Origin of the sequence: Roseinatronobacter sp., assembly GCF_051859525.1 — a bacterium.
Taxonomy (GTDB): domain Bacteria; phylum Pseudomonadota; class Alphaproteobacteria; order Rhodobacterales; family Rhodobacteraceae; genus Roseinatronobacter.
On the sequence record NZ_JBHYFM010000010.1, the window covers coordinates 1 to 100,092 of the forward strand.

Consider the following 100,092-nt stretch of genomic DNA (forward strand, 5'->3'; position numbering starts at 1 on the left):
CCATGAGATTATCGGCTTGGACAGTGGAACGGGTGCTGCCTTTGTGCGCATCAGCTTTGACGAATTGCCGGTTGAATTACGCCTGAACGGCGAACCACTCGGGGATGAAAATATCGAGTTTCTGGCCGCGCGCATTGTTTCCGGCGGGCAGACATATGATGTCTTGTTGATTGATGATTTCGGCAATGACCGCCAGCATTATCTTCAGCTTGCCGGTCCCCCCTTGCCGGACGGAACAAACCCTGCCGCAGTGGCCAGTTTCTGGGCGAATTTCGACAGCGCAGGCCCCATCACGGACGGCCCTGCCGCCGCGGGCACACCGATCCTGCTGTCGACCATTCCGGGCGCTGTCACTGTGGTCGATGACGGGTCTGTGACGCCTGATCCGGATTTGGTGGCGGTCACCCTGGCCGGCTATCAGGCGGGTTACAATACCGTAACATCCCCGGATGATCCTGTGTCGCTGGCCGCCGCAGAGATGACGATTTTTGCGCCTGAGGGCGGCGTCTTTTCATACACCGAAATCGGCCCGATGCCCGATGACCATGACGGGGTTCAAGTGGAATTGTCATCGCCCGGACCGTTCTTCGTGCAGGTGCCCGGTCTGGACAACCCGCTGTCCTTGCTGACGCAGATTGTCCGGCTGACAGACAATAACGGTGTCACCTATGACATCCTTGAATTCATCAATCCGACCGGCCAGTCCACCAATCTGGATTTCTTCTTCCAGATCGGCGGTCCGCAACTGTCCTTTGCCAATCTGGCCGAATTCAACGCGTTTCGGGCAACCATAGTCAGTGCAGGTTCTATCCCGCAGGGTGATCCACTGGGTCCGGATACGCCGATTGCGCTTGCCGGTCTGGGAACACCGCCTGCGGGCACGACAGATCCGGTAACGGGCACCGGCGATCCGGCAGTTATCAGTTTCAACGGGTTCCGGATTGATGAGGATCAGAACGAAAATATCATAGGCTATGCAAATGTCGAACTGGCCATAGCCTTGCCTGTTGATGATGCTGTGTATTCTTATCAGATCATGCCCGGCGAATATGAGGACGACCCCGGCTATGTGGATATTTTCGGGCCAATGCCGTATGCGGTCCTGATTGACGGTGTCGCAGCGCCTGATAACTATCAATTCACATTCGAGCGGATCACAGTAGACGGCGTGTCCTATGATCTGATGGTCCTGAACGAAACGGAGAATGACGGGACCGTATTTGTCTTCCAGATTGATGGCGCAACGCCGCTGCCTTTTGCCACGTTGCAAGATATTCAGGAATTTGTGGACAAGGTCGAGCAGCAGAACGGGTTTGGTTACATCCCGCAGGGCAGCCCCTTTGCCGAAGGGGCGGATTTCACCTTCCTTAACAGCCCCTATGCCACATCAAATACTGATCCGGCCTTGATTGTCGGGGGGGATACATATGTCGGGCCGCCGGGATGGGGCGTTGGCGATGGCGCGGGCACTGCGGGCGGCGTGACAATCGTGAACGGCGCGCAGGAAACGCTGGTTGCCAGTGGCAGCGGCGCAGGGCCGTTCCTGAATGTTGGTCGCGGCGCAGATGCGTTTGGCACGCTGACAGTGGCGGGCGAAGGCAGCAGCGCAGCGCTTGTTGCGGGTGGCGGTACGCAGGACCCGAACTGGGGCGCAACAATCAGCATCGGGCGGGATGGTGGCGTAGGTAGCCTGCAAGTTCTGGACGGCGGCAGTTTCAGTATTTCCGACCCTGTGGGCACCAGTGCGGGTGCGACATATGACGGCGAGGAGTTATTGTGGGTCGGGCGCGGGCAAGATGCGTTTGGCCTTGTCAATATCGATGGTGGCAGTTTCGTGCATTCGGGCACCGGCACAATCGCGGCCTATGGCCGTCAGGGCGGTGACGGGGTTCTGAATGTGGCCAATGGGGGAACCTACCGCCAGCAAACCACATCGGAGAATGATTTTACGCTTTTGTCGATTGGCCGCGATGGCGGTGTGGGGAAGGCGTATATAGCTTACGGGCGGGTAACAGTTCAGGCGGGCGACAATGACAATGGCTTCGTCGATATCGGTGGCAATAGTGGCGATCTGTTCGACATTGGCGGCGGTGTTTACATCACGGGCGATGGAAGCAACACGCAGGGCCTGATGATTACCGGCGGTGCGAACAGCCCGTTTGTTGGAATGAGCCTTGGGCGAAACGGCACTGCCGAGGCCGAGATTTACGGCGGCTATCTGGGTGTTCTGAACCGTGGCGTGACGTATGATGATGACGCGAACTTCGTTGACCTACAGGGGTATGGCGGTGATGCCGAAATGTCTGTGGGGCGCGATGGGGGCTATGCCCAGATTTGGGCGGAAGATCAGTCCGAGATTTTCGTGTCGGGAAGTAGCTCTGCCCGCATGTTCATCGGCGCAGGCGCGGGCAGCCAGGGCGAGGTGTTCCTGTCCGGATCACAGTTAAATGTGTTTTCGTGGGATGGCGTTGCGGGCCTTGAGATAGGCACATGGGACGGTGGAACCGGACTGCTGCGGCTGGAAGACGGGTCCGAGGCCGATATCTGGGCCGGATACGATGCATATGTGAATGTCGGGCGCGGCGCGGGCAATACCGGCACGCTGCAATTGCAGGACAGTGATCTGTTCATCAGTGCCGAAGACGACTTTGCCACACTGCATGTCGGCCGCAATGGTGGCACGGGTCATGTGCAAATCGATGATGGTTTGCTGGCGATTATCGCCCATAACGAAGCCGAGGCTTATGCGGTGCTAGGCCGCGAGGGCGGCACCGGCAGCATGACAATTTCGGGCCAGTATGGCGCTGATCCCGACAATGTGCATGGATTTGTCCTGATCGGCGGCGCTGACAGCCCGTATGTCACTATGGATATCGGGCGCGGGACGGACGGGACCGGCACCGTGAATGTCAGCGGCGCGATATTCGGGGCCATTAACCATGGCGTGCGCTACCTGCGGGACGCAGACCCGGTTGACCTTGACGGGGATGGCGGGCGTGCCGCAATTCGCATCGGGTTTGAAGGGGGCACAGGTGTTGTAAATGCCGATGATGGCAGCCGCCTCTTTGTCGAAGGCGGCAGCGACGGCGCGGCCTTGCTGGTTGGCGAAATGGGTGGCACAGGCGAAGTCACCCTGACCGGCGGTGATTTGCTGGTGGAAGGCGCGGAAAGCCATGCCTTCCTCGGGATTGGTCGCAATGGCGGCACTGGTGATATGACGCTTGCGTCCGGCGTGACGGGGCGTGTGGCCTTGCTGAACGCGTCCGAAGGCTATGGCGAGGCCAGCATTTCGGTTGGTGATCAAGGTGAGGCTCAAGGCGGCGCAGGCACCGGCACCCTGACGGTTGAGGGGATGCAAACCGGTCTGCATGTCGAAAGCGCGAAATATGCCAACCTGTATCTGGGCGGCGGAGAGGGCGGCGCAGGCACGGGCACCCTGACCGTGCGTGACGGCGCGACACTATCCTTTGACAGTGTCGAGCATCAGCAACTGAACATCGGCATGAACGGTGGCACCGGCACCCTGCTGGTCGAAACGGGAGGTGAGTTTTCGGCAGTCGTGACGGGCGCAGGGTTTGACAGCTTCATGCTGATCGGCACCCAAGGCGGCACCGGTGATGTGACTGTTGATGGTGGAACACTGGGCATTGCTGCGGAAGGTGGCAATGCAGGTATCCGCGTCGGTACGCGCTGGACCCATACTGATGACAACACGGGCACCGGCAGTCTGATCCTTGAGAATGGCGCAGAGGCCGTGATTGAAGGGGCGCTTAGCAGCAGCCTTTGGGTTGGCGGGCTGGAGGGGGGTAACGGTACAGCCACCATCCGCAACGGCGCGGAACTGACCCTTGCGGGGGACGAGCGCAATATGGTCATGGTCGGCGGTGTCTTCGGCAGCGTTGATGCATCCGGCGGTGAAGGGGACCTGACCGTGACCGGCGCAGGGTCTGCGATAGACGGCGCAAACCGCCTGCTTGTGGGCTACAATAGCGGTACTGGCACCATGACCATCGATGATGGCGCGGTGGTCGAACTGGTTGGCGCGGCAGCGGTGACGGATACGTTTGTGGGTATTGGCATTCCCGCCGATACCGGCAATGGCGGCACCGGCAGCGTGTTCGTCGAGGGAGCTGGCAGCGTGCTAAGCCTGCGCGGCACCGATGCCGAAATGTCCGTGGGCGAAGGGACCGGCAGCACCGGCGCGCTGTCACTGTCAGCGGGCGCGCAGGTTCATCTGGAAGCCGGTGTTGGCGGAGCGGTGGGCGACACAGGTGCCTTGCTGGTCATTGGCAACAATGGCGGCAGCGGGCAGGTGACAGTCCATGGTCAGGACACCCAATTGTCGGTGACACATGGCAATGCGGGGCAGGATGGCGGCGCGATCCGCGTGGGCGCAACGGGCCTGCTGCATGTGGCAAATGGCGCAACTGTTCTGGCCAATGCCGTTGAAATTGGCGGGGCAATGGCAACGCTGGGCGTGCTGAATCTTGAATATGGCACTGTGACCACGCCGGGCAGCACCAGTGTGTTCGAAAATGGCTGGATGGGTGGCAACGGCACCATCAACGGCGACCTGAATGTCAGTGCTGGGGCGTTCCACGTTGGCGACATGTATGATGCCGAAACCGGCACTGTCATGCAGGGCGAAGGGGTGATCACTGTCAATGGCAGTGCCGATTTCGGGGCGTCACTGGCAGCGTTTGAGTTCGGTCATGGCCATTCGGACTTGTTGACAGTGTCCGGCGCGCTGAATTTTGACGGAACCACGATCAATGTGGACTATCTGGGCTTCACCGATCTGGCACAAAGCGGCGTGGAAACCATGCTTGCGCAGGCGGGCGGCGGGATCACCCTGAACGGGGTCAGTCTGACCAGTTCCATTGACGGGCTTGCTGGTGCTGATCCGGCATTGGAATTGCGCGCCGGTGGCACGGAATTGTGGTTCATCTCGGGGGCGGAACTGCCACCACAGACGGGACAGGCCCTGACCTTGACGCAAGTGGCGCAATCCGGCACGACCATCACCTATGCCATCAGTATTGATCCGGCGCTGGTTGCTGGCGGGGTGTTGCAGGATCTGGACCTGACGCTGAATTTCGACAGCGACCTGATCGGCTATGTGCCGGACAGCATTTCGGGTGGGTTTACGGCCACACCAGGGTCATTGGTGATTTCGGGCAGTGATTTGAACATCAATGATCTGGGCCAGCCGATCGCGACGTTCGAAATGCAACTGACCAGCATTGCAGGGGCGCGCGATGTCAGCTTTGACCTAAGCGGCGTCAGCGTGAATGGAATCGCGATGGAGGATCAGACCGGCGAAGACGCATTCGATTTCGCTTATGATCCGGCCTTCTACACCCTGGCTGGTCTGGTCGAACTGCGCGATGTGCGCGCCACACCGTCCAGCGCGGAGGATACGGTGGTCACCTTCACCGAAACGGGCGGGACGCAGCACCAGACAACACTTGGCGCAGATGGCGCATTCAGCTTCTTGCTGGAAGCGGGCACAACGGGCGATCTGTCGCTGGTGCGTGACTATAACGCCGCACCAACAGGGCCGGACAAGGCACTGGGCATTCAGGATGTGCTAAGCCTGTTCCGGATGGTTGTCGGCGTGCCGGGCCTAAGTGTCGATGACACTGACATCATTGCGGGTGATTTCAACGATGACGGTGTGGTGAATATTCAGGACGTTCTGGCGCTGTTCCGGCATGTTGTCGGCGTGCCTAATGCGCGGGATGCCGAATTCATCTTTGTTGATCAGGATAATCTGCCAAGCGCCAGCCTTGGCAATGTGCCCGATCGTCCCGAAAGTTTCGAAATCGGCGCGATGACAGGGGATGTGGATATGTCCTTCCTTGGCATTCTGTCAGGCGATTTGCAGAACCACCTGTAACGCTGCATGATGTGCAAGGGCGGCGGATGATCCCGCCGCCCTAGGCACAAGCGCCGTTTGCTTGATCCCCCAATGGGAGGGCGCTTTGCTATCCAGAAATTCTTGCGGTGCTTGTGCACAGCGGCACAGGACGCCAGCCAGCGCACATGCGGCTATTCCCGCAAGGCGCGATCCTTGACGCGGATGACTGGCTGGGTCAGGTATTCCAGCACGGTTTTCTGCCCCGCCAGAATGTCCACTTCGGCCACCATTCCCGGAATGATTTCCAAGGCCGCGCCATCGGCGTCCAGAATGTTGGTCTGGGTGCGCACATGCACGATAAACACCTGTTCATCGCGGTCCGGGCGGGTTACGGCATCGGCCCCGATACGGGTGATTTCCCCGTCAATGCCGCCATAGCGTGAAAAGTCATAGGCCGTAATCTTCACCTTGACCGGCTGGCCCGGATACAGAAACGCAATGTCAGACGGCCTGACATAGGCCTCGACCAGCAACGTGTCGTCAAGCGGCACGATTTCCAGCAGCGTTTCACCCGCCTGCGCAACGCCGCCTTGGGTCGTCAGCAAGATACGGTTGACAATGCCGCGCACCGGCGCGCGCAACTCGGACCGGGTGACGCGCTGGATCAGGGCAGGCAGACGCGGTTCCAGCTCGGCCAGTTCGGCCGTTGCAATCGACAATTCCGACAACGCGGCCGCGCGCACTTCGCTGCGGACCGACCGGATGCGGTCGTCAATTTCATCCAGACCGGAGCGCAGCCGGACCAGTGTTGCTGCCGCGCGAATCTCGCGCCCGCGCCATTCGGCCTCATTCCGGCGCAGGCCCAGAATTGTGGTTTCCGGCTCCACGCGGCGGTCTACAAGCGGCGCGATAATGGCGATTTCTTCGTCAATCAGGGACAAGGTGGTGCGTGCGGTTTCCTGATCGACAAGCCCTTCCTCGTATTCCTGCCTGCGTTGCATGCGCTGGCGTTCCAGAACCTCTATGCGGTCGGACAATTCTTCACGGCGGGCCGTGAATAACGCCGCCTCGGACCGGACAACGGATGGTGTGCGCTGCACAAGTTCTGGCGGAAATTCCAGATCATGGCCGTCAATTTCCGCTTGCAGGCGCGCAATCCGCGCCATCAGCCCGAAGGCGCGTTGCTGTTCCTGATCCAGCTGGCTGGTCAGCAGGGTGCGGTCCAGTTCCATCAGGCTGTCACCTGCCTGCACAAGATCCCCTTCGGCCACATGCAGGGCTTGCAAAACGCCCTGTTCTGCGGCCTGAATGACCTGAACCTGCTGCGTTGGCACGATGCGCCCGTCAGCGCGCGTGACATCATCCAGTTCGGTCAGGGCGGCCCATGCAACGGCCACAATGAGGAATACCAGAATTAACAGCAGCAAAAGCGACCCGCGCAGGGTTTCGCGCCCGCGCATTTCCTGCGCCAGAGCTTCCAGATCGCGCGCTGTGTTGGCCATGTCTGCTACCCTTGCCTTGGGGCAGGGCGCACCAGAAGGCTTTTGTCGCCATCCAGCGCCACGCGCCCGTCCTCGATTACGATGACGCGGTCCACCAGATCCAGCAGGCTTGTGCGATGCGTGATGATCACAAGTGTGCGGCCCGCGGTTTCGTCCTTCAGGCGCTGCAACACCTGCGATTCATTCTGCACATCCATCGAACTGGTGGGTTCATCCATCAGCAGGATCGGGGGGCGGCCAACCAAGGCGCGTGCCAGTGATATGGCTTGCCGCTGTCCGCCCGACAGCCCTTCGCCGCGTTCAGCCAGCGGCAGGTCATAGCCCATGGGGTGTTTGGCGATGAAATCGTCAACACCCGCCGTGCGGGCCGCCGCCAAAACGGCTGCGTCACGCGGCCGGACCGCCCCGATTGCGATATTGTCGCGCACTGTGCCTGAAAACAGCCAAAGATCCTGTAGCACGGCCCCGATATTGCGCCGCAAATCGCCCGGGTCGATCTGGCGAATATCGGTTCCATCAATCAGCACCTTACCGGATTTCGGCTGGTACAGCCCCAGTATCAGGCGCGCGATCGTGCTTTTGCCCGACCCGATGCGCCCCAGAATGGCAACCCTTTCACCGGGTTCAATGGAAAATGACACACCGCGCAAGGTGTCCAGCTGCGCATCAGGATAGGCAAAGCTGACCTCATCAAACACGATCTTGCCGTCCAGCTTTGGCCGCGACAGCCAGTGCCGCCCCTCGGGGCGTTCACTCTCGGCATGCATAAGCCCGTTGATGGATTTATAGGATGTACGCGCCTGATTAAGCCGCGTCAGGGTTTGCGCAAGCTGTGCCAGGGGCGCCAATGTGCGGCCTGTCAGGATGACGGCGGCAATCATTGCCCCCATGCTGGTTTCCCCGCTTGAAATCAGGAAAACCCCGTAGAACACAATCATCACCTGCGCGCCCTGCTGGACAAAGGCGGTGGAATTCAGTGCAAACTGCGCCACTGCGCGGCTTTTCACGCCATGATCGGCTTGGCGTTCAATGGCATCTTCCCAGCGGGCACGCATCTGGCGTTGTGCGCCCACCGATTTGATGGTTTCCAGACCGGTTACCGTTTCGACCAGCACGGCCTGTTTTGATTGCCCTTCGGAAAAGCTCTTTTCAGCCAGTCGCGCAAGGATGGGCTGAACCGCGATTCCCACGATCAGGACAAGCGGGACGGCCACCATGGGCACATAAGCCAGTGGCCCCGCGATCATGTAGATCACCCAGACAAACAGCAGAATAAACGGCAGATCCACCACCGCAACAAGCGTCGCAGATGTGAAGAATTCGCGCAGCGTTTCAAATTCGCGCAAGGTATTGGCCATGGCCCCTGTCGACCCCTGACGCGCACGCATCTGCATATCCAGCAACTGGTCGAATATGCGCCGCCCCATCACCTTGTCCGCGCGCTGGCCTGCCCTGTCTATGAATGCCGCGCGCAACGTCTTGATCAGGAAATCGAACAGCAGTGCCACGCCCACACCGATGGTCAGCGCGATAAGCGATTCAATGGCTTCATTCGGCAAGACCCTGTCATAAACCACCATAATGAAAAGCGAGGTGGACAGGCTTAGAAAGTTCGCCACCATCGCGGCCAGCAATACCTGCGCATAGGTCCAGCGGTTCTGTGATAATGTTGCCCAAAACCAATGCCCCTGCCGCGCGTCGCTATGCGTGGGGGCAAGGTCCCGATGTTCGGCGCGAAACAGCAATGCGTAGCCGGTGAATTCGGGGGCCAGTTTTGCGGCATTTATCTGCCCGACACCGTCACCAAAGGCGGGGTCGTGAATGACAAGCTGGCCGTTTTCTGCCCGCCCTTCGCAAACTACGGCGCGATCACCTGACAAAAGCAGGATGCACGGCACAATCAGGTTATCCAGCGCCTCCAGTTTCAGCGGCCCGAACCCCACCTGTAAACCACCGCGTTCGGCTACTGCAATGGCATCGCGCACGGTCATTCCACCCTTGGTGCCGGTTTGGCCCGCTTGCACCGCCGCCAGTGTTAACGGCCTGTCCAACAAGGCTGATACATATAGAAGGCAGGCTTCCAGCGGCGTCGCGTCCACCCCCTGATCCGCCGGTGACAAGTGGGGCGGGCTTGCCGAACTCTCGTCCTGTGCAGTCTGGTTCATCTGCGCGCGGCCTCTGGCGGGGGCAGATGAATGCCAAATACATCCAGAATGTCGCCGGTCAGGGACAGGGCCAGATACCCGGACAATGCCAGATCCAGTTCCGCTTCCAACACCCCCTCGCTGGAGCGGATGAAGTCGCGCTGTGCGTCCAGCAATTCGGTAATGCTGCGCCGCCCGATCCCGAACTGGTCGCGCACTGCACCTACATTGGCTTCATTCGCGGTTCTTGCCTGCCGCGCGGCGCGCAACCTGTGTGCGCCTGCACGCTGGTCGGATTGAACGAAATCCAGCGCACGCGTGATCTGGCGGTTCAGGTCGTCGCGTTCGGCTTCCAGTTCCATGACGCGGGCCTCGGCGGTGCGGATCGCGGCCTTTCGACGCCCGCCGGTGGCAAGGTCATATTGCAGTGACAGGTTCGCGCCAATATCCGCGCGCCCGTTTGTCGAACGCCCTGTAACCCCAAGTCCCACATTCGGCAGGTTGCCCGCCCGTGCGGCCTGAAGCTCTGCCTGCGCGGCGCGAATGCTGGCGTCCACGCTGCGCAGCCGTGGACTGTCCGTGGCGATACTCTCGGCATTGCCGGGCAGGGCCGGTGCGGCGGCGGGCTGTGGCAGTGCACCGGGCGAGCGGCCGAAAATCTGGCGAAACTCCGCTTCTGCGCGGTCCAGCTTGCTTTGGGCCGTGATCTGGCGCGCTTCGGCGTCGGCCAGCCTGCTGCGCGCTGTCAGCAAGTCGGTTTCCGCGCCTGCACCAGCCCCGACGCGGTCCTGCGTTTGTCCCAGAAACTCCGTGTGCAACCGCATGTTACGCGCGGCCAGATCCACAAGCGCGCGATGATGCAGCACTTCATACCAGGCCTCTACCGCGTTCAATGTGACTGCGGCAGCTTGGGCCATGCGGTCATTGGCGCTTTGGGCGATGCGGGCGCGCGCGGCTTCGGTCCGCTGGCTTGATTGTCCGCCGTCAAAAACAAGCTGGCGCACTTCCAGCACAGGCGATGACCGTGTTGCGCGTGTGTTGCCCGCATGCCGCATACCCGTTTCTGCCCCGACCGAAACTTGCGGCAGGAACGCGCCGCGCTCGCCTTCCAGTTGGGCCTCTGCTGCGCGGATACGCGCGGACCCTGCGGCCAGTGCGGGGTAACTGCGCACGGCGTCTGCAACCGACTGCCCGAAGGACGTGCCGGCCAGTGACCGCGTGCGTTGCGCCTGTTGGGGCGTATGGTCCGGCCGCAATTCAATGACCAGATCATCGTCATCTGTGGGCGCGGGTGCGCAACCAGCAAGGGCCAGTGCGAAAATTGCGGCATAGGGCAAAAGCGGTTTGTGCCAGCTTCCTCGCATCAGGTTGTGCCTTTCGTGGTCGTGGTCGTGGTCGTGGTCGTGGTGGGGGCGGCGTGTTGCACCTGCCCGTCATTTTGCTGCGCAATCGCCAGGGCCGACAGGAAATCGGCAATATCCGGCCTTGAACTGCCAGCCGCGCTGTCCTGCGCTGTGTTTTGCGGGTCTGATTGCTGGGCCAGCGCGCGTTCAGCCCGCGCAAGCCAGTCAAGTTGTGTCCTGCTTATGAAATGCGCCATCGCCAGTGCAATTGCGCCAGCCGCACGAAGCTGCAGGAAACTGTCATCCCCCAGCGCGTCAAAGGCGGCGCGGTCCAGTGCCAGAAGTCCCTGCTGCACCGTGTCACCATGGCGCAGGGGGGTGAACAGTCCGGCCCCGTCGGGGGTGCGCGCCTGCATCAGGGCCTGAAGGGCCGTGCGGGTCGCGGCCGCACTGGTTTCATAATGCCGGAAAAACCCGATAACCGCATCCAGTGCCTTGCTGGGGGCGCCATAAGGGTCGAAAAACCGCGCATCGCGCGCGTCATCGCTGATCAGGCCGCTGCCCTCGTCAATCAGCAATTCCATACGCGGGGGGGCGGTGGCGTCATCCTGGGGGGCAGGGCGCGCGGAAAACGGATAGACCCGCAAAACCGCCGGAATATAGGGGGCCAGCCAGCGCCCGTCATCGGTGACATAGGGGCTGGAATCGGCATTCAGGCGCAGCAATGCCACCGGCTGCGGCAGGTCGCCGTCGCCGCCCTGCGCAAAGACCAGCGGCATCGCGGCGGCGGCAAGGTCGGTTTCGGCCAGAACCAGCGGCACAAAACGCCGATTGCGCGCAAAACCATACGCCGCCGGTTTGCGCCAGCGCCGCGTTGCATGGCGCTCGCGGGACAGGGCAATCAGGGCCGGTGTCGGGGCGCTGTCGGGGCGGTGGCCTTGCATGTCGCGCGTATTCCATTTCTTCGTTCGGTGCGCTGCGCGCGGGGTGTGGGGCGCCGCCGGAAACTGGCCGCGCCCGCACATGTCGGCCCTGTCCTAGACCGTATTGAAGCCCAGTATCTCATTCGCGGTTATGCCGCTCAGGTCGCCGAGGCCGGTGAAATTGGCCATGATTTCGGCGCTGGCCGTGTCAACGGCTGTATATTCAACCCGCGCCAAAGCCGCATTTGTCCCGTCCGTGGCCAGCAGGTAGATGATGTCATCCTGCGCTTCCCCGACCAGATTGGCGGCAGCAGTTTCCAGATCAACCGCTGTCAGCCCAGTGTTGAATGTCAGCACCACGAAGCCGGTATCCGCGCCCAAGGGGTCGCCATCGCCCAAAGCCTGAAAATCCGTGCCAGTGCCGCGCAAGGTGCTGTTGTCCAGACCGGCAAACCCGATGCGGTCGGGCAGCGCGGTGTTCAGTGAGGAAAAGCCGGTGATCGTGTCCAACCCGTTTGCACTCGGGTCTGCCTCAAACAGAATTATATTCGTTCCGCCTTCCTCAAGGTGGATCGTATCGTCGCCGCCCATACCGCGCACCACAGATGATATTGAACCCACTGTAATGGTGTCTTGTATTCCGGTTCCGATCCAAGTCTCGGAATTTCCGCCCTGTACTCCGATATTGGTAAGGTCGCTTATAAGTTCAATATGACTAACCACGCTGGTATCCAGCAGGTTAAGAAGAACCGTCAGCACTGGAACAGAGGTTGGCTCGGTCGTACCTTCAACACCAGTACCGAAGTTGATGGCCGTTAGTGCGACCCGAATAATATCTGTGCCCAAGCCTGTTTCCAGCCCTGGTACGTTATCTGAACGAATGGCAAAAATCTGGTAATCAATTCTTGGAGTAGCGTCACCCGTGTAGCTAACTGCTACTTCGTCATACCGCAGGTTGAAGGTAATGCCGACAATGTCTTCTGATGCGAATACCTCATAGGTTGCCGTTGTAGCGTCCCTGCTAGACTCGAGTATTCGAAGCAGCGCCTCCTTGTATATCGTTACGGGCGCAGTGACCTCACCACTGTTTAGAGCGATATCGGTTACAGTCGCTGAGATGTTGATCTGAGAGTTGTATGCGAACCCAATTCCTTCGAAACTGCTATCTGAGGTCGTGGGAACTTGGAATTCCCAATTCCCAAGCGCATCAACTGTCGTTGTGTAGGTGTTAAAGTCAACACTTGGATCGACAGTATTCGCCAACGTTATGTGTACGGTGTCACCATCGTTCAGGCCCGTAGACGTTCCTGTTATCAATCCGTCGATAGCATGTGTATCAATAGCAACTTCTGGGGGGGTGAACGCCGTTTCAACTGTTTGAGAAAAGGGCGGATCCGCCGGGTTTCCTGATGCGTCAGAAATACTGGCGGTTAATGTAGCCATAACTGCATCAGGTAAAGTGCCGAGTTGAGTGCTATTGAAGCTAACTGTCCAGTGCCCGTCAACGACCGGGTCTGACTCGACCACAATGTCACTGATTCCAGCGGCACTGAGGGTAACTGTCGCACGCTGGCCATTCTCAGCATCTGTGGTTCCCGACACCGTGATACCCGCATCTCGTTCGTCGATATTGATGAAATCGCCAATCGCCTCGCCGCCGCTTTCGACGCTGGCAATGGTGACAACAGGCGCGATGAAGTCTGCGGGCATGGTGGTGGGTGCGGTGGTTGTGCCGTTGCCGTTTGCATCCGTCACTTCGGCGGTCAGGCTGATTTCGGTGGTCACATCGGGCACGTCGTTCAGACTGCCAGCCGCGAAATCCGCCTGCCATATGCCGCCTGTCACCGTGCCTGTGGCGCTTGCGGTGAAGCCCGCGCCATCGGTCAGGGTGACGGTCACAATGCGGCCTTCGGCATCCGATGTGCCGTTGATTTCCAGCCCTGCCGCGCGTTCGTTAATGTTGATCACGCCGTCCAGAGCGGTGCCGCCAGTGCCTTCAATATCGCCTATCGCCAATGCGGGCGGGGTCAGGGCAAGGGCCAGGTCCGTTGTCACATTGCCTGACGGGTTACCGACATTGTTGGTGCCGCTGGCAGTAAAGGTGATATCGCCCGCACCCGCCGAAATCAGGTTGCCTGATCCGTCAAGGTCGGGCGCTGCACCTGTCGCGGCCACGATCAGGGCAAAGACATCTTCGCGCGCGATATTATGGGTGAAGGCATTGCCGGTCACGGTCAGGGTGATATCGGTAATGCCATTGGCGCTAAGGGTGATCTGGTCGCCATTCGCGAAACCGGTGGTGGTGCCGCCGATGGTCAATTCCGCAGCGTTGCTTTCGGCGATGTTCAGAATGTCGTCACCCGCCAGTGTGGCAAAGGTGATGGTGGGGGGCGTCAGGTTGACATTGGCTGTGACCGGCGCGGATGTCGTCTCATTCTCGGCCTGATCCTGAACCCGCGCGGTGAAGGCAGGGGTGTCCCCGTCATTCAGGCCGGTCACATCCCCGGGCAGGATTGTGACGGTCCAGTTCCCACTCGAATCCACAGCGCCTGTATTTGTGGCGGCAACGCCATCGATCAGCACCGTGACATGCTGCCCTTCTTCGGCATTCGATGTCCCGCTGACAGTGAAGCCCTGATCCTGTTCGGGGATGTTGATGATGTCGTCACCTGCGATCTGGGTGATCTGCACATCAGGCGCGATGGTGTCTTTGGTGAATGACAATTCGGCAGGCGCGTCAGCGGGGTTACCGGCTGCGTCGCTGACCATGGCCGAAATGGTGACCGCACCTTCAGCGAGGCCGCTGAGGTCTACATCGACCGTCCAGTTTCCTGAGCCATCGACCTGCGGGTCAGGGGTGATGGTCACGACCGTGCCCGTGCTGTCCGTGATGGTCAGGGTTACGGGCTGTCCTGCTTCGGCCCCCGGTGCGGTGCCGTTGATGGTTTGCAGGATGCCGGCCTCGGTGTTGTTCAGGAAGGTGTCGCCTGCGCCCACATCAAGAAAGCCCGGCTCGGTGATGGTGATGTCGGGTGCGACCGTATCCACGGTGAAGGTAGTGGTGGCAGGGGCCGTAGGCGGGTTGTCCGCCGCGCTGTTCACTGTCGCGCTGAGGGTGGCTGTGCCTTCGGCCAGAATTTCCAGTATGCCTGTCGGGATCGGGATGGACCAAGCGCCGGTCGTTGCGTTCGTATCGCCGGTGAATGTACGAACAACGCCCGCCTGATCCGTCACCGTCAAAGTGACCGTCTGTTCATTCGCGCCAGTGGACGTGCCGGAAATGCTTTGTTCGCTTTCGGTGTTCAGCGCGTTCAGGAAACTGCCGAAGGGCAATGCGCCGATAGTGATGGTCGGGTTGTTGAAATCGGTGTCAAAACTGAGCGTGGCTGTGGGCGCTGCAATGCCTTCGAAATCACTGACATCGGCAGTCACTGTAAAGGTGGCGTCATTTGCAAGTGGGCCGACAATCGCCTGCGGAATGATCACTGACCATTCGCCAGTGCCGAGCGCAGCCTCATCAGTGGCGGTGAACACGACAGCGTTGCTGGCGTCACGAATTTCTACCGTGACGGTCTGCTCATCTGCGCCAGAGGCGATGCCCGAAATCTCTACCCCGCCCGCATCATCGCGTTCCGCGATATTGATAATGTTATCAACAGCGATGGGGTTGATTGTAATGCTGGGGCCGGTCAGGTCCACGCTCAGGGTGGGGCCGGTCGCCACATCGGACGGGTTGCCTGCCTGATCGGACACGCGCGCGGTAATGCCGGTGATGGTGTCGCCTGTGTCGACGCCCGCGAAGGCCGTATCAGGGATCGGCACCGTAAATGTGTTCAGTCCCGGCGCGCCATCGACGACAGCGCCAGTGTAATCAACGCCGTTATAAGTAACCGTGACGATCTGCCCGACCTCGGCATTGGTGGTGCCGGTCACGTCCAGCCCGTTCGCCTCGTTCAGTTTGGTGAAGGTTCCATCGCCCGCCAGCGGGTCGCTAATGCTGATCGTGGGCGCAATCAGATCGACCGTGCCGTCAAAACCGGCAGAGGTGCCGGTGTTGCCAATGGCGTTCTCGACCGTAGCAGTGGCGGTGATTGCGCCATCGGTGAAGTCCGCGAGCTGCGCGGGGGTGAAGGGGGCGGTGAATGTGCCGCCTGCTTGCACCTGCACAGTGGTTGTCGCTGTGGTGCTGCCTTGGGTCAGGGTGACCTCGACATCTTGTCCGTCTTCGGCATTGGTGGTGCCGGTGACGGTGATCCCATCCTCGTCCTGCTCGTTGATATTGATAAACCCGTTCCCGCCGATCTGGGTGATCGCGATGGTGGGTTCGGTCAGGTTGACATTGGCCGTAACCGGTGCGGATGTCGTCTCATTCTCGGCCTGATCCTGAACCCGCGCGGTGAAGGCAGGGGTGTCGGCATTAATCAGGCCCGCCACATCGGCTGGCAGGATTGAAACTGTCCAAGTGCCATTCGCATCCACAGTGCCTGTGTTCGTGGCGGCAACGCCATCGATCAGCACTGTGACAAGCTGCCCTTCTTCGGCATTCGATGTGCCGCTGACAGTAAAGCCGCCTGCCTGTTCGGGGATGTTGATGATCCCGTCGCCTGCGATCTGGGTAACCTCGACATTTGGCGCGATGGTGTCGACGGTAAACGGTGCCGTGGCCGGACTGTCGGGCGGGTTGTTGAAGCTGTCGGTCACTGTGGCCGACAGGGTTGCCGCCCCTTCGGCCAGTGCCTGAAGCGTGATGATTGGCAGGTCGATGGACCACGCCCCTGTGACCGCGTCGGTGGTGTCGGTGAAGGTTGAGGTGGCCCCCGCAGAATCGATCACAGTCAGGGTGACGGTGCGGCCATTTGCGCCATCGCTTGTGCCGTTGATTGTCTGGGGCGCGCCAGTGTCGCCAAGGTTCAGGAAATCACCGAAGGGCAGCGCGGTGATGCTGATTGTGGGGGGCGTCAGGTCGACATCGACATTTTCACTGCCTGTGTCCGAGTTGCGCGCAAGGTCGAACACCTCGACACTGATGGCGACAGTGCCATCGGGCAGGTCTTGCACTGCGCTGGCGGGCACGGTCACCGACCATGCGTCCGCAGTCACGGTTCCGCTATGCGCGACACTGTTGAGGGTGACAACCACCTCTGCGCCATCTTCCGCGCCGGAACTTGTGCCGGTGATGACCAGATCATTTTGTGAATCGGCGATGTTGATTTCGCCATTTGCGGCGATAGGCGTGTCTATGCTGACAAGGGTGGGCGCGGCGGTATCCACGGTAATTTCGACTGTTTGCGTGCCGCGCGGATTGCCTGTCGGGTTGCCGGTTCCGTCATCGTCGAAGGCTTGGATGACGATCTGGTAGGTGCCATCGGGTAGGTCAAGGCCTGTATTCCCGAAGGCGGGAAGGCTGATGGAGTACGTTCCGTCAGGCTGCGCGGTGTCTTCAAACACATACGGGTTACCAGCACCATCAAGCAGCGGATCGCCATTCGCATCATTCAAGGTGATCTGCACAATGGAATCCGCAGGCGCGATCCCGACGAAATTCTGTGCAGACAGAACCATGCCCCCGTTCACTGCCAACGGGCTGTCGGGATTGCTGGCGAAACTTGCATCGCGCACGGGCGGCGGCGGGCTGGAGGATGAGGGGGAGCCTGCATCGGACCCGCCACCACCACCGCCGGCAGCTGCGGCAGCCGCCGCCACACCACCGCCAAGCGCAGCAAGCGCCCCGGTTCCCAGACCGGCCGCACCGATACCCGCCAAGGATGCCACCAGTTCCGCTGCGGCGGCAGAAATCGCGACTGCGCCATTGGCCATAACCGTCACCTCGGCGGCGGCGATGGTGACAAACTGCCCGTTGGACAGTGCAAGCTGCAAACTGCCATCGGGGTTGAAGGCCATGCTGGACACGCCGTCCAGCGTGCTGACCAGAACCGGTCCTTGCTGCGCCTGCGCGCTGGTGGCCCCCAGCAGCGGCAGGAAGATCAACCCGCCCGCCGACAGCAAACTGATGCTGCGCCCGCGATTTGCCAGCCAGTCCTGAACGAATGCCCGCCGCTTTTCAGCGATTGCGCCCTGTTCAAGGGTTTTGACATCGGAAGTGTGGGGAACAACGGCGTGACTCTGGGCGTCAGCAGCAGTGAAGCGTTTCATGAAGGCACTCCAGAAAAAGGAATTTTTGATAATTTTTATCGTGATCTGGTAGTTGTCTACCGAAGCAAAGCAGGGTTCAAAATGTTGCCCGAGCTTTTGAAAATGGTTAACCTTAGGAATATAGCTGCATAAATCCCCCGCCCTTGGGCCGTGTGTGAAAAAGAATTAAGTATAAATTCACGATATCATCGTTCCATTTGCAATTATACGATTAAGCGCGCCTACTCAACCCTTGCGGTGGTTTGACATGCACTGAGAGTGTCTTTTTTGCTGCGCTGCACGGCCTGACAACAGCGCTGCATTGATACGTTGGCCGCCCCTGAATTCCGAACATGCAAACGCGGCGACTTCTGTGCAATGACAGATGTTCAACAAAACGGCGTCCGCGGGGTGTCAAAGCCCTTGCGCTTTCATGGCAGGCGCCGGAAAACAGGTGCATGGAAAACGACATCGATACGCCGCGCCTTCGGATCAGGATTGTCTTTGGACAGACCGAGATGATGGGGCCGGGCAAGGCGGAACTGCTGGAACATATCGGCACCACCGGGTCCATCGCGGCTGCGGGGCGCAAGATGGGCATGAGCTATAAGCGTGCGTGGGAATTGGTGGGCAGGTTGAATGCAATGTTCCGTGCGCCACTGGTCGAAAGCGTTCGTGGTGGGGCTGGGGGTGGCGGTGCGGTCCTGACGGCGAACGGGCGGCATGTTCTGGCGTTATATCGTGCATTCGAGCGCGAGACCGCCAACACCGGCAAGGACCATCTGCGGGCGCTACAGGAATTGCTGGTCGATATGCCCCATGGAAAATAACGCTTGCCCTCGCGCCAACGATCCTGCGATATGTTCCTTGAAACATATCACCGCAGGGGGGGCAGATGATCCGTTTCCGTATTGGCCGTTTGATCGCGGCAGCCTGCGCCGCGTTCTGGTTTCAGGCGGGCGTCGTTTCCGCGCAGCAGGCCGCGCCGGTTGTCGCGGCTGCGTCCGATTTGCAATTCGCAGTCGCCGAAATAGCGGCCGCGTTTCAGTCTGACACCGGCATGTCGGTGCGCCTGTCCATGGGGTCCACCGGAAATTTTGCCCGCCAGATTCGCGAAGGGGCCCCGTTCGAGATATTCATGGCCGCGGATGAGGAGTTCATCACTGACCTGCATGCCGAGGGGTTCACCCGTGATGCCGGCGATCTGTACGCGTTGGGCCGTGTCGTGATCATGGTGCCGCATGGATCAGCGCTGACACCGGATGGCCAGCTTGACCATCTGGCCGAAATGCTGGCGGAAGGCGGCATTACCCGTTTTGCTATCGCCAATCCCGACCATGCGCCCTATGGCATGCGGGCCCGCGAAGCGCTTGTGCACAAGGGTATCTGGGATGATCTGCAACCTGCCTTGGTTCTGGGCGAAAATGTCAGTCAGGCGGCGCAATTCGCGCTGTCGGGCAATGCTGAAGGGGGCATTCTGGCCTATTCGCTGGCGCTGGCACCGCAGGTCGGGCCACGGGGCAGTTATGCGCTTATCCCTGACGACTGGCACGCCCCTTTGCGCCAGCGTATGGTTTTGTTGAACAGCGCCGGTCCCGTGGCCGAGGCGTTTTATGCCTTTATGATGGAACCCACCGCGCGCGAAATTATGGAACGCTACGGTTTTACCTTGCCAGAGGGTGAGTGACAGATGGACTGGGCCGCGCTGTTCTTGTCGCTGCGGCTGGCGGGTTGGACTGTCGTGATCCTGCTGCCGGTGTCCATCGTGATGGGCCGGTTTCTGGCCTATAACCGCTTTCGCGGCAAGGGCGTGCTGGAGGCGTTGATCATCCTGCCGCTGGTTCTGCCGCCTACGGTGTTGGGCTTCTACCTGCTGGTGGCGTTCGGGCGCAGTTCGCCCATCGGGCAAGTCTGGCAGGACATGTTCGGGCAGCAACTGGTGTTCAGCTTTCAGGGGCTGGTCGTGGCATCGGTCATTTTTAACCTGCCATTTGCCATTCAGCCGGCGCAGCGCGGGTTCGAGGGGGTCGCGCCGGAAGTGCGCGAGGCGGCGGCCTGTTGCGGCCTGTCGCCCTTGCGCAGTTTGTGGAAGGTCGAATTGCCGCTGGCATGGCCGGGGTTGATGACGGCGATGGTGCTGACTTTCGCCCATACATTGGGTGAATTTGGCATCGTGTTGATGGTGGGCGGCTCCATCCCCGGAGAGACAAAGACAATAGCCATTGCCATATATGACCGCGTGCAAGGGTTCGATGATCGTGGGGCCGCGATGATGTCCGCGGTGCTGGTGGCGATTTCACTATCTGCCATCGCGGTGACCTATGCCCTGTCGGCCCGCGTCGGCCGAAGGTTGTCGTGATGTCGCTGTATGTCATGGCAAAAGCGGCAGGTCCGATCCCGCTTGATGTGGGGTTTCAGGTGGCCGCTGGTGAATTGCTTGCGCTTGTCGGGCATTCGGGGTCCGGCAAGACAACAGTTTTGCGCACCATAGCGGGATTATGGCGGCCGGATGCGGCGCGGGTGGCCGTGGACGGGGAAACATGGCTGGATACGGGCGCGGGGCTGTGTCTGCCGCCACATCGCCGGCGTGTGGGCATTGTGTTCCAGAACTATGCCCTGTTCCCGCATATGACCGCCGCACAGAATGTCATGGCCGCAATGGACCGGCAGAACAGGCAAGAGGCCGCGCGCATACTGGATCTGGTAAACCTGCACGGGCTGGAGGACCGCAAACCGGCCCAGCTGTCGGGCGGACAGCAACAACGCGTTGCGGTCGCGCGCGCCTTGGCGCGCAGACCCCGGGCCCTGCTGCTGGACGAGCCGTTTTCCGCTGTGGATGGCGCAACCCGCGAAAAGCTATATGCCGAAATTATCGCGCTACGGGCGCATCTGGCCATGCCGGTGGTGCTGGTCACCCATGACATGAACGAAGCGCAGATGCTGGCGGACAGAATGGCGGTCATGGCGCAGGGAAGTCTGGTATATGATGGCACCACCGCCGAAGTGATGGGCAATCCTGACGCCCTGCATGCGCTGGGTATCCGCGAGGCGGGCGCGATGTTGCTGGCGCGTGTCGCCGAACACCTGCCTGACGGCCTTAGCCGGTTGGAAACAACGTCCGGATCGTTGTTCCTGCCGATGGTTGCAGCCGCACCGGGGGCGCAGGTGCGCGTGCGCATCATGGCGCATGATGTCATCTTGTCGCGTGATGCGCCGGTGGGCCTGTCCGCGCAGAATATCCTTGCTGCGCGCATTACGCGACTGGTGGCAGGGACAGGGCCGGGGGTCATGGTGCACCTTGCTGTGGGAGAGGGCGAGATACTGGCCCGCATCACGCGCCGCGCCGCAGAGCAGATGGGCCTGCAAACAGGCCAGCATGTCCATGCGATCCTGAAATCAATGTCTGTCGCGCGCGATCATGTCGCGCAGGCCCGCACAGGGCCATGATGGCCGTGTCGGGCACCCATTGCCCGCATCGGCGCGGGGGGAATCAGCGCAGCCGGTGTCCCGATGTCCGGTCGAACAGATAGGTGTTTTCCGGATCGGCGCGCAAACCAATGCGTGCGCCATTGGGGAATGTCACGTCGCCGTGCGTTTCAATAACCAGTTTCTGCTGGCCATGGCTTGCGGCATGGATGAACGACACGCCGCCAAGGGCCTCTGTCATCTCGACTGTGTGGGTGTCGCCGCTGACCACCTCGATCGTTTGCGGGCGCAGGCCCAGAATCAGGTCATTTCCGGCATGCGCGGGCACTGGCACAGGCAACACCGCGCCGCCCAATGCAGGAACTGACAGCCCCCCTTCAACCCGCTGTGCTTGCATCAGGTTCATGGCCGGTGATCCGATGAACCCTGCCACGAACAGGTTGTCAGGGTCGCGATACAGGTCCAGCGGCGCGCCCACCTGTTCGACCCGACCGCCGCGCAGCACCACGATCTTGTCTGCCAGTGTCATCGCCTCGACCTGATCATGGGTGACATAGATCATGGTTGCGCCGATTTCACGGTGCAGTCTGGCAAGCTCCACGCGCATTTCAACACGCAATTCCGCATCCAGATTGGACAGCGGTTCGTCGAACAGGAACACTTCAGGCCCGCGCACAATGGCACGACCAATGGCCACGCGCTGCCGCTGTCCGCCTGACAAGGCCTTGGGCTTGCGGTGCAGATAGTCGCCCAGCTTCAGAATATCGGCGGCGCGGTCCACTTTCTGGCGGATTTCGTCTTTGGGGTGGCCGTTCATTTTCAGCCCGAAGCCCATATTCTCGGCCACGCTCATATGCGGATAAAGTGCATAGGTCTGAAACACCATGGCCACACCGCGCTGGGCGGGATCAAGGCGCGTGACATCGCGCGCGCCAATCCGGATTTCACCGCCGGTTGTGTCCTCAAGCCCCGCGATCATGCGCAGAAGCGTGGATTTGCCACAGCCCGAAGGACCTACGAAAACGCAGAACTCCCCCGGTGCTATCGACAGGTCCACACCATGGATCACTTGCGTTTCGCCGTATTTCTTCACGATATTGCTAAGTGTGACGCCAGACATCATTCAGGCCCTTTTACGGCTTGGGTGCGTCCCGTCTTCCGGGAAGCGCCAGGTTTCGGTTTCCTGCGCAATCGTATGTGCGATGTCGCGGATGAGCGGGGCAAATTCGGACAAGGCGTCAAGACTGGTTTGCGCTGTTGTCGATGTGACTGACAATGCGCCCAGCACAGCGCCGCCCGATGTCAGGACAGGAAGCGCGACGCATATGATGCCGGGCTCGTGTTCTTCGTCATCCAGGGCGTAGCCCCGCGCCCGTATGGATGCCAGATCGGCCAGCAGCGCCTCGGGGGATGTCAGGGTTTTTGCAGTAAACCTGTGCCAGCTTTGTTGTGCCAGTATGGCGGGCAACTGCGCTTCGGGCAGATGCGCCAGCATTGCCTTGCCCACACCCGTGCAATAGGCCGGACCCACCTTGCCCGCCTGTGAATACATGGGGATGGGCATGCGCGCATTGCGCTTGTCGACATACAAAACCTGCGCATGATCCAGTTGGGCCAGATGCACAGTCTCGCCGACCAATGTCGACAGGCGGTCCAGATGCGGGCGTGCGATCGGGGCCAGCGAACTTTGCTGCCAGGCCACATGCGCCAGCCGCACCAGCCGTATTCCCATTGTATAGCAAGACCTGTCAGCGTCATAGGACAGCATGCCCTGACTGACCAGCGTTTGCAGCAGCCGGTAGAGCGTGGCTTTCGGATAGGGGCTTTGGTCCAGCACGTCCGAAAACCGGACGGGCCGCCCGAAGGACGCGACAAGGTCAAGCACTTCAAGCGCTTTGGCGACTGTGCCGTCTGATGCCGGACCCGCAACCATTTGCCCACATCCCCCCGGTTGAAAGCATAGCTAAAACTAATTCTTGACAAAACGTAACGAGTCGCGCCATCTTTTTCAATATGTAAAAATAGGTTTCAAATAATGAAACCGAAAAGGGAGGATATTATGAGATTTACGATAAAAAGCGTAGTGGCTGCGCTGGCGATGACCACGGCAATGGCTGTTCCGGCCAGCGCGGAACTGACTGGGACATTGCGCATATTCTTCAATGACCAGAACCCCGCCCCGAAAGAGGCGATGGAGGGCATGGTCGAGCGTTTCGGCGAAATGCACCCTGACCTTGATATCGAGCTGACATTGATTGACCGAGAGGCCAACAAGACGCAAATCCGCAACTACCTGACCGCCAATGCCCCCGATGTGAATGGCTGGTATGCTGGTAACCGTATGCGCCCCTATGTGGCGGCTGGCCTGTTCGAGGATGTCTCGGACCTGTGGGACGGCCCGATGGGTGATGAACTTGCATCGACGCGCCCTGCGCTGACGCTGGACGGCAAGCAATGGGGTGTGCCCTATAGCTATTATCAATGGGGTGTCTATTTCCGTCAGGACATTTACGACGAATTGGGCCTGACGCCCGCCACCACCTGGGAGGAGGAGAAGGCAAATTGTGAGGCCATTCTGGAGTCGGGCCGCAAGTGCTATACTATCGGCACGCGGTTCTTGTGGACGGCGGGCGGCTGGTTTGACTACATCAACCTGCGCACACATGGCTATGATTTCCACATGGCGCTGACCGCAGGCGAGGTTGAGTGGACAGACGACCGCGTGCGCGAAACCTTCGCGAACTGGCGCGAATTGATTGATATGGGCGCATTCATCGATGACCACACCGCCTATACATGGCAGGAAGCGCAGCCATTTCTGGTAAATGGCGATGCCGTATCCTACCTGATGGGCAATTTCCTTGTCGCGCCCCTGCGCGAAGCGGGCCTGACCGATGACCAGCTTGGCTTCTACCAGTTCCCCGAAATCACGCCGGGCATTCCAATGGCCGAAGATGCGCCCACGGACACGCTGCATATTCCCGCACAAGCGCAAAACAAGGAAGCGGCGCGCGCGTTCCTGCAATATGTGGCCAGCGCGGAAAACCAGACCATCGTGAATGAAGTGTTGGGCCAGTTGCCGATCAACCGCAATGCGCAAGTGGCCGATGACAAGTTCATTCAGGCAGGGTTTGAGATGCTGTCGAATGCAACGGGCGGTATTGCGCAATTCTTCGACCGCGACACTGATGCCGAAATGGCGTCTGCTGGCATGGAAGGGTTTCAGGAATTCATGGTGATGCCCGACAATCTGGACGCCATCCTGACCCGGCTGGAGCGTGTGCGCCAGCGCGTGAACGAGAACTAAGGGCAGCGCCCTTTTGCCAAGCAGGGTGGCGTTCGCGCCGCCCTTGAGTCTCAGGCCGCAACAGGTGATCCACCCCATGCCCGCAAACAGCGACCCGCAAACCCGCAGTTGGTGGAGTGCGAACCAGATCAGGCTTGCGCCCTGGCTGTTTCTTGCGCCTGGAATGGCGTTTTTTGCGCTTTATGTGATCTTTCCCATCTTCCAGAGTTTCCAGATCAGTTTCTACCGCTGGGACGGTCTGGGCGAGGCACGCTATATCGGGCTGCGCAATTATGAAGACCTGTTTGATGATCCGGCGTTCTACACATCGCTGCGCAACAATGTGAAATGGTTGCTTCTGTATTTGCTGGCCATTCCCGGCGGGCTGTTCATTGCGTTGTTTCTGAACCAGCAGGTGCGCGGCATACGGCTGTATAAATCACTGTTCTTTTTCCCCTTCGTGATTTCTCAAGTCGTCGTCGGGCTGGTTTTTGCATGGTTCTACAACCCGTCCATCGGCTTGTTCAATCCGCTGATCGGGTTGTTCGGCCTCTCGCCCATGAATATTCTGGGCAATCCCAACACTGTGACATATGGCATCATCGCAGCCGGGCTTTGGCCGCAGATCGCCTATTGCATGATCCTGTATCTGACGGGTCTGAACGCCGTTGACCCCGAACAGGTAGAAGCGGCCCGTCTGGATGGTGCCAAGGGCTGGAGGATGCTGTGGTATGTCATTCTGCCACAACTGCGCCCCGCCACCTTCATCGCGGTGGTGGTCACCGTCATCGGGGCGTTGCGCAGTTTTGACATGATCAGCGTCATGACCAATGGCGGGCCGTTCGGGTCCAGCCGCGTGCTGGCCTATTACATGTTCGAGGTCTCGCTGTCGGAATACGGCTTCCGCATGGGCTACGGGGCTGCGATTGCTGTCATCCTGTTCCTGATCATGCTGGTCTATATTGCCTTCTTCCTGTGGCGCATGTGGCGCGAAGAGCGGGGATATTAACATGTTTCCAACGCCCGTCGAACGCCGCTCAGCCGCAGTGCAGAATACCTACAAGCTGCTATTGCCCTTCGCGCTGGTTCTGTGGCTTTTGCCTCTGCTGATGGTGGCGCTGTTTTCCATCAAGCCCGACAGCGATTTCACCCAAGGTAATCTTTGGGGCCTGCCGTCCAGTTTTGCGGGGTTTGAAAACTATACCCGTGTGTTCACCGACAGTTCCATGCCGCGCTATCTGTTGAATTCGGTATTTATAACCGTGCCCACAGTTATTGGGGCTGTTGCACTGTCTTGCATGACGGGCTTCGCGCTGGGCGTCTACAGGTTTCGTGGCAATATCTGGCTGTTTTTCATGTTTGTCGCGGGCAATTTCGTGCCTTTTCAGATTCTGATGGTGCCGGTGCGCGATCTGACGCTGAACATGGGGCTATATGACACGCGGCTGGGGCTGGTGCTGTTTCATATCGCGTTCCAGACGGGGTTTTGCACGCTGTTCATGCGCAATTTTATCCGCGCCCTGCCACGCGAACTGATCGAGGCCGCCCGCGTCGAGGGTGTGTCGGAAATCCGTATCTTCTGGTATGTTGTGCTGCCCCTGATGCGCCCTGCCATTGCCGCGCTAAGCGTGCTGATCTTCACCTTCATCTGGAATGATTACTTCTGGGCCGTGGTGCTGACCCAAGGGGTAGAGACCCAACCTGTAACGGCAGGGATCACCGCGTTCAACAGCCAGTTCCGCGCCGCCTATCACATGATGAGCGCTGGCTCGATTATCGCTGCGCTGCCGCCGGTGATGATGTTCTTCCTGATGCAGAAACACTTCATCGCGGGCCTGACACTGGGAGCTGTCAAATGACCAAAATCGCCTTCATCGGGGCGGGCTCAACCGTCTTTATGAAAAACCTGATCGGGGACGCGCTGTTGCGCCCTGCGCTGGCCAGCGCGCATATCGCGCTGATGGATATCGACAGCGCGCGGCTGGAAGAAAGCGCTGTTGTCGCGCGCAAACTTGTCGCGTCGCTTGGCGCGGGGGCGCGTGTCACGGCGACAACGGACCGCCGCGTGGCGCTGGATGGGGCGGATTTCGTGATCGTGGCTTTCCAGATCGGCGGCTACAAGCCCTGCACTGTGACCGATTTCGACGTCCCCAAGGCTTACGGCTTGCGCCAGACCATTGCCGACACACTTGGCGTTGGGGGCATTATGCGGGGCCTTCGCACAGTGCCGCATCTATGGGCCATTGCGCAGGATATGCGCACCCTTTGCCCTGATGCGCTGCTTTTGAACTACGTCAACCCCATGGCGATCAACACATGGGCGCTGACCGCGCGTTACCCCGGTATCAAACAAGTGGGCCTGTGCCATTCGGTTCAGGGCACTGCGTTTGAACTGGCACGCGATCTGGGGCTGGACGTGGCAGACCTGCGCTACCGCGCGGCGGGCATCAACCATATGGCGTTCTACCTGTCCCTGGAAGCGCGCGAGGGCAGCGGCTGGCGTGATCTGTATCCGGCCTTGCGCGACGGCTATGCCGCAGGTCGCATCCCGCTGGAAAGCCACTGGAACCCGCGCTGCCCGAACCTTGTCCGGTATGAGGTGATGAAGCATTTCGGGTATTTCGTCACCGAATCCTCTGAACATTTCGCGGAATATGTGCCGTGGTTCATCAAATCGCATCGCTCGGACCTGATCGCACAATTCCGCATCCCGCTGGATGAATACCCCAAACGCTGTGAAGAACAGATTGCGGCATGGGGTGCACAGGCACTGGCGTTGAAATCAGCGGATCGCATTGAACATCAGCCGTCCAATGAATACGCCGCCACGATCATGGACTCCATCGTCACCGGCACGCCATCGGTGATTTACGGAAATGTTGCCAATGCAGGATTTATTCCGCAATTGCCCGCAGGCGCCGCGGTGGAGGTGCCCACCCTTGTGGATGCCAACGGGCTGCAACCCACAGTGGTTGCGGACCTGCCGCCGCATCTGGTAGCGCTGATGCGGACAAATCTGAATGTGCAGGAATTGACCGTGCAGGCGCTGCTGACCGAAAATCGTGACCATATCTATCACGCGGCCCAGCTCGATCCGCATACCGCAGCCGAACTTGACTTGCGCCAGATCCGCGCGCTGGTCGATGATCTGCTTGCTGCCCATGGCGACTGGCTGCCGGACTGGTGTCGTCCGGCTAAAGCCGCCTGATCTTCATCTTGCCCAAAATACTCAAATTTTCTGCCGCAACCCGGAGTATCCGATGACAGCGATCTACCCCGACCTAAAGGACGCTTCAGTTTTCATCACAGGGGGTGGTTCCGGCATAGGGGCTGGCCTGACCGAAGCCTTTTTGCGGCAAGGGGCGCGTGTTGCGTTTGTGCAGCGCTCCGATGCATCCGGCTTTTGCGACACTATGGAAGCGCAGACCGGACACCGGCCGTTGTTCATTGCCTGCGATATTACAGACCGCGCGGCCCTTGTCGCAGCGATCGAACAGGCCGCTGCGGCGCATGGGCCTGTCAGCATTCTGGTCAATAACGCGGCCAATGACCAACGCCACAGCCTTGCTGATATCACTGACGGTTTCATGGATTGGGCCTTGGCCATCAATTTCAGATCCTATGTCCATGCCTGTCAGGCAGTTGTGCCCGCCATGCGCGACATGGGGCAGGGGTCGATTATCAATATCACCTCGATCAGCTATATGATGGGACAGGCAGGATACCCGCTTTATACAAGCGCCAATTCGGCGCTGAACGGGCTGACGCGCAGTCTGGCGCGGGAATTCGGGCCGGACCGTATTCGCGTCAATGCCTTGGCCCCCGGTTGGGTGATGACGCCCAAGCAGCTTGAAAAATGGGTCACGCCCGAAGGGTTGGCCGCACATCTTGCGCGCCAGTGCCTGCCTGATACGTTGCATCCGGATGAAATTGCCAGCGGTGTGCTTTTTCTTGCGTCAAATGCCAGTCGGGCGATGACGGGGCAGGCGCTGGTTATTGATGGTGGCGTGGTGGTGACGGGATGACACAAATCAACTGGATTGCAGCCGATTGGGGCACGTCGCATTTACGCGTCTGGGGAATGGATGGCGACCGCGTGGTCCATTCCGCAGACTCGGATCAGGGCATGGCGCGGTTGCAACGTGCCGAATTCGAACCCGCGCTTCTGGCGCTGGTGGGGGAGTGGTTGCCTGACGGGCAGGTCACCCCTGTTATTGCCTGCGGTATGCTGGGCAGTCGTCAAGGCTGGGTCGAGGCCCCCTATCACGGGGTGCCGTGTACGCCGCTGGGGGATAGGCTGGTCACGGCCCCGACGCGTGATCTGCGGATTTCGGTCCATGTGGTGGCGGGGTTGAAGCAACCTGCGCCCGCAGATGTCATGCGCGGCGAGGAGACGCAGATCGCCGGATTTCTGGCGCAGAACCCAGGCTGGGACGGGGTGGTCTGCCTGCCGGGCACGCACAGCAAATGGGTGCATCTCAGCGCGGGCGAGGTTGTCAGTTTCCAGACCTTCCTGACCGGCGAGATGTTCGCACTTCTGTCCGAGCATTCGATCCTGCGCCATTCTGTGGCAGGCTGGAATGATGACGGGTTCTTGCAGGGCTTCGATCAGGGAATGGAACGGCCCGACCGCCTGTTGGCGCGGCTGTTCTCGCTGCGCGCCGAGGCATTGTTGCACGGGCAGGATGCCGCAGTCGCGCGGGCGCGGCTGTCGGGGCTGTTGATCGGGGCGGAACTGGCAAACACCAAACCCTATTGGCTGGGCCAGCGCGTGGCGGTCATCGGGGCGCATGGAATTGCGCGCCCCTATGCGGCGGCTCTGGACCGCCTGTCGGTGCCGGTCACCACGTGTGATGCAACCGAACTGACGCTTGCGGGGCTTGGCGCTGCGCGTGCCTTCATTCCGCAGAAGGGGACACCATGCGTGAACTGATCGCCATTCTTCGCGGGATCACCCCGCGCGATGCTGTTGCGGTAACGCAGGCGCTGGTTGATGCGGGCATCACCCGTATCGAGGTGCCGCTGAATTCGCCCGATCCGCTGGACAGTATCGCCGCGATGGTGGCAGCCTTCGGCACCCGCGCACAAATCGGCGCGGGAACGGTTCTAAGTGCGGAACAGGTGGCAGCGGTTGCCGCCACAGGGGCGCGTCTGATTGTATCGCCCGACTGCAATCCCGATGTGATCGCGGCGACCCGCCTTGCGGGTATGGACAGTTTTCCCGGTGTGCTGACACCCACCGAAGCCTTCGCGGCCATACGCGCGGGCGCGACAGGGCTGAAACTGTTTCCCGCCAGTCTGGTTGGCCCGCAAGGGTTGCATGCCATGCGCGCTGTGCTGGGGGATGTGCCGGTCTATGCCGTGGGGGGCGTTGGGCCTGCGAATTTCAGTGACTGGTTGCAGGCCGGTGCCACAGGCTTCGGTCTTGGGACCGCATTATACACCCCCGGCATGACGGCCACACAGGTCGGCGCGCGCGCGCGCGACATTGTCACGGCATGGAAGGACGCCCAATGACGCCTATCAATGATATTCGCTGCACCCTGGGCGAAGGGCCGCTTTGGCACCCCGCGCGTGCGGAATTTTTCTGGTTCGATATTCTGGGATGCAAGCTGCACAGCCTGAAGCAGACATGGACATTTGACGAATATGTCTCGGCCGCTGGCTGGGTGGATCGCGATACGTTGCTGGTAGCCTCGGAGTCGCGGTTGTTTGTGCTGGATCTGGAAACCGGCAGCCAGCGCGACCTGTGCGCATTGGAGGCTGACAACAAGATTACACGGTCGAATGACGGGCGCGCGGACCCGCAAGGCGGTTTCTGGATCGGCACCATGGGCAAACGCGCGGAACACGGGGCTGGCGCAATATGGCGCTGGTATCGGGGTGAATTGCGCAAGCTGTTCGGGGGAATCAGTATTTCCAACGCAATCAGCTTCGCGCCTGATGGGCGGACTGCATGTTTCGCCGATACGCCCGCACGCCGGATCATGCGTGTGGGGCTGGACGCGCAGGGCTGGCCTGTTGGCATGCCCGAATGCTGGCTGGACCTGAACGCGGACGGCTATAACCCTGATGGCGCGGTGTTTGACGCGGCAGGCAATTTCTGGCTGGCGCAATGGGGGGCAGGGCGTGTTGCCTGTTACGGGCCGGATGGCGCGTTCCTGCGGGCGGTGTCATTTCCTGCATCGCATACATCCTGTCCGGCATTCGGCGGACCTGACCTGACCGACCTGTATTGCACCACCGCGCGCGAAGGGCATGCGACCCCCACGCCACTGGACGGGGCCACATTCTGTGCGCGCGATGCGGGCAAGGGCCAGACGGAGCATGCTGTGGTGCTGGACGCATGATGCAGCGCGGCCTTGGCGTTTGTTACTACCCCGAACACTGGCCAGAGGATATCTGGCCACAGGACGCGCGCCGCATGGCGGATGCCGGTCTGACATGGGTGCGCATTGGCGAATTCGCCTGGTCCCGGCTGGAACCCGAACCCGGCAGGCTGGAGTTTGACTGGCTGGACCGCGCCATCGACATTCTGGGGCAGGCGGGGTTGAAGGTGGTGCTGGGCACGCCCACTGCGACGCCGCCGCGCTGGATGATCGACCGCTACCCCGATATGCTGGCCGTCGATGCCCAGGGCCGCCCGCGCAAATTCGGGTCGCGGCGTCATTATTGTTTCAGCCATCAGGGGTATCTGGGGGAATGCAAACGCATTGTCATGGCGCTGGCCGAACGCTATGGCAAAAATCCCTGTGTTGCGGCATGGCAGACAGATAATGAATATGGATGCCATGACACGATCCTAAGCTATTCTGCTGCGGCCCAAGCGGCGTTTCGGGACTGGCTGGGGCAGAAATACCAAAGTCCGCAGGCCTTGAACCAGGCATGGGGCAATATTTTCTGGTCGATGGATTACGCCAGTTTTGACGATGTTGATCTGCCCAATCTGACGGTGACGGAACCCAACCCCGCACATGTCATGGATTTCCGGCGTTTTTGCAGCGATCAGGTGGTGGCGTTCAACCGCGCGCAAACCGATATCCTGCGCCGTCACAGTGCGGCCCCCATTGCCCATAACTATATGGGCCGGATCACCGAATTCGACCATTTTGCTGTGGGCGCTGATCTGGATATTGCCAGTTGGGACAGCTACCCGATAGGGTTCCTGTCCGACAGGCTGGAGGCCACGCCCGCGCATAAGGCCGCGTTCCTGCGGCAGGGTGATCCTGACTTTCAGGCGTTTCACCATGATCTGTACCGCGCGGTGGGCCGTGGCCGCTGGTGGGTTATGGAACAACAACCCGGCCCTGTGAACTGGGCCCCCTATAACCCCGTGCCACTGGCGGGAACGGTGCGCCTGTGGACATGGGAGGCCTTCGCCCATGGGGCAGAGGCCGTGTGTTACTTCCGCTGGCGTCAGGCCCCGTTCGCGCAAGAACAGATGCATGCCGGTCTGCTGCGCCCTGACAGCGCGCCCGCGCCTGCGCTGGCGGAAGCCGCGCAGGTGGCGCAGGAACTGCGCGATTTGCCAGATGCTGTGTGCAGCAAGGCAGATGTGGCGCTGATCTTTGATTACGCCAGCGCATGGGCGTGGGACACCCAGCCCCAAGGCGCGGATTTCGATTATTTCAGGCTGGTTTTCGCATGGTATCGCGCCTTGCGGCGTTTGGGGCTGAATGTCGATATTCTGCCCGCCGATGCAGATGATTTATCCGGCCGGAAGCTGGTTCTGGCACCGGGATTGTTTACCCTGTCAGATCCCCTGCGCACCGCGCTGACGGGGTGTGGCGGTACAGTCGTGTTTGGGCCGCGCGCAAATTCCAAGACCGCAAACTTCGCCATTCCCGTGCCACTTCCGCCCGCGTTGCCGGGGCTGGACACGCGTGTCGTGCGTGTTGAAAGCCTGCCGCCGGGGGCCGAAATCGCGCTGGAAGGCGGCGGGCGGTTCATTCATTGGGCCGAGGAACTGGAGGGGGCGGCCCCCGCCACGCTGCGCCGCGCTGACGGGATGACGGCCTTGGCGGGGACAGGCCTGCTGCGCTATCTGGCCGGTTGGCCCGATGACCAGACCCTGCGCGCGATATTGCGCGACTTATGCACGGAACAAGGCATTGAAACGCTGGACTTGCCGGATGCCTTGCGCACACGGCAGGCAGGCGCGCAGCGCTTCTGGTTCAATCACGGTGCAACCCCGCTGTCATGGAACGACCGCACCATACCGCCCGCTGGCGTGATATGGGAATGATTACCGTCCCCGCCGCTTCTTGACCCCGCCGCGCTGGCCCGGACGACCGGCAGTGGACCGCCCCTTGACGGCAGCATCCTCGACCGCCTGCTGAACTTCGGACTGGCGCGCAAGCGGGTCATCGGCAATGGCCAGTTCCACGGCTTCCAGCCGCTTGACTTCGTCGCGCAGGCGGGCGGCTTCCTCAAACTCAAGGTTCTCTGCGGCCTTGCGCATATCCGCGCGCAAGGCGTCCAGATGCGCCGCAAGGTTCGCACCGGGTTTCACTTTGTCAACTTTTGCCGTGACGCGGGACATGTCAGTATCGCCTTGCCACATGCCAGCTAGCACATCTTCGACATTCTTGCGCACGGTCTGGGGGGTGATGCCGTGTTTTTCGTTATAGGCGATCTGCTTCTCGCGGCGGCGGTCGGTTTCTGCCAATGCGCGTTCCATAGACCCTGTGATACGGTCTGCATACATGATGACGCGCCCGTCAGCATTGCGCGCCGCCCGCCCGATGGTCTGCACCAGTGACGTTTCGGACCGCAAGAACCCTTCCTTGTCGGCGTCCAGAATGGCGACCAGCCCGCATTCGGGAATGTCCAGCCCTTCGCGCAGCAGGTTGATGCCGATCAGCACGTCAAACGCACCCAGCCGCAGATCGCGCAGGATTTCGATACGCTCGATCGTGTCAATGTCACTATGCATATAGCGGACGCGAATGCCCTGTTCATGCAGGTATTCGGTAAGATCCTCGGCCATGCGTTTGGTCAGGACGGTGACCAGCACGCGCAAATCACGCTGGGCCACACGGCGGATTTCGTCCAGCAGGTCATCCACCTGCATATGCACGGGCCGGATTTCCACCTGCGGGTCCAGCAATCCGGTCGGCCGGATGACCTGTTCGGTAAAGACCCCGCCGGTCTGTTCCAGTTCCCAGCCCGCAGGCGTGGCCGACACGAATACCGATTGCGGGCGCATGGCGTCCCATTCTTCAAACTTCAGCGGGCGGTTATCCATGCATGATGGCAGGCGGAACCCGTGTTCGGCCAGCGTGAATTTGCGCCGGTAGTCGCCCCGATACATGCCGCCGATCTGCGGGACCGACACATGCGATTCATCGGCGAACACGATGGCGTTGTCGGGGATGAATTCAAACAATGTGGGCGGCGGCTCACCGGGCGCGCGGCCCGTCAGGTAGCGCGAATAATTCTCGATCCCGTTGCAAACGCCGGTCGCTTCCAGCATTTCCAGATCGAATTTCGTGCGCTGCTCCAGCCGCTGCGCTTCCAGCAGTTTCCCGTCCGCGGTCAACTGGTCAAGGCGCTGCTGCAATTCGTGCTTTATGCCCTTGACGGCCTGCTGCATGGTGGGGCGCGGGGTTACATAATGGCTGTTGGCATAAATCCTGATCTGCTCGAAACTGCCGGTTTTCGCGCCAGTCAAAGGGTCGAATTCGGTGATCCCTTCCAATTCGTCCCCGAAGAATGACAGCTTCCATGCGCGATCTTCAAGGTGGGCAGGCCAGACTTCGATGACATCGCCGCGCACACGAAATGACCCGCGCTGAAAGGCAGCGTCGTTGCGGCGGTATTGCTGGGCGACCAGTTCTGCCATGATCTGGCGCGGGTCATAGGCTTCGCCCGTGCGCAGGTCCTGCGTCATTGCGGAATAGGTTTCAACAGACCCGATCCCGTAAATGCAAGACACGGACGCCACGATAATCACATCATCACGTTCCAGAAGCGCGCGGGTGGCCGAATGGCGCATCCGGTCGATCTGTTCGTTGATCTGGGATTCCTTCTCGATATAGGTGTCAGACCGCGCGACATAGGCTTCAGGCTGGTAGTAGTCATAATAGCTGACGAAGTATTCGACGGCATTGTCGGGAAAGAACCCTTTGAATTCGCCATAAAGCTGGGCGGCAAGGGTCTTGTTGGGGGCCAGAATGATGGCAGGGCGCTGGGTTTCCTCGATGATTTTCGCCATCGTATAGGTCTTGCCGGTGCCCGTTGCCCCCAGCAGCACCTGATTGCGTTCGCCCGATGTCACCCCCTCGACCAGTTCGGCGATTGCGGTGGGCTGGTCGCCTGCGGGCAGAAAGGGGCTGGCCATGCGGAACCGTTTTCCGCCTTCCATCTTGGGGCGGGTCAGGACATCGGGGCGGGTGGCGGGTTGGTTCAGGTTATTGTGCGGCATGGGACCATATGTTTCCTGTCTGTCCCATACTTGGCCTTTTGGCCCCGTCATTCAAGACGCATTCGCGCGCTCATGTCCAATAGACCCCGCGCCCGCGTCTGCTATAGTTCATACCAAGATGAAATTCCTTATCCGCCAGCATGCCACATCCCTGCGCCTTGCCCTTATTCTGGGGTTGCTGGTGCTGGCATTCGCGTTCAGCACGGATTTCCAGCGCATCGCCGCTGGCGTCGCGGTCTTCCTGCTGGGCATGATGATGCTGGAAGACGGGTTCAAGGCATTGGGCGGCAGTGTGCTGGAACGCATGCTGTCACGCGCTACGGGCACATTGCCGCGCGCCTTGGGGTTTGGCGCGGCCGCAACGGCCATCACGCAATCCAGCTCGCTAGTGTCGGTCATCTCAATTTCCTTCCTCAGTGCGGGGTTGATCACGCTACAGGCCGGAATCGGCATCATCTTCGGGGCGAATCTGGGCACGACGACAGGGGCGTGGCTGATTGCGGGGGTGGGCGTCAAGGTTGATATCGCCGCCTATGCGCTGCCTTTGCTGGCGCTTGGCACCGTGCTGATGTTCCAGCGCGACCCGCGCAGTCACGGGGGCGGGCAGGTGCTGACGGGCGTCGGGCTGTTGTTTCTGGGGATTGCCTTTATCAAGGACGGGTTTGACGCCTTCAGCGCCGGTTTTGACCTGACGCGCCTTGCGCTGGGCGGGATTGTCGGGCTGGTGGTCTATGCGTCCCTTGGGGCCTTGGCCACGGTTGTCATGCAGTCCAGCCATGCCGCGATGCTGCTGGTCATCACCGCGCTGGCGTCCGGCCAGATCGGCTATGACAATGCGCTGGCCGTGGCGATTGGCGCCAATATCGGCACCACAGTCACGGCCCTGATCGGGGCGGGGTCGGCCAATTATCAAGGCAAGCGTCTGGCGCTGGCGCATCTGATTTTCAACACCATGACGGCATGTGTCGCGCTGGTGCTGATTGTGCCGTTGCGTTTCGCGGTGGACGGTATAAGCGATGCGCTGGGTATTGGCGCAGATGATTTTGCCCTGCGTCTGGCAGTGTTCCACACGCTTTTCAACCTGCTGGGCATTGGCTTGATGATTCCGCTGATCCCGCGGCTGATACGGTTTCTGGAACGCCGCATTGCCACACCCTCCTCCAGTATCAGCCGTCCGCGGTTCATTGCCGCGCAACTGGGGGATTTCCCCGCCCCGATCCTTGCGGCCCTGCAAAACGAATTGTGGCACCTGTATCGCAATGCCGCCGCGCTGATCAGCGAGGGGCTGAACATGCGACTGGAGGATCTGCGCGCCTCGCGCGATGTGGCGACCACAGTGTCGCGCAGCCGCGAGGCGATTGGCGTCGATTTCGATGCCCGCTATCACGACAAGATCAAATCGCTGCATGCCGCGATTCTGGATTTCACGGCCAGCAAGGCCAGTCTGGCCCTGCCCAAGGATGCTCAGGCGCGCTTGCAGGAACTGCGCGACGGGGCGAATGCACTGGTGCGCGCGGTCAAGGCGGCCAAACACATGCGCGCGAATGTGCAGCGGTTCACGCAGGGGGAACATGGTGCAATCACCAGTCTTTATGACGCGTTGCGCAGTGAAATCGGCGAATTGCTTGCGGAAATTGCCCAGTTGGAGGCCCTGCCCGAAGACCAGCGCAGTGCCTTGACACTGCAAGAGGATCGCGCGGCCCTTGGCCAGACATATGCGACCTATGCGCTGCGCGCCGAACGCTTGTTGCAGGCCCGCCAGATTTCGGCGGGCAATGCGGCCTCGTTTCTGAATGATGCGCGCTATGCAGAGGAACTTCTGCTGTCGGTTCTGGATGCCGCGCAGGCCTATTTCCGCGAACCTGACAGCGCCCTTGCCGAGATCGAGCGTATTCTGGAAACCCCGCCGGACGAAACCGCGCAGGGCAGGGCGGGATTGTCATGAAATCGTTGCGATCATGGAGTATACTGAGATGGCGGCGTATTTTTGCGAAGGTGCCTTATGCCTGCGGATGATCTGGCGAAGAAACTGGGCAGGGTGTTTTCCCGTTTCGGGCAAGGCAGGGACCAGAAGGTCAAGCCCGCCGATGTCCGGAAGATCATCGACAAGCTGCATGCGCGCCGTGATGTCTTGCAAAAAGCGGTGGTTGCCGCTGCCGGCACACCGAAATCGGTGCGCTTGTCGCAAAAGCTGGCCAGTGTGGACCAGTTGCTTGCGCGCGCACAATGGCTGCTTGACGAAATCCAGACGCAGCAGCCTGACGGCCCAACACCGGATTGACCGACACCGCGCGGCCCGATAGCCATAAGTCAGGCTGGCAGAAGGGCGCGCGACATGACCAAGGCGGATACACAAGACAGATTGACGCGCTGCAAGCAGGTTCTGGGCGATCTGGTGGCCTTCCCGTCGGTGTCGGCAGATGGCAATCGCGCAATTACCGATTACCTTGCCGATGCATTGACGCAATCGGGCGCACGGGTCGAGGTGATGCCCGATGAAACGGGTTTGCAGGCCAATCTTTTTGCGACGATCGGGTCGGACGGGGATGACGGCGTCATCTTGTCCGGGCACACGGATGTGGTGCCGGTCGCTGACCAGCCATGGACGTCAGACCCCTTCGTGATGACCGAAGCGGACGGGCGGCTTTACGGGCGCGGCACATGTGACATGAAGGGGTTTGTCGCGGCTTGTGTGGCAATGGCGTCAGAGTATTCCGCGCGCGATTTGAAGCGCCCTGTGCATTTCGCCTTCACCCATGACGAAGAAACCGGCTGTTTCGGTGCGCAGCGTCTGACGGCCCTGCTGCACAGCCGCGGATTGCGGGCGCAGGCGGCCATTATTGGCGAACCGACACTGATGGCCGTGATTGACGGGCACAAGGGGTGTTATGAATATACCACCCGTATCACCGGCCTTGAAGGGCACGGCTCCAGCCCTGATCTGGGCGTCAATGCTGTGGAATATGCGGCGCGCCTTGCGTTGAAACTGACGGAACTGCGCCATGCGCTGAAGGAACGCGCGCCCGATAACTGTCCATTCGACCCGCCCCACAGCACCCTGAACATAGGTGCATTGCGCGGGGGGCAGGTGCATAATATTATCGCGGGCAGCGCGCGAATGGACTGGGAAATGCGGCCGGTCCATCCGTCTGACGCCGATTTCGTCAAGGCCGGACTGGCAGGGTATGTTGATGAATTGCGCGCGCAGATGCAGGCCATACACCCTGATGCCGATATCCGCACCGAGATCGTGGCCGAGGTTGTGGGCCTGATCCCGAAGGACACGAACCCCGCCCGTGATCTGGCCATGGCACTGACCGGCGCGAACGGGGCGGGTCTGGTACCGTTCGGGACCGAAGCGGGGTTATTCCAAAGCATTGGCGTTGCATCGGTCCTGTGCGGGCCGGGGTCTATTGCGCAGGCGCACAAGCCGGATGAGTATATCGAGATCGCGCAGCTTGAACGCTGTCTGGATATGCTGCACCGGCTTGGCAAAACCCTGGAACGTGCCTGAACCCCTGTGCTCCCGTGCCCTGCGCTTGTGTCAATAGGACGTTCGTTGAGGGTCTGTTAATGCGATAGTGTGATAAATCTATCCTATCCAGTGCAAAGCTGTGATTGACGGGGCGCGTTTGGACAGCAACACTAGGCTATGACGGACAATTATAGATTGTGTGCGCAAGACCAGCAACCAACCACAGGGCGTGGGCTGGAGCGCTTGGCCATTGATCTGCTGAACCGCCTTGCGGCGGTGAATACCGCGCAGGCGGAAACTGTCATAAATGATGTTCTGGCGGAACTGGGGCACGCTGCCGGACTGGACAGAACCTATCTGTTCTGGATGCGGGACGGGTCGTATTGGGATTACACCCATGAATGGGTTGCCCCCGGCATTGCCCCGATGAAAGATGAACTTCAGGGGCTGCCGCATGAGGTGATCATGCCGTGGTATACGCAGTTTCTACAGGGCAACTCTGTCTATATCGCCCGTGTTGATGACCTGCCTGATGAACGCATCAGCGAACGTGCCTCGTTGCAGATGCAAGGGGTGGTATCACTGCTTGCCGTACCGGTGGTCGAGAATGGCCTGCCGGTGGGGTTTGTCGGTTATGACACCGTGAACGGCCCGCGTGATTTCAGTGAAGATGATATGTTCCTGCTGCGTTCGGTTGCGAATGGTGTCGGCGGGTTGAACATGCGCCTGAAGGCAGAGCAGGCGCTGCGTGAAAGCCGCGACCAGATGGCGGCCACCTTGCGCGCAATGCCGGACCTGATTGTAGAAGTGGACCGGCAAGGCATCATCTGCATGGCCCACACCTCCAATGACCAGATTGAGATGATGCCCCCTGACAAATTGCTGGGCAGGGCGCTGGTTGATACATTGCCGCCGGCGGTTGCCGGCATCGCAAGCGAAATGATGCGCGATGTGGATGCTGGCAAGGACACCCCGCCCCGTCGCTATGCCCTGACGGTCCGCGGGCAGGACAGGTGGTTCGAGGCCCGCGCGGCGCAGTGGCACAATAAAGCTGGCGGATATGTTTTCATCATTCGTGATATATCCAACGAACAGGATGCCGCTCGCCGCGAGGAAACGCGCATCAAGCAGCTTCAGCAGATATTCGACAATGCCCCGATTGGCATTGTCCAAAGTGACTTGCATTCCGGCCAGTTTCTGGATGCGAATCCGGCCTTTTTGCGGGCTTCCGGCTATGACCGTGCGGCGTTCAGGCAGTTGCACATGGCGCAGATCACAACGCCTGACAGTATGCAGGACGCGCTGCACCAGCTTGATATTGTTCTGCAAAAGGGCCGCTACGGGCCGATAGAACAACGCTATTTCAGGGCCGACGGGTCGGTCGCACATATCCGGCTTAGCGGGGTGCTGGCCACAGATACGGACGAACGCCCCGCAATCTGGCATTTCGTGGATGACCAGACAGACCGGCGCGCCCATGAGGCCGAGATTGACCAGCGCAAGCAGGAAGCCGAAGCCGCACGCCAGCGCCTTGTTGCCGCCGTCGAATCCTTGGTGGACGGTTTTGCCATTTATGACCCTGACGACAGGCTTGTGCTGTGCAACCAGCCCTACAGGGACAATTTTCACAAATCGGGTGAATTGCTGCAACCCGGCATGCGGTACGAAGATGTCATTCGCCTGCGACTGAAGCATGGTGAATACAAGAACCTGACCGAACAGGATGAGGACTGGATCGCCAGACGCATGGCAGACCGGCGCCAGCCCCTGATCGAGGCTGAGGAAGAAATGTCGGACGGGCGCTGGATGCGCATCTATGAAAAGGGCATGCCTGACGGGGGGCGTGTCACCTTGCGTATGGATGTGACGGAATTGCGCAAGGCACAGCAGCGGCTGGAGCTGGTCATCGAGGGGGCGCGTGTTGGCACATGGGAATGGAATCTTGAAAACCGCGTGACGCTTGTGAACAAGATGTGGGGCGAAATGCTGGGCCGTGACATCAAGGGCGACGCCCTTGGTGTGCAGGAGTTTCGCAGCATCATGCATCCGGACGATATTCCCGTGGTTGATGCGGATTTCAATGACATTCTCGCACTTGGGGCGAACAAACTGGACCGGAAACTGCGGCTGAAACACGCCGCGGGAAACTGGCTATGGGTGCACCTGCGCGGGAATGTGGTGCGGCGCGCGGCAGACGGGCGCGCCTTGCAAATGTCGGGCATCGCGCTTGATGTCACCGAAGAAGTCGAACGCGAGCAGGCGGTTCTGGCGGCGCGCGATGCGCTTGAGGCTGCGATGAACGCGCGCGACATGGCCGAGAAGCGCCTTATTGATATCACCGAAAGCAGCTCTGACTGGTTTTGGGAACAGGACGCAGATGAACGGTTCACATATGTTTCGGGCGGGTATTTGCGCACAGTCGGGGAATCGCCCGGCCACATCGGCAAAACCCGCGCCGAATTGAACGCAAGAAACTCCGACCCCAAAATCCAGGCCGATCTGGCAGAGTTGTCAGCCACGATGACTGCGCAGCTACCGTTCAGCAACTTCGTCTACTGGATACGCAAACGAAACGGCGACAAGGTCTGGCTGCGTGCAAGCGGGGTGCCCTTCTTCGATGGAAACGGGGTGTTTCAGGGGTATCGTGGTGTGGGTTCGGACATCACACCATTGATCCAGGCGCAGGAACAGGCCCATGCGGCGGGGCAGGCCGCGCTGGCGGCAAGGGCGCAGCTTTATTCTGCGGTCGAGGCGTTGCAGGACGGTTTTGTCCTGTTCGATGCACAAGACAGGCTGGTTCTTGCCAATTCGCATTTCCGCGAAATCTATCCTTTGTCCGCCCATATCATGACCGAAGGGGTATCGTTTCGCGATGTTTTGCGCGCCTCTCTCGATGCGGGAGAGATTGCCGATGCCCTTGGGGATGAGGAGGGATGGCTTGCGCAGCGGCTGGCCCATGACCGCTGCACCGAGCGTGTCTTTGAGCAGCGCCTGACCTGCGGGCGCATTCTACGTGTATGCGAAATGCCAACGCGTGACGGTGGCCATGTAAGTCTGCACACCGATGTGACCGAATTGCATAGGGCGAGGGAGGCCGCAGAGGCCGCCAACCGCGCGAAATCGACATTCCTTGCCAATATGAGCCATGAAATCCGCACCCCTATGAACGGTATTCTGGGGATGGCAGAATTACTGTCGGATACCGAATTGTCGGATCAGCAGTCCCACATGCTGGACACAATCCGCACATCCGGCGACGCGCTCTTGACGATCCTGAACGATATTCTGGACCTTGCGCGGATCGAGGTTGGCAAGCTTGCGCTTGACCCTGTGGCATTCGTTCCCCAAAAACTGCTCCACCGCATGCAATCGCTTCACGGTGTGAACGCACATGCCAAAGGGTTGACGATGCAGCTGGATCTTGGGGCGGGGCTGGACAGGGCTCGCATCGGGGATGAACATCGTCTGGGGCAGGTGTTGGGCAATATTCTTGGAAACGCGGTAAAGTTCACCGAAGCGGGGTCGATCCGTCTGGTTGCCCGCGAGCTTGGTGAAAAGGAGGTGTTGTTTTCGATAACTGACACCGGCATTGGCATGACCGAAGACCAGCTGGCCCGCGTGTTTGATGAGTTCGAGCAGGCCGACAATTCTGTGACGCGCCGTTTTGGGGGGTCCGGTCTGGGATTGTCCATTGTGCGCAAACTGGTCCAGATCATGGATGGCCAAATGGATATTGCCAGCGCGGCGGGGCAGGGCACGCGCATTGACCTGCGCCTGCCCTTGCCGCTGGCAGGTGACGGCGTTGGCGAGACGGTGGCGGGAACGAATATTGTGCCGGACCTGCCGCCTGATCTTCGGGTTCTGGTTGCCGAAGATAACAGGACCAATGCCACGATCCTGAAATCCATGCTGCGCAAGGTCGGGGTGCGTGCGGATTTCTGTGAAAACGGGCAACAGGCCTGCGAGGCGTGGAAACCCCGGACATATGACATCTTGCTGCTGGATATTTCGATGCCGGTTATGGACGGGTTCGAGGCGCTGAACTGTATCCGGACACGCGCGGCGCAGCTGGGTGACGCCCCGCCCCTGGCCATCGCAGCGACGGCCAACATCATGCAGGACCAGATCAGGACTTATTTCGACAAGGGCTTTGTTGCGGTGCTGGGCAAACCCTACAAGTCGGCCGAACTTGTCCATGCCCTGGCGCAGGCTTTGCAAAGCAAGGCCGGTATTGCCGACTGATCAGGAACGCTGATCCGGCCGCGTATGGCACGCGCGCGGGAAAATCGCCCCGGCCTGCATTGCAAGCCAAGACACAAGGCGCTAACAGGGCTGCGGTTTTCATCTACAGGCGGAGCGCTGCTATGACATCCCCATTGCGACTTGGAATTGCAGGGCTTGGCACTGTCGGGGTGGGGCTGGTGCGGATAATCCAGCGGAACGCGGACTTGCTGACGCAGCGCACGGGCCGCGAGATCGTCATCTCTGCGGTCAGTGCCAAATCCCGCACCCGCAATCGCGGTGTCGACATTTCAATGTATGATTGGGAAGATGACCCTGTCGCGCTTGCCCGTCGTGGTGATGTGGATGTGGTCGTCGAGTTGATGGGCGGCGAGAATGGCCCCGCCAAAGCCCTGACCGAGGCGGCGCTGGATGCGGGCAAGGATGTTGTCACCGCAAACAAGGCCATGCTGGCGCTGCACGGGCAGGAACTGGCCGAACGCGCCGAAGCGGCCGGCGTTGCCTTGCGCTTCGAGGCGGCGGTCGCTGGCGGGATTCCTGTCATCAAGGCGCTGTGCGAAGGGTTGGCGGGGAACCGCATTACCCGTGTCAAAGGGGTGATGAACGGTACCTGCAACTATATTCTGACCCGCATGGAAGATGCGGGCCTGCCCTATGAAACCGTGTTCGAGGAGGCAAACCAGCTTGGCTATCTGGAAGCTGACCCGACATTGGATGTGGGCGGGATAGATGCCGCACATAAACTGACATTGCTGTCGGCCATTGCCTTCGGGGTGAAACCGGATTTCGACGCCATCCAGACATCGGGGATCGAGCGCATCTCGATCGAGGATATTCGTGCCGCCGCAGATCTGGGCCTGCGCATCAAGCTGCTGGGGGTGGCGCGCGTCACCGGCCGCGGGCTGGAGCAGTCCATGTCACCCTGTCTGGTGCCCGCCGACAGCCCGCTGGGCCAGTTGAAGGGCGGCACGAACATGATCGTCATCGAGGGGGACGCCGTCGAGCAGGTCATTCTGCGCGGCCCGGGTGCTGGCGAAGGGCCGACAGCAAGTGCCGTGATCGGGGATGTGGTCGATATTGCGCGCGGCATGCGGCTGCCGGTCTTTGGCCAGCCCGCAGCGACGCTGCAAGCTGCCGTCTCGGCCAAGGCGACTGCGGCAAAGCCGTGGTATCTGCGCATGTCGTTGCTGGACAAACCCGGTGCGCTGGCAAAAGTGGCCGAAGCGCTTGGCAATGCCGGCGTGTCCATCAACCGCATGCGCCAGTATGACCACGACGACACCCGCGCGCCTGTTGTGATTATCACGCATAAGACAACACGCGATGCAATCGACCATGCCTGCACATTGGCTGCCGGAACAGGTGTCCTTGTGGGGGAACCCGTCGCAATGGCGATTGAGGAAGATTGAGCGCGTAATTCGCGCCATTCATCCCCGAGTTGGCGCAACCACGCCAGTCAAGGCTTGTGTCGGGCACAAGGCGGGGTCTAGATAGCGCGAAAGCGCATTTGGCAAAGGAACCCCGCAATGACGACTTCCCCCGAATTTCATGACCGCATGCTTTCGCTGGGCCTTGCCCGCGTATCGGAAGCCGCAGCGCTGGCATCTGCCAAACTGGTCGGGCGTGGTGACGAAAAGGCGGCGGATCAGGCCGCTGTAGATGCGATGCGCACGCAGTTGAACATGCTGGATATTGCGGGACGTGTCGTCATTGGCGAAGGTGAACGGGATGAAGCGCCGATGCTGTATATCGGCGAGGAGGTGGGCAACGGAAATGGTCCCGAAGTGGATATTGCGCTGGACCCGCTGGAAGGCACGACCCTGACAGCCAAGGATTTCCCCAACGCACTGACCGTTATCGCCATGGCCCCGCGCGGCACAATGCTGCATGCCCCCGATGTCTATATGGACAAGCTGGCAATCGGTCCGGGCTATGCGCCCGACACTGTGACCATGGACATGACCCCGTCAGAACGCGTGCGTGCCTTGGCCAAGGCCAAAGGCTGCGCGCCCTCGGATATTTCCGTTTGCGTTCTGGAACGCCCCCGCCATGAAGATATGATCGCTGATCTGCGGTCCACGGGGGCTGCCATCCGCTTGATCATGGACGGGGATGTGGCCGGTGTGATCCATTGTGCCGAAACCCAGATCACGGGCATTGATATGTATATGGGATCTGGCGGCGCGCCAGAGGGCGTGCTGGCCGCTGCGGCATTGAAATGCATGGGCGGGCAGATCTATGGCAGGCTGCTGTTCCGCAACGAGGATGAAACCGCCCGCGCGCGCCGCGCAGGAATCGAGGATCTGGACAAGGTCTATACCCGTGACGAAATGGTGACGGGGGATGTTATCTTTGCGGCAACAGGCGTGACCGACGGGTCCATCGTCAAGGGCATCCGTACCGAACCGGGCTGGGTGACCACAGACACATTGCTGATGCGTTCGAAAACCGGATCGGTGCGGCGCATGAGCTATCGCACGCCGATCTGAACCAGACAGGGTGGGGGCGCTGCCCCCACACCCCCGGAGTATTTTGGACAAGATGAAACCAGACCAGAACACGGCCTTGTTGTTGATCGACTTTCAGAAGGGGTTTTCCGCGCCAGTTTGGGGGGCGCGCAACAATCCTGACGCCGAAGCGCGCGCAAGCTGTCTGCTGGAGGCATGGCGCGAGGCTGGCGCGCCTGTTGTTCATGTCCGGCATCTGAGCCTTCAGCCTGCAAGCCCGTTGACAGGCGAGGGCGCTGAATGGATCGCGGATCTTGCCCCGCGCACCCAAGAGGCCGTGTTTGAAAAGCATGTCAATTCGGCCTTTATCGGGACGGGGTTGCAGGACTGGCTGCACCGCCATGAAATCGGTGCGCTGGTCGTTGCGGGCCTGACGACACCGCATTGTGTATCCACGACCTGCCGGATGGCTGCCAATCTGGGGTTTCAGGTGACGTTGTCGCATGATGCCTGTGCGGCGTTTGACAGCAATGCAGACACCGGTTGGTGCCCTGACGCGCCCGCCGCGTCTGCACAGCAGGTCCATGACATGGCTGTGTCCCATCTGCATGGAGAATTCGTGACCGCGCGATCCGTGCACGCGGTTCTGTGCAATGACTGATGCGCCAGCATTTCTTGGGGTCGCGCGTTCGGCCACAGGGCGGCGCTGGGTCGGACCGGATGCCGCCTGCGACCGGCTGGCAGAAACGATAGCCCAAGGCAGCCGCCTGCCGCGCGCGGTATGTGCGGTTCTTGCGCGGGCTGGCGTGGCACCGGATCAGGCCGAGCGCTACCTGACACCAACGCTGCGCGAGGATTTGCCGGACCCGCGCAGCCTGCTGGATATGGAGCCAGCCGCCGCGCGTTTCTTGCAGGCGGTTCTGGGGCGCGAACGAATAGCCATTTTCGCGGATTACGATGTGGATGGCGGTGCATCGGCGGCATTGCTGATTTGCTGGCTAAGGGAGATGGGGCACCGCGCGACACTTTATATTCCCGACCGTATCGAGGAAGGCTATGGCCCGAACGAGGCGGCAATGGCCGAACTGGCAGCGGTGCATGAGCTGATTATATGCGTCGATTGTGGCACGCTTAGTCATGGCCCGATTGCAGCTGCACAGGCCGCAGATGTCATTGTTCTGGATCACCATCTGGGGGGCGAAACCCTGCCATCCGCTGTGGCCGTCGTGAACCCCAACCGGCAGGATGAAACCGCTGATCTGGGCCATCTTTGTGCTGCGGCTGTGGTATTCCTGATGCTTGTTGAAAGCAACCGGCGCCTGCGCGAGGGGGGCAAGGCCGGACCTGACCTGATGGGCATGCTGGATCTGGTCGCGCTGGCGACCGTGGCCGATGTGGCCCCGCTGATCGGGGTGAATCGGGCCTTCGTTCGGCAGGGGTTGCGGGTCATGGCAGATCGCAAGCGCGCAGGGCTGCGGGCCCTGTCTGATATTGCGCGGCTGGACACAGCGCCAAAGGCCTATCATCTGGGGTTTGTTCTGGGGCCGCGCGTCAATGCGGGCGGGCGGATCGGGGCGGCGGATCTGGGCGCACGGCTTCTGGCCACGGATGACCCGCATGAAGCCACCGCCCTGGCCGAGAAGCTGGAAGCCCTGAACGCCGAGCGGCGCGAGATCGAAGCGCATGTGCGATCTGCCGCGTTGGCGCAGGCCGAATCGCGCGGGCTGGACGGTCCGCTTGTCTGGGCCGCGCAGGAAGGTTGGCACCCCGGTGTGATCGGCATTGCCGCCGCGCGCCTGAAAGAGGCCACAGACCGCCCCGCCATTGTTATCGCGTTGGATGGCGAGACTGGAAAAGGGTCGGGCCGGTCCGTTCCGGGCATTGACCTGGGCGCGGCAATCCAGCGGCTGGCGCATGAGGGGCTGTTGCTGAAAGGGGGCGGGCATAAGATGGCGGCCGGCCTGACAGTGACGCGCGCCAATCTGGACCATGCGATGACGCGACTGGCCGAGTTGCTGGCCCGGCAGGGGGCCGCAGACAGGCCTGTATCGGGCCTGAAGCTGGATGGCTTGATGATGCCCGCGGCGGTCACGCCCGAACTGATCGAGCAACTGGACAGGGCAGGACCGTTTGGCGCCAGCATGCGTGCGCCACGTTTTGCCTTTGCAAACATGACCATAAGGTCCACGCGCCCGATGGGGGAGTCGCATCTGCGGCTCCGCTTCGGCGGGGATCATGGGCCTGCACTGGATGCTGTCGCATTTCGTGCATTTGAAACGGAACTTGGCGCCGTTCTGATGCAATCGCAGGGGCGCAGCCTGCATCTGGCAGGGCAAATAGAGATCAACCACTGGGGCGGACGCCAGACCCCCCAACTGCGTCTGGAAGATGCCGCAATACCAGATGCAGGACCGAATTAAAAAACTGACCGTTTCATGTCTGATTCTGTAAGAAAACCACTTGCGCTACCCGCGCGCTTTGCCTAAACAGCGCCTCACCACCCAGTGGCCCGTTCGTCTATCGGTTAGGACGCCAGGTTTTCAACCTGGAAAGAGGGGTTCGATTCCCCTACGGGCTGCCACTTAATCATTATTTTCCTTTCGATTAAGTGGGTTACGGATAGATTTGTCCAACCCGTTTCTGAGGTTGGACAAGGTTTGTTCTGGATTTGCTCCAGAAAGCCTGGAAAGCCCGCTATCAGTGAGCCGCCCTCGATCCGCCTTACGCGTATAGGTTGCCGTCTCTTTCGGGGTTGCGTGCGCAAGGAATGACATGATTTCAAATTCAAGGCCGCCGAGGAACTGAACGCCAATCCCGCACAGGCCGCCGAGAACGCGGCCCCCTTCGTCGAGCGCGCAGCGCCCATGCTGGCGCAGGCCATTCCCTTCGCCAATATCAATGTGTTGGCGGCCCATGTTGCGCGGACAGAGATCGAGGCACTGTATCAGGCGCTGATTGCGGCAGATGCGGGTATCATTGGCGGCGCGTTGCCGGATGATGGGCTTTATGCCGTCTGATGCAAGCCTGACCGCGCGGCGGGCAGAATGGGCCGAGATGCTGCCCATTCTGGCCGCACGCGCGGCCCTGCGGTTTGGCCCGCCGACCTTGGGGATCGCGTTGTTTCTCGCCGCATGGCAGGCCGCGCATTGGCATTACGGGGCGTTCATCCTGCCGTCACCGTGGCAAACCCTGCTGGCCGTCTGGGCCACGCTGTCCAGTGCCAGCGGCTGGGCGGCGCTGGGGGCTACCGTCAGTCGGGTCGGGCTGGCGCTTGGCCTGTCGGGGTTGATTGGCGGTGGGCTGGGGTTGGTCGCGGGCTATCTGTGGCTGATCCGCGCGTCCTTGGCCCCAGTGGCCACGATCCTGCTGGGCATGCCCGCGACGGCCTGGGTGATCCTGACGATGATCTGGTTCGGTCCCTCGCATGGGGCAATCCTGTTCACCATCGCCATCGTGATCGGCCCGATCCTGTATATCGGCACGGTGGACGCGGTGCTGACCCGCGACCGGCGGCTGGAGGATATGGCGGCGAGTTTCGGCGCGTCCCGCTGGGCGCGTTTCCGCACCATCGCCTTGCGGCAAATCCTGTCCAGCCTTGGCCCGGTCTTTGGCATCGCGCTTGCGCTGGGATTCAAGGTGGCGATCATGGCGGAACTGGTGACGAATGTTGCCGGGCTTGGCGCGCAGATGGCACGGGCGCGGGCGCATATGGATATTGACCTCGCTCTGGCCAATGTCGCCTTGGCGGTTGCAGGGCTGGTCATCATCGAACATCTGGTGATCCGCCCGTTTCAGACGCGGCTGGGGCAATGGAAACGGGGCGCGGCATGAGCGGGCTGACACTGGCGACGATCAGCCACAGCTTCAGTGCGCGGCGCGTGCTGGACACGGTTTCGCTGGTCATTCGTCCCGGCGAACTGGTGGCGCTGGTCGGCCCTTCAGGCTGCGGCAAGAGCACGCTGGCGGCGATTGCCGCTGGCATAGTGAAACCCGATCAAGGCCGCATCCTGCGCCAGTATCAGCGCCATGGCATGGTGTTCCAGCAATCGCGCCTGCTGCCCTGGGCCAACGCACGCGACAATATCGCCTATCCGCTGACGCTTGGCACATTGCCCCGCGCGCAGATCACCGAACGCACTGACGCGGCCGCGCAAGCCGTGGCGCTTCTGCCCGATGATCTGGACAAACTGCCCGTGCAACTCTCGGGCGGCATGCGCGCCCGCGTGGCCATTGCCCGCGCGCTGGTGGTGGAACCCGAGTTCCTGATTTTTGATGAACCTTTCGCCGCCCTTGACCCCGCCTTGCGCCGCCGGATGCAGGATCTGGTCCTGTCACTGGCCAAGGCACGCGGCTTTGGCGGGCTGTTCATCACCCATGACTTGCACGAGGCCGCGCGCCTGTCGCACCGCATTGCAGTCATGGACCGGCAGGGCAGGGGCATCTTGGGTAGCCTGACCCCGCCCGGCACACCCGGTGCGCGCAGCGAAGCGCAGATATTCGACTTCACCCAAGAGGCACGCAATCACCCCTTGCTGCATGATCTGCTCAATGTCGATGAACGCGCCGTCACGCTCGATTGCGCCTGCGACACACTGGGGTTTCAACGCTGCTGTTGAGGAAAGCCTGGCGGTGAAGAAGCGGCGGTTTTGGACGCTACCCGACAGATAAGTGTTTTCTGGGCTGAAACGACGATCAGTGTTCCGCAAAGCAGAATATCTGCGTGTGAAAGGGCATGACATGAACGAGTTGGTGACAATCCCACGCGAAGAATATGACCGCTTGCGGGCGGCGGCGGAAGATCTCGCTGATGCGCAAAGCAACGACCGCACCAAGGCTCCGTCGCAGCACTGTGCGCCTTTGCTCATCCTCTTTCGGTTCGTCTGGATGACCTTACCGATCAGGCCCGGCCCATTGCGGGAAAGGGTGATGCGCGTCATCTTCCGGTGCCGGACCCCGAGGGCGAGGTTGCGCCTGATCACAGGTGCTTGATCCAATGGCGGAACCAAAGTAACACCATAACATGAATATGCTCCGGACCTTTTCGAATCGTCTGACCGCTGCGCTTCTCGCGCTGGCGCTGATGGTGCTTGGGTTTGGTCATCAACATGCCCCTGCCTTGCCTGCCGATCCCATGCTGGCCGCCTATATCCAGATGGGCGGCGAACTGGATGATCTTTGCGTCACGCAAGACGGCCCGCAGGGCATGGCCGAGGATTGTCCTGTCTGCACGCTGGCGCAGATCATGGCTCTGGGTGCGGATGCGCCTGACGCAGGCGTTGCCCTGCGCATCGCAATGCTGGACCTGCCCGCCGCAGGCCATTTGCTGGAGCACGCGCATAACTCACGCGGCCCGCCTGCACGCGGCCCGCCGCTGTTTCTTGTCTGATCGCTGAAACCCGGTGGCGCTTGCGCTGCCGGTGACACCCATATCATTCAAGAAAGACACATCATGCGTATCCTCGCTCTTGCGGCCATGACCGCACTCGCCACGCCCGCGCTGGCCGACCAACCCGTCACCATCAATTTCGCCGCCGAAATGGCAGGCACCCCCTTCACCTGCGCGCAGGCCTATGACGGCATCGGCGTGACCGAGTCCACGGTCGAGGTCGCCGATTTCCGCGTCTTCGTCACCAATGCCCGGCTGATCGGCGCAGATGGCGCCGAGACCCCCATCGCGCTGGATCAGGACGGTATCTGGCAGCTGGACAATGTCGCGCTGCTGGATTTCGAGGACGCGACCGGCACCTGCGTCAATGGCACGCCCGACATGAACACCACGCTGCGCGGCACAGTGCCCGCAGGGGAATATACTGGTCTGGCCTTCGATATCGGCGTGCCGTTCGAATTGAACCACGGCGACCCCACGCTGGCCGCGTCGCCCCTGAACCTGACCGCGATGTTCTGGAACTGGCAGGGCGGCTACAAGTTCATCAAGGTCGAACTGTCCTCGACCGGCCTGCCCGTCACCCATGACGCCAATCGCGGCTGGGCGCTGCATCTGGGCGCGACCGGCTGCGCATCCGAGGCGCGGACCGTCGCGCCGGAAGCCGAATGCGCCAATCCGAACCTTGTGGATGTGCGTTTCGACAGTTTCGATCCCGCTGCCGACACTGTCTTCTTCGACGTGGCCCCGGTGCTGGCCGAGGCCAATGTGGATATGAACACCCCCGAAACCAGCCCCGGCTGCATGTCCTTCCTGAATGACGACGACTGCGTGCCCGTGATGTCGCGCCTCGGCCTGCCTTTCCGCGACATCGCGGCGGGCGAGCAGCTTTTCGCAACGATGCGCTAAGCCCATGCGCGCCGTGGCCTTGGCTGCGGCGCTGAGCGGGGCGGCAAGCGCGGGACTGGCCTATGACTGGGCCATTCCCGACTGGCTGCCGCCCCCGCCAGTGCCCGGCGATATTGTGATGAGCGATGCTCTGGTCGATCTGGGCCGGCATCTGTTCTACGACCAGCGGCTGTCCGTCGATGGCTCGATGTCCTGCGCATCCTGCCATGAACAGGCGCGCGCCTTCACCGACGGGCGCGCGGTGTCGGTCGGCGTGACGGGGCAGGCAGGCGGGTTCAACGCACCGAGCCTTGCCAATGTGGGCTATCTTCCCACGCTGACCTGGGCCAATCCGATGGTGGACAGTCTGGAATTTCACGCGCTGATCCCGCTTTTTGGCGAGGATCCGGTGGAAATGGGCAATGCCGGGCAGGAGCAGGCGCTTTTTGCGCGGCTGATAGAGGATGCGCATTATCAGGATGCGTTTGCTAGCGCCTTCCCCGACCGCCCGCAGGCTGACCTGTTTACCATCACCCGCGCGCTTGGCGCGTTCCAGCGGACGCTGATTTCCGTGGGCAGCCCCTATGATGCCTTTGTCTATGGCGGCGACCGCACGGCCATGTCCGACGCGGCCCTGCGCGGGATGGATCTGTTCTTCGACCATCGGCTGGAGTGTTATCACTGCCATCTGGGCCTGAACTTCACCAACAACCTCGTCACCTCGCGCAGCGCCATGCCCGAGACGGGGTTTCACAACACGGGCCTTGGCGCCTCGGTCGGGATGGAGGAGTTCACCCTGGACCCGCGCGACCGGGGCCGCGTGCGCACCCCGTCGCTGCGCAATGTCGCCGTGACCGCGCCCTATATGCATGACGGGCGGTTCCAGACGCTGGAACAGGTCATCCGCCACTATGCAGCGGGCGGCGAGGCTGCGCGACTGGGCACGCCTGATCCGCTGCGCGATCCGCTGATTATCGGATTTCAGATCTCTGACGCGGAAATCGCCGATCTGACCGCCTTTCTGCAAAGCCTGACGGATGAGGATTTCCTTGCCGATCCGGCCTTCGCGAACCCCTGGCCAGAGGGACATCTGGCCAATGGCGGGATTGCTGTCCTGCCCGAGAACGATCCTTCATGAAACGGGAGAGAAACACCATGAAGACGACCCTGATGACCCTTGCCGCCCTGGCCCTTTCGGCCCCTGCGGCCTTTGCCCATGCCACGCTGGAGCAAAGCGAAGTCACCCATAATGTCCGCGAGCGCATGGTCGTGCGCATCCCGCATGGTTGCGGCGACGAGGCAACGTTGCGCGTGCGCGTGGCCATTCCTGACGGCATCAATGCCGTGCAGCCCATGGTCAAGGCCGGTTGGGATCTGAGCGTGGTCACTGGCCCGCTGGCCGAACCCTATCACAGCCACGGCACCGAGATCACCGAGGGCGTGCGCGAGATCATCTGGGAAGGCGAATTGCCGTCCGAATTCTACGACGAATTCGTCTTCCGCGCGCGGTTCACCGAAGCCCTGCCTGCGGGCGAATTGGTCCATATTCCGGTCGTGCAGGAATGCGCCAATGGTGCGGAACGCTGGATCGAAATTCCTGCGGACGGACAATCGGCTGGCGATCTGGCCTATCCGGCCCCGGCCGTGATGGTTCTGCCTGCTGCCGATCACGGGCATAGCCACGGCCATTCGCACAGTCATTCCCACGGCCATAGCCACGGGAATTAAGCAATAGCGGCAGGGCCGGGGTTTTCGGAGGCGTCCCTTCCCCGACATGTTGGTCGCAATTTCGAACCGCAAAAGCCTGTCAACTTTTGCTGAAATTGCTTCTGCCTGCCGTTTGTCGCGGAGTGTTCAGTTCCCGTTCACTGCGCATCACTTCCTGCCGGGTGCGGTTTCCCGGCCCGGCGGGCTTTTTCAGGATACATGATGCTGCGCGTGCTTGTCATCTTCTTCGTTTCGCTGATCCTGCCGATGCAGGCGCTGGCCCATGCGCAGTTGCGCGGGGCAGAGCCTGCTGCTGGCACTATAATCGACGTTGCGCCGCAAGAAATCATTTTGACGTTCAACGAACCCATCGCCCCCTTGCAGGCGCGGCTCTTCGGCCCGGATGGCGCGGCGACAGATGTCGAGGCCCGCGCCCTAGGCCCCGATCTGATCATCACTGCCCCGGATGGGCTGGCAGAGGGCACGCATGCGCTGTCATGGCGCGTGGTGTCGGATGATGGCCACCCGGTCGGCGGCACGCATGTGTTTTCCATTGGCTTCGAGACCGGCGCACCCGAAGCCGCGCCCGAGGCCCTGCCATTGCCCGCCGCCGTCGCGCGTGGCGCGCTGACCTTGGCGCTGGTCATCGGCGTCGGCGGCATGGTCTGGGCGGTGCTTTCGCAAACGCCCGCGCCGCGCGTAGCGGCTGCCGCGCTCTGGTCTGTGCCGCTCGCGTCCCTTGCGGTGCTGGGCGGGCAGGCGATGGACCTGACAGGCGACGGGGTGGCGGCGCTCGCCCGCATGGACGCTTGGGCCATGGCCGCAAACAGCCCCTTCGGGATTGCCGCAGGGCTTGCCGTGTTCGCAGGCGTGCTGGCCATGACGGGCCACCGCCTGCCCGTGCTGCTGGCTTGGGTGCTGGCGGCGCTGTCCTTCGCCTCGGCGGGTCACGCAGCGCGGGCAGAACCTGTGGCCCTGATGGCCCCGCTGGTCTTTGCCCATGCACTCGCGCTGATCTTCTGGGCGGGGGCGCTTCCGGGGCTGATCGTGGCCTTGCGTCGCCCGGATACAGAGGCGCTGATGCTGCGCTTCTCGCGCCTTGCCGTGCCGATGGTGGCGCTGCTGGTCCTGTCAGGCGCGGCGCTGGCATGGCGGCAGATCGAAACGCTGGATGCCCTGACCAGCACCGCCTATGGCTGGGTGTTCCTTGCCAAAATGGCGGTGTTTGCCTGTATTCTGGTGCTGGCCGCATGGCACAAGCTGCGCCTGACACCGATGCTGGCCAGCAATGGCGCATTGGCACGGCTTCGCTTCAACCGCTCGCTGCGGCTGGAACTGGGACTGATGCTGGCGCTGCTGGTCCTGACCGCCGCCTTTCGCCTGACACCGCCACCGCGCGCGATGGCCGATCTGCCGGAAAGCCACGTTGAGGTGCATCTGCACGGGCGCGAGAGCATGGCCGATATCGCCCTGATCCCCGGCAGGCCGGGGCAGAACCGCGTTGAAATCATCCCGCTGGACGGCGATTTCCAGCCCTTCACGCCGCTGGAAGTGACGCTGTTCTTCGCCAAACCCGAAGAGGGGCTGGAACGCATCGAGCTGCGCGCGACTATGGACGCTGATGGTCTCTGGACCGCTGGTCCTGTCCATCTGCCGCAGGGCGGCACATGGGATGTGGTGGCCGATGTCCTGATCACCGATTTCCGAAAGGAACTGATCGGCGGCGAGATGCAGTTGCTGCCATGAATGTTATAAGATAACGCACTCTCATGACAGATATCGCTGCACCCGCCACCGCTATGCCCCGCCGCTTCGAGATGCCCGCTCTGGGCGCGCTGTTTGCCCTGTCGGGCGCGGCGGCGCTGATCTATCAGGTGCTGTGGGTGCGGGAATTGGGGCTGTTATTCGGGTCCACCGCACAGGCGGCGGCGCTGACGATTGCGATTTTCTTCGCGGGCATCGCGCTGGGGGGCTGGTTGTTCGGGCGCATCTCGGCGCGGCTGGCGCGGCCCTTGCGCGCTTTTGGTCTGGTCGAGATTGGCGTGGCGGCGACCGCGCTGGGGCATTTTCTGGTCGCGGATGTGTATTTCCGACTCTACCCGACGCTCTTTGCACTGGTTGGCGGCAATCCGGTTCTGGAAACCGCGCTGAAAGCCTTGGTCGCGGCGACGATCCTGCTGCCCTCGGCCATTCTGATGGGCGGCACGCTACCCCTGATGGGCCAGCATGTCATTCGCGCGCGTGACAGCCTTGGGCGGATGGGGTCCGCGCTTTATGCGCTCAACACCGCAGGCGGGGCGATGGGGGCGCTGGCCGCGGGGTTCTTCCTGCCCATGTGGCTGGGGTTTTCGGGGGCCTATCTGCTGGCTGTCGGGTTTGATCTGTTTGTGGGCCTGTCGGCCATCATCATCGCTCGGCGTGCCTTGCCGATGGTCACTGAGCCACGCCCCGCCCGCGCCGCGATCCCCGCGCGGCTATGGGTCATCGCCTTCGCCTCTGGCTTTGCCACCCTCGCAGTCGAAGTCATCTGGACGCGCGCCTTCGCGCAGGTGCTGCAAAACTCGGTCTATACCTATGCGCTGGTGCTGACGGTGTTTCTGCTGGCGCTGTCACTGGGCGCGGCGCTGGCCAATGCGCTGAACCGGCTGTCACTGCGCCCTGAAACCGTGCTGACAGGCCTATTGCTGGCCTCTTGCGCCGTCATCGCCGCCACCCCGCATCTGTTCCACCATCTGACAGGCGGCTTGGGATATCTTGGCGGGCGCGCAGATTTCGCGGGCTATGTCTGGGAGGTCGGGCGCGTGGCGCTCCTCACCATGCTAATCCCCGGCACGATCCTCGGGGCCGTGTTGCCCTATCTGCTGCGCCTGATGGAAGGGGGCGGTGCAGCGGGCGCAGTGCTGGGTCGGCTGATCGCGGTCAATACCACAGGCGCGATATTCGGCGCGCTGGCGGGGGGCTTTGTGCTGCTGCCACTGGTCGGCATGTGGAAAGGGCTGTGGCTGATGGGCGCGGTCTATGCGGGCTTAGTGTTGGCGCTCTGGCAGCCCACCGACGGCTGGGCCGCGCGGATCACGCGGTTTGCAGCGCTGGCGGGGGCTGTCATCCTGCTTGTGGGTCAGACGGGGCTGGACTCGACCCGCCTGAACCGGGGCGAGGAATTGCTGGCCTTTCGCGAAGGCCCCTCCGCCCATGTCGCCGCCGTCCAGCGCGGCGATGCGAAATTCATCCGCGTCAACAATTTCTACACGCTGGGCGGGTCCGGCGCGCTGGTGCCCGAACGCAACCAGACCATGATCCCGCTGCTGAGCCATCCCGCCCCGCGCGAGATTTTCTTCCTCGGCATGGGCACGGGCATTTCGGCAGGCGCAGGGCTGTTTGCGAACCCCGACCGCGTGACGGTCTGCGAGTTGCTGCCCGATGTGGTGGATTTCGCGGAAGCGTGGTTCCAGCCCTACACCAACGGCTTGTTCACCGACCCGCGCGTGACCATCCACCGCGAGGATGGGCGCCAATGCCTCGCCCGCTCCCCCGCCACATATGACATGATCATCGCCGATCTGTTCACGCCGTGGCGTGCAGGCGTGGGCAATGTCTATACGGTCGAACACTACCGCCTTGCGGCCAGCCGCCTGAACGCGGGCGGGGCCTATGTGCAATGGATGCCGCTGTATCAGGTGTCGCGCCGCGAATTCGAGATCATCGCCAACACAATGGCGCAGGCTTTCCCCGAGGTGACGCTTTGGCGCGGTGATCTCTATCCCGAACGCTCGATCCTGGCGCTGGTGGGCCGTAACGACCCCGCCCCGCTGGACCCTGCCACGCTGGCCGCCCAATGGCGCGCCATGACGGGCGAGGATACGCCCGATGAGGTGCTGATTGACCGCGCCCTGAAATTCTACGCGGGCAATGCCGCATCCGGCCTGTTCGCGCATGCGCCCGTCAACACGGATGACCACCCCTTGATCGAATATCTGGCCCCGCGCACCCATCGCGCCGTGATCGCAGGGACCGCGCAATGGCTGACCGGCTTTGAGCGGGACCGGCTTTACGCCGGTCTGTTGGACGCCCTGCCGCCCGAGGATGACCCGCATCTTGCACGACTGTCGCCAGCGCAGCGCGCCCTGCCGCGCGCGGGTGCGATCTATGCCGAGTGGCGGGGCCTGCGCAGCCGCAACGACCTGCGCGCAGGTGCCCTGTGGCAGGATTTCATCGCCCTGACCCCGCCCCATGCCCGCAACCCCGACAGCCCCGCCGGACAGGTCGCAACCGGCGGCATGGCATTCGGGGATGCGATGAACTGATCTTGCGAGCGCAAGGCGCCCTCCGGAGTTTTAGGAGACTGGTCAAAGCTCACTGCAGAACCGGGCGTAATGAACGTCCGCAATCATTCGATTCTGCGTATTCTATGCCAAGCTGTCCCCATGCCGCAAACCGCTGATGCTGTTGAAAAAATCTTTGTTGCAGTGCGGCAAGTCCCCTGATTCACTCGATTATGAGGGGATTGGAGGATTTCGTCATGACGGGCACCCAAACGGCACCGGCAGCTTTCATCGCCTCCTGACGTGCTTCCTCAGCCTTTTGTGCAGCAGTCAGCGCAGCGTTGCGTTCAGCGCGCAGTCTATCGAGTTCCTGCTGAAGCTGAGCAGTCGGATCGGACGGCGGCAGCGGCGGAACAAACGGACCTGTTGAAAAGTTCCGGTTAGATGTGCTGGCGCGCACATGCCATACCCCAAGCTGCACGCAGATCTTAAGGCAAGCAAGTGCCTCGCGGTGGTCACCCTTTCCATCATGTACCGCGACATTCCCGCGCTTGCGGCTACCTGCAATAGATTTCCTGTACCCTACTGCGCACCCCCCGAATCTTAGCCCGGATTCCCGGCCCAAGCCGAAACGCTTTAAAGGTCGGCTTGCAGGTCACCAGGATTACGCAGGTTTTCACATAGAATAGAAATAAATCTCTCAGATGCCGGCGACAATGTCCGCCCCCGACGCGTAATCACGGCAGCAGGGCGCGTGACCACAGGGTCTACCAGCGGGCGCCAGACCAGATCCGGGTCACGCACGGCACGCGCCAGATGCTCGGGGAAAATGCAAAGGCCCATCCCGCAGGATGCCAGCCAGGACGCGCTGTATAAAAATCCGATTTCATTGGCCACCCGCAGCTTTCCGCCCACATCCTGCAAGGTGCGTTCGACCAGTTCGCGCACGCCATAGTCGCGCCGCGAAACGATCAGTGGTTCATCACTCAGGGCTTTCCATGGTACATGATCGCGTTGGGCCAGCGGGTGGTCACGGGGACAGACCAGAAAAAGCGGGTCGTCATGCAAGATGATGCGGTCAAATTCGGTCATGTCAACAGGGGGGGTGCCGATGCCGAAATCGGCCTTTTCGTCACGGATGGTAGAGTAGAACTGGTTGGGCGCGCAATCGTCCAGAATGAGCCGGACTGCCGGATAGGTTGCACGAAACCTGCGCACTGTGTCGGGCAACAACGCGATGCCGGTTGCGGGCGTTGCCGCGACACGGATCTGCCCCCGTTCCAGCCCGTCCAGATCGCTGATAATGGACCCCAGCGTTTCCAGATCGCCCAACATGCGTTCGACAATGCCGATGATTTGCTCAATGGCAGGCGTTGGTGCCAGCGATCTGGTTGTGCGATCAAACAGGCGCGTGCCAAGTGCGGATTCTGCCTGACTTAACAGGACGCTGACGGCGGATTGGGTCACGTTCATGCGGTCCGCCGCAATGGCAATGCGCCGGCTTGCATAGACCGCGGACACTGCGCGAAGCTGGCGAAGTGTCAGATGATGGACGGCCATTTTATTCATAACCTTACTTAATTAATTATTGTGAATCTTTCATAACACTTCACAAGAAATGCGTATAGTCTTGTTCTGCGCGATGCCCTCAGGAGGAGGGGGTACGCCGCACTTCGCACAGGGAGGACCACATGATCGGACGCATTTTAGCCGTGGGGCTGGCTGTTGCCGCCGTCACTGGAATGGGCACAACCGCGCAGGCACAGCGCATCACCATCGGCACCAACCCACAAGGAACGCTGTACTATACTGTCGGAAGCGGGATTGCAGCAGCATTGCAGGAAAACCTGGGTCGCCAGGCGACGGTCCAGCCGTTCACCGGATCATCGGTCTACATTCCGTTGATCGCCGAGGATGAAGTTACACTCGGCCTGAATTCATCCATCGATGTCGGTGGGTGGTATCGTGGCGAGTTCGAGAATGAACCCTATACACAATTGCGCGTATTGGCGCGGCTGTGGCCCCTGCGCCAAGCGTTCATGGTCCGCAATGACAGTGGTATGCAGGACGTATCCGATCTGGCTGGCAAGCGCGTGGTTACCACAGTGTCAGGGCAGGCCGCGACAGGCAGGGTGAATCAGGCCGTGCTGCAAGCCGGTGGCGTGGCGCTGGATCAGGTCGAGAATGTGACCATTTCGGGCATGCCCGCAGGCGTCGACGGGCTGGTGGAAGGCAATCTTGATGCCCATGGGATCGCTGTTGGAATTCCACTGACACAGCAAGCGCACGCCACCATTCCCGGCGGCATTCGCTATCTATCGATCACAGGGCCTGATGCAACAGATGAAACAATCGGGGACATTTATCCGGGTGTATATCTGTTGCAGGTGGACCCGTCACCGCGCCTGCCAGAGGTGACCGAGCCTGTCGTCGTTGCCGCATATGATGTGTTCCTGACTGCAAGCGCCAACCTGCCGGATGATCAGGTTCAGGCCATACTCGGCGCGCTGTATGACGCCCTGCCGCAACTGGTCAGCGATTATCCCGCGATGGCGGGCGCGCAACAGGAGCTGATGACAAGCCCCACGAACACAATCCCGTTTCATTCTGCGGCGGTTGAATTCTACCGCGAGAAAGGACTCTGGTCGGACGAAAACGCACAGCGCGACGCGTCCATCGACTAAACTTGAAAATGGAAACCCGGTATCGGGTTTCCATATCCGTTTCGTTCCAGTCCATCCGGTTACTGCCATAAGCTGCCTTGCGCTGCTTGCATGACCATGTCTGCACCCGAACCCGAGAGCCTGAATATATGAAGCCTGTCTATGTTACCGCCGCAATTCCGGTGCTTGGCCTGCTATGGTTGCTTGATGTGCCACGCAGACTGGGTTTCGTTTTGCTGACGGAACAATACCTTGCGGTTATTCTTGGTGTGACGGTCTTCGTGGCAATCGTTCTGCGCCCCTTGCCAGGATTGCTGCGCTGGCCTGATCTGGTGTTAGGGGTGCTGGCCTGCGCCAGTTGGGTCTGGCTTGCATGGAACTATGAAGCCTGGCTGCTGACTGCAACCAGCCGCGGGCCGGAAAAATGGGTGCCCGCCTTGATCGCGGTCGCCGCCACCATAGAGGTGACACGCCGCCATTGCGGCAATGTCCTTGCCGTGCTTGCACTTGGGTTTACGGCCTACGGCTTCTGGGGCTGGATGGCGCCGGGCCTGTTCGAGGGGGCCTATCTGCGACCAGCGCGATACCTGCTGTATTTGTATAACGATACAAACGGGATACCGGGCCTTGTGCTGAATGTGGGGGCCACGCAAATTCTGGGCTTCATCATTTTCGGGGCCGTGCTGAACGCTGTTGGCGGCAGTCAGGCCCTGACCGGGCTGGCGCTGGCGACAATGGGGCACCGTCGCGGCGGGCCGGCGAAGGTGGCGATCCTGTCGTCCTCACTGTTTGGTACATTGTCCGGGTCCACCGTTGCCAATGTCATGTCGACGGGCACAGTCACAATTCCAATGATGAAGAAGGCAGGCTTTCCTGCACGCCATGCCGGGGCGATTGAGGCGGTGGCATCAAATGGCGGGCAGATCGCGCCACCCGTCATGGGCGCAACCGCGTTTGTCATCGCCGAGTTTTTGCAAGTGGCCTATGTTGACGTGATCATGGCGGCACTGCTGCCCGCGGCCTTCTATTACTACCTGCTATATCGTCAGGTGGACCGCTATGCCGCAGCAAACGGCATCGCGGGCGAGCCGCGCGAAAACCTGCCAAAGCTGCGCAATGCGCTGTTGGGCGCGTGGCCGCTGCTGGCCCCCCTTGGGGTGTTGGTGTGGTTCCTGTTCGTGCTGGGCTATTCGCCGGGCAAGGCCGCGCTTTACAGTGCGGGGGCCGCTGTTGCGCTGTATCTGGTTACCGCGCCGCGCGGGGCATCGCGCCTTGCGCTGCTGGGGCAGGCACTGGTCAACAGCGGGTCGATGCTGGTTCCTGTGCTGCTGGTTTGCGCGGTGGCAGGCATTATCGTGGGCACAATAAATGTCACGGGTCTGGGTTTCGCGCTGACATTGGCCTTGGGGCGCATCGCCGAGTTGGGCGGCTTGCCCGCGCTGCTGCTGATGACCGCGCTCTTGTCGATTATTCTGGGCGTAGGAATGCCTACAACGGGGGTTTACGTCATCGTTTCGGTGCTGTTGGCGCCTGCGCTGGTGCGCTTTGGCGTGACGGAAATGTCTGCGCATCTGTTCATCTTCTACTTCGGATTGCTGTCCATGCTGACACCGCCTGTGGCGATCGCCTCTTATGCGGCGGCCAGTGTTGCGGGTGCTGACATGTGGTCCACAGGGGTAACCGGCATCAAGCTGGCATTGATGGCCTATCTGCTGCCCTTTGTCTTTGCGGTGAATCCGGCGTTGTTGATGGATGGCAGCTGGGTCGAAATTTCGGTGTCCTGTCTGACCATATTGGTTGCGGGCCATCTGCTGGCGGAAATCCTGGCCAACAAACGCGCCTATGGCGGTGGCTGGCCGCGCCGCGCGGTGGCCATGCTTGCCCTAAGCATAGGCGGCCTGACGACAGTTTTCCCGCCGGATTCTTTCATTGTCCTGACATTGGCACTGGTTGCGGTGCCTGTGGCCTGGACACTCTCGCGCCTTGCCGGCGCCCCACTTCCCGCGCGTCATGCGCGGGCGCAAACGGAGCCTTCGAATGACTGACCGCTACCCCCCGATGCCACCGCGCAAACCGGCACCGCCCTACAAGCGCATCGCCGCAGAAGAAGCGTGGCTGCCGCCTGAAATCATGAACCTGTATCTGAAAGGGCTGGAAGACGGGTCAATCACCGACCCCGGCTTTCGCAGCCTTTGGGGGTTCTTCGGGTCCAGCACCACCGAAAAGGCGCGTGCGCATTCCCGCCGTATCCAGACCCTAGGCGCAGATCGCATTGCCGATATGGATGCGTCGGGCATTGATATGCAGGTGGTTGCCCTGTCTGCCCCCGGTGTTCAGGTGTTTGACCCCAAGACAGCAAGCGCGCTGGCGCGCAGTGCCAATGACCAGCTTGCCGAAGGGATTGCTGCCAATCCCGACCGCTTTGTCGGGCTAGCTGCATTCAGCCCCCTTGATATTGGCGAGGCCGAGCGCGAACTGGAACGCGGTGTAACCAAGCTGGGCCTGCGCGGTGGCATTCTGAATTCTCACACGCTGGGAACATATCTGGACGATGAACGCTATTGGGGCCTGTTTGAAGCAGCCGAAGCCCTGGATGTTCCCATCTACCTGCACCCCAACACCCCCAGCCCGCAAATGATCGAACCGTTCCTGAATCGCGGGCTGGATGCCGCGGTTTACGGGTTTGCCTGTGAAACCGGCCTGCATGCCTTGCGTCTGGTCGTGTCGGGGTTGTTCGACAAGTTCCCGAAGCTGCAGATCATTCTGGGCCATTGCGGCGAGGCCCTGCCTTACTGGCTGTATCGCATCGACTACATGCATGGGCATATTTCCGTGACGGGCCGCTACCCTGATGTCAAACCCCTGAAGCGGCGCGCATGGGACTATCTGATGGATAACTTTTACTATACATCCAGTGGCATCGGCTGGGCCCCGCCCATTGAATATGTGCAGAAGGTGATCGGGATGGACCGCATGCTGTATGCAATGGATTACCCATGGCAGTTTGTGCCAGATGAGGTTGGCGCGCTGGATGCGATGAATATCGGCGATGAAGGGCTGAAAATGTTCTTCGAGGATAACGCGAGACGGGTTTTCAAAATCTGACCCAGCGCAACTCCGCTTTTCGCCCGTATCTGGCGGTTTAGGCCGCCAGATAACTTTGTCATGTGGACAGGGTGCTGATCTGTCTGGACCCGTTGCTTTGACCACCTTCCCACGCACACTGCCACGGATGCCGACCTGCCTCATCAAACGCGTCGTCGTGCATTGCGCCATGCCCCGGCTGCGCGAGGCTGCAGCGCGACTTTCATCACGAATGGACCACGCCCAAATCCACCACCGCCCGCGAGGCGCTGGACCGTATCGGCGCGCATCACGACATGGAGCGCGAGATCATTGGTCAGACCGCCGATATCCGACTTGCGGCGACAGTTCTTGATCCGGATCAGCTGCGGCTAGACCATGCTGGAAACAGGTCACCGGATTCGGCGCGCGCTTCATAGACGCCCCTTGCAATGGCGCGTGACAGGCATGTTGCTGCAATGGCCCCTAACTGGGCAAGTGTGCTTGCCCGATCGTCCCGAACCGGCACATGTCCGGTAGAGACCGCGAAAACCAGATCCCCGTCGAATGGTGTATGTGCCGGAACGATGGCCCGCGCGATGCCATCATGGGCGGCAATAGCAAGGCGATGGCACTCTGCCTTGGTCAATGCGGCATCTGTGGCAATGATCGCAAGTGTCGTGTTTTGTTGCGAGCGTGCCTTTCCGGTAACCTTGTGGCCGAAAATCCTGCCGCTATGCCCGCCGCGAGGGTCGGACCCAAGGCCGCCAAACTCGCCTTCTTGCTCAAATGGTGCCGCCCAGAAATGCCGGCTATGTTCAGGGCACACCGAACCGACAGGGTTGACGGCAACGAGTGCGCCGATGGTAAAATCGGCAAGTTGGGCAGAAGCGGACCCAAGTCCGCCCTTGACCGTTCCGGTCAGCGCGCCGTGCCCGGCGCCTTCGGTCCCGATCCGAAACATATGATCAGCGTTCCGGAAGGCTGTGCGTCCCAGATCCCGATACGGGTTTTCTGCCCAGCCCTTGTCACCACCATTCAAAAGGTCAAACAGAATTGCCCCGGGCACGATCGGAACCCGCGCATCGCCCGCACGAAAGCCGCGACCGGCAGATCGCAACCCATCTGACACCCCGCTGCAGGCATCCAGCCCGAATGCCGAGCCTCCGGAAAGCACCAGCGCGTCAATGTCTTCAACAAGTTTGTCCGGGGCAAGCAAGTCTGTTTCGCGGGTTCCGGGCGCGCCGCCCATGACATGTACCGAACAGACAAACGGCTCCGGCGCGGTAAGAACCGTTACACCCGACTTCAGCACCTCATCGCTGGCATTGCCCACCAGTATGCCGCGCACATCGGTTATCAGGTTCAGTTTGTTGGCTGCCATGCGTTATCATGGTCAGGGTGATCGCTGTCTTGCAATATCTCTTTGTAACACCGGTGCATTTTGTGGCCATTAGGCTCCAGACTCATTGATATTCAAAGCCAGAAGAGGACAGTTGCGGCGAGCGCGACGGCTGAGAGGAACACCTTCGGCCATCTGTCATGAGCCGTGTTGCGATGCGTCGCCAACCCTTCAGCCGTCCGAACCTGATCTCGATCCGGTTACGCCGATTGTAGCGCCGTTTGTCGTATTTCACGGTCGTCTTTCGCGCTTTGCGGTCAGGGATGCAGGGCTTTATCTCCTTGTCTTTCAACGTATCTCTGAACCAATCAGCCTGCCTCGATCATCAACGCGATGCTTGCCATGGCTCTCGGGGAAGAAGGGCTCAAGACGCTCCATCTGGTTCAGCGGGAAAACAGTCCCTCGCACTGTTTTCTGATCCGCTTCACTCACTCAGCCAGAAAAGATCGCTCATTGATCGGTCTCCTTACGCAGCGTGAATCACGCCGCAAGGCTGAAATCAATGGGCCTTAAGCCTAGGTCGGGCATGCACATGCAACAAGCGCTTGCCCGAAAGCAAGGCTGCCGTCATTCGCTGGAAGCCTTTGATGGGTCAACACATGCGCCCCGTGCAAGGCCCGTGACATATAGTCCAGCAAAACGACATTCTGGAAACAGCCGCCTGTCAGCACCACAGCCGTTGCGCGGCCGTCATCCAGCAACTGGTGTGCGCGGGCGGCAAAGCAGTCTGCCAATGTTGCGTGAAACCGCGCCGCGATCAGGTCTTTTGCGGCACCGGCCTTCAGGTCGGCGCAGATACCGGCAAAAAGTGGTGCGATCCGGATTTCAGGCGCGTTTCCCGTCGCATAGGGCTTGGCTGTTCTATGGACCGCCGCCAGCGTTTCCAGTGCCATTGCCGCCTGCGCTTCATGGCTTTGGCGGGGCGGGCAGACCCCCAGAACGGCCGCGACCGCGTCAAATAACCGGCCCGCGGAACTGGACAGCGGGGCATTCAGCCCAGACGCGCAGGCCTGACGAACCAGCGCGCGCGGGGCATCCGGGAACAGGGTGTCGGCCATCTGCGCCAGCCCCGCCGCATCCAGCCGCACAAGCGCGTTGCGCCACGGCTCTCGCTGGGCGGCATCGCCGCCTGCAAGGGGCGCGGGCTGCAGCCATGCGACGCGCTCGAACCCTGCATAGTCGCCCAACAGCAATTCGCCGCCCCACAGCGTGCCATCCGGTCCCAGCCCCAGCCCGTCCAGCACGATTGCGGCCACCTTCCCGCCGTCACGCGGCCAGCCATTCTCGCCCAGACAGGCGGCAAGATGGGCGTGGTGGTGATAAACGCTTGTGACCCCAAGCCCCATGGCGCGGCCCGCTTGCGTGGCGCGAAACCCCTCATGCGCATCGACCGCGATTTTCTGGGGCCGGTGTTCGAATAGCGCTGAATAATCGGCAAGTGCCGTTTCATATTCGTCCCATGTCAGCGCATCATCCAGATCCCCCAGATGATGCGACAGCAGGGCTTCGCCGTCGCGCGTCAGGCAAAATGCCCCCTTCATCTGTCCGCCCATGGCCAGAACCTGCGGGGTATCTTCAAACCCCTTGGGCAAGGGGAATGTGTTGGGCGCGCGCCCCCGTGCATGGCGCAGGATCATGGGGCCGTTGCGGGTTTCGCGTTCGACGGAATCATCCAGCCTGCGGGCAATGTCGCGGTTATGCATCACGAAACCATCTGCGAATTGCGCCAGTTTCATGCGTGCATCGGCGTTGCTGATCACCTGCGGTTCGCCCGACAGGTTGCCCGATGTCATGACCAAAGGAGCCTTGAACGCATCCATCAACATATGATGCAGCGGCGTATAAGGCAGCATCCAGCCCAGTGTTGGAATGTCGGGCGCGATCAAGGCTGCCAGATGGTCGTGCCCTGTGCGTTCCAGCACAACGATCGGGGCTGCGGCGTCTTGTAGGCGGTCGCGTTCGGCCGGTGTGATGGCGCAACTTGCTGCGATCATGTCCAGCGTGCCCATAAGGGCGAAGGGTTTGGCGGGACGGTTTTTGCGGGCGCGCAACAACGCAACGGCTGTGTCCGAGCGCGCATCGCAGGCCAGATGGAACCCGCCCAGCCCCTTGATTGCCAGAATGTCACCGGCGTGCAACGCCGTGGCCGCCAGGGCGATGGCATTGCCCTGAACCTTGTTGCCACCGCGTTCAAACCACAATTGCGGCCCGCAATCGGGGCAGGCTATGGGTTGGGCATGAAACCGGCGGTCTGCGGGGTTGCTGTATTCGGCGGCGCAAGCGCGGCATATCGTAAACCCCGCCATCGTTGTCTGCGCGCGGTCATAGGGCAGGCGGCGCAGGATCGAAAAGCGCGGGCCGCAATGCGTGCAATTGGTGAACGCATAGCCAAAGCGCCGCGCCTGCGGGTCACGGATTTCGGCCAGACAGGCAGGGCAGGTGGCGGCATCGGGCGTCACGCGGGTGCGCACGGCCCCGCCTGCGCTGGCGCGGATGTCGAACCCGACGGGCAAATCAGCTCCCTGCAAGGGTTCAACCTCAAGGGCATCGACGCGCGCCAGTGGCGGGGCCTCAGATCGCAGCGCGGCCAGAAATGCGGGCATTTCCGTGCCCTGTGCTTCAATCAAGACCCCGCTTGCGTCATTCAGGACCCAGCCATTCAGTCCCAGCCGTCGCGCCAATACCCAAACAAAAGGCCGGAAGCCGACACCTTGCACCTGACCTTTGATCCTGATCCTGCATATTTGCGTCATTGTCTTGTTTTCTTGCTGACACCTTGCGGCGGGCGCGGCGCCAAGCCCGCAGCAAAGGGGGGCTGCACGCCTGATCCGGCGGTTTCAATGCACAGTGCAGACCATACACGGATCGAAGCTGCGTACAATATGCTGCACTGACAGCGGCGTCTCCTCTTCGGGCATAATTCTGGCCCCGACAAGCGCTGCCTCCAGCGGGCCGGGCACATCAGATGCATCACGCGGGCTGAAATTCCATGTTGTCGGCGCGATGATCTGATAAGACGCAATCCGCCCCCCTTCGATACGCAGCCAATGCCCCAGCGCGCCACGCGCGGCCTCGACCAGACCTGTGCCTTCGCCTTGTGCGGGCAACTCGGCGTGCGACATGAACTGCGCGGACGGGTCAATCGATTGCGCCATATCCTCCATCAGCAGTTGCGTGCGGGCGATTTCCAGCAGCCGCGCCCCCACCCGCGCCAGCACGCCGCCCCCCCTTGCGGCAAGATCCCGCGCCAGCGGGTGGCCGTCGATAACCTGACGCGCCAGCGCGCCGCATTCCATGGGCTGACCCGACAGGCGCGGGGCCTTGCACCAGCTATAGGCGGATGCGCGCATATCCTCGTCCGGTTCTGTCATGCCGCGGGCGGGGTGGGCGGGGGCGCCCAGCATCCATGCATGGCTGACATCCTCGCGGATCGTGTCCAGTGCCACATCTGCCAGCGCGCCGTCCTGCCACACGCCGCGCGCGAAGCCGTGGCCACCTGGCATTGGATAGGCCCCGAAACTCAGATACCGCCCCGCACCGGTTCCCATTTGCGCAAGCTCCAGACTGTCGGCTGCGCGCAGAAACAACCCTGCATCGCCGGCCTGCCAGTCCAGCAGCGCATCCTGCAAGGGCAGGTCGATAAACGCTTCCAGCGGCGCGCCGAACAGGTCGCGTTCCAGAAACCGGCGAAAGCTGCGCAAGCTGGACAGAATGCGCATGCGTTCGGCGGCGGTGGGCGTGCGGGTTACACCGCCGGGCTGGATCGCCAGCGTATGCGGCCATTTGCCCGCCATCAGCCCAAGAATATGCATCAGGCTTGCGCGTGCCTCGATTGCGGCGCGGGCGCCGGACCCTTCCATTGCGGTGAAGCGCTGTAAAACCGCGTCGTGCCACTTATGGCCGTCATAGGCGGGGCGGGCAAAATCGGGCATGAAGAACAGATAGAAATGCGTCAGGTGATCGCAGACATTTTCAACCGCGTGGATCAGCGCCGCCATGTTTTCGCCTTGTGGGGTAGGGCGCAGGCCCATCGCGCCCCCCAGTGCCCGCGCGGCAGCGGCAGACTGGCTGATCGAGCAGATGCCACAGATGCGCGGTGTGATGGTCAGCGCATCATGCGGGTCGCGCCCTTCCAGCATACGTTCAAACCCGCGATAGAGTGGCGCATTCACCCTTGCACCGGCCACAGCCCCGTCACGGATGTCCAGATGCACCTCCAGATCGCCCTCGACACGGTTGAAGGGGCCGACCACAAGTTTTGCGTTGCTCATGGGCGGGGCTTTCTTAATGTGGGGGGCACATTCACACGGTCCGATACGGCATTGCGGGCAATGCGTTCGGGGGTTGCGGCCTTGGACAGGGAGGCCAGCGCCATGAACCACGCTTTGGGCATATCCGTGGGCAGGCCCACCGGAATGCCCGCAATCTTGGGGGTCTGGGTGAAGGCATGGCGCGGGTTCTCGAATTCAGGCGCGGTGCAGTTGATGCAGGGATACCCGCCCGAAGTGCAAGACCCCGATCCGTTCCATGGCCGGATATTGCAATCACCCACCGCCTGCGTCCCGACACAGCCCAGATGCTCCATCATGCAGCCCATGTCGGACAAGTCGCGCGCGCTGGCCTTGTATTCGTAAAATTCATTCTTGGGGCAGCCATGATGCACAAGGTGGTCTGCAAAGAAACGCGGGCGGGCATAGCCATCAAGGTCCTGGCCGTGCAGCGCGCCCGCCGACAGCAGCATCAGCGTTTCCAGCACCCAGCCCGGATGTGTCGGGCAACCGGCCACATTAATGACCGGCAGGCCCGTCTGGTCTTGAAAATCCGGTGCCAGCAGGCCGCCGATGTGACTGCCCTCATACTGAATGCCAACCGCGTCTGACGGGTTGTCGCCTGCCGTTGTCACGCCGCCAAATGCCGCGCAACTGCCGACCGCAACCACATGGCGCGCGCGCGGTGCCAGCATTTGCACCCAATGCATCATGGAATGGCCTGTGCCCGTCAGCATCTGGTAGCGCCCTGTGCCGCGCGGCCCGCGCGCAATGGCGCCTTCTATGCACAGCAGATCAAGGGCAATTTCGCCTTGCGTGATCCGCTCCAGCAGGGCGCGCACCTCGGCGCCCGTGCCGACACTAAGCGCGGGGTGCCAAAGGACAGTGATCCCCGCATCCGCCAGCGTGTCGAACACATTGGGGTTTTCCGCGCATAGCAGCGACATGGTGCACCCGCCACAGCCCGATGCCTGAAGCCACAGCAGGTTCATGCATCCCCCGCATCGGCGGCAAGCGGCAGTTCCAGCCGGAAACAGGCCCCGTTCGTCTGTTGCGGGCAATGCCGCAGCGTGCCGCCATGTTCCTGTGCAATCTTGTGGCTGATGGACAGGCCCAGACCCGTTCCCTTGCCGACGGGTTTGGTCGTGAAAAAAGGGTCAAAGACCATCGCGGCCATATCGGGGGCAATGCCCGGCCCGTTATCGGTGACTTGCAGCACGGCCCCCCCGTTTTCTTCAGTGCAACTCACGACCACGCGCCCGTCTTGTTGCCCCTCCAGCACATCAAGCGCGTTCTGGACCAGGTTCATCACCACTTGCTGAATATGCCCCGCGCGCCCCTGCACGATCAGGCTTTCGCATCCTTCATGGACAAGATCAACGCCCTCGCTGCGCCCGCGCAGCACCCATTTCGTGGCGACGCGGCTGATTTCGACCAGATCGAAGGCTGCAATCTCGCCTGATCCGTCTGCCGACAGGCGGCGCAGGTCCGCCACGATGTCGCGCACCCGTTCGGCCCCCTCTCGGGCGCCGCGCACTGCTTCGCGCAGGTTGCGCAATTCGCGGTCAAGGCGCAACTCCTCGCGCAAGGCGATCAGTTCGGCGCGGCTTGCGCCTTCGGTCACACGGTCGAAATAGGTCTCGAACTTGGTGGCATAGCGTTCCAGCGCATGGGCATTGGCATAGACAAAGCTGATCGGGTTGTTCAATTCATGGGCAACACCCGCCAGCAGCCGCCCCAACGATGCCAGCTTTTCATTGCGCACAAGCTGGCCCTGCATGGCCTTCAATTCGTCATGGCTGTGCGCGAGTGCCTGATAGGCCTGCCTCAATTCGCCGACAGACCGTCCGGTCAGCACAAATCCCGCGACCCGCCCGCGATCATCGCGGCGTGGTGCGATGACCAGCTCATAGGGCATGGGGGCGGGCAGGGCGGCCAGTTCCAGTTCGATGGACACCGGCGCGCGGGTGATGCGGCAGTCGTCAAGCGCGGTTTGCAATGCGGCCGGATCGGTGAACAGGCTGGCCGTCTGGCGTCCCTGCAACGCTGATGCATCCTGCCCCATCCGCGACGAAAGGGATGCAGACACCTGTTCGATCGTGCCAAGCCGCGATGCCACGATCAACACATCCGAGACCGAGGCCAGAACCGATTCCAGAAAACCGCGCATGGACTGCAATTCGGAATTCTGCGACTCCAGCCGTTCCTGATAGGCGACCAGTTCCGCGTAATTACGATCCATCGCCGCGATCACGTCGGCCCATGTCTGGTCGGCAAGGCGCGTATCCAGATGCGCAACAAGCGGAGAGGTTGAGGCAAGTGGCGGCAAATCCGGTTCCATGACGGTATTCTAACGCAAGTGGTTGCACCAGGCTACAGGCTTATGCCAAACTGTGATGAAGCTGGAAACAAAAGGATTTTCTGATGCAACGCGTCACGGTCACGCTGCCCGAAAGCCTGTGTCAGGATGTGGATCAGTTTGTTCAGGACCGCCAATATGACAACCGTTCCGAAGCGATGCGGGACTTGCTGCGTCTGGGGCTGCGCGGGGCACAGGAAAACGCCCAGGAAAATGCACAGGGCGAGGCGATGGGCGTGCTGAGTTATGTCTATGACCACCATACCCGCGATCTGGCCAGCCGGTTGATGCATCATCATCACGACCACCATGCGCTTAGTATCACCACCAGTCATGTCCATCTGGATCACGACACATGTCTGGAAACCGCGATCCTGCGCGGCCCTGCCGATGCGTTGCGTGCCTATGCGGACGGCGTGCTTAGCCAGCGGGGGGTGATGCATGGCAATCTGTTTCTGATTCCGGTGAAAAGCCATGCGACCGCGCATGACCATGGCCACGGTGCGGCGCGTCACGAACACCTGCATGTCAGGGACAGTTTCTGACATGTGCATGGCCTGTGCCGTGATGCGGGGTCAGCGAATGGGGCACTTCCTGCCCGTGCGCCAGCATCAGTGCCGCATTGCCCAGAACGTCGCGGGCGGGTCCGTCCGCGCAAATGCGGCCCTGATCAATCAGCACCACGCGCGGGCACAGTTCCAGCACCAGTTCCAGATCATGGCTGGCAATCAGCATGGCTTGCTTCATTCCCGCAAGCAGGGCAATCAGCCGCCGCCGCTGGCGCATATCCAAGGCGGCTGACGGCTCGTCCAGCAGCATAAGGTTGGGTTGCATGGCCAGTGCGCCAGCGATACAGGCGCGCCGTTTTTCCCCGCCCGACAGGTGGTGGACGGGCCGGTCCTCCAGTCCGGCCAGCCCGCAATCGGCCAGCGCCCGCGCCGCGCGTGCGTGCGCTTGGGATGCGGGCAGTCCCAGATTGCGCGGCCCGAAGCTGACATCCTCGATCAGGGTCGGGCAGAACAGCTGATCCTCGGCCTGCTGGAACACCAGCGCGATATCAGGGCGGAACTGGCCGGCCTGCACCGGCCGTCCCCCCATCGTGACGGTCCCCGCCTGTGCAGGCAACACGCCTGCAATCGTGTGAAAGAAGGTCGTCTTTCCAGCGCCATTGGGGCCGACAATTCCCATGCGCTCGCCCGCGGCAAGGCTGATTGACAGGTCTGACAGCACAGCCCCATGTCCCGGCCAGCCAACTGCAAGGGCGTCAAGTTCCAGCATGCTTACAAGACCCTGTCCAGCCATATGATCCCCAAAGCCGCCACCAGCGCGGCCCCAATGCCAACCCAGTCAAGGATTCGCAGCGGGGCCACCGGCATGGCCAGCCCCGTGTTATAGCCCCGCAGGCGCATCGCGGCCCATACCCTTTCGGACCGGGCCTGCGCACGGATCAGCCCTGTGGCCAGTGTCCCCGCATGATCCGGCAGGCTGCGCCAGCCCGCGCCGCGCCCGCCGCGCAGCCGCCGCGCCAGTTGCGCGCGGCGCAATTCGGCCGCAACCTCGTCCAGATAGCGCAGTGTCAGAAATGCCAGATCGGCCATCAGCGCGGGCACACCCAGCCCCCGCAGCGCGCCTACAAGCTGGAAGGGCGACAATGGTGCCAGCAGGGCCAGCGTCAATGTCACGATGGACAGCAGCCGCACCGCGATCAGCAGGCCCGCCTCCACCCCTTCTTGTCGCACTGCCAGCGGCCCGATTTGCGCCAGCACGCTTTCCCCCACGATCAGCGGCAAGACCAGCATGAACCCCAGCGCCAGCAGCGCGACCCCGCGCAAGCGGCGCAAAACCAGCCATGTCTGGCCTGACGCCAGCGCCACGCCCGCCGCCAACAATACGACCAGCGCCAGCACCGCCAGCCCCTTCAGTGCAGCGATGCCAAACGCCAGCACCAGTGCAATCACCAGACGCGCGCGCGGGCACAGGGCGGATTCAGACATGTGGCAACAGTCGCGGTTCGACCCGCCGCAGCACACGCAACAGCGCCATGACGACCACGCCTTCGGCAACGGCCAGCGGCAGATGGGCCAACAGGAAAACACCCAGCGCGACCCGCTCGGCGCGGGCGTCCAGTGTGACCGGCAGACCGGCCAGCACGATTGCGGCAAATATCGCCAGCGCCGCAGCGACCGCCCCGCTGCCAGCGGCAAACCCCGCAATATCCGGCCAGCGCCGTGCGCCGATCCGCCAGATGCCAAAAGCCATCAGCGCAGGTAGACCAAGGATCAGCCCGTTCAGGCCCAGTGTCGTGATCCCGCCATGGCCAAACAGCACCGCCTGCAAAAACAGCCCCACCAGAATCGCGGGAACCGAAAACCAGCCCAGCATGACCCCCATCAGCCCCGCCAGCATAAGATGCACAGATGTCGGCGGCACAGGTATCGCCACCAGAGAGGCCGCGAAGAACACAGTTGTCAGCATCGCCACGCGCGGAATTTCTGCATTCGGGTCGGGCAGGGCCTTGATGCGCGACAATGCCAGCGCGGCCATTGCCGCACTGGCCCCATACCCTGCCAGCGCAAATTCGATGGGCACGATCCCGTCAGGCAGATGCATCAGGCCGCCCCTTTTTGCGCAGCACAAACAGTGCCGTGCCAAACGCCCCCCACGCCACCAATGCGATCATCACAATGCGTTGCAGCCAGCTTTGTGCGCCTGTGGCCGTGACAATCACCGGCGTGTCCCCGCCCATATGCACATGCGCCATTGCGCCATGTCCGGACTGGCGCACCTGCACCGACCAGCGCCCCGCGCGTGCATCTGGGATGAACTCAAACCGCCCGTCGCGATCGGTCACGCCGCGCCCCCACGGACTGTCGGGGTCATCGGGCGCATAGATGATCACCTGCGCATGTGACATCGGCTCTCCGGTGTCATAGAAGGCATGCAGGCGCAGGGCCTGTGCGGTTTCCGCGTCGATCAGGGCGGCATGCGAAAATGCAGCCAGCGGGGCAATGCACCCCGCAACAAGGACCGCCAGTGCGGCCAGACCGGAACGCCACTGCAGGCCGCGCGCCCTGTCCGGCAGTCCCGAACCCGTCGCGCCCGTTGCCGGTTTGCAGTTCCTGTGGAAGGCAAGTGTCAGCGGGGCAGTCTTTGTCATCGCGGTGACCTTTCCGGTTGGCATTGTCGCATTCTCAGGGCCGGACGGCCACGGCCATAGTGGTGATGAAGCGGATCGCCGCAACCCGTCCATCAAATTCCGAATAATCGTCGCCTGCATCGGCTACTGGAATTTCCAGCATTGCGCGCAGCACCCATGACCCCGGTTCAGGCAGGCTGATTTGCGCCGTGCCCGTGCCCGTCTCGGTGATCAACGCCTCGGTGCCGGTGTCACCAAAGGCCGTGAACAGGGCCAGTTGGCCGGCATCCAGCGGCGCGCCGTTCCAGAACAGCTGCACATCCAGCGCGTCGCCCGTATGCAACGTGGTCGGATCGGTCAGGGGCAGCATTTCAAATGAAATTCCGGCGGGTTGCGGTGTCTGCCATGTGCCATGCCGCCACCATGCTGTCGCATCGCGGACCGACACAGCCGAAGAAATGATCTGCTGCGGGGACTCAATTTCGTCGACAAAGCGCGCAGCGGACTGGCGGTCGCCATTTGCGTCAATCCATGTCGTGAACACACGCGCGGGATTGGCCAGATGCACACGCCATGCGCCTTGTGGCGCATCCTCATTCAGGACAATCCGGCGCATCAGCGCGTCGCCTGATTGCAGGCTCAGGCCGGTCGCGGCGTCAATGTCATGGTTCACGCTGGCATTCGCCGCCGGATCAAACGGCAGGGCAAGCGAGGTCCCCTCAGGTGTAATCAGGTTATAGGCACTGATGCGTGCACCGGGCAGGAACTCGGATAATGGCATCGGTGTGTGCCCCCAGCCCGCGCTTGTGACGATGGCGGAAAACAGCGCGCCTTCGTCCCCGTGCCCGTCATTCCCTGCCGACATTGCATTGACCCACAGATCATGCCCCGAGGCAGGCCCCGACATCACGACCGAACCTAGCGCCAGCGCCAATAGCTTGATTTTCATGCGCTTCATAGCAGTCTCCGCGTTTGTATGACGAAATGATTATTTTGTCATACGCGCTTCCTGCCTGTCGTCAAGCGCCGCAATCGGGCGCGGCATGCGGCAGCACACCACCTTGTGGAAAGCCCGTTTCCGCTGGAAAATCACAGTGGAAACCCCCTCACCGGCGCCCGCTTGGGCCAGCATCCGTAAAGCTGCATCTTTTCAGCGTCTTATGCAGTTGCATAGGAAGCGGGCGTTTTTCCTGCCATGCTGCCCAAGGCTGCGGCATTTTTTTATCAAAGATCGCAGTGCACAGCGCAAGGAGGCCCGAACACCCATGTCCGACACCCCCAATGACCGAATCGAAACCTTCTACGAGGTGATGCGCGCGCAAGGCATCTCGCGGCGCAGCTTCATGAAATACTGCACCCTGACCGCGACCGCGCTGGGCCTTGGCCCCGCTTTCGTGCCGAAAATCGCGCATGCAATGGAAACCAAGCCCCGCACGCCGGTCATCTGGCTGCACGGGCTGGAATGCACCTGCTGTTCCGAAAGTTTCATCCGATCCGGCCACCCGCTGGCCAAGGATGTGATCCTGTCGATGATCAGTCTGGATTATGACGAATTGCTGATGGCCCCTTCGGGCCTTGCCGCGCAAGCGGTGCTGGAAGAAACCATCGCCAAATACAAGGGCAACTACATTCTGGCCGTCGAGGGCAACCCGCCGCTGAACGAGGACGGGATGTTCTGCATCTCGGGCGGCAAGCCATTTGTCGACAAGCTGAAACGTGTGGCCAAGGATGCGAAAGCGATCATCGCATGGGGGGCCTGCGCGTCCTATGGCTGTGTGCAGGCCGCAAGCCCCAACCCGACACAGGCGACCCCCATTCACAAGGTCATCACCGACAAGCCCATCATCAAGGTGCCCGGTTGCCCGCCGATTGCCGAGGTGATGACAGGTGTGATCACCTATATGGTCACATTCGACCGGATGCCCGCGCTGGACAGGCAGGGCCGCCCGCTGATGTTCTATTCGCAGCGCATCCACGACAAATGCTACCGCCGCCCGCATTTTGACGCGGGCCAGTTCGTTGAAAACTGGGACGATGAGGGCGCGCGCAAGGGCTATTGCCTGTACAAGGTCGGCTGCAAGGGTCCGACGACGTATAACGCCTGTTCGACCGTGCGCTGGAACGAAGGCGTCAGCTTCCCGATTCAGGCCGGTCATGGCTGTATCGGCTGTTCCGAGGACGGGTTCTGGGATCAGGGCAGTTTCTATGACCGCGTAACCGATATCACCCAGTTCGGGGTCGAGGCCAATGCCGACCGTGTGGGCCTTGCCGCTGTGGGTATTACCGGCGGCGCGGTTGCGGCGCATGCCGCCCTTTCGGCGCTGAAGCGCGCGCAACAAAAGGCTGTCGGCCATTCCAACGCCGCCAAGGCCGCCAAAGAGGAGGCATAACCCATGCTGCAAACACCAAACGGCTATACAATGGACAATTCCGGCCGCCGCATCGTCATTGATCCGGTGACGCGGATCGAAGGGCATATGCGCTGTGAAATCAATGTGGATGAGGATGGCGTGATCCGCAACGCGGTCAGCACCGGAACCATGTGGCGCGGGCTGGAGGTGATCCTGAAAGGGCGCGACCCGCGCGATGCATGGGCCTTTACCGAACGCATTTGCGGTGTCTGCACCGGCACGCATGCGTTGACTTCCGTGCGTGCGGTGGAAGATGCGCTGGGCATCCAGATCCCCGACAACGCGAATTCCATTCGCAATATCATGCAGCTCAATCTGGAAATTCACGATCATATCGTGCATTTCTATCACCTGCATGCGTTGGACTGGGTCAACCCCATCAATGCGCTGCGCGCCGACCCCAAGGCGACATCCGAGTTGCAGCAGATGGTCAGCCCGGCGCATCCGTTGTCCAGCCCCGGCTATTTTCGGGATGTTCAGAACCGGCTGAAGAAATTTGTGGAATCCGGTCAGCTGGGCATTTTCAAGAACGGCTATTGGGACAATCCGGCCTATAAAATGCCGCCCGAAGCCGATTTGATGGCAACAACGCATTATCTGGAGGCACTGGATCTGCAACGCGAGGTTGCCAAGATCCACACCATATTCGGCGGCAAGAACCCGCATCCGAACTGGCTGGTGGGCGGCGTGCCCTGTCCGATCAATATGGATGGCGTGGGCGCGGCGGGGGGCGCGATCAATATGGAACGGCTGAATCTGGCCAGTTCCATCATCGACAAATGTATCGAGTTCAACAACAACGTCTATATCCCCGACGTGATCGCCATCGGCAATTTCTATCGCACATGGCTGCATGGCGGGGGGTTGTCGTCGCAGGCATGCCTTGCCTATGGTGACATTCCTGAAAACGCCAATGATTTTAGTGCCGGTCAGTTACATTTGCCGCGCGGCGCGATCATCAATGGCAACCTGAATGAAGTGCATGACGTGGATGTGCGCGACCCCGAACAGGTGCAGGAATTCGTCGACCACTCTTGGTACACTTACGGCGAACCGGGGCGTGGTCTGCACCCCTGGGACGGCATATCAGAGGCGCAGTACGAACTTGGCCCCAATGCCAAAGGCACGCGCACCGATATCCGCGAACTGGACGAGGCCGCGAAGTATAGCTGGATCAAGGCCCCGCGCTGGCGCGGACATGCGATGGAAGTGGGGCCGCTGGCCCGCTATGTCGTGGGCTATGCCAAGGGGCATGAAGATATCAAGGATCAGGTGGACGGGCTGTTGCGCACCATGGACCTGCCATTTGATGCGCTGTTCTCGACGCTTGGACGCACAGCGGCACGCGCGCTGGAATCGGAATATTGCGGGCGGTTGCAGAAATACTTCTTCGACAAGCTGGTGGCCAATATCCGCAATGGCGACACCCATACCGCCAATGTGGAGAAATGGGACCCGAAAACATGGCCCAAGGAAGCCAAGGGCGTGGGCTTTACCGAAGCCCCGCGCGGCGCGTTGGGGCACTGGATCCGTATCAAGGATGGCCGCATCGAGAATTATCAATGCGTGGTGCCGACCACCTGGAACGGTTCCCCCCGCGATGTGCAGGGCAATATCGGCGCGTTTGAGGCCAGCCTTATGAACACGCCCATGGAACGCCCCGATGAACCGGTCGAAGTGCTGCGCACCTTGCACAGTTTCGACCCGTGCCTTGCGTGTTCCACACATATCATGTCGCCCGATGGTGACGAATTGACAACTGTGCGCGTGCGCTAAGGGGGGATGTAGCGATGGCATCAGATCCTGACGTGGCGGGGGCCTCCGCCACCCCCTTTCACAAGGCGGGCACGCATAAGCAAACCTCGGTCTATGTCTATGAAGCGCCTGTGCGCATCTGGCATTGGGTCAATGCGCTTGCGATCCTTGTGCTTTGCGTGACCGGCTATTTCATCGGCAAGCCGCTGCCTAGTTTCACTGCGCAAGAGGCCACCTATCAGTTCTTCTTCGGCTATCTGCGTTTTGTGCATTTTGCGGCGGGCATGGTGCTGACCGTGGGGTTCTTCGGGCGGCTGTACTGGGCCTTTGTCGGCAATCACCATGCGCGGCAATTGTTCAGCTTTCCGTTCTGGTCGCGGCATTTCTGGGCCGAGGTGGTGTTTGAAATCCGCTGGTATCTGTTCATGGCCAGGGAACCCAAGAAATACGAGGGGCACAACCCGCTGGCGCAGCTTGCCATGTTCTTCTTCATCACCGTTGCAACGGTGTTCATGATCGTGACAGGCTTTGCGCTGTATGCCGAAGGGCAGGGCATGGACCACTGGATGTACAAGGCCTTCGGCTGGGTCATACCGCTGGCGGGAAACAGCCTTGATGTGCATATGCTGCACCGGATGGGCATGTGGGCGATGGTGGTGTTCGTGATTGTGCATATCTATGTCGCCGTGCGCGAAGACATCATGTCGCGGCAGTCGATCATCTCGACCATGATTTCCGGGCATCGCACGTTCAAGGATGATCGTCCGGACTAGGTTTCGGCGTGAATCACGGCGAAAGGAACGGCCCTTCGGGGCCGTTTTTCATTGCCCGTGGTGGAAAGTTACTGATCGTAAGTCTGAAAAATGGAAACTATCTTATCATAATGCCGCGGCGCGGCATGCGGTGGAATACCATTTTTTCTTATATCTTTCATATTGTTATAAATTTCCTTCAAAAACAGAAAAAGCTGCATTCGCGGCGCATGGAAAGTTATACTCTGTCCTTGGCGCAAGCTGCAAAGCCTGCGACCAGCCAGCCCGGCAAGATGGAGGAACCCGTGGCCAGCCAGACCCAACCCGCCCGTATACTTGTGCTTGGCATCGGCAATGTGCTTTGGGCCGACGAAGGCTTTGGCGTGCGTTGTATCGAACATCTGGCCGAACACTGGGCCTTGCCTGCGCATGTGCATCTGATGGATGGCGGCACACAGGGGCTGTATCTGCTGCCTTTTCTGGAAGATGCCGATGCGCTGATCGTTTTTGACGCAGTTGATTACGGGCTGCCCCCTGGCACCATGAAGATTGTCGAGAATGATCAGGTGCCCGCCTTCATGGGTGCGAAGAAAATGAGCCTGCACCAGACCGGTTTTCAGGATGTGATCGCCACAGCGCAACTGATGGGATATTGCCCCGAACAGATGCTGCTGATCGGTGTGCAACCCGTCGAACTGGAGGACTACGGCGGCGGCCTGCGCCCCTTGACCGCCGCACAGATTGAACCCGCTGTGCAAATCGCCCTTGCGCGCCTGCGCGAGTGGGGCGTTGATGCGCATCAGGGCCGCACCATAACCGGCGATCTGGCCGATCCGTCCATCGCGCGCGACGCCTACGAATCCGGCCGCCCTGCGGAAGATGTGGCGTGCCGGACGGGCGACGACCGCTTTTTTCCTGTGAAGGCGTGATCCGCATGTGTGTCGGAACCCCTATGCAGGTGATGGCCGTTGACGGAATTGCCGCCGATTGCACCGACGGCACACGGCGCGAAACGGTCGATCTGTCGCTGGTGGGCGATGTGTCGGTCGGCACATGGCTACTGACCCATCTGGGCTGCGCCCGCGAGGTTATATCCGAACAGGACGCGCGCCAGATCATGGCCGCACTGGACGGGCTGCGCGCCCTGATGGCCGGCAAGGGGCTGGGCGATGCCTTTGCCGATCTGGAGGCCCGCGCGCCTTCGCTTCCCCCCCATCTTCAGGCCGCACTCGATGCCGGTCACACCAAAGGCTGAGGAGGTCTTATGTCCCACCCGCTTCTGACCCGCCTGACTGCGGAATTCGGCTGGCCGCAGCTTGATACGCCCGACGAACTGGCCGCGCATCTGGCGCAGGATGGTCTGCATTGCCTGTTCATACCCGGCGATCCGAAGCGCAATCTGGAAACCGCTGATGCTGCCGTGATCCTGCCCGAACTGCGCAAGGCGTTTCAGGACCGTTTCGATTGCGCGTTGGTGGGCGATACGCTGGAAGCGGCCTTGCGCGAGGCGACACGCGTTCTGAAAACCCCGTCCTTCCTGTTCTATGACGGGGATCGGTTTCTGGGCGGGATCGCCAAGATCCGCGACTGGGACGATTACACAACCCGCATCCCCCAAATCCTGACCGCGAAGTCCGAGGTGTAGCCATGCAAAGCCCTTTCACCCTGCCGCCTGCCGGTTTCGGCCCCGGGTCGCAATCGACTGACGAGGCGCTGGAATATATCGCGCTGCCATCGGGCATGCGCACCTATGTGCCCCATATGCCCGAAATCGACGACCCCGACAGCGCCGCCCCCGTGCTGGCCGTGCTGGACCAGATTGCGCAAGCCTGTGATCTGGTGGCCCGCGAGGGGGGGCGCGCGCAGATCGGGCTTGATACGCTTGCGCCCTCCGCGCGCAAACTGCTGGCCGAAACGCTGGGGCATGGGGAGGTGTCGATGAAACTGCGGGGCGTGCCGGCGGTCGCGGTGCAGGAAAGCGTCTTTGCCGGTGTGTGGGTGCTGCAGGGCGCAGGCGTCGATATGGTAGAGATTGGTCCCGTGCCGGAACTTGCCGTCACCCGCGCCCACCAGCCGCACCGTGCGACCGCGCCCGATACCCCGCGCGCGCCTGGTGTGGTGAATGCCCCCGCATTGCTGGCCGAACTCGGCGATAAATCCGCCACATACCGCCCCGGCGCAGAAATCCATGTCGTCAACCTGACGCTTCTGCCCCACACGCCCGAGGATCTGCACCACATGGCGCAAGTGATGGGCGAGGGCGCGGTCACGATCCTGTCGCGCGGCTATGGGAACTGCCGCATCACAGCGGCGGCCATGCCCCATGTCTGGCGCGTGCAGTTCTTCAACTCGACCGACACGCTGATCCTTGACACATGGGAAGTCACGCAAATGCCCGAAGTGGCCATTGCAGGGCCGGAAGACCTTGCCGACAGCGCAGACCGTATCCGCGAAGTGCGCGGGGCGATGGCATGATCCCCCCGCGGTTTGAAGGCTCATATCTTGGCGCAGGCGCAAAAATCACGGCTGCGGCTGTGCTGGAATGCAAGATCTGCTGGCATGTTTATGACCCCGCGCTTGGTGATGAAAGCCGCCAGATCAGTGCGGGCACGCCCTTCACGGGGTTACCGCATGACTGGACCTGCCCCGGATGTGGCGCTGCGGCGGAACAGTTCATGGTCCTGCGCGACACAGGTGCCGCACCGGACGCGCTGGACGCCGCAGTCGCGCGGCTGGAATCCGATTTCCGCGAAATCTATAATGGCAAGATGCGTGATGTGCCGCTGTGCAACCATTCGCTGCATGTGCAGGCAGTGGGGTTCCAGCCTTGGGGCGGGCATTATCTGGGCGTGCTGATTGCGCCGTGGTTCATGAATCTGGTGTTGCTGGCGGGATCGGATGATAACTGGACCGCGCTTGAACCGGGGGCAAAGGAATTGATCGGCTTCCCGTCGGGGCAGTATGAATTCATCCATAATGCGCGCGAACAGGTGGGCGGCTACAAGGCATGTTCGCTGTTTTCACCCATGAGTGATTTTAACAGCCAGATGCAGGCTGTCGATGTGGCGCGCGCGATCATGGTCGGGCTGTTTGATCCCGCTGCGCTGGAGCGTCTGGAAGATGCGGCCCAACCGCTGCCGAAATCCGACCCTGCCCCACAGGTCGCGCCCGCAAAACTGGCGCGCGCCCGCCCGCTGGAGCGCCGCGCCTTCATTACAGGGCAGGTCTAGTGTGATGGACGGCGCGTTGCAGATCACGCATGACGCGCAGGGCTGGTCGTTCGACCTGCCCGACCCGCCTGCGCTTGGCGCGCTTTTGCGTGGCCAAGCTGCGCAGGCCGTCGCTGATCTGCTGCCGCGTCTGTTCAATCTGTGCAGTGCTGCGCAGGGAATGGCCGCGCGCCTGTCGCTTGGTCTGCCCCTTGACCCCGACACCCCAGATACCCTTGCGCACGAGGTGCTGCGCGATCACCTGCTGGCGCTGTTCATTACCCTGCCGCGCGCCGCTGGCCTGCCCGCCGCGCCCTTGCCCGCTGGCTGGCAGGCCCGTCCTGATCTTGCGCCCGCGCTTTGGGGTGGCCCGCGTCCGATCGTGCTGGCGCAATGGATGGCATCAGGGCAGGGGCTTGCGCCCTTGGTTGCGCGCGTGGCTGACCTGTTCGGAACGCAAGGCTGCGTGCCGCCTTTGCCCTTCGCGGCGGCCCATAATGCCGACAGCTCTGCCCCGCTGGAAAACAGCCCCGCCGCGCGCCATGCAGGTGACCCGCTGATGCGTCAGGCGGAATTGCTGGCCGGACGCGGTGCGCTGTGGCGCCTTCTGGGGCGTATTTGCGATGCCGAGGCGGCGGCGCGCGGCCAACTGCCCGCACCGGAACTGCGCGCCGATGGCATGGCGCTGGTTCCCGCCGCGCGGGGCGTCTATGCGCTGCGCCTGCAAACCTGTCAGGGGCGGGTCACCAGTGTATGCCGGATCACACCCACCGTTCATATGCTGGCGCCGGATGGCACGTTGCGCCATGCGTTTGCCACCCTGAAGCGGCCCGCCCTTGCGGCGCTGCTGGTCGCGCTGCATGATCCCTGCCTGCCGGTTACATTGAGGGAGGTGGATCATGCATGAAATGTCGCTTGCCGAAGGTGTCCGCCGGATCATTGATGCACAGGCACAGGCGCACGGGTTCAGGCGTGTCACGGTATTGCGGCTGGAAATCGGGCGCTTTGCGGGGGTTGAAAAGCCTGCACTGGAATTTGCGCTGGATGTGGTGCTGCGCGGTTCAAGCGCCGAAGGGGCAGGGATCGAGATGATCGACCTGCCGGCGCGCGCGCTGTGCTATGACTGCGGCGAAGTGGTCGAGATCGCCGACCGGCTGGACCCTTGCCCGCTTTGTGGTAGTGGCAGGATCATGCCACAGGGCGGTGATGAAATGCGGATCAAGGATATGGAGGTGACCTGATGTGCACAGTTTGCGGATGCAGTGAAGGGCCGAAGATCGACGGCACAGCCCATGCGCATGGCCACGCGCATAGCCATAGCCACGGCGATACGACCCATACGCACGCGCATGATCACGCGCATGACCATGACCACAGCCACGACCATGCCCATTCCCACGGCGCGGATCATGACCACCACCACTACGGCCAAGGGGCGGCGGGCGTGTCGGTGCCGGGCATGTCACAAGCGCGCCTGATCCAGATCGAGACTGACATACTGGCCAAAAACAACAGCTATGCGGCGTCAAACCGGCGCGTGCTGGCGGCGCTGGACGCTTTCGCCGTGAACCTCGTCTCCTCGCCCGGTTCGGGCAAGACCACGCTTTTGTGCCGCACGATTCAAGCGCTGGGCGACCAGCCTCTGGCGGTGATCGAGGGCGACCAGCAAACCAGCAATGACGCCGACCGTATCCGCGCGACGGGTGCGCGGGCCGTGCAGGTCAATACCGGCAAGGGCTGCCATCTGGACGGGCATATGGTGGGGCACGCGATGGATGACCTGCACTTGGCCCCGCAAAGCCTGCTGTTCATCGAGAATGTCGGAAATCTGGTCTGCCCTGCCGCCTTCGATCTGGGCGAGGATGCGAAGGTCGCAATCCTGTCCGTGACCGAGGGCGAGGACAAGCCGCTGAAATACCCCGATATGTTCACCGCAGCACGCGTTGCGATCCTCAACAAGATTGACCTTGCCCCCTATTGTGACGCCGATCTTGACGCCTATGAGGCCAATCTGAAACGCATCAATCCCGACATTACGGTGCTGCGTGTCTCGGCGCGCACGGGCGAGGGGATGGACGCATGGCTGGGCTGGCTGCGCGCGGGCCTGCGCGCGAAAGCCCGGCCATGACCCGTTCCGCACGCCCCGCGATCCTGCTGGTCGATGACGAGCCGCATTCGCTGGCGTCCATGCGCATGGCGCTGGAGGATGATTTCGACGTCCTGACCGCCGGCAGTGCCGATGCGGCGATGACCCTTTTGCGCGATGAATGGGTGCAGGTCATTTTCTGCGACCAGCGCATGCCGGGGCGGACAGGTGTGCAACTGCTGTCCGAGGTGCGCGCAAACTGGCCTGAAATCGTGCGCATTATCATCACCGGCTATACTGATCCCGGCGATATGGCCGATGCCATCAATGCCGCCGGTATTTACCAGTTTCTGACCAAACCCTGGCACCCCGACCAGTTGCTGATGGCCGCGCGCAATGCCGCCGATCTGTTCGCGATGACGCGTGAACATGAACGCCTGTCGCTGGAGATGAAGCATCTGGGCACGACCACGGAAACCAAGCTGGAAAAGCGCCGCCGCGATCTGCGCGAGCGGCAGGGGTTTGACGCGATCCTGCGCAGCCCGCAATCGCGCATGAACCATGTGGTCGACATGGCCCGCCAATATGCCAGCTTCGATGTGCCCGTGCTGCTGTCGGGCGAGGCGGGGACTGGCAAACAGGCGCTTGCGCAGGCGATGCACCACGCCTCCTTGCGGGCTGACAAGCCGTTTCTGGCGCTGAATTGCGCGGGTCTGCCGGATGATCTGCTTGAACTGGAATTGTTCGGTGCGCGGCGCGGGGCGGTGGCAGGGTTGGCAACGAACCGGATCGGGCTGTTGCAAAAGGCCGATCGGGGCACGCTGTATCTGGGCGGCGTCGAAACCCTTAGTCCCAGAATGCAGATGGCCCTGATGCGCGTCCTGCGCGAGGGCGCGCTGCAGCCGTTGGGCGGGCATGAAATCGTGCGCTCCAACCTGCGGCTGATTTGCGGACTGACCGGCGATTTGCGTGCATTGATGGCGGACGGGCAGTTGCGCGCCGATCTCGGCTATGCGATTTCCGCAGGCGAAATCACGGTGCCACCCCTGCGCGGGCGGCGCGGCGATGTGGCTATTCTGGCAACGGCCTGCCTGTTTGATGCGGCTGCAATGCATGGCAAGCAAGTCCGCGGATTTGATGATGTGGCCTTGGGGTTTCTGGAAAATTACGACTGGCCCGGTAATCTGCGCGAGTTGGAAAACGAGGTCACGCGCATGCTGATCTTCGCACAGGAACAGACCCTGGGCGCGGACCTGATTTCGCGCCATATCCTGCAGGCCGACCCAAGCGATGACGGCGCCGACCGCGTGCTGGAACCGATCCTGACCCGCGAGGGGACGCTGAAAGACCGCGTCGAGTTGATGGAGATGCGCATTCTGCGCGAAACCCTGACGCGCCACCGCTGGAACAAAAGCCGCGCTGCTGCCGAACTGGGGTTAAGCCGCGTGGGCCTGCGCGCCAAGATCGACCGCTACGGAATAGACGATCCCGGCGGAGTAGCTGCCATTGAAGAGGAGGACTGAGCGATGTGTCTTGGCATTCCCGGCCGGATTACGGCCATAACGGATGAAACCCGTCTGATGGCCATGGCCGATGTGTCCGGCGTGCGCCGCGAAGTGTCACTGGCCCCTGTTGCCGACCGGCCCTTGTCGGAACTTGTGGGCCAATGGGCGCTGATCCATGTGGGCTTCGCGATGGCAATCATTGACGAGCAAGAGGCCGCCCGCACATTGGAGGCGCTGCGCGATCTGGGCGAGGCGCAGGAAACCCTTGAGGCCATGGCCGAGGGCGCGAAAGCACTGGAGGGGACACAATGAAACACGTCACCGAATTTCGCGACCCCGTTCTGGCAAAGGCGCTGCTGTCCGAGATTGCGCGCCTGACCGACCGGATCAGGGCCACCCGTGAAAACCCCGTGCATATCATGGAGGTGTGCGGCGGGCATACCCACGCAATCTTCCGCTTCGGTCTGGACAAGCTGGTGCATGACGGGATCGAATTCATCCACGGGCCGGGTTGTCCGGTCTGCGTGCTGCCGATGGCGCGCGTCGATGAATGCATCGAGATTGCCGAACGCGAAGGTGTGATCTTTACCACCTTCGGCGATGCCATGCGCGTGCCCGGAACGCGCGGGTCATTGTTGCAGGCGAAAGCGCGCGGGGCCGATATTCGCATGGTCTACAGCCCGCTTGATGCGCTGGAAATCGCGCGGCGAAACCCCGACCGCGAAGTCGTGTTCTTCGGGCTGGGGTTTGAAACCACCACCCCCTCGACCGCCTTCGCCATTCAGGCCGCCAGCACCGAGGGAGTGGCGAATTTCAGCGTCTTTTGCAACCATATCACCGTGCCCGAACCCATCCGTGCGCTGCTGAATGACCCGCATATGAAACTTGACGGTTTCATAGGGCCGGGACATGTCAGCATGGTGATCGGCACGCACCCGTATGATTTCATCGCGCAGGAATTCGGCAAACCGATTGTCGTGGCGGGGTTTGAACCGATTGATCTGCTGCAATCGGTGGCCATGGTCCTGCGCCAGATAGCCGAGGCACGCGCCGAGGTGGAAAACCAGTATGCCCGCGTGGTCCCCGAACATGGCAACCCCGCATCGCTGGCCGCAATTTCCGATGTCTATACCCGCCGCCCGTCATTCGAGTGGCGCGGACTGGGAGAGATTGATGCCAGCGGTTTGCGCATCCGTCCGGCCTATGCCGCCTTTGATGCCGAAGAGAAATTCGGCGTGGGCTATGCTATCGCAACCCGCCCTGTCCCCGAACCGGAAGGATGCGCCTGCGGGGCTGTAATGACAGGGCGCATCAAGCCCGTAGCCTGCCCGCAATACGGCAAGGGCTGCACGCCCGAAATGCCCTTGGGCGCGCTTATGGTAAGTTCGGAAGGGGCATGTGCGGCCTATTGGCAGTATGGCGGTGCGCGCGGCGCGGCCGCGTGACGGGCCGCAAGGTCGCAGTGAGTATTTTTGGCAAGATGAAGGAACGGGGATGGCACTGCGCGACAGTCATGTGACCATGGCGCATGGGGGCGGGGGGCGCGCGATGCGTGACCTGATTGACGAGGTTTTCACATCCGTTTTCCAGCCGCCCGGACGCGAAGATCAGGCGCGTCTGATGGACGGCGCGTTGCAGGATACAGGCGCGCGGCTGGCGTTTACGACAGATGGCTATGTCGTCTCGCCACTGGAATTTCCGGGCGGGGATATCGGCAAGCTGGCCGTGTGCGGCACGATCAACGATCTGGTAGTGGGCGGCGCGCGTCCCCTGTGGCTGTCAGCGGCGTTCATTATCGAGGACGGCACCGAGATTGCCCTGCTGCGCCGCATCGTGGCCAGCATGGCGCGCGAGGCGGCGGCTGCCGGTGTGCGCATTGTGACAGGCGATACCAAGGTGGTCGGGCGCGGCGCGGCGGATGGCGTTTTCATCACCACATCCGGGATTGGCGTGGTTCCACCGGGGCTGGACCTGGGTGCGGGCAGGATACGGGTGGGGGATGCGATCATTGTCAACGGGCCGCTTGGGGATCATGGTGCTGTGATCATGGCCAGCCGGGGGGATTTTGCGCTGGAAACGCAGCTGGTGTCGGATTGTGCGGCGCTGGATAAGGTGATGGAAGCCGCGTTGCAGGTGGCACCGGATGTGCATGCGGCGCGCGATTGCACGCGCGGGGGGCTGGCCTCGGCGCTGAATGAACTTGCGCTGGATGCGGGCGTCGGCATGATGCTTGATGAAACTGCCGTCCCGCTGCGCCCCGAAGTGCGCGGGGTTTGTGAAATCCTTGGTCTGGACCCGCTGTATCTGGCAAATGAAGGACGGCTGGTGCTGTTTGTTCCGGCCGTGCAGGCCGGTGCCGTGCTTGCCGCGATTGCGGCCCTGCCCGAAGGCGAGGGGGCCGCGATTATCGGGCGGGTGGTTGACGCGCATCCCGGTCAGGTGCGTATGCAAAGCAGCTTTGGGGGAAGCCGCATTGTCGATATGCTGATCGGGGACCAGCTTCCGCGAATATGCTAGGATACCTGCAAGATCGCGTGCCGTTTTGTGTAATTGAACACGCGACCAAAAAAGATTGCGTTCAGACGCGCCGCACTTGATAAATCTCATCCCCGCGAAGCGGCAGCAGGCGCTCTGCCATTTCGCGCTTCAGGAATGCCAGCCTGATGTCCTGTGCCGTGCTGCGCGCTTGCATAGCGCCAAGGGCGACGAATTCCGGCAGAACATGACCTGCGCGGATTGTCACTTCGACCGTTGCCCCGTCAAGGGTAAAGCGCCACAGATAGGGGCCGGGCGGGGCGCTGATCACGTCCTTGCCGCCCAGATCGCGATCCACCTGATACCGCCCGTCGGTCAGGGCGCGGGTGACGCATTCCACCGCATCGCGCCCTCCGGGGCCGGAGAAGGCCGTCAGCACATGAATGTCACGGCGGGGCAAGGGGCCGGTTCCCAGTGCGGCGAACCCTGCCTGCATGGCCTTCAGCCCGTGAGCAACCCCACCGGGGAAGCCGCCCCCGTGATAGGCCATGAGCGTGGCGAAATCGAAGGTAAGTACCTGATCGTTTTCGGTCACGGAAATGCGGTCGTGACTCATGCGGGCACCTGTTCGGTCAGGTGTCGCAGGTTTGGAAGGAACGTGTCCAGAAAGCGGGTTGTTGCAGGCATGAAATGGCTTCCGTGATGATAACAGGGATCAAGCGAGGTCACGATCATCCGGCCCGGTGTGCTGGCACGGTCGTCATAGGCAATGGGCCGGCCCGAAGTGTCGCGTACCAGAATCTGCGCACCTGCGGGCGGGTCGAAATACCCGTGCAGATGCCATGTCACATGGGCATCGGTCATGTTGTGCAGCAGCGGGTGTGCGGATGCGATCGTCACACCCAGATTTGCCCCCGGCGTCAGCCACCACCACCAATTCGTATCGACAGGCGTGAAGGCCACATGCGGCAGCCACAAATCACTGCGGCTTTCACCCATGGCAACGATGGTGCCGCCCGCGGCCAGATGCGCCGCCAGCAGCGCACGCTGCGCGATCATGCGTTGCGGCGGGGTGCGGCAGGTCACAAACAGCACATCCTCCGGCAACAGGGTGGCCCCGATTTGTTCCGGGGAAATCACCAGATCGAAGCTGTCGCGGTAGCGCGCCCCTTCCAGCGCCTGGATCTGGTAGTAGCTGCCTGCGTTGGTGGCAATCAGGCGCGGCGCATCGCGGGTATCGCGCGGGCGTGCAGGCGTGGTGAAGGCGTGCGCATCAGGTGGTGTGGCCACGCGCGGGGCGGTATCTGCCACGCAGGGACCGCCGCCTGCCCAGTCGATCAGGTTTTCCCAGACCTGCGCGCCGATCTTGTGCATCGTCGCAATCTGGGCCAGATCATTGCCCGCATGACTGAATATTACGCCCCCTGCGGGCCGGTGCCAGACCCAATCGACGGGAACATGTCCCCCAAGTGTGTTCAACACCACCGCGCCCGCAGGTGGAGGATTGGCCCCGCGTCCGTAAAAGCCTGCAACACCCTTGTTGGTTTCCAGTTCCTTAAGGTCGAAACCGCTGAAAATCGGGTGCAGTTGCTGTTGGCACAGGGTGAAATCGGCGCGTTTGGGGGCTTCGATCGGTTGATAGGGTTGCAACCCTTCGACCAGCGGGCGGACCAGATGCCCGTTAAACACCCATCGTCCGCCCGCATTCAGAAACCGTGCCAGCGCAGGGCGCAGCGCCATCATGGCGTCCTGATCAAGCAGCATGCCGGTGATCAGGCCACGATGGGCCAGCAAGGCAGCCTCCGTCAGGTCGGCATGCGCGATGACGCGGACATGGCCGGCCGCTTCGGCCTGCCTGACGGGTTCGGGGGGCTGGCCATGGCCAGATTGCAGCCAGATCACGCGCATAATGCGTCCTTTCCTGTGAATTCGGGCAGCATCGCGATGCGCCCCTTCGGTCCGTCAGGGCGCACCCAATGCATGGGGACGCCGTAAAGTTCAGCCATCAGATCAGGGGTGATCATCTGCGCGACCGGCCCCTGCACCACAGCGCCGCCCGGCATCATCAGGACCACGTCATCGGCCACGGCAAGCGCGTGGTTGGGGTCATGTGTGGTGAAAACGATCGCCCGATCGCGCGCCTTGTTCAGCGCCGCGACCAGTGCAAGCGTGCGCGCCTGATTGCCCAGATCCAGCGCGGATGTCGGTTCATCCAGCACCAGCGCATCTGATCCGGTGGCCAGTGCGCGGGCAATCAGGATCATCTGGCGCTGCCCGCCAGACATGCGGTCATAGCGCAGAGCGGACAGGGAACAGGCGCCGACCTGCACCAGTGCGGCATGCGCGGCTTCGGTATCATCCGGTCCGGGCTGGCCGAACAGGCCCAGCCGCGCGGCGCGGCCCATTGTCACCACCTCCAGCCCCGACAGCTTCGCCTGTGATGCGCCGTGCTGGGGCACATACCCTACAATCGCGGGCGCGTGGCGGCGGCCCTGATCCAGCGGCTGAAACCCCAGAATACTGCGCAATAATGTCGTTTTGCCACGCCCGTTCGGCCCCAATATGGCGGTCGTGCGCCCCAGCGGTACGTCAATCGACAACCCTGCAAACACCCGCAGCGCGCCAAATCGCAGGCTTGCGTCCGACACCCCGATCATGAGTGCCACGCGCGTTTGAAATGCTGGCGCAGCAAAACAGCAAAGACCGGCGCGCCAATCAGCGCAGTCAGCACGCTTAGGGGTATTTCTGAAGCTGTCAGCGTGCGGGCCAATGTGTCGATTAGAACCAGATAGCTCGCACCCAGAAGTGCCGATGCCGGAATAAGGCGGCGGTGATCTTCCCCCACGATCAGACGTGCGGCATGGGGTACGACAAGGCCGATCCAGCCGATAATGCCTGCAACAGCAACCGATGTGCCGGTCATCATCGTGGCTGCCAGGAAGATAAACCAGCGTTCGCGATCAGGGTTCACGCCCAGTGATCGCGCCTCTGCTTCGTCCAGTGCCAACAGGTTCAATCTGTAGCGTAGCGACCACACAAGTACCAAACCCAGCGCCATACCGGGCACAGCCAGCCCCAGCCGCGCCCATGTCGCCGTCGAGAATGAGCCCATCAACCAATAGACAATCGCAGGCAGGGACGAATTGGGGTCGGCCAGAAATTGCAGCACAGATACCAATGCAGCAAAAAATGCCCCTACGATCATACCTGAAAGGATGACGGTCAGAACCTCGGTCCGGCCATTGATATGGGCCAGCAGTCCAACCAGAACCAACGCGACCAGCCCGAACACAAAGGACATGCCCAGCAGAACCACCCCGTGAAAGCCCAGCAGGATGGCAAGCGCCCCGCCAAAGGCCCCGCCCTGGCTGATGCCCAGCACTTGCGGGCTGACCAGCGGGTTGCGGAAGACGCCTTGCAATGCCGCCCCACCCACGGCCAGCGCGGCCCCCGACAATGCCGCCAGCAGGACGCGCGGCAGGCGCACCAGTTCGACAATACGTTCGTCCATGGTGTCCGCGCTGCCTGATAAATCCCAGACCCGCGCCCACAGGATTTCCACAACCCTGAGCCAAGGCACCTCAAAACGTCCGGCGCTGATGGAATACAGCATGGCCAGCACCAGACAGGCCACCATCGCGGGAAACACCCCAAGGCGCAGCGCCATTCGCGCGCGCCTTGGGGCCTGATCCAGTGCAATACTCATGGCGCTGCGAATTGCGCGTAATTCGCCTGACCGCCCTGCATATCCATCCACAGGATTTCGTCGATATCCGCATCTGTCAGGTCATGGCCATACAGCACTTGATAGGCCGTGCGCATTTCCGCGCGCAGGTCATAATCGAACAGGTCCGGATGCAGCAGATTTGCCGTCCACATCCATGTCAGGGGGCTTTCCTGATTGGGCGGGTCCCAGCGATAGCCGCCAAGCGGCATTTTATAGACGCGGCCCGATTGCGCCGCATTTGTCAGTGACAGGATCGGGTCATTCATGATGCGATCAAGGGTCAGATCAGCCTCGAAGGAATTCAGAAAAATGACATCGGGGTTCCAGGTCGCAACCTGTTCAACATTGATATCCGCCCAACCGCCGACCATGTCTTCGGCCGCATTCCGCCCACCGGCAAGCATGTGATACCATGCGTTATAGTTGTTTTCGGTGCCCGATGCGCGCAGGTTGTCCATTGCGCGCAGCAGATACAGAACGCTGGGGCGATCCTCATCTGCCAGTCCTGCTGTGCGCGCTTCCATGTCGGCCTGCACTTCGGCGCGCCATTCGATCAGCGGCGCAATCCGTTCCGGCCTGCCCATCGCGGTTGCCGCCATGGTCATATATTCGCGCGTCAGTTCCTCGGACCCGTAGCGGATGGTCATAAGGTTCAGGCCCGCATTCGTGATCGGGTCAATGTAGTCCGGCCCGCGTCCGGCCCATTGGATGACCAGTTCGGGGTTGACGCGTGCCAGTTCTTCCACATTCGGGATGAAGTTCGGCGCAGTGATGTCTGACGGTATGTCGCGCGCTTCGGGAAAAATCTGCCCAAGGATACCTTCCATGATTGCGGATTTCGCGGTCGGGTTCATCCCCACCAGCCGGTCTGTCGCCCCGTCAATCGCAATCAGTGTTGATGCCATGGGGATGGGAATTGACGCGATCCTTTGCGCGGGCGCGGGCAGTGTGACCTCGCGGCCTTCATGGTCCGTGAATGTTACGGGTTCTGCGGCAAGGGGGGGCGCAAACAGGGCGGTACAAACAAGAAGGTGCAGTCGCATGGCGGGCCTTTCGTGGCATCGCCTCGGCCATTGGGGCCATTTCTGCGCAGACGGGCAGGGCAGGCTGGGCGCGAGGAGCGGTTGAGCATAACCTGGCGCGACCAGAGGGGTCCTAGCTTGGCACGAGATTTGTTTAGTGATTTAGTCGGATATTGTCAACGACTGACAGGCACGCGCGATTCCAACCGCTTGCACAAGCCGGTTCCGGCGCATCCCGCCTGAAGATAAGAATACACATGGACACTTGGAACCGCGTCGGCTAGCGTGCATGCTGCCAAGGTTCCGCATCTGCGGATTAATAGGGAATACAGGATCGGGTCCAACCCGCTATCTGTAGCTGCCCTCGCAACTGTAGGCGGCAAGGTTCTGGTCAAACCACTGGCATAGCCGGGAAGGGACACAGAACCATTCGAGCCGTAAGCCAGGAGACCTGCCTTTGGCATAACCCTAACCGCCGGCGAGGTGCCCGGCTGGAGGAATGGCATGGCAAAAGACATTTCGCCCAATGATTCGGGCGCGCATTCTACAGTCCTGACGTCCCGACGGCTGGCCCGCGTACGGCCATATTCAGATCGAGGTTTCTGATGGACTTAAGACCCCTGTGGCTGACGACGATTTTTGTCCTGCCCTATTCGCTGGCGCAAGCTGACACGGTGCTGTTCACTGATGACATGGGCCGCCAGGTGGCGGTGCAGCAGCCAGTTGAACGCGCCGTTATTTTCAACCGCTACGGGGTCGAATTCGCCCGTGCACTGGGCGCAATGGATCGCGTCGTCGGGGTCGATCAAAGCACCTATCGTGACCCGCCCTACTGGCCCGAACTGAACCCGGACATGATTGTCGGCGCAGGACAGGCAGCGCCCAATTATGAGGCGATTGTAAGCGCCAGACCGGATATCGTTATCCTGCCGCGCAATGGCGCGTGGGAAGAAGCAATCGCGCAGCTTGAACCCTTCGGCATTCCGGTCATGGTCATCACGGCCTGGGACGCCACCAAACATGTGCAGAATGTCTCGTTGATGGGTGAGCTGTTTGATGCGCCCGAACGTGCACAGGAATTAAACGATTTCTACACGGGCTATCTGGCCTTGCTGGAGGAGCGGCTGAACGGGGTGGAACCTGTCAGCATATACATCGAGGAAACGCGCCCGCTGGTCACGGTCACACCGGGGTCGGGTTGGCATGACATGGCGCTGCAAGGTGGCGCGCACAATGTCTTTGGGGGCATTGATATAGCGGCGGAACCGGCATCGCGTGGCAACGTAAACGCCTACACGATCGACCCCGAGGAACTTGTCAGCCGCAGCCCTGAAGTGATTTTCAGGCTTGTTCCCGGTTCTTATCAGGCGATCCCGGCGGACACTTATGCGCAGGCTTGGGCCGAGTTGTCAGCCCGGGACGAGATCCGCGCGACACCTGCATGGCAGTCGGAAAACACTCATCTGGTTAACTACTATCTGGCCGGGGGCGCGTCCAAAATCACAGGGGCGTTGCAGATTGCGAAATGGGCACATCCCGACCTGTTTGCGGATATTGACCCAGAAGACGCCATGCGCATCTGGATCGAGGAGTTTCAGGGCCTGCCCTACGAGTCTGGCATGACCTATACAGGTGAATTCCAGCCATGACACGCGCAACGCCGGTCGTTCTGCCGCCGCAGAACGTGCCGCCGGTGCCTGCAGAACGACCTGCCGGCACTGACGGCCTTGGTGCCCGCTATCTTGCCAGCCGGACAGCCCGGCTGGTGGGGATCACTCTGGCATTTGCGCTGCTGGTTTTGTCGGCCCTGTCGGTAACCGTGCGCGGCATCCATGAAACCGGCATGGCGGATCTGCTGCGGGTTATCGCATCGCGTGCAAGTTTCGGCGCGATTGCGGCACCGCTGGATGCCCAGTCCGAACTGGTTTTGCTGCACCTGCGCCTGCCGCGTGTTGTCATGGCCATGATTGCCGGGGCGGCGCTGTCAGTGGCAGGGGTGCTGATGCAGGCGATTACGCGCAATCCACTGGTCAGCCCCTATACGATCGGTGTGTCTTCGGCGGCGGCTTTTGGTGCGGCGGTTGCCATCATGTTCGGTGTCGGATTGACCGGCGCGGGGATCTATTTCATTCCGCTTACGGCCTTTGCCTTCGCGCTGGCCGCTGCAACGGCTGTCTTTTCAATGAGTTGGTGGCGCAATATGGGTCCGCAGGCGATGATCCTGACCGGAATCGCGCTGATGTATCTGTTCAGTGCCATGACGGCTGCCGTGCAGTTCATCGCCACAGAACAGCAGCTTGCGCGCGTTGTCCACTGGACCTTTGGCAGCCTGAACGGCGTGCGCTGGCCTGCGGTGGTGGTTTGTGGCGGCGTGCTGGCGGTCGTCCTGCCGGTGATGCAGGCGCAGGCGTGGAAACTGAATGTCCTGACAGTCGCAGGGGATGATGTCGCGCGGTCGCTGGGGGTGCATGTGTCGCGCCTGCGTGCCACGGCTATCGTGTTGTCGGTTGTTGCGGCGGCGTCAGTGATCAGCTTTCTTGGGGTTATCGGTTTTGTCGGGCTGATTGGCCCGCATGTCGCGCGTATGATCATCGGCGGGGATCATCGCTATCTGCTGCCCTTTGCCGCGATAACGGGCGCGGCCCTGCTTCTGGCTGCCGATACCATCGGGCGGCTGGCCTTTGCACCGGTTGTGGTGCCGGTGGGAATCGTGGTGGCCTTTGTGGGGGTGCCGCTGTTTTTGCACCTTATCCTGTCCCGCCAAAGAACGAGCTACGCATGATTACGCTGGAAGCCACGAATCTGACGGTCGATGCGGGCGGGCGCACAGTTCTGGATGATGTGTCCGTGAGTGTTGCCCAAGGCGAGATGGTGGGCCTGATCGGCCCCAATGGCGCGGGCAAATCCACACTGGTCAAGGCCATCCTTGGCGAGCATCGCCTGCGCGCGGGGCAGGTTCGTTGTGCCGCGCGCGACATGATGCGCAGCGCCGCGCGGGACCGGGCACGCCTGATCGCCTATGTCCCGCAGGTGCCGCCCGAAGGGTTTCCCGTCAGCGTGTTCCAGACCGTGCTGATGGGGCGCACCCCGCATATGGGAACGCGCCCCGCCCAACGCGATCTGGACGTGACCGAATGGGCCATTTCACAACTGCAACTGGAGGGGCTGGCGTTTCGCAGCATGAATGCACTAAGTGGCGGCGAACGCCAGCGCGTCATGCTGGCCCGCGCGCTGGCGCAGGAAACGCCGCTTCTGGTGCTGGACGAACCGACCAGCGCGCTGGATATCGGGCACCAGCTTTTCGCGCTAACGTTCCTGTCGGATCTGGTCGCAACCGGCCGCGTCGGCGTTCTGGTTGCGATTCATGACCTGTCGATGGCTGCCCGCTTCTCCACCCGCAGCATTCTGATGCAGCATGGACGTGTCATAGCCGAGGGGCACTGGAGCAAGGCGCTGACGCCCGATACCGTGCGCGCGGCCTATGGGGTGGATGCGATGGTCACCATGCTGAACGGCGTGCCGGTTGTCCTGCCATTGGGGGTTACATGACCACATATGCGCCGATCCGTATCGACCTTGCAGGTTTCGCCCGTGACGGTTTGGGCGACCACGCCGCGTTGATAACCCTTGCGCAACAGGCGGACCGGCTGGGTTTCGGCGGCATCTGGTTCAACGAGTTTCATTTCGCGCGTCACCGCTTGCCCCATCCGTCCACCCTGCTTCTGGGCGCGGCTATACTGGCTGTAACCGAAAGGCTGCGTTTTGGCACATCTATTCTGGTGCTGCCACTCTATCATCCGTTGTTGCTGGCCGAACAGGTGGCACAACTGGACAGGCAGTCGGGCGGCAGGCTGGATGTGGGGGTCGGGCGCGGAACCAGTCCGGACACATTCCATGCGCTGGGGCTGGACCCCGATCAGGCGCGCCCCCGTTTCAAGGCAGCGCTGGAAATTGTGCAAACAGCCCTGATGCATGGCACGGTCAGCCATGACAGCCCGTTCTGGTCCTTCAGCAATGTCTCGGTCGGGCCGCCAGCCGTGCAACGCCCGCACCCGCCGATCTATATGGCTGCTGTCGCACCGGACAATCTCGGGCTTGCGGCACGCAAGGGGCTGCCCCTTCTGTACTCGCTTGAACCCAATGAACAGCGCCAGTTCGCGCCATATTGCGCGGCACTGGACCGGCATGGACAGGGGACAGGCCCGCTTCAGGCATCATCGCTGTCGCGATATGTCTGCATCCACAAGGACCGTGCGACTGCACTTGCACAGCTTGACAGGCTGACCCGACACCTGAACGAGGGCCGCGCAGCGCGTGCGCGCGCCGCAGGCAATCCGGCCCCGCCGCCGCGCACGCGGGCACAAATGCTTGACGGTCACGCAATCGCAGGCACGCCGGACGACTGTATCGCACAAATTTACGATCTGTCCGCGCGGTTGCATACGCGGTCCATCCGCGCGTTCTTCAGCGCCAATGGTGCAATCCCTGTCTTGCAGGCACGCGCGGCCATGCGGCTTTTCGCGGCGCAGGTTCTGCCCGCCCTTGCCTGCGCGCCCGTCATGACGCGGGCGGCACCATAAGGGGCCGGTTCATGCGTGGGGGGCAGGGTCGCGTTGTGCAGCCGCCGTTTTCGCGCAGAGTCATCACTTCGCTGCCAGAAAGGAAGCCTATGAAACCAGTTCTGATCCTGCTTGCCAAAGCGGCCATCGCAGCACCCGCCCATGCGGATATGCAGCGGATTGCGGATACCGTGGCGTCCGCATTGCCGCAGTGGCAGGTTGCATGGGCATTTGGCGAACAGGGCGCGCCAACCTTGCGCAACCAGCTTGACGCCTATGCGCTGGCCCCGCAGATCCGCGTGCTGCCCCTGTCCCTTCCCGCAGAACCCGCAAGTGTCAATGCCATTGCGCGAAGTGTGCAGCGCTGGGCCAAGGGGCGCGAAGGGCCTGCCCCGATTGTTGATGTGGCCCCGCCACTGTCGGGTGCGCTGCCCGCGCTGGCGGGCGCGATTGCGGCTGCTGCCGGTATGCCAGCGGTGCGCACGCTGGCCGTTTCGGCGTTGCCCAATGATGCAGCGCAGGTTCCCGAACACCGTGCGCGCGTTCTTGTTTGTTCGGGCGGGCCATGCATGAACGCCGGTGCCGCTGAAGTGTGGCAGCATCTGCGCGCGCGACAAGAGCGTGAAAAGCTGCGCCACGGCCCCGCCGGAATGATGTCTTGCAAGACGTCCTGCCTTGGCCCCTGCGCGCTTGGGCCTGTATTGCAGGTCTGGCCGGAAGGCACCTACTATGGCGGGATCACACTGGACGCGCTGGACCAGATCATTGACCAGCATGTCATCGACGGTGATCCGGTGCATGCATGGTCCTATGCGCCAGGCAGGAAAAAGCAGCAGTTGCGAAAGCCCTAGGGTATGTCGCGTTCAGATTTACAAGAAGACCGGCAACCTGCGCGCAGTGCAGCTTTTGCTTGGGCATACGAAAATGGACAGCACTGTGCGCTATCTCGGCGTCGATCTGGATGATGCGCTGTCCTTGTCGGAAGGGATCGACCTGTAAGCTGTGCCTGGCCGGTTCAGGCCGGCCAGGAATGTCGCTAACAGCGACAATTTGCTTGACTTCGCACCGCATGTCGCCTAGAGCTACACCATGAAGCAGATCAGCTATACGAAAGCCTCGATCAGGGTCTTGCGGCGAATGCCCGCGAACACGGCCAAGCTGATCCGTACCAAGATCGAGGCATATGCGACAGACCCGGCCTCGCAGACAAGCAACGTGAAAGCCCTGAAAGGCCGAGAGGGGATGCGGCTGCGTGTCGGTGATTGGCGGGTGATCATGGACGATCAAGGCAACGTCTTGGCCGTGCTGGAAATCGGCCCTCGGGGCGGCATCTATGACTGAAGGGGCATGACATGAACGAGATGGTGACGATCCCACGCGAAGAATATGATCGCCTTCGGGCTGCGGCTGAAGATCTGGCCGACCTGCAGACCTATGACCGCGCCAAGGCCGCACTTGCGGCGGGCGAGGATGAACTGATCCCGGCGGATCACGCGAACAGGCTGCTGAACGGCGAAAACGCTTTGCGCGTCTATCGCGACCTGCGCGGCATGACACAAGCCGCACTGGCTGAAAAAGCAGGCGTGAGCCGCGTGACCGTGGCCGAGATCGAAACCGGTCGTAAGCAGGGCTCGGTCACGACCCTGCGGGCCTTGGCCAATGCGCTCGGCGTCAGTCTGGATGATCTGGCCGAGTAGGGTCGGCCCATTGCGGCCTGTCATCGCCGTTAGCGCGCCGCAACGCAGCGTCACTGAAGCGGCCGTTCATATTTTTAAAACGAAATTTGGTGCTTGAGTTTGTGCAATCTGATCGAGTTCAGCTATTTAGCAGCACCGAGATGAAGGGCGTTCTGGTCAATCATGAAATCTGTTGCGATCCTGTATGATGCCGCACCCAAGGCGCGCGCGACAGTTCCGAAGTGACCTGAGCTGAGGTCAGGATGCATAACACCCTGCAAGTCGAGTTTGGCCAGTTCACTGTTAATTTCACGCAACAATCGGCCCCGACATTCTTCTGGCAGCGCGCCGTCTACTACGACCGCCTCAAAATCTATGACGGAAAGCGTCGAGACGATCGCATGGGCTAGGCTTCTCGCGGCCCGCGCAATCCAATGTGACAGCGCGGGTTCTAGGGCTGACCAGTCAAACCCTTCGTCATAGATTGCAGAGGGATCATGACCTTCGCCAGCTACGAGCTTCTCAAGCACCACAAGTGAAGCGTGATCAATAAGCCTATGCCCGCCTGGTTCATCTGG

82 protein-coding genes, 1 tRNA gene, 4 pseudogenes and 1 riboswitch are annotated in these 100,092 nt (G+C 61.4%); of the genes and pseudogenes, 60 read left to right on the forward strand and 27 right to left on the reverse strand.

Features of this window, described 5'->3' with window-relative positions; translation table 11 throughout:
* Positions 1–43: 43 nt before the first annotated feature.
* A complete protein-coding gene (locus tag ACTIE1_RS09705; RefSeq protein WP_439563356.1) occupies positions 44–5,899 on the forward strand; it encodes a beta strand repeat-containing protein in 5,856 nt (1,951 codons plus the stop codon).
* A gap of 152 nt (positions 5,900–6,051) precedes the next feature.
* Here the strand turns inward: ACTIE1_RS09705 and ACTIE1_RS09710 are convergent, their stop codons facing one another.
* The 5 genes from ACTIE1_RS09710 to ACTIE1_RS09730 all read right to left on the reverse strand — a co-directional run bounded on the left by ACTIE1_RS09710 (position 6,052) and on the right by ACTIE1_RS09730 (position 17,925).
* Positions 6,052–7,362, reverse strand: coding sequence for an HlyD family type I secretion periplasmic adaptor subunit (locus tag ACTIE1_RS09710; protein ID WP_439563119.1), 1,311 nt, complete (start codon positions 7,360–7,362; stop codon positions 6,052–6,054).
* Between the two features lie 5 nt (positions 7,363–7,367).
* The gene (locus ACTIE1_RS09715; RefSeq protein WP_439563120.1) at positions 7,368–9,527 is read right to left on the reverse strand and encodes a type I secretion system permease/ATPase; all 2,160 of its coding nucleotides are present in this window, start codon (positions 9,525–9,527) and stop codon (positions 7,368–7,370) included.
* On the reverse strand, positions 9,524–10,870 hold the full coding sequence (locus ACTIE1_RS09720; RefSeq protein WP_439563121.1) for a TolC family protein: 1,347 nt from the start codon (positions 10,868–10,870) through the stop codon (positions 9,524–9,526). The genes ACTIE1_RS09715 and ACTIE1_RS09720 overlap by 4 nt, the downstream gene beginning before the upstream one ends.
* A complete protein-coding gene (locus ACTIE1_RS09725; protein WP_439563122.1) occupies positions 10,870–11,793 on the reverse strand; it encodes a SapC family protein in 924 nt (307 codons plus the stop codon). The genes ACTIE1_RS09720 and ACTIE1_RS09725 overlap by 1 nt, the downstream gene beginning before the upstream one ends.
* Positions 11,794–11,886: 93 nt before the next feature.
* The gene (locus ACTIE1_RS09730; protein ID WP_439563357.1) at positions 11,887–17,925 is read right to left on the reverse strand and encodes an Ig-like domain-containing protein; all 6,039 of its coding nucleotides are present in this window, start codon (positions 17,923–17,925) and stop codon (positions 11,887–11,889) included.
* Between the two features lie 437 nt (positions 17,926–18,362).
* On the opposite strand from ACTIE1_RS09730, the gene ACTIE1_RS09735 reads away from it, so the two are divergent.
* The 4 genes from ACTIE1_RS09735 to modC all read left to right on the forward strand — a co-directional run bounded on the left by ACTIE1_RS09735 (position 18,363) and on the right by modC (position 21,351).
* Entirely contained in the window at positions 18,363–18,734 is a 372-nt protein-coding gene (locus ACTIE1_RS09735) for a winged helix-turn-helix domain-containing protein (RefSeq protein WP_439562527.1), read from the forward strand.
* Between the two features lie 65 nt (positions 18,735–18,799).
* The gene (gene modA, locus ACTIE1_RS09740; protein ID WP_439562526.1) at positions 18,800–19,591 is read left to right on the forward strand and encodes a molybdate ABC transporter substrate-binding protein; all 792 of its coding nucleotides are present in this window, start codon (positions 18,800–18,802) and stop codon (positions 19,589–19,591) included.
* A 3-nt stretch (positions 19,592–19,594) separates the two neighbouring features.
* On the forward strand, positions 19,595–20,263 hold the full coding sequence (gene modB / locus ACTIE1_RS09745; RefSeq protein ID WP_439562525.1) for a molybdate ABC transporter permease subunit: 669 nt from the start codon (positions 19,595–19,597) through the stop codon (positions 20,261–20,263).
* Positions 20,263–21,351 (forward strand): molybdenum ABC transporter ATP-binding protein, encoded by a 1,089-nt coding sequence (gene modC / locus ACTIE1_RS09750; protein WP_439562524.1) that lies wholly within the window; start codon positions 20,263–20,265, stop codon positions 21,349–21,351. The genes modB and modC overlap by 1 nt, the downstream gene beginning before the upstream one ends.
* 43 nt (positions 21,352–21,394) lie before the next feature.
* Here modC and ACTIE1_RS09755 read toward each other — a convergent pair whose 3' ends face one another.
* Together ACTIE1_RS09755 and ACTIE1_RS09760 are read right to left on the reverse strand one after the other, a co-directional pair.
* Positions 21,395–22,450, reverse strand: a complete 1,056-nt coding sequence (locus ACTIE1_RS09755; RefSeq protein WP_439562535.1) for an ABC transporter ATP-binding protein — start codon at positions 22,448–22,450, stop codon at positions 21,395–21,397.
* A 3-nt stretch (positions 22,451–22,453) separates the two neighbouring features.
* Complete coding sequence (locus tag ACTIE1_RS09760) at positions 22,454–23,263, reverse strand: IclR family transcriptional regulator (RefSeq protein ID WP_439562523.1); 810 nt, start codon at positions 23,261–23,263, stop codon at positions 22,454–22,456.
* Between the two features lie 126 nt (positions 23,264–23,389).
* Between ACTIE1_RS09760 and ACTIE1_RS09765 the strand changes: the two genes are divergently transcribed.
* The 9 genes from ACTIE1_RS09765 to ACTIE1_RS09805 all read left to right on the forward strand — a co-directional run bounded on the left by ACTIE1_RS09765 (position 23,390) and on the right by ACTIE1_RS09805 (position 32,861).
* Entirely contained in the window at positions 23,390–24,637 is a 1,248-nt protein-coding gene (locus tag ACTIE1_RS09765; RefSeq protein WP_439562522.1) for an ABC transporter substrate-binding protein, read from the forward strand.
* A gap of 76 nt (positions 24,638–24,713) precedes the next feature.
* A complete protein-coding gene (locus ACTIE1_RS09770; protein WP_439562521.1) occupies positions 24,714–25,625 on the forward strand; it encodes a carbohydrate ABC transporter permease in 912 nt (303 codons plus the stop codon).
* Position 25,626: 1 nt separating this feature from the next.
* On the forward strand, positions 25,627–26,475 hold the full coding sequence (locus ACTIE1_RS09775) for a carbohydrate ABC transporter permease (RefSeq protein ID WP_439562520.1): 849 nt from the start codon (positions 25,627–25,629) through the stop codon (positions 26,473–26,475).
* A complete protein-coding gene (locus ACTIE1_RS09780; RefSeq protein ID WP_439562519.1) occupies positions 26,472–27,824 on the forward strand; it encodes an alpha-glucosidase/alpha-galactosidase in 1,353 nt (450 codons plus the stop codon). The genes ACTIE1_RS09775 and ACTIE1_RS09780 overlap by 4 nt, the downstream gene beginning before the upstream one ends.
* A gap of 52 nt (positions 27,825–27,876) precedes the next feature.
* The gene (locus tag ACTIE1_RS09785) at positions 27,877–28,641 is read left to right on the forward strand and encodes an SDR family NAD(P)-dependent oxidoreductase (protein ID WP_439562518.1); all 765 of its coding nucleotides are present in this window, start codon (positions 27,877–27,879) and stop codon (positions 28,639–28,641) included.
* Positions 28,638–29,549: a 2-dehydro-3-deoxygalactonokinase gene (locus ACTIE1_RS09790; protein WP_439562517.1), complete on the forward strand. Its 912-nt coding sequence runs from the start codon at positions 28,638–28,640 to the stop codon at positions 29,547–29,549. Before ACTIE1_RS09785 ends, ACTIE1_RS09790 begins: the two co-directional genes overlap by 4 nt.
* Entirely contained in the window at positions 29,537–30,133 is a 597-nt protein-coding gene (locus ACTIE1_RS09795) for a 2-dehydro-3-deoxy-6-phosphogalactonate aldolase (RefSeq protein WP_439562516.1), read from the forward strand. The genes ACTIE1_RS09790 and ACTIE1_RS09795 overlap by 13 nt, the downstream gene beginning before the upstream one ends.
* Positions 30,130–30,966 carry an SMP-30/gluconolactonase/LRE family protein gene (locus tag ACTIE1_RS09800; RefSeq protein WP_439562515.1) on the forward strand — a complete coding sequence of 279 codons (837 nt, stop codon included), beginning with the start codon at positions 30,130–30,132 and terminating at the stop codon, positions 30,964–30,966. The genes ACTIE1_RS09795 and ACTIE1_RS09800 overlap by 4 nt, the downstream gene beginning before the upstream one ends.
* Positions 30,966–32,861 (forward strand): beta-galactosidase, encoded by a 1,896-nt coding sequence (locus ACTIE1_RS09805; protein ID WP_439563366.1) that lies wholly within the window; start codon positions 30,966–30,968, stop codon positions 32,859–32,861. The genes ACTIE1_RS09800 and ACTIE1_RS09805 overlap by 1 nt, the downstream gene beginning before the upstream one ends.
* Here the strand turns inward: ACTIE1_RS09805 and uvrB are convergent, their stop codons facing one another.
* Entirely contained in the window at positions 32,862–35,042 is a 2,181-nt protein-coding gene (gene uvrB / locus ACTIE1_RS09810; RefSeq protein ID WP_439562514.1) for an excinuclease ABC subunit UvrB, read from the reverse strand.
* Between the two features lie 118 nt (positions 35,043–35,160).
* Here uvrB and ACTIE1_RS09815 point away from each other — a divergent pair, with 118 nt between their 5' ends.
* From ACTIE1_RS09815 to ACTIE1_RS09905, 19 genes are all read left to right on the forward strand, one after another.
* A complete protein-coding gene (locus ACTIE1_RS09815; RefSeq protein ID WP_439562513.1) occupies positions 35,161–36,987 on the forward strand; it encodes a Na/Pi cotransporter family protein in 1,827 nt (608 codons plus the stop codon).
* Positions 36,988–37,044: 57 nt separating this feature from the next.
* Positions 37,045–37,323, forward strand: coding sequence for a hypothetical protein (locus ACTIE1_RS09820; RefSeq protein ID WP_439562512.1), 279 nt, complete (start codon positions 37,045–37,047; stop codon positions 37,321–37,323).
* A 54-nt stretch (positions 37,324–37,377) separates the two neighbouring features.
* Positions 37,378–38,556, forward strand: coding sequence for an acetylornithine deacetylase (gene argE, locus ACTIE1_RS09825; protein ID WP_439562511.1), 1,179 nt, complete (start codon positions 37,378–37,380; stop codon positions 38,554–38,556).
* Positions 38,557–38,694: 138 nt separating this feature from the next.
* Entirely contained in the window at positions 38,695–42,759 is a 4,065-nt protein-coding gene (locus tag ACTIE1_RS09830; protein WP_439562510.1) for a PAS domain S-box protein, read from the forward strand.
* A gap of 122 nt (positions 42,760–42,881) precedes the next feature.
* Positions 42,882–44,168 carry a homoserine dehydrogenase gene (locus tag ACTIE1_RS09835; protein WP_439562509.1) on the forward strand — a complete coding sequence of 429 codons (1,287 nt, stop codon included), beginning with the start codon at positions 42,882–42,884 and terminating at the stop codon, positions 44,166–44,168.
* Positions 44,169–44,285: 117 nt separating this feature from the next.
* On the forward strand, positions 44,286–45,248 hold the full coding sequence (gene glpX / locus ACTIE1_RS09840; RefSeq protein ID WP_439562508.1) for a class II fructose-bisphosphatase: 963 nt from the start codon (positions 44,286–44,288) through the stop codon (positions 45,246–45,248).
* 52 nt (positions 45,249–45,300) lie between these two features.
* A complete protein-coding gene (locus ACTIE1_RS09845; RefSeq protein ID WP_439562507.1) occupies positions 45,301–45,867 on the forward strand; it encodes a cysteine hydrolase family protein in 567 nt (188 codons plus the stop codon).
* Complete coding sequence (recJ, locus tag ACTIE1_RS09850) at positions 45,860–47,626, forward strand: single-stranded-DNA-specific exonuclease RecJ (protein WP_439562506.1); 1,767 nt, start codon at positions 45,860–45,862, stop codon at positions 47,624–47,626. The genes ACTIE1_RS09845 and recJ overlap by 8 nt, the downstream gene beginning before the upstream one ends.
* A gap of 86 nt (positions 47,627–47,712) precedes the next feature.
* A tRNA-Glu gene (locus ACTIE1_RS09855) sits at positions 47,713–47,787 on the forward strand.
* A 283-nt stretch (positions 47,788–48,070) separates the two neighbouring features.
* Positions 48,071–48,223, forward strand: coding sequence for a hypothetical protein (locus ACTIE1_RS09860; RefSeq protein ID WP_439562505.1), 153 nt, complete (start codon positions 48,071–48,073; stop codon positions 48,221–48,223).
* Entirely contained in the window at positions 48,213–49,037 is an 825-nt protein-coding gene (locus ACTIE1_RS09865; protein ID WP_439562504.1) for an ABC transporter permease, read from the forward strand. Before ACTIE1_RS09860 ends, ACTIE1_RS09865 begins: the two co-directional genes overlap by 11 nt.
* On the forward strand, positions 49,034–49,822 hold the full coding sequence (locus ACTIE1_RS09870) for an ABC transporter ATP-binding protein (RefSeq protein ID WP_439563358.1): 789 nt from the start codon (positions 49,034–49,036) through the stop codon (positions 49,820–49,822). The genes ACTIE1_RS09865 and ACTIE1_RS09870 overlap by 4 nt, the downstream gene beginning before the upstream one ends.
* Before the next feature lie 121 nt (positions 49,823–49,943).
* On the forward strand, positions 49,944–50,195 hold the full coding sequence (locus ACTIE1_RS09875; protein ID WP_439563359.1) for a hypothetical protein: 252 nt from the start codon (positions 49,944–49,946) through the stop codon (positions 50,193–50,195).
* Positions 50,196–50,226: 31 nt separating this feature from the next.
* The gene (locus tag ACTIE1_RS09880; RefSeq protein ID WP_439563360.1) at positions 50,227–50,592 is read left to right on the forward strand and encodes a hypothetical protein; all 366 of its coding nucleotides are present in this window, start codon (positions 50,227–50,229) and stop codon (positions 50,590–50,592) included.
* Between the two features lie 63 nt (positions 50,593–50,655).
* Complete coding sequence (locus tag ACTIE1_RS09885) at positions 50,656–51,498, forward strand: MbnP family copper-binding protein (protein ID WP_439563361.1); 843 nt, start codon at positions 50,656–50,658, stop codon at positions 51,496–51,498.
* Between the two features lie 4 nt (positions 51,499–51,502).
* Positions 51,503–52,615, forward strand: coding sequence for an MbnH family di-heme enzyme (locus tag ACTIE1_RS09890; protein ID WP_439563362.1), 1,113 nt, complete (start codon positions 51,503–51,505; stop codon positions 52,613–52,615).
* Between the two features lie 17 nt (positions 52,616–52,632).
* Positions 52,633–53,205, forward strand: coding sequence for a YcnI family copper-binding membrane protein (locus ACTIE1_RS09895; protein WP_439563363.1), 573 nt, complete (start codon positions 52,633–52,635; stop codon positions 53,203–53,205).
* Positions 53,206–53,403: 198 nt separating this feature from the next.
* Positions 53,404–54,930, forward strand: coding sequence for a copper resistance CopC/CopD family protein (locus ACTIE1_RS09900; protein WP_439563364.1), 1,527 nt, complete (start codon positions 53,404–53,406; stop codon positions 54,928–54,930).
* A 23-nt stretch (positions 54,931–54,953) separates the two neighbouring features.
* On the forward strand, positions 54,954–57,488 hold the full coding sequence (locus ACTIE1_RS09905; protein WP_439563365.1) for a fused MFS/spermidine synthase: 2,535 nt from the start codon (positions 54,954–54,956) through the stop codon (positions 57,486–57,488).
* A 594-nt stretch (positions 57,489–58,082) separates the two neighbouring features.
* On the opposite strand, the gene ACTIE1_RS09910 is transcribed toward ACTIE1_RS09905, so the two are convergent.
* The gene (locus tag ACTIE1_RS09910) at positions 58,083–59,006 is read right to left on the reverse strand and encodes a LysR family transcriptional regulator (RefSeq protein WP_439562496.1); all 924 of its coding nucleotides are present in this window, start codon (positions 59,004–59,006) and stop codon (positions 58,083–58,085) included.
* Positions 59,007–59,137: 131 nt separating this feature from the next.
* On the opposite strand from ACTIE1_RS09910, the gene ACTIE1_RS09915 reads away from it, so the two are divergent.
* The 3 genes from ACTIE1_RS09915 (at position 59,138) to ACTIE1_RS09925 (ending at position 63,214) form a co-directional block, all read left to right on the forward strand.
* Complete coding sequence (locus ACTIE1_RS09915) at positions 59,138–60,130, forward strand: TAXI family TRAP transporter solute-binding subunit (protein WP_439562495.1); 993 nt, start codon at positions 59,138–59,140, stop codon at positions 60,128–60,130.
* A gap of 128 nt (positions 60,131–60,258) precedes the next feature.
* Entirely contained in the window at positions 60,259–62,154 is a 1,896-nt protein-coding gene (locus tag ACTIE1_RS09920) for a TRAP transporter permease (protein ID WP_439562494.1), read from the forward strand.
* Positions 62,147–63,214, forward strand: a complete 1,068-nt coding sequence (locus ACTIE1_RS09925) for an amidohydrolase family protein (RefSeq protein WP_439562493.1) — start codon at positions 62,147–62,149, stop codon at positions 63,212–63,214. Before ACTIE1_RS09920 ends, ACTIE1_RS09925 begins: the two co-directional genes overlap by 8 nt.
* 27 nt (positions 63,215–63,241) lie before the next feature.
* Here ACTIE1_RS09925 and ACTIE1_RS09930 read toward each other — a convergent pair.
* The 7 genes and pseudogenes from ACTIE1_RS09930 to ACTIE1_RS09960 all read right to left on the reverse strand — a co-directional run.
* Positions 63,242–63,385: pseudogene (locus tag ACTIE1_RS09930) on the reverse strand (IS3 family transposase); the annotation flags it as partial.
* Between the two features lie 169 nt (positions 63,386–63,554).
* A complete protein-coding gene (locus ACTIE1_RS09935; protein WP_439562492.1) occupies positions 63,555–64,556 on the reverse strand; it encodes a P1 family peptidase in 1,002 nt (333 codons plus the stop codon).
* A 92-nt stretch (positions 64,557–64,648) separates the two neighbouring features.
* Positions 64,649–64,887 (reverse strand): annotated as a pseudogene (locus ACTIE1_RS09940) (transposase); the annotation flags it as partial.
* Between the two features lie 202 nt (positions 64,888–65,089).
* Positions 65,090–67,327, reverse strand: a complete 2,238-nt coding sequence (gene hypF / locus ACTIE1_RS09945; protein WP_439562491.1) for a carbamoyltransferase HypF — start codon at positions 67,325–67,327, stop codon at positions 65,090–65,092.
* An 84-nt stretch (positions 67,328–67,411) separates the two neighbouring features.
* Entirely contained in the window at positions 67,412–68,845 is a 1,434-nt protein-coding gene (locus ACTIE1_RS09950; protein WP_439562490.1) for a nickel-dependent hydrogenase large subunit, read from the reverse strand.
* The gene (locus ACTIE1_RS09955; RefSeq protein ID WP_439562489.1) at positions 68,842–69,834 is read right to left on the reverse strand and encodes a HupU protein; all 993 of its coding nucleotides are present in this window, start codon (positions 69,832–69,834) and stop codon (positions 68,842–68,844) included. The genes ACTIE1_RS09950 and ACTIE1_RS09955 overlap by 4 nt, the downstream gene beginning before the upstream one ends.
* Positions 69,831–71,084 (reverse strand): sensor histidine kinase, encoded by a 1,254-nt coding sequence (locus tag ACTIE1_RS09960; protein WP_439562533.1) that lies wholly within the window; start codon positions 71,082–71,084, stop codon positions 69,831–69,833. Before ACTIE1_RS09960 ends, ACTIE1_RS09955 begins: the two co-directional genes overlap by 4 nt.
* 182 nt (positions 71,085–71,266) lie before the next feature.
* On the opposite strand from ACTIE1_RS09960, the gene nikR reads away from it, so the two are divergent.
* Positions 71,267–71,746: a nickel-responsive transcriptional regulator NikR gene (gene nikR / locus ACTIE1_RS09965; protein ID WP_439562488.1), complete on the forward strand. Its 480-nt coding sequence runs from the start codon at positions 71,267–71,269 to the stop codon at positions 71,744–71,746.
* Here the strand turns inward: nikR and ACTIE1_RS09970 are convergent.
* The 5 genes from ACTIE1_RS09970 to ACTIE1_RS09990 are packed head-to-tail and all read right to left on the reverse strand — an operon-like array spanning position 71,730 to position 75,295.
* Positions 71,730–72,479 (reverse strand): energy-coupling factor ABC transporter ATP-binding protein, encoded by a 750-nt coding sequence (locus ACTIE1_RS09970; protein WP_439562487.1) that lies wholly within the window; start codon positions 72,477–72,479, stop codon positions 71,730–71,732. The two genes, nikR and ACTIE1_RS09970, sit on opposite strands and share 17 nt — an antisense overlap.
* 2 nt (positions 72,480–72,481) lie before the next feature.
* Positions 72,482–73,195 (reverse strand): energy-coupling factor transporter transmembrane component T family protein, encoded by a 714-nt coding sequence (locus ACTIE1_RS09975; RefSeq protein WP_439562486.1) that lies wholly within the window; start codon positions 73,193–73,195, stop codon positions 72,482–72,484.
* Positions 73,188–73,811, reverse strand: coding sequence for a cobalt transporter CbiM (gene cbiM, locus ACTIE1_RS09980; RefSeq protein ID WP_439562485.1), 624 nt, complete (start codon positions 73,809–73,811; stop codon positions 73,188–73,190). The genes ACTIE1_RS09975 and cbiM overlap by 8 nt, the downstream gene beginning before the upstream one ends.
* Positions 73,798–74,358, reverse strand: coding sequence for a carboxypeptidase-like regulatory domain-containing protein (locus ACTIE1_RS09985; protein WP_439562484.1), 561 nt, complete (start codon positions 74,356–74,358; stop codon positions 73,798–73,800). Before ACTIE1_RS09985 ends, cbiM begins: the two co-directional genes overlap by 14 nt.
* Positions 74,359–74,392: 34 nt before the next feature.
* Entirely contained in the window at positions 74,393–75,295 is a 903-nt protein-coding gene (locus ACTIE1_RS09990; protein WP_439562483.1) for a DUF4198 domain-containing protein, read from the reverse strand.
* Positions 75,296–75,602: 307 nt separating this feature from the next.
* On the opposite strand from ACTIE1_RS09990, the gene ACTIE1_RS09995 reads away from it, so the two are divergent.
* The 15 genes from ACTIE1_RS09995 (at position 75,603) to hypE (ending at position 88,572) form a co-directional block, all read left to right on the forward strand.
* Positions 75,603–76,727, forward strand: a complete 1,125-nt coding sequence (locus ACTIE1_RS09995) for a hydrogenase small subunit (protein WP_439562482.1) — start codon at positions 75,603–75,605, stop codon at positions 76,725–76,727.
* A gap of 3 nt (positions 76,728–76,730) precedes the next feature.
* Positions 76,731–78,524 carry a nickel-dependent hydrogenase large subunit gene (locus ACTIE1_RS10000; protein WP_439562481.1) on the forward strand — a complete coding sequence of 598 codons (1,794 nt, stop codon included), beginning with the start codon at positions 76,731–76,733 and terminating at the stop codon, positions 78,522–78,524.
* A 14-nt stretch (positions 78,525–78,538) separates the two neighbouring features.
* Positions 78,539–79,276: a Ni/Fe-hydrogenase, b-type cytochrome subunit gene (gene cybH / locus ACTIE1_RS10005; protein WP_439562480.1), complete on the forward strand. Its 738-nt coding sequence runs from the start codon at positions 78,539–78,541 to the stop codon at positions 79,274–79,276.
* 272 nt (positions 79,277–79,548) lie between these two features.
* Entirely contained in the window at positions 79,549–80,184 is a 636-nt protein-coding gene (locus ACTIE1_RS10010; protein WP_439562532.1) for a HyaD/HybD family hydrogenase maturation endopeptidase, read from the forward strand.
* Positions 80,185–80,189: 5 nt separating this feature from the next.
* Complete coding sequence (locus ACTIE1_RS10015) at positions 80,190–80,510, forward strand: HypC/HybG/HupF family hydrogenase formation chaperone (protein WP_439562479.1); 321 nt, start codon at positions 80,190–80,192, stop codon at positions 80,508–80,510.
* Positions 80,511–80,519: 9 nt separating this feature from the next.
* On the forward strand, positions 80,520–80,900 hold the full coding sequence (locus tag ACTIE1_RS10020) for a hydrogenase accessory protein (protein WP_439562478.1): 381 nt from the start codon (positions 80,520–80,522) through the stop codon (positions 80,898–80,900).
* Between the two features lie 2 nt (positions 80,901–80,902).
* Complete coding sequence (locus ACTIE1_RS10025; RefSeq protein WP_439562477.1) at positions 80,903–81,730, forward strand: hydrogenase expression/formation protein; 828 nt, start codon at positions 80,903–80,905, stop codon at positions 81,728–81,730.
* A complete protein-coding gene (gene hybE, locus ACTIE1_RS10030; RefSeq protein ID WP_439562476.1) occupies positions 81,727–82,485 on the forward strand; it encodes a [NiFe]-hydrogenase assembly chaperone HybE in 759 nt (252 codons plus the stop codon). The genes ACTIE1_RS10025 and hybE overlap by 4 nt, the downstream gene beginning before the upstream one ends.
* Positions 82,486–82,489: 4 nt before the next feature.
* A complete protein-coding gene (locus tag ACTIE1_RS10035) occupies positions 82,490–83,371 on the forward strand; it encodes a hypothetical protein (RefSeq protein ID WP_439562475.1) in 882 nt (293 codons plus the stop codon).
* Positions 83,364–83,705 carry a hydrogenase maturation nickel metallochaperone HypA gene (hypA, locus tag ACTIE1_RS10040; protein ID WP_439562474.1) on the forward strand — a complete coding sequence of 114 codons (342 nt, stop codon included), beginning with the start codon at positions 83,364–83,366 and terminating at the stop codon, positions 83,703–83,705. The genes ACTIE1_RS10035 and hypA overlap by 8 nt, the downstream gene beginning before the upstream one ends.
* Positions 83,705–84,592: a hydrogenase nickel incorporation protein HypB gene (gene hypB / locus ACTIE1_RS10045; RefSeq protein ID WP_439562473.1), complete on the forward strand. Its 888-nt coding sequence runs from the start codon at positions 83,705–83,707 to the stop codon at positions 84,590–84,592. Before hypA ends, hypB begins: the two co-directional genes overlap by 1 nt.
* Positions 84,544–86,073 (forward strand): sigma-54-dependent transcriptional regulator, encoded by a 1,530-nt coding sequence (locus ACTIE1_RS10050; RefSeq protein ID WP_439562472.1) that lies wholly within the window; start codon positions 84,544–84,546, stop codon positions 86,071–86,073. The genes hypB and ACTIE1_RS10050 overlap by 49 nt, the downstream gene beginning before the upstream one ends.
* A 3-nt stretch (positions 86,074–86,076) precedes the next feature.
* Positions 86,077–86,367, forward strand: coding sequence for a HypC/HybG/HupF family hydrogenase formation chaperone (hypC, locus tag ACTIE1_RS10055; protein WP_439562471.1), 291 nt, complete (start codon positions 86,077–86,079; stop codon positions 86,365–86,367).
* The gene (gene hypD / locus ACTIE1_RS10060; RefSeq protein ID WP_439562470.1) at positions 86,364–87,500 is read left to right on the forward strand and encodes a hydrogenase formation protein HypD; all 1,137 of its coding nucleotides are present in this window, start codon (positions 86,364–86,366) and stop codon (positions 87,498–87,500) included. Before hypC ends, hypD begins: the two co-directional genes overlap by 4 nt.
* Positions 87,501–87,549: 49 nt before the next feature.
* Positions 87,550–88,572 (forward strand): hydrogenase expression/formation protein HypE, encoded by a 1,023-nt coding sequence (gene hypE, locus ACTIE1_RS10065; RefSeq protein ID WP_439562469.1) that lies wholly within the window; start codon positions 87,550–87,552, stop codon positions 88,570–88,572.
* A 61-nt stretch (positions 88,573–88,633) separates the two neighbouring features.
* Here the strand turns inward: hypE and ACTIE1_RS10070 are convergent, their stop codons facing one another.
* From ACTIE1_RS10070 to ACTIE1_RS10090, 5 genes are read right to left on the reverse strand one after another with little or no spacing between them, the layout of a single operon-like run.
* On the reverse strand, positions 88,634–89,146 hold the full coding sequence (locus ACTIE1_RS10070; RefSeq protein ID WP_439562468.1) for a hypothetical protein: 513 nt from the start codon (positions 89,144–89,146) through the stop codon (positions 88,634–88,636).
* On the reverse strand, positions 89,143–90,438 hold the full coding sequence (locus tag ACTIE1_RS10075; protein WP_439562467.1) for a hypothetical protein: 1,296 nt from the start codon (positions 90,436–90,438) through the stop codon (positions 89,143–89,145). Before ACTIE1_RS10075 ends, ACTIE1_RS10070 begins: the two co-directional genes overlap by 4 nt.
* Positions 90,429–91,187: an ABC transporter ATP-binding protein gene (locus tag ACTIE1_RS10080; protein WP_439562531.1), complete on the reverse strand. Its 759-nt coding sequence runs from the start codon at positions 91,185–91,187 to the stop codon at positions 90,429–90,431. The genes ACTIE1_RS10075 and ACTIE1_RS10080 overlap by 10 nt, the downstream gene beginning before the upstream one ends.
* Entirely contained in the window at positions 91,184–92,236 is a 1,053-nt protein-coding gene (locus ACTIE1_RS10085; RefSeq protein WP_439562466.1) for a FecCD family ABC transporter permease, read from the reverse strand. Before ACTIE1_RS10085 ends, ACTIE1_RS10080 begins: the two co-directional genes overlap by 4 nt.
* Complete coding sequence (locus ACTIE1_RS10090; RefSeq protein ID WP_439562465.1) at positions 92,233–93,300, reverse strand: ABC transporter substrate-binding protein; 1,068 nt, start codon at positions 93,298–93,300, stop codon at positions 92,233–92,235. Before ACTIE1_RS10090 ends, ACTIE1_RS10085 begins: the two co-directional genes overlap by 4 nt.
* A 260-nt stretch (positions 93,301–93,560) precedes the next feature.
* A riboswitch (cobalamin riboswitch) is annotated at positions 93,561–93,752 on the forward strand.
* 132 nt (positions 93,753–93,884) lie between these two features.
* On the opposite strand from ACTIE1_RS10090, the gene ACTIE1_RS10095 reads away from it, so the two are divergent.
* The 8 genes and pseudogenes from ACTIE1_RS10095 to ACTIE1_RS10130 all read left to right on the forward strand — a co-directional run bounded on the left by ACTIE1_RS10095 (position 93,885) and on the right by ACTIE1_RS10130 (position 99,535).
* A complete protein-coding gene (locus ACTIE1_RS10095) occupies positions 93,885–94,928 on the forward strand; it encodes an ABC transporter substrate-binding protein (protein ID WP_439562464.1) in 1,044 nt (347 codons plus the stop codon).
* The gene (locus tag ACTIE1_RS10100) at positions 94,925–96,061 is read left to right on the forward strand and encodes a FecCD family ABC transporter permease (protein WP_439562463.1); all 1,137 of its coding nucleotides are present in this window, start codon (positions 94,925–94,927) and stop codon (positions 96,059–96,061) included. Before ACTIE1_RS10095 ends, ACTIE1_RS10100 begins: the two co-directional genes overlap by 4 nt.
* On the forward strand, positions 96,058–96,828 hold the full coding sequence (locus ACTIE1_RS10105; RefSeq protein WP_439562462.1) for an ABC transporter ATP-binding protein: 771 nt from the start codon (positions 96,058–96,060) through the stop codon (positions 96,826–96,828). The genes ACTIE1_RS10100 and ACTIE1_RS10105 overlap by 4 nt, the downstream gene beginning before the upstream one ends.
* The gene (locus ACTIE1_RS10110; protein WP_439562461.1) at positions 96,825–97,859 is read left to right on the forward strand and encodes an LLM class flavin-dependent oxidoreductase; all 1,035 of its coding nucleotides are present in this window, start codon (positions 96,825–96,827) and stop codon (positions 97,857–97,859) included. The genes ACTIE1_RS10105 and ACTIE1_RS10110 overlap by 4 nt, the downstream gene beginning before the upstream one ends.
* An 89-nt stretch (positions 97,860–97,948) precedes the next feature.
* Positions 97,949–98,689 carry a (2Fe-2S) ferredoxin domain-containing protein gene (locus tag ACTIE1_RS10115; protein ID WP_439562460.1) on the forward strand — a complete coding sequence of 247 codons (741 nt, stop codon included), beginning with the start codon at positions 97,949–97,951 and terminating at the stop codon, positions 98,687–98,689.
* 13 nt (positions 98,690–98,702) lie between these two features.
* A pseudogene (locus ACTIE1_RS10120) lies at positions 98,703–98,837 on the forward strand (integrase); the annotation flags it as partial.
* A gap of 90 nt (positions 98,838–98,927) precedes the next feature.
* Entirely contained in the window at positions 98,928–99,179 is a 252-nt protein-coding gene (locus ACTIE1_RS10125) for a type II toxin-antitoxin system RelE family toxin (RefSeq protein WP_439562459.1), read from the forward strand.
* A gap of 11 nt (positions 99,180–99,190) precedes the next feature.
* On the forward strand, positions 99,191–99,535 hold the full coding sequence (locus ACTIE1_RS10130) for a helix-turn-helix transcriptional regulator (protein ID WP_439562458.1): 345 nt from the start codon (positions 99,191–99,193) through the stop codon (positions 99,533–99,535).
* A gap of 122 nt (positions 99,536–99,657) precedes the next feature.
* On the opposite strand, the pseudogene ACTIE1_RS10135 reads toward ACTIE1_RS10130, so the two are convergent.
* Positions 99,658–100,092, reverse strand: a pseudogene (locus ACTIE1_RS10135) (sugar kinase); the annotation flags it as partial.

Excerpts from the sequence above, each read along its gene's own strand:
- ACTIE1_RS09710 (WP_439563119.1), bottom strand. The coding sequence starts at position 7,362 with ATGGCCAACACAGCGCGCGATCTGGAAGCTCTGGCGCAGGAAATGCGC.
- ACTIE1_RS09715 (WP_439563120.1), bottom strand. The coding sequence starts at position 9,527 with ATGAACCAGACTGCACAGGACGAGAGTTCGGCAAGCCCGCCCCACTTG.
- ACTIE1_RS09720 (WP_439563121.1), bottom strand. The coding sequence starts at position 10,870 with ATGCGAGGAAGCTGGCACAAACCGCTTTTGCCCTATGCCGCAATTTTC.
- ACTIE1_RS09725 (WP_439563122.1), bottom strand. The coding sequence starts at position 11,793 with ATGCAAGGCCACCGCCCCGACAGCGCCCCGACACCGGCCCTGATTGCC.
- ACTIE1_RS09730 (WP_439563357.1), bottom strand. The coding sequence starts at position 17,925 with ATGAAACGCTTCACTGCTGCTGACGCCCAGAGTCACGCCGTTGTTCCC.
- ACTIE1_RS09735 (WP_439562527.1), top strand. The coding sequence starts at position 18,363 with ATGGAAAACGACATCGATACGCCGCGCCTTCGGATCAGGATTGTCTTT.
- modA (WP_439562526.1), top strand. The coding sequence starts at position 18,800 with ATGATCCGTTTCCGTATTGGCCGTTTGATCGCGGCAGCCTGCGCCGCG.
- modB (WP_439562525.1), top strand. The coding sequence starts at position 19,595 with ATGGACTGGGCCGCGCTGTTCTTGTCGCTGCGGCTGGCGGGTTGGACT.
- modC (WP_439562524.1), top strand. The coding sequence starts at position 20,263 with ATGTCGCTGTATGTCATGGCAAAAGCGGCAGGTCCGATCCCGCTTGAT.
- ACTIE1_RS09755 (WP_439562535.1), bottom strand. The coding sequence starts at position 22,450 with ATGTCTGGCGTCACACTTAGCAATATCGTGAAGAAATACGGCGAAACG.
- ACTIE1_RS09760 (WP_439562523.1), bottom strand. The coding sequence starts at position 23,263 with ATGGTTGCGGGTCCGGCATCAGACGGCACAGTCGCCAAAGCGCTTGAA.
- ACTIE1_RS09765 (WP_439562522.1), top strand. The coding sequence starts at position 23,390 with ATGAGATTTACGATAAAAAGCGTAGTGGCTGCGCTGGCGATGACCACG.
- ACTIE1_RS09770 (WP_439562521.1), top strand. The coding sequence starts at position 24,714 with ATGCCCGCAAACAGCGACCCGCAAACCCGCAGTTGGTGGAGTGCGAAC.
- ACTIE1_RS09775 (WP_439562520.1), top strand. The coding sequence starts at position 25,627 with ATGTTTCCAACGCCCGTCGAACGCCGCTCAGCCGCAGTGCAGAATACC.
- ACTIE1_RS09780 (WP_439562519.1), top strand. The coding sequence starts at position 26,472 with ATGACCAAAATCGCCTTCATCGGGGCGGGCTCAACCGTCTTTATGAAA.
- ACTIE1_RS09785 (WP_439562518.1), top strand. The coding sequence starts at position 27,877 with ATGACAGCGATCTACCCCGACCTAAAGGACGCTTCAGTTTTCATCACA.
- ACTIE1_RS09790 (WP_439562517.1), top strand. The coding sequence starts at position 28,638 with ATGACACAAATCAACTGGATTGCAGCCGATTGGGGCACGTCGCATTTA.
- ACTIE1_RS09795 (WP_439562516.1), top strand. The coding sequence starts at position 29,537 with ATGCGTGAACTGATCGCCATTCTTCGCGGGATCACCCCGCGCGATGCT.
- ACTIE1_RS09800 (WP_439562515.1), top strand. The coding sequence starts at position 30,130 with ATGACGCCTATCAATGATATTCGCTGCACCCTGGGCGAAGGGCCGCTT.
- ACTIE1_RS09805 (WP_439563366.1), top strand. The coding sequence starts at position 30,966 with ATGCAGCGCGGCCTTGGCGTTTGTTACTACCCCGAACACTGGCCAGAG.
- uvrB (WP_439562514.1), bottom strand. The coding sequence starts at position 35,042 with ATGCCGCACAATAACCTGAACCAACCCGCCACCCGCCCCGATGTCCTG.
- ACTIE1_RS09815 (WP_439562513.1), top strand. The coding sequence starts at position 35,161 with ATGAAATTCCTTATCCGCCAGCATGCCACATCCCTGCGCCTTGCCCTT.
- ACTIE1_RS09820 (WP_439562512.1), top strand. The coding sequence starts at position 37,045 with ATGCCTGCGGATGATCTGGCGAAGAAACTGGGCAGGGTGTTTTCCCGT.
- argE (WP_439562511.1), top strand. The coding sequence starts at position 37,378 with ATGACCAAGGCGGATACACAAGACAGATTGACGCGCTGCAAGCAGGTT.
- ACTIE1_RS09830 (WP_439562510.1), top strand. The coding sequence starts at position 38,695 with ATGACGGACAATTATAGATTGTGTGCGCAAGACCAGCAACCAACCACA.
- ACTIE1_RS09835 (WP_439562509.1), top strand. The coding sequence starts at position 42,882 with ATGACATCCCCATTGCGACTTGGAATTGCAGGGCTTGGCACTGTCGGG.
- glpX (WP_439562508.1), top strand. The coding sequence starts at position 44,286 with ATGACGACTTCCCCCGAATTTCATGACCGCATGCTTTCGCTGGGCCTT.
- ACTIE1_RS09845 (WP_439562507.1), top strand. The coding sequence starts at position 45,301 with ATGAAACCAGACCAGAACACGGCCTTGTTGTTGATCGACTTTCAGAAG.
- recJ (WP_439562506.1), top strand. The coding sequence starts at position 45,860 with ATGACTGATGCGCCAGCATTTCTTGGGGTCGCGCGTTCGGCCACAGGG.
- ACTIE1_RS09860 (WP_439562505.1), top strand. The coding sequence starts at position 48,071 with ATGCTGGCGCAGGCCATTCCCTTCGCCAATATCAATGTGTTGGCGGCC.
- ACTIE1_RS09865 (WP_439562504.1), top strand. The coding sequence starts at position 48,213 with ATGCCGTCTGATGCAAGCCTGACCGCGCGGCGGGCAGAATGGGCCGAG.
- ACTIE1_RS09870 (WP_439563358.1), top strand. The coding sequence starts at position 49,034 with ATGAGCGGGCTGACACTGGCGACGATCAGCCACAGCTTCAGTGCGCGG.
- ACTIE1_RS09875 (WP_439563359.1), top strand. The coding sequence starts at position 49,944 with ATGAACGAGTTGGTGACAATCCCACGCGAAGAATATGACCGCTTGCGG.
- ACTIE1_RS09880 (WP_439563360.1), top strand. The coding sequence starts at position 50,227 with ATGAATATGCTCCGGACCTTTTCGAATCGTCTGACCGCTGCGCTTCTC.
- ACTIE1_RS09885 (WP_439563361.1), top strand. The coding sequence starts at position 50,656 with ATGCGTATCCTCGCTCTTGCGGCCATGACCGCACTCGCCACGCCCGCG.
- ACTIE1_RS09890 (WP_439563362.1), top strand. The coding sequence starts at position 51,503 with ATGCGCGCCGTGGCCTTGGCTGCGGCGCTGAGCGGGGCGGCAAGCGCG.
- ACTIE1_RS09895 (WP_439563363.1), top strand. The coding sequence starts at position 52,633 with ATGAAGACGACCCTGATGACCCTTGCCGCCCTGGCCCTTTCGGCCCCT.
- ACTIE1_RS09900 (WP_439563364.1), top strand. The coding sequence starts at position 53,404 with ATGATGCTGCGCGTGCTTGTCATCTTCTTCGTTTCGCTGATCCTGCCG.
- ACTIE1_RS09905 (WP_439563365.1), top strand. The coding sequence starts at position 54,954 with ATGACAGATATCGCTGCACCCGCCACCGCTATGCCCCGCCGCTTCGAG.
- ACTIE1_RS09910 (WP_439562496.1), bottom strand. The coding sequence starts at position 59,006 with ATGGCCGTCCATCATCTGACACTTCGCCAGCTTCGCGCAGTGTCCGCG.
- ACTIE1_RS09915 (WP_439562495.1), top strand. The coding sequence starts at position 59,138 with ATGATCGGACGCATTTTAGCCGTGGGGCTGGCTGTTGCCGCCGTCACT.
- ACTIE1_RS09920 (WP_439562494.1), top strand. The coding sequence starts at position 60,259 with ATGAAGCCTGTCTATGTTACCGCCGCAATTCCGGTGCTTGGCCTGCTA.
- ACTIE1_RS09925 (WP_439562493.1), top strand. The coding sequence starts at position 62,147 with ATGACTGACCGCTACCCCCCGATGCCACCGCGCAAACCGGCACCGCCC.
- ACTIE1_RS09935 (WP_439562492.1), bottom strand. The coding sequence starts at position 64,556 with ATGGCAGCCAACAAACTGAACCTGATAACCGATGTGCGCGGCATACTG.
- hypF (WP_439562491.1), bottom strand. The coding sequence starts at position 67,327 with ATGACGCAAATATGCAGGATCAGGATCAAAGGTCAGGTGCAAGGTGTC.
- ACTIE1_RS09950 (WP_439562490.1), bottom strand. The coding sequence starts at position 68,845 with ATGAGCAACGCAAAACTTGTGGTCGGCCCCTTCAACCGTGTCGAGGGC.
- ACTIE1_RS09955 (WP_439562489.1), bottom strand. The coding sequence starts at position 69,834 with ATGAACCTGCTGTGGCTTCAGGCATCGGGCTGTGGCGGGTGCACCATG.
- ACTIE1_RS09960 (WP_439562533.1), bottom strand. The coding sequence starts at position 71,084 with ATGGATCGTAATTACGCGGAACTGGTCGCCTATCAGGAACGGCTGGAG.
- nikR (WP_439562488.1), top strand. The coding sequence starts at position 71,267 with ATGCAACGCGTCACGGTCACGCTGCCCGAAAGCCTGTGTCAGGATGTG.
- ACTIE1_RS09970 (WP_439562487.1), bottom strand. The coding sequence starts at position 72,479 with ATGCTGGAACTTGACGCCCTTGCAGTTGGCTGGCCGGGACATGGGGCT.
- ACTIE1_RS09975 (WP_439562486.1), bottom strand. The coding sequence starts at position 73,195 with ATGTCTGAATCCGCCCTGTGCCCGCGCGCGCGTCTGGTGATTGCACTG.
- cbiM (WP_439562485.1), bottom strand. The coding sequence starts at position 73,811 with ATGCATCTGCCTGACGGGATCGTGCCCATCGAATTTGCGCTGGCAGGG.
- ACTIE1_RS09985 (WP_439562484.1), bottom strand. The coding sequence starts at position 74,358 with ATGACAAAGACTGCCCCGCTGACACTTGCCTTCCACAGGAACTGCAAA.
- ACTIE1_RS09990 (WP_439562483.1), bottom strand. The coding sequence starts at position 75,295 with ATGAAGCGCATGAAAATCAAGCTATTGGCGCTGGCGCTAGGTTCGGTC.
- ACTIE1_RS09995 (WP_439562482.1), top strand. The coding sequence starts at position 75,603 with ATGTCCGACACCCCCAATGACCGAATCGAAACCTTCTACGAGGTGATG.
- ACTIE1_RS10000 (WP_439562481.1), top strand. The coding sequence starts at position 76,731 with ATGCTGCAAACACCAAACGGCTATACAATGGACAATTCCGGCCGCCGC.
- cybH (WP_439562480.1), top strand. The coding sequence starts at position 78,539 with ATGGCATCAGATCCTGACGTGGCGGGGGCCTCCGCCACCCCCTTTCAC.
- ACTIE1_RS10010 (WP_439562532.1), top strand. The coding sequence starts at position 79,549 with ATGGAGGAACCCGTGGCCAGCCAGACCCAACCCGCCCGTATACTTGTG.
- ACTIE1_RS10015 (WP_439562479.1), top strand. The coding sequence starts at position 80,190 with ATGTGTGTCGGAACCCCTATGCAGGTGATGGCCGTTGACGGAATTGCC.
- ACTIE1_RS10020 (WP_439562478.1), top strand. The coding sequence starts at position 80,520 with ATGTCCCACCCGCTTCTGACCCGCCTGACTGCGGAATTCGGCTGGCCG.
- ACTIE1_RS10025 (WP_439562477.1), top strand. The coding sequence starts at position 80,903 with ATGCAAAGCCCTTTCACCCTGCCGCCTGCCGGTTTCGGCCCCGGGTCG.
- hybE (WP_439562476.1), top strand. The coding sequence starts at position 81,727 with ATGATCCCCCCGCGGTTTGAAGGCTCATATCTTGGCGCAGGCGCAAAA.
- ACTIE1_RS10035 (WP_439562475.1), top strand. The coding sequence starts at position 82,490 with ATGGACGGCGCGTTGCAGATCACGCATGACGCGCAGGGCTGGTCGTTC.
- hypA (WP_439562474.1), top strand. The coding sequence starts at position 83,364 with ATGCATGAAATGTCGCTTGCCGAAGGTGTCCGCCGGATCATTGATGCA.
- hypB (WP_439562473.1), top strand. The coding sequence starts at position 83,705 with ATGTGCACAGTTTGCGGATGCAGTGAAGGGCCGAAGATCGACGGCACA.
- ACTIE1_RS10050 (WP_439562472.1), top strand. The coding sequence starts at position 84,544 with ATGGCTGGGCTGGCTGCGCGCGGGCCTGCGCGCGAAAGCCCGGCCATG.
- hypC (WP_439562471.1), top strand. The coding sequence starts at position 86,077 with ATGTGTCTTGGCATTCCCGGCCGGATTACGGCCATAACGGATGAAACC.
- hypD (WP_439562470.1), top strand. The coding sequence starts at position 86,364 with ATGAAACACGTCACCGAATTTCGCGACCCCGTTCTGGCAAAGGCGCTG.
- hypE (WP_439562469.1), top strand. The coding sequence starts at position 87,550 with ATGGCACTGCGCGACAGTCATGTGACCATGGCGCATGGGGGCGGGGGG.
- ACTIE1_RS10070 (WP_439562468.1), bottom strand. The coding sequence starts at position 89,146 with ATGAGTCACGACCGCATTTCCGTGACCGAAAACGATCAGGTACTTACC.
- ACTIE1_RS10075 (WP_439562467.1), bottom strand. The coding sequence starts at position 90,438 with ATGCGCGTGATCTGGCTGCAATCTGGCCATGGCCAGCCCCCCGAACCC.
- ACTIE1_RS10080 (WP_439562531.1), bottom strand. The coding sequence starts at position 91,187 with ATGATCGGGGTGTCGGACGCAAGCCTGCGATTTGGCGCGCTGCGGGTG.
- ACTIE1_RS10085 (WP_439562466.1), bottom strand. The coding sequence starts at position 92,236 with ATGAGTATTGCACTGGATCAGGCCCCAAGGCGCGCGCGAATGGCGCTG.
- ACTIE1_RS10090 (WP_439562465.1), bottom strand. The coding sequence starts at position 93,300 with ATGCGACTGCACCTTCTTGTTTGTACCGCCCTGTTTGCGCCCCCCCTT.
- ACTIE1_RS10095 (WP_439562464.1), top strand. The coding sequence starts at position 93,885 with ATGGACTTAAGACCCCTGTGGCTGACGACGATTTTTGTCCTGCCCTAT.
- ACTIE1_RS10100 (WP_439562463.1), top strand. The coding sequence starts at position 94,925 with ATGACACGCGCAACGCCGGTCGTTCTGCCGCCGCAGAACGTGCCGCCG.
- ACTIE1_RS10105 (WP_439562462.1), top strand. The coding sequence starts at position 96,058 with ATGATTACGCTGGAAGCCACGAATCTGACGGTCGATGCGGGCGGGCGC.
- ACTIE1_RS10110 (WP_439562461.1), top strand. The coding sequence starts at position 96,825 with ATGACCACATATGCGCCGATCCGTATCGACCTTGCAGGTTTCGCCCGT.
- ACTIE1_RS10115 (WP_439562460.1), top strand. The coding sequence starts at position 97,949 with ATGAAACCAGTTCTGATCCTGCTTGCCAAAGCGGCCATCGCAGCACCC.
- ACTIE1_RS10125 (WP_439562459.1), top strand. The coding sequence starts at position 98,928 with ATGAAGCAGATCAGCTATACGAAAGCCTCGATCAGGGTCTTGCGGCGA.
- ACTIE1_RS10130 (WP_439562458.1), top strand. The coding sequence starts at position 99,191 with ATGAACGAGATGGTGACGATCCCACGCGAAGAATATGATCGCCTTCGG.